The organism is Pedobacter sp. GSP4 (assembly GCF_051857575.1).
Lineage (GTDB): Bacteria > Bacteroidota > Bacteroidia > Sphingobacteriales > Sphingobacteriaceae > Pedobacter.
On sequence record NZ_JBPZIR010000012.1, the window covers coordinates 1 to 92666 of the forward strand.

General features: G+C 38.6%; 92 protein-coding genes. 55 read left to right on the forward strand and 37 right to left on the reverse strand.

What is annotated here, in order from left to right; translation table 11 throughout:
* Positions 1–243: 243 nt before the first annotated feature.
* Positions 244–846, reverse strand: coding sequence for a GIN domain-containing protein (locus tag ACS5PU_RS22655; protein ID WP_439461438.1), 603 nt, complete (start codon positions 844–846; stop codon positions 244–246).
* Positions 847–1117: 271 nt separating this feature from the next.
* Between ACS5PU_RS22655 and ACS5PU_RS22660 the strand changes: the two genes are divergently transcribed.
* Together ACS5PU_RS22660 and ACS5PU_RS22665 are read left to right on the forward strand one after the other, a co-directional pair.
* The gene (locus ACS5PU_RS22660; protein WP_439461439.1) at positions 1118–1474 is read left to right on the forward strand and encodes a response regulator; all 357 of its coding nucleotides are present in this window, start codon (positions 1118–1120) and stop codon (positions 1472–1474) included.
* Positions 1475–1528: 54 nt separating this feature from the next.
* A complete protein-coding gene (locus ACS5PU_RS22665) occupies positions 1529–1924 on the forward strand; it encodes a hypothetical protein (RefSeq protein WP_439461440.1) in 396 nt (131 codons plus the stop codon).
* On the opposite strand, the gene ACS5PU_RS22670 is transcribed toward ACS5PU_RS22665, so the two are convergent.
* Together ACS5PU_RS22670 and ACS5PU_RS22675 are read right to left on the reverse strand one after the other, a co-directional pair.
* Entirely contained in the window at positions 1925–3229 is a 1305-nt protein-coding gene (locus ACS5PU_RS22670; RefSeq protein ID WP_439461441.1) for an ABC1 kinase family protein, read from the reverse strand.
* A gap of 6 nt (positions 3230–3235) precedes the next feature.
* The gene (locus ACS5PU_RS22675; RefSeq protein WP_439461442.1) at positions 3236–3889 is read right to left on the reverse strand and encodes a TetR family transcriptional regulator C-terminal domain-containing protein; all 654 of its coding nucleotides are present in this window, start codon (positions 3887–3889) and stop codon (positions 3236–3238) included.
* 224 nt (positions 3890–4113) lie between these two features.
* Here ACS5PU_RS22675 and ACS5PU_RS22680 point away from each other — a divergent pair, with 224 nt between their 5' ends.
* The 5 genes from ACS5PU_RS22680 to ACS5PU_RS22700 all read left to right on the forward strand — a co-directional run bounded on the left by ACS5PU_RS22680 (position 4114) and on the right by ACS5PU_RS22700 (position 10303).
* Entirely contained in the window at positions 4114–4968 is an 855-nt protein-coding gene (locus ACS5PU_RS22680; RefSeq protein ID WP_439461443.1) for an HD domain-containing protein, read from the forward strand.
* A gap of 82 nt (positions 4969–5050) precedes the next feature.
* On the forward strand, positions 5051–5194 hold the full coding sequence (locus ACS5PU_RS22685) for a Sec-independent protein translocase subunit TatA/TatB (protein WP_439461444.1): 144 nt from the start codon (positions 5051–5053) through the stop codon (positions 5192–5194).
* A gap of 49 nt (positions 5195–5243) precedes the next feature.
* Entirely contained in the window at positions 5244–5456 is a 213-nt protein-coding gene (locus tag ACS5PU_RS22690; protein ID WP_439461445.1) for a hypothetical protein, read from the forward strand.
* A gap of 275 nt (positions 5457–5731) precedes the next feature.
* Positions 5732–9289, forward strand: coding sequence for a PKD domain-containing protein (locus ACS5PU_RS22695; protein ID WP_439461446.1), 3558 nt, complete (start codon positions 5732–5734; stop codon positions 9287–9289).
* Positions 9290–9292: 3 nt separating this feature from the next.
* Positions 9293–10303, forward strand: a complete 1011-nt coding sequence (locus ACS5PU_RS22700; protein WP_439461447.1) for a PorP/SprF family type IX secretion system membrane protein — start codon at positions 9293–9295, stop codon at positions 10301–10303.
* A 71-nt stretch (positions 10304–10374) separates the two neighbouring features.
* Here the strand turns inward: ACS5PU_RS22700 and rpoN are convergent, their stop codons facing one another.
* Positions 10375–11847: an RNA polymerase factor sigma-54 gene (gene rpoN / locus ACS5PU_RS22705; RefSeq protein ID WP_439461448.1), complete on the reverse strand. Its 1473-nt coding sequence runs from the start codon at positions 11845–11847 to the stop codon at positions 10375–10377.
* Between the two features lie 167 nt (positions 11848–12014).
* Between rpoN and mscL the strand changes: the two genes are divergently transcribed.
* A complete protein-coding gene (gene mscL / locus ACS5PU_RS22710) occupies positions 12015–12404 on the forward strand; it encodes a large-conductance mechanosensitive channel protein MscL (protein WP_439461449.1) in 390 nt (129 codons plus the stop codon).
* 43 nt (positions 12405–12447) lie between these two features.
* Here mscL and ACS5PU_RS22715 read toward each other — a convergent pair whose 3' ends face one another.
* Positions 12448–13320: a ChaN family lipoprotein gene (locus ACS5PU_RS22715; protein ID WP_439461450.1), complete on the reverse strand. Its 873-nt coding sequence runs from the start codon at positions 13318–13320 to the stop codon at positions 12448–12450.
* 130 nt (positions 13321–13450) lie between these two features.
* Here ACS5PU_RS22715 and ACS5PU_RS22720 point away from each other — a divergent pair, with 130 nt between their 5' ends.
* The 8 genes from ACS5PU_RS22720 to tsaB all read left to right on the forward strand — a co-directional run bounded on the left by ACS5PU_RS22720 (position 13451) and on the right by tsaB (position 18495).
* Complete coding sequence (locus ACS5PU_RS22720; protein WP_439461451.1) at positions 13451–14224, forward strand: LiaF transmembrane domain-containing protein; 774 nt, start codon at positions 13451–13453, stop codon at positions 14222–14224.
* Positions 14225–14248: 24 nt separating this feature from the next.
* On the forward strand, positions 14249–14590 hold the full coding sequence (locus tag ACS5PU_RS22725; protein WP_439461452.1) for a DUF4288 domain-containing protein: 342 nt from the start codon (positions 14249–14251) through the stop codon (positions 14588–14590).
* Positions 14587–15651 (forward strand): sensor histidine kinase, encoded by a 1065-nt coding sequence (locus ACS5PU_RS22730; RefSeq protein WP_439461453.1) that lies wholly within the window; start codon positions 14587–14589, stop codon positions 15649–15651. Before ACS5PU_RS22725 ends, ACS5PU_RS22730 begins: the two co-directional genes overlap by 4 nt.
* Complete coding sequence (locus tag ACS5PU_RS22735; RefSeq protein ID WP_439461454.1) at positions 15626–16360, forward strand: LytR/AlgR family response regulator transcription factor; 735 nt, start codon at positions 15626–15628, stop codon at positions 16358–16360. Before ACS5PU_RS22730 ends, ACS5PU_RS22735 begins: the two co-directional genes overlap by 26 nt.
* A 439-nt stretch (positions 16361–16799) precedes the next feature.
* Positions 16800–16958 carry a 50S ribosomal protein L34 gene (gene rpmH, locus ACS5PU_RS22740; protein ID WP_010601723.1) on the forward strand — a complete coding sequence of 53 codons (159 nt, stop codon included), beginning with the start codon at positions 16800–16802 and terminating at the stop codon, positions 16956–16958.
* Positions 16959–17025: 67 nt separating this feature from the next.
* A complete protein-coding gene (locus ACS5PU_RS22745) occupies positions 17026–17424 on the forward strand; it encodes a ribonuclease P protein component (RefSeq protein ID WP_439461455.1) in 399 nt (132 codons plus the stop codon).
* Complete coding sequence (yidD, locus tag ACS5PU_RS22750; protein ID WP_439461456.1) at positions 17408–17638, forward strand: membrane protein insertion efficiency factor YidD; 231 nt, start codon at positions 17408–17410, stop codon at positions 17636–17638. Before ACS5PU_RS22745 ends, yidD begins: the two co-directional genes overlap by 17 nt.
* Before the next feature lie 161 nt (positions 17639–17799).
* A complete protein-coding gene (gene tsaB / locus ACS5PU_RS22755) occupies positions 17800–18495 on the forward strand; it encodes a tRNA (adenosine(37)-N6)-threonylcarbamoyltransferase complex dimerization subunit type 1 TsaB (protein ID WP_439461457.1) in 696 nt (231 codons plus the stop codon).
* 3 nt (positions 18496–18498) lie between these two features.
* Here the strand turns inward: tsaB and ACS5PU_RS22760 are convergent, their stop codons facing one another.
* Positions 18499–19908 carry a DUF5723 family protein gene (locus ACS5PU_RS22760; protein ID WP_439461458.1) on the reverse strand — a complete coding sequence of 470 codons (1410 nt, stop codon included), beginning with the start codon at positions 19906–19908 and terminating at the stop codon, positions 18499–18501.
* A gap of 31 nt (positions 19909–19939) precedes the next feature.
* Entirely contained in the window at positions 19940–21508 is a 1569-nt protein-coding gene (locus ACS5PU_RS22765) for a hypothetical protein (protein WP_439461459.1), read from the reverse strand.
* Positions 21509–21598: 90 nt separating this feature from the next.
* On the opposite strand from ACS5PU_RS22765, the gene ACS5PU_RS22770 reads away from it, so the two are divergent.
* From ACS5PU_RS22770 to ACS5PU_RS22780, 3 genes are all read left to right on the forward strand, one after another.
* Positions 21599–21985, forward strand: coding sequence for a DUF423 domain-containing protein (locus tag ACS5PU_RS22770; protein ID WP_439461460.1), 387 nt, complete (start codon positions 21599–21601; stop codon positions 21983–21985).
* Entirely contained in the window at positions 21985–24465 is a 2481-nt protein-coding gene (priA, locus tag ACS5PU_RS22775; protein WP_439461461.1) for a replication restart helicase PriA, read from the forward strand. The genes ACS5PU_RS22770 and priA overlap by 1 nt, the downstream gene beginning before the upstream one ends.
* 316 nt (positions 24466–24781) lie before the next feature.
* On the forward strand, positions 24782–25438 hold the full coding sequence (locus ACS5PU_RS22780; RefSeq protein ID WP_439461462.1) for a protein-L-isoaspartate(D-aspartate) O-methyltransferase: 657 nt from the start codon (positions 24782–24784) through the stop codon (positions 25436–25438).
* A gap of 69 nt (positions 25439–25507) precedes the next feature.
* Here ACS5PU_RS22780 and smpB read toward each other — a convergent pair whose 3' ends face one another.
* Complete coding sequence (gene smpB / locus ACS5PU_RS22785; protein ID WP_439461463.1) at positions 25508–25957, reverse strand: SsrA-binding protein; 450 nt, start codon at positions 25955–25957, stop codon at positions 25508–25510.
* A gap of 266 nt (positions 25958–26223) precedes the next feature.
* Between smpB and ACS5PU_RS22790 the strand changes: the two genes are divergently transcribed.
* The gene (locus ACS5PU_RS22790; protein WP_439461464.1) at positions 26224–26703 is read left to right on the forward strand and encodes a TlpA family protein disulfide reductase; all 480 of its coding nucleotides are present in this window, start codon (positions 26224–26226) and stop codon (positions 26701–26703) included.
* Positions 26704–26705: 2 nt separating this feature from the next.
* Here ACS5PU_RS22790 and ACS5PU_RS22795 read toward each other — a convergent pair whose 3' ends face one another.
* Together ACS5PU_RS22795 and ACS5PU_RS22800 are read right to left on the reverse strand one after the other, a co-directional pair.
* Positions 26706–28571 (reverse strand): Nramp family divalent metal transporter, encoded by a 1866-nt coding sequence (locus ACS5PU_RS22795; RefSeq protein ID WP_439461465.1) that lies wholly within the window; start codon positions 28569–28571, stop codon positions 26706–26708.
* The gene (locus ACS5PU_RS22800) at positions 28558–29220 is read right to left on the reverse strand and encodes a metal-dependent transcriptional regulator (RefSeq protein WP_439461466.1); all 663 of its coding nucleotides are present in this window, start codon (positions 29218–29220) and stop codon (positions 28558–28560) included. The genes ACS5PU_RS22795 and ACS5PU_RS22800 overlap by 14 nt, the downstream gene beginning before the upstream one ends.
* A 127-nt stretch (positions 29221–29347) precedes the next feature.
* On the opposite strand from ACS5PU_RS22800, the gene ACS5PU_RS22805 reads away from it, so the two are divergent.
* Entirely contained in the window at positions 29348–29818 is a 471-nt protein-coding gene (locus ACS5PU_RS22805; protein WP_025142637.1) for an Lrp/AsnC family transcriptional regulator, read from the forward strand.
* 177 nt (positions 29819–29995) lie between these two features.
* Here the strand turns inward: ACS5PU_RS22805 and ACS5PU_RS22810 are convergent, their stop codons facing one another.
* The 3 genes from ACS5PU_RS22810 to ACS5PU_RS22820 form a co-directional block, all read right to left on the reverse strand.
* The gene (locus ACS5PU_RS22810) at positions 29996–30643 is read right to left on the reverse strand and encodes an alpha/beta hydrolase (RefSeq protein ID WP_439461467.1); all 648 of its coding nucleotides are present in this window, start codon (positions 30641–30643) and stop codon (positions 29996–29998) included.
* Positions 30643–31323, reverse strand: coding sequence for a uracil-DNA glycosylase (gene ung, locus ACS5PU_RS22815; RefSeq protein WP_439461468.1), 681 nt, complete (start codon positions 31321–31323; stop codon positions 30643–30645). Before ung ends, ACS5PU_RS22810 begins: the two co-directional genes overlap by 1 nt.
* Before the next feature lie 141 nt (positions 31324–31464).
* On the reverse strand, positions 31465–31983 hold the full coding sequence (locus tag ACS5PU_RS22820) for a thioredoxin family protein (protein ID WP_439461469.1): 519 nt from the start codon (positions 31981–31983) through the stop codon (positions 31465–31467).
* A 115-nt stretch (positions 31984–32098) separates the two neighbouring features.
* Between ACS5PU_RS22820 and ACS5PU_RS22825 the strand changes: the two genes are divergently transcribed.
* On the forward strand, positions 32099–32638 hold the full coding sequence (locus tag ACS5PU_RS22825) for a YgaP family membrane protein (protein ID WP_439461470.1): 540 nt from the start codon (positions 32099–32101) through the stop codon (positions 32636–32638).
* 82 nt (positions 32639–32720) lie between these two features.
* Here the strand turns inward: ACS5PU_RS22825 and ACS5PU_RS22830 are convergent, their stop codons facing one another.
* Positions 32721–33212: a YdeI/OmpD-associated family protein gene (locus ACS5PU_RS22830; RefSeq protein ID WP_439461471.1), complete on the reverse strand. Its 492-nt coding sequence runs from the start codon at positions 33210–33212 to the stop codon at positions 32721–32723.
* Between the two features lie 181 nt (positions 33213–33393).
* Between ACS5PU_RS22830 and ACS5PU_RS22835 the strand changes: the two genes are divergently transcribed.
* On the forward strand, positions 33394–33948 hold the full coding sequence (locus ACS5PU_RS22835; RefSeq protein ID WP_439461472.1) for a pyridoxamine 5'-phosphate oxidase family protein: 555 nt from the start codon (positions 33394–33396) through the stop codon (positions 33946–33948).
* A gap of 141 nt (positions 33949–34089) precedes the next feature.
* Here the strand turns inward: ACS5PU_RS22835 and ACS5PU_RS22840 are convergent, their stop codons facing one another.
* Positions 34090–34293 (reverse strand): hypothetical protein, encoded by a 204-nt coding sequence (locus ACS5PU_RS22840; protein ID WP_439461473.1) that lies wholly within the window; start codon positions 34291–34293, stop codon positions 34090–34092.
* A gap of 140 nt (positions 34294–34433) precedes the next feature.
* Positions 34434–36143 (reverse strand): lysine--tRNA ligase, encoded by a 1710-nt coding sequence (lysS, locus tag ACS5PU_RS22845; RefSeq protein WP_439461474.1) that lies wholly within the window; start codon positions 36141–36143, stop codon positions 34434–34436.
* Between the two features lie 342 nt (positions 36144–36485).
* On the opposite strand from lysS, the gene ACS5PU_RS22850 reads away from it, so the two are divergent.
* Positions 36486–37175 (forward strand): DUF2461 domain-containing protein, encoded by a 690-nt coding sequence (locus ACS5PU_RS22850; RefSeq protein ID WP_439461475.1) that lies wholly within the window; start codon positions 36486–36488, stop codon positions 37173–37175.
* Between the two features lie 58 nt (positions 37176–37233).
* On the opposite strand, the gene ACS5PU_RS22855 is transcribed toward ACS5PU_RS22850, so the two are convergent.
* The 4 genes from ACS5PU_RS22855 to ACS5PU_RS22870 all read right to left on the reverse strand — a co-directional run bounded on the left by ACS5PU_RS22855 (position 37234) and on the right by ACS5PU_RS22870 (position 41649).
* A complete protein-coding gene (locus ACS5PU_RS22855; protein WP_439461476.1) occupies positions 37234–39150 on the reverse strand; it encodes an AMP-dependent synthetase/ligase in 1917 nt (638 codons plus the stop codon).
* A gap of 348 nt (positions 39151–39498) precedes the next feature.
* Entirely contained in the window at positions 39499–39825 is a 327-nt protein-coding gene (locus ACS5PU_RS22860; RefSeq protein ID WP_335321658.1) for a HesB/IscA family protein, read from the reverse strand.
* Between the two features lie 90 nt (positions 39826–39915).
* The gene (gene iscU / locus ACS5PU_RS22865) at positions 39916–40329 is read right to left on the reverse strand and encodes a Fe-S cluster assembly scaffold IscU (RefSeq protein ID WP_025142622.1); all 414 of its coding nucleotides are present in this window, start codon (positions 40327–40329) and stop codon (positions 39916–39918) included.
* 108 nt (positions 40330–40437) lie between these two features.
* Positions 40438–41649, reverse strand: a complete 1212-nt coding sequence (locus tag ACS5PU_RS22870) for an IscS subfamily cysteine desulfurase (RefSeq protein ID WP_439461477.1) — start codon at positions 41647–41649, stop codon at positions 40438–40440.
* Between the two features lie 117 nt (positions 41650–41766).
* Between ACS5PU_RS22870 and mce the strand changes: the two genes are divergently transcribed.
* The 11 genes from mce (at position 41767) to ACS5PU_RS22925 (ending at position 50312) form a co-directional block, all read left to right on the forward strand.
* Positions 41767–42174: a methylmalonyl-CoA epimerase gene (mce, locus tag ACS5PU_RS22875; RefSeq protein WP_439461478.1), complete on the forward strand. Its 408-nt coding sequence runs from the start codon at positions 41767–41769 to the stop codon at positions 42172–42174.
* A gap of 344 nt (positions 42175–42518) precedes the next feature.
* Positions 42519–42803 (forward strand): hypothetical protein, encoded by a 285-nt coding sequence (locus ACS5PU_RS22880; protein WP_439461479.1) that lies wholly within the window; start codon positions 42519–42521, stop codon positions 42801–42803.
* Between the two features lie 235 nt (positions 42804–43038).
* Positions 43039–43287 carry a type B 50S ribosomal protein L31 gene (locus tag ACS5PU_RS22885; RefSeq protein ID WP_439461480.1) on the forward strand — a complete coding sequence of 83 codons (249 nt, stop codon included), beginning with the start codon at positions 43039–43041 and terminating at the stop codon, positions 43285–43287.
* Positions 43288–43359: 72 nt separating this feature from the next.
* A complete protein-coding gene (locus tag ACS5PU_RS22890) occupies positions 43360–44526 on the forward strand; it encodes a GlmU family protein (protein WP_439461481.1) in 1167 nt (388 codons plus the stop codon).
* Between the two features lie 48 nt (positions 44527–44574).
* Positions 44575–45336 (forward strand): triose-phosphate isomerase, encoded by a 762-nt coding sequence (gene tpiA, locus ACS5PU_RS22895; protein ID WP_439461482.1) that lies wholly within the window; start codon positions 44575–44577, stop codon positions 45334–45336.
* Positions 45337–46176, forward strand: coding sequence for a 50S ribosomal protein L11 methyltransferase (gene prmA, locus ACS5PU_RS22900; protein ID WP_439461483.1), 840 nt, complete (start codon positions 45337–45339; stop codon positions 46174–46176).
* A gap of 91 nt (positions 46177–46267) precedes the next feature.
* Complete coding sequence (locus ACS5PU_RS22905) at positions 46268–47620, forward strand: UDP-N-acetylmuramate--L-alanine ligase (protein ID WP_439461484.1); 1353 nt, start codon at positions 46268–46270, stop codon at positions 47618–47620.
* A 25-nt stretch (positions 47621–47645) separates the two neighbouring features.
* Positions 47646–48308: a hypothetical protein gene (locus tag ACS5PU_RS22910; protein ID WP_439461485.1), complete on the forward strand. Its 663-nt coding sequence runs from the start codon at positions 47646–47648 to the stop codon at positions 48306–48308.
* Between the two features lie 150 nt (positions 48309–48458).
* The gene (locus ACS5PU_RS22915; RefSeq protein ID WP_439461486.1) at positions 48459–48779 is read left to right on the forward strand and encodes a helix-turn-helix domain-containing protein; all 321 of its coding nucleotides are present in this window, start codon (positions 48459–48461) and stop codon (positions 48777–48779) included.
* 120 nt (positions 48780–48899) lie between these two features.
* Entirely contained in the window at positions 48900–49379 is a 480-nt protein-coding gene (locus ACS5PU_RS22920; RefSeq protein WP_439461487.1) for an Lrp/AsnC family transcriptional regulator, read from the forward strand.
* Between the two features lie 3 nt (positions 49380–49382).
* Positions 49383–50312: an EamA family transporter gene (locus ACS5PU_RS22925; RefSeq protein ID WP_439461488.1), complete on the forward strand. Its 930-nt coding sequence runs from the start codon at positions 49383–49385 to the stop codon at positions 50310–50312.
* A 356-nt stretch (positions 50313–50668) separates the two neighbouring features.
* On the opposite strand, the gene ACS5PU_RS22930 is transcribed toward ACS5PU_RS22925, so the two are convergent.
* The 5 genes from ACS5PU_RS22930 to ACS5PU_RS22950 all read right to left on the reverse strand — a co-directional run bounded on the left by ACS5PU_RS22930 (position 50669) and on the right by ACS5PU_RS22950 (position 56728).
* Positions 50669–51787 carry a GNAT family N-acetyltransferase gene (locus ACS5PU_RS22930; protein WP_439461489.1) on the reverse strand — a complete coding sequence of 373 codons (1119 nt, stop codon included), beginning with the start codon at positions 51785–51787 and terminating at the stop codon, positions 50669–50671.
* A gap of 72 nt (positions 51788–51859) precedes the next feature.
* Entirely contained in the window at positions 51860–52051 is a 192-nt protein-coding gene (locus tag ACS5PU_RS22935) for a hypothetical protein (protein WP_057935224.1), read from the reverse strand.
* 87 nt (positions 52052–52138) lie between these two features.
* Positions 52139–52705 (reverse strand): SMC-Scp complex subunit ScpB, encoded by a 567-nt coding sequence (scpB, locus tag ACS5PU_RS22940; RefSeq protein ID WP_439461490.1) that lies wholly within the window; start codon positions 52703–52705, stop codon positions 52139–52141.
* Between the two features lie 251 nt (positions 52706–52956).
* Complete coding sequence (locus tag ACS5PU_RS22945; protein ID WP_439461491.1) at positions 52957–55953, reverse strand: two-component regulator propeller domain-containing protein; 2997 nt, start codon at positions 55951–55953, stop codon at positions 52957–52959.
* On the reverse strand, positions 55943–56728 hold the full coding sequence (locus tag ACS5PU_RS22950; RefSeq protein WP_439461492.1) for a LytR/AlgR family response regulator transcription factor: 786 nt from the start codon (positions 56726–56728) through the stop codon (positions 55943–55945). Before ACS5PU_RS22950 ends, ACS5PU_RS22945 begins: the two co-directional genes overlap by 11 nt.
* Positions 56729–56852: 124 nt before the next feature.
* On the opposite strand from ACS5PU_RS22950, the gene ACS5PU_RS22955 reads away from it, so the two are divergent.
* Entirely contained in the window at positions 56853–57575 is a 723-nt protein-coding gene (locus ACS5PU_RS22955; RefSeq protein WP_439461493.1) for a ferritin-like domain-containing protein, read from the forward strand.
* A gap of 19 nt (positions 57576–57594) precedes the next feature.
* Positions 57595–58473 carry a ferritin-like domain-containing protein gene (locus ACS5PU_RS22960; protein ID WP_439461494.1) on the forward strand — a complete coding sequence of 293 codons (879 nt, stop codon included), beginning with the start codon at positions 57595–57597 and terminating at the stop codon, positions 58471–58473.
* A gap of 92 nt (positions 58474–58565) precedes the next feature.
* Here ACS5PU_RS22960 and ACS5PU_RS22965 read toward each other — a convergent pair whose 3' ends face one another.
* On the reverse strand, positions 58566–59072 hold the full coding sequence (locus ACS5PU_RS22965; RefSeq protein WP_439461495.1) for a hypothetical protein: 507 nt from the start codon (positions 59070–59072) through the stop codon (positions 58566–58568).
* A 15-nt stretch (positions 59073–59087) separates the two neighbouring features.
* Positions 59088–60212, reverse strand: coding sequence for a CofH family radical SAM protein (locus ACS5PU_RS22970; RefSeq protein ID WP_439461496.1), 1125 nt, complete (start codon positions 60210–60212; stop codon positions 59088–59090).
* Between the two features lie 186 nt (positions 60213–60398).
* Between ACS5PU_RS22970 and ACS5PU_RS22975 the strand changes: the two genes are divergently transcribed.
* Both ACS5PU_RS22975 and ACS5PU_RS22980 read left to right on the forward strand, forming a co-directional pair.
* Positions 60399–61643, forward strand: coding sequence for a M16 family metallopeptidase (locus tag ACS5PU_RS22975; protein WP_439461497.1), 1245 nt, complete (start codon positions 60399–60401; stop codon positions 61641–61643).
* A complete protein-coding gene (locus tag ACS5PU_RS22980) occupies positions 61636–62907 on the forward strand; it encodes a M16 family metallopeptidase (protein ID WP_439461498.1) in 1272 nt (423 codons plus the stop codon). The genes ACS5PU_RS22975 and ACS5PU_RS22980 overlap by 8 nt, the downstream gene beginning before the upstream one ends.
* Positions 62908–63009: 102 nt before the next feature.
* On the opposite strand, the gene ACS5PU_RS22985 is transcribed toward ACS5PU_RS22980, so the two are convergent.
* The 4 genes from ACS5PU_RS22985 to ACS5PU_RS23000 are packed head-to-tail and all read right to left on the reverse strand — an operon-like array spanning position 63010 to position 67202.
* A complete protein-coding gene (locus ACS5PU_RS22985; protein WP_439461499.1) occupies positions 63010–63291 on the reverse strand; it encodes a pyrimidine/purine nucleoside phosphorylase in 282 nt (93 codons plus the stop codon).
* Between the two features lie 8 nt (positions 63292–63299).
* Complete coding sequence (locus ACS5PU_RS22990) at positions 63300–65195, reverse strand: DUF3857 domain-containing protein (RefSeq protein WP_439461500.1); 1896 nt, start codon at positions 65193–65195, stop codon at positions 63300–63302.
* Positions 65195–66058, reverse strand: a complete 864-nt coding sequence (locus ACS5PU_RS22995; RefSeq protein WP_439461501.1) for a DUF3858 domain-containing protein — start codon at positions 66056–66058, stop codon at positions 65195–65197. The genes ACS5PU_RS22990 and ACS5PU_RS22995 overlap by 1 nt, the downstream gene beginning before the upstream one ends.
* Before the next feature lie 10 nt (positions 66059–66068).
* Positions 66069–67202 (reverse strand): DUF3857 domain-containing protein, encoded by a 1134-nt coding sequence (locus ACS5PU_RS23000; protein ID WP_439461502.1) that lies wholly within the window; start codon positions 67200–67202, stop codon positions 66069–66071.
* A 214-nt stretch (positions 67203–67416) separates the two neighbouring features.
* Between ACS5PU_RS23000 and guaB the strand changes: the two genes are divergently transcribed.
* The 4 genes from guaB (at position 67417) to ACS5PU_RS23020 (ending at position 73467) form a co-directional block, all read left to right on the forward strand.
* Positions 67417–68886 (forward strand): IMP dehydrogenase, encoded by a 1470-nt coding sequence (gene guaB, locus ACS5PU_RS23005; RefSeq protein WP_439461503.1) that lies wholly within the window; start codon positions 67417–67419, stop codon positions 68884–68886.
* Between the two features lie 574 nt (positions 68887–69460).
* Positions 69461–72040 (forward strand): TonB-dependent receptor, encoded by a 2580-nt coding sequence (locus ACS5PU_RS23010; RefSeq protein ID WP_439461504.1) that lies wholly within the window; start codon positions 69461–69463, stop codon positions 72038–72040.
* 156 nt (positions 72041–72196) lie between these two features.
* Entirely contained in the window at positions 72197–72790 is a 594-nt protein-coding gene (locus ACS5PU_RS23015) for a TIGR00730 family Rossman fold protein (RefSeq protein ID WP_439461505.1), read from the forward strand.
* Between the two features lie 212 nt (positions 72791–73002).
* Positions 73003–73467 (forward strand): MaoC family dehydratase, encoded by a 465-nt coding sequence (locus tag ACS5PU_RS23020; RefSeq protein WP_439461506.1) that lies wholly within the window; start codon positions 73003–73005, stop codon positions 73465–73467.
* 99 nt (positions 73468–73566) lie between these two features.
* On the opposite strand, the gene ACS5PU_RS23025 is transcribed toward ACS5PU_RS23020, so the two are convergent.
* Entirely contained in the window at positions 73567–74010 is a 444-nt protein-coding gene (locus ACS5PU_RS23025; RefSeq protein WP_439461507.1) for a DUF2721 domain-containing protein, read from the reverse strand.
* A 185-nt stretch (positions 74011–74195) separates the two neighbouring features.
* On the opposite strand from ACS5PU_RS23025, the gene ACS5PU_RS23030 reads away from it, so the two are divergent.
* The 6 genes from ACS5PU_RS23030 (at position 74196) to ACS5PU_RS23055 (ending at position 81448) form a co-directional block, all read left to right on the forward strand.
* Complete coding sequence (locus tag ACS5PU_RS23030) at positions 74196–75824, forward strand: acyl-CoA carboxylase subunit beta (RefSeq protein ID WP_439461508.1); 1629 nt, start codon at positions 74196–74198, stop codon at positions 75822–75824.
* A gap of 82 nt (positions 75825–75906) precedes the next feature.
* Complete coding sequence (locus ACS5PU_RS23035; RefSeq protein WP_439461509.1) at positions 75907–76557, forward strand: hypothetical protein; 651 nt, start codon at positions 75907–75909, stop codon at positions 76555–76557.
* Between the two features lie 210 nt (positions 76558–76767).
* Positions 76768–77724 carry a thioredoxin-disulfide reductase gene (gene trxB, locus ACS5PU_RS23040; protein ID WP_439461510.1) on the forward strand — a complete coding sequence of 319 codons (957 nt, stop codon included), beginning with the start codon at positions 76768–76770 and terminating at the stop codon, positions 77722–77724.
* Positions 77725–78388: 664 nt separating this feature from the next.
* The gene (locus tag ACS5PU_RS23045; protein ID WP_439461511.1) at positions 78389–80299 is read left to right on the forward strand and encodes a beta-N-acetylhexosaminidase; all 1911 of its coding nucleotides are present in this window, start codon (positions 78389–78391) and stop codon (positions 80297–80299) included.
* A gap of 63 nt (positions 80300–80362) precedes the next feature.
* Entirely contained in the window at positions 80363–80974 is a 612-nt protein-coding gene (locus ACS5PU_RS23050) for a hypothetical protein (protein WP_439461512.1), read from the forward strand.
* Positions 80975–81070: 96 nt separating this feature from the next.
* Positions 81071–81448, forward strand: coding sequence for a diacylglycerol kinase family protein (locus tag ACS5PU_RS23055; protein WP_439461513.1), 378 nt, complete (start codon positions 81071–81073; stop codon positions 81446–81448).
* On the opposite strand, the gene ACS5PU_RS23060 is transcribed toward ACS5PU_RS23055, so the two are convergent.
* From ACS5PU_RS23060 to ACS5PU_RS23070, 3 genes are all read right to left on the reverse strand, one after another.
* Positions 81437–82003: a DUF922 domain-containing protein gene (locus ACS5PU_RS23060; protein WP_439461514.1), complete on the reverse strand. Its 567-nt coding sequence runs from the start codon at positions 82001–82003 to the stop codon at positions 81437–81439. The two genes, ACS5PU_RS23055 and ACS5PU_RS23060, sit on opposite strands and share 12 nt — an antisense overlap.
* A gap of 119 nt (positions 82004–82122) precedes the next feature.
* Entirely contained in the window at positions 82123–82722 is a 600-nt protein-coding gene (locus ACS5PU_RS23065) for a hypothetical protein (protein ID WP_439461515.1), read from the reverse strand.
* Entirely contained in the window at positions 82709–83206 is a 498-nt protein-coding gene (locus ACS5PU_RS23070) for an RNA polymerase sigma factor (protein WP_039476083.1), read from the reverse strand. Before ACS5PU_RS23070 ends, ACS5PU_RS23065 begins: the two co-directional genes overlap by 14 nt.
* Before the next feature lie 160 nt (positions 83207–83366).
* On the opposite strand from ACS5PU_RS23070, the gene ACS5PU_RS23075 reads away from it, so the two are divergent.
* The 4 genes from ACS5PU_RS23075 to ACS5PU_RS23090 all read left to right on the forward strand — a co-directional run bounded on the left by ACS5PU_RS23075 (position 83367) and on the right by ACS5PU_RS23090 (position 87315).
* Positions 83367–84749 carry a dicarboxylate/amino acid:cation symporter gene (locus tag ACS5PU_RS23075; protein ID WP_439461516.1) on the forward strand — a complete coding sequence of 461 codons (1383 nt, stop codon included), beginning with the start codon at positions 83367–83369 and terminating at the stop codon, positions 84747–84749.
* Between the two features lie 71 nt (positions 84750–84820).
* Positions 84821–85321, forward strand: coding sequence for a hypothetical protein (locus ACS5PU_RS23080; protein ID WP_439461517.1), 501 nt, complete (start codon positions 84821–84823; stop codon positions 85319–85321).
* A 138-nt stretch (positions 85322–85459) separates the two neighbouring features.
* On the forward strand, positions 85460–85822 hold the full coding sequence (locus ACS5PU_RS23085; RefSeq protein WP_439461518.1) for a BlaI/MecI/CopY family transcriptional regulator: 363 nt from the start codon (positions 85460–85462) through the stop codon (positions 85820–85822).
* A 5-nt stretch (positions 85823–85827) separates the two neighbouring features.
* On the forward strand, positions 85828–87315 hold the full coding sequence (locus ACS5PU_RS23090; protein ID WP_439461519.1) for a M56 family metallopeptidase: 1488 nt from the start codon (positions 85828–85830) through the stop codon (positions 87313–87315).
* Positions 87316–87457: 142 nt separating this feature from the next.
* On the opposite strand, the gene ACS5PU_RS23095 is transcribed toward ACS5PU_RS23090, so the two are convergent.
* Positions 87458–90118, reverse strand: a complete 2661-nt coding sequence (locus ACS5PU_RS23095) for a carboxypeptidase regulatory-like domain-containing protein (protein WP_439461520.1) — start codon at positions 90116–90118, stop codon at positions 87458–87460.
* The gene (locus tag ACS5PU_RS23100; protein ID WP_439461521.1) at positions 90115–91071 is read right to left on the reverse strand and encodes a GLPGLI family protein; all 957 of its coding nucleotides are present in this window, start codon (positions 91069–91071) and stop codon (positions 90115–90117) included. Before ACS5PU_RS23100 ends, ACS5PU_RS23095 begins: the two co-directional genes overlap by 4 nt.
* Positions 91072–91450: 379 nt before the next feature.
* Between ACS5PU_RS23100 and rplU the strand changes: the two genes are divergently transcribed.
* Positions 91451–91762 (forward strand): 50S ribosomal protein L21, encoded by a 312-nt coding sequence (gene rplU / locus ACS5PU_RS23105; protein ID WP_025146774.1) that lies wholly within the window; start codon positions 91451–91453, stop codon positions 91760–91762.
* Positions 91763–91815: 53 nt separating this feature from the next.
* On the forward strand, positions 91816–92238 hold the full coding sequence (gene rpmA / locus ACS5PU_RS23110; protein ID WP_439461522.1) for a 50S ribosomal protein L27: 423 nt from the start codon (positions 91816–91818) through the stop codon (positions 92236–92238).
* Positions 92239–92666: the final 428 nt, after the last annotated feature.

Consider the following 92666-nt stretch of genomic DNA (forward strand, 5'->3'; position numbering starts at 1 on the left):
GCATAAAAACCTTGACGACATTTTAATGTGCCGCTACCGCTTTAGGTAATCTGATTAATAATTTAAGCAAATTAAATATTTGTAATCCTTAAAATAAAAGACCAATACAAATCTAAAGGACGATTTTTTAGGTGTCTGTCAATAGTAGTGTAGTCGAAAAATCTATAATTTACCATGCCCTATAAACATAAAAGGCTTTCTGATGCAATCAGAAAGCCTTATTTCATTGGTGTGTTTAATCAATTATTTAATGGCCGCAATCTGTTTTTCTACTGCTACAGTTTCTATCGAACTGATATTGGTTTTTAAAGCGGCAAACTTATCAATGGTTAATTTCTGCGATTTGCCCATTACCAAGGTGTGGTTATCTGTAGAGCCGCTCAATTTTAAATCGGCGTGATCAGCAATCACAGTGTACAAACCTTCAGAGCTGGTGTTGATGTCTGCATGTGCGCTTCCTTTCAAAAAAATCTGAAGATATTTGGTTGTTAATTTTCCTTCCGTTCTAACTACTGCATTTTCCGAAGCTTCGATCCTGTAAATGTCGTTTACATAAACGGTTAGTCTTGTTTTTTCAAGACTGGTAGAAGTGATCCTTAAAATGTCGCCTTCCTGCATAACTTTTGCAGTTCCGGTATTGTCATCATTGTAAGAAACACCGGCATTAGTGCGCTGTATAATGGTTAATTCTACATTTCCTTTTACAGAAACTCTCTTGAAATCGGCAATTTTTAAAGTTTTAACCGGTTCTTTTTCGGTTGCAGAAACGCTTGTTGCAAACAAGGCCGACGATAAAACGATTGCTGTTAATGAAGTTGCGATTAGGGTTTTGATTGAGGTTTTCATAATATTTTATATTTAATAATTAAATGTTAATTAATTGTTATTGAATTGTTTAAGTGGTTTTTGTTATTGTTTTGTAGATAAGACGCCATGAATTGAAAAACGTTGCAGTGCCTTTTGCATTTTTATACAATCGATATATAATTCTCGACCAACGGGCGTTAATTCAAGACGAAAACCTGAAACATTTACATTTCAATTGTAAAATATTTTCACATTGTTTAGGTGGTTGCAGTTTTTCGTTATATTTAATGAGAAATTAGTGTGCTATTTTATGAAGAAAAAGGTTGTACTTGTTCAGGATAATAAAGATATCCTTGATATAATGGACCAGGTATTGGAAGAGGAAGGGTTTGATGTTACCGCATCGTTAACTACCGATCCGATTGAGAAAATAGATGAGATAGAACCAGATGTGGTAATAGTAGATGATCATATTAAAGGGAAAAAGAAAGGATCGGAAGTAATTAAAGAACTTAAATCCGACCCAGAAACAGAAGATGTATCGGCTGTATTAACATCTACTTCAAATAATTTACCTCAACAGGCCAAAGATTGCAAGGCTGATGATTATATCGAGAAGCCATTTGATATCGACCATATGGTAGAGGTGGTTAAGAAAAATGCTTAATTTCAATCATTGAATATCCTGTATTTGATGCCCTGACCATAAAAGATAATGGCGATGAAAAAAAATATTTTTTACCTGCTATTGGCAGTTCTTTTGGTAATTTCTTGCAAAAAAGATCCTGAAATAGGGAAGTGGAGCGACAATATCAAGCTATCTCAAAAAACAGCAAGTTTCAATTCAAGCAATACTTCGCTCGTAATCACTTCAGAAACAACCGGATGGTGGTTAAACGGTATCACTTATAACCAAAAGTCTATTGATTTAACAAATGTTGAAAAGACAGCACAAAATTTTGTGGTTACAGCCCCTGATTTTCAAGTTGAGCGAAAAGGTGGGAATAAAATTGTAATCACCATGAATCAGAATACTACAAATGCCGACAGGTTATTGTCTGTTAGCCTACAGCACGGAAATTATTTTGATGGAATAGAAATAAGACAATCAAAATAGTTATCTATTCAAGGTAGGCTCATAAGTATCGGTAACCACAGTAGCCTTTAGCTCATGTAAAATCTGATACAACCCAAAGTTGGTACGGTTTACATAAATAAAATGTTTTACCCCGCGGGCCTGCTTAAATTCGGGCATTTTCGAAATTTTCTCTCCATAAATATAGAGCTGATCGAAAAAATCAGGCTTGCTAAAATCGAATATTTTGCTGGTGTAAGGTTTCGCAAAAAGCCCGATCATTTCCCTGTACGATTTATGGTAAAATTCAATCTGCTCAGCAGAATCATCAGCATGTATCATATCCAGTTTCCTAAAAGCATCAATTGTTCTGGCTTTATCGTTAATTACATCTGTAGAAATTAGGGAGAAAAACGGATAGTAAAAATCATCAGGCATCTCTTTTATACACCCAAAATCAATAACACCTAAATTTTCATCGGGTGTAATCATAAAATTTCCAGGATGCGGATCGGCATGTACAGCCCGTAATTCGTGTTGCTGAAAATTATAGAAATCCCACAGCGCCTGCCCAATTTTATTACGCAGCACCTGAGATGGGTTTGTTTTTAAAAATTCTTTTAAATGCAGGCCATCAATCCAATCCATGGTAATAATGCGTTTGCCCGAAAGCTTGGGGTAGTATTTTGGAAACACCACATGATCCAGGTTTTTACAGGCTTCCGAAAATTCAATGGAGCGTTTAACTTCCAGCTCATAATCCGTTTCTTCCAAAAGGCGTTCTTCTACCTCTTTAATGTAAATGTTCAGCTCCCTTTCCGACATGCCAAGCAGCCTAAATGCGAAAGGTTTAACCAGCTTTAAATCGGATGAAATGCTATCGCCTACACCAGGGTACTGGATTTTAACGGCAAGTTTTTTGCCGTCAAGCGTTGCTTGGTGCACCTGTCCAATTGAAGCTGCATTGCTCGAATTCAGGTTAAAACTATCATAAATCTGCTCCGGTGTTTTGCCGAAGTTTTTGGTAAAGGTCCTAACAATCAAAGGGCCTGATAGGGGCGGGGCATTGTATTGCGATTGGGTAAATTTATCTACGTAAGATTTGGGCAGGATATTTTTATCCATGCTCAGCATCTGCGCAATTTTAAGGGCACTACCCTTCAGTTCGCTTAACGATTTGTAAATGTCTGTTGCGTTATCTTCGTTCAGCTGCTCGCGGTCCAATTCTGGATTGAACAGCTTTTTCGAATAATGTTTAATGTAATTGCCGCCGATCTGGAAACCTGTTTTAACAAATTTTGCCGAACGTTCTACCTTGGTTGTAGGAATACTTTTCTGTGTCTTCATTTAGCCTTAAAACCTCATCTTCTCTGCAAACTTTCCATTTCTGGATAAAAACTTGCCATATTCCAGTAAATTATCAATTGGCGAATGCTGAAAAAGATCGAAAGTAACGTTTATGCCTTTTTCAATGGCCTCATCGCTTTTTTCAAAACCTTCGCTATCGTCGTTAATCCAAAAATTAACAATAAAGGCAAATTGGATCCATAAGGCATCCTTATACCGCTTACTTAAAAAACGCCGCGCGGCAAGTTCACCGCTTTCTAAACCTTCGTCTATCACTTCTTGTGCAAAATTTTCGAAAATGGGTTTTACACCAGCCAAAACATCGGGTGTAGAAAGTTTACCCTTGTGGTTTTTTAAGCTGTAAATAACAAAACTCCTCTCGTTTTTAAGGTTTTCCAGGTAGCTGTAAAAAAACGACAGCATTTTCTCTCGTGCAGTGTACTGTGTCCACACATCCTGCTCTTTAATTTTGCTGATGGTTTCGAAAATGAGTTCGAACCAGATTATTTTTTCTATGCTTTCAAACGAAGAAAAAAACTGATAAAAATCGGCCTCCGTTATTTTAAGTTTTTTAACAAAAACATAAACCGATTTAGGCTTTTCATTGTTGGTTAGAACATAATCAAGATATGCTTTTCTAATTTGCTGAGCGGTTGCCATATAGCTGTTTTTTACAAGTATAACGTTTAATTTATTTGCTTGTTTTTAAGCTATTAAATTTCTTGATCATGCTATTGTAATAATAGCTTTCAAATTATTTGAAAGTTAGTTTTTTAGCTAATTTCTTTAGTGTGTTGGGTTTCTGAATGTGGAGAATTAATTATGATTTAGCTAAATTTATTAGTATTTTTGAGGCAGATTATTCCCAAATAAAGCAGATCAATATGATACAGGTAAACGATTTTTTATATGGCAAAATGGAATTGCCAGCAGTATTTGAAAACCTGTTAAAAACTGATGCGCTGAAGCGGCTGGCCGGGGTACATCAAAGCGGGGCTATATTTTTGGTCAATCCCGATATCTGCCATTCCAGGTTGGAGCATGCCATTGGGGTTACCATGCTGATCAGGCTTTTGGGTGGTTCAGAACTGGAGCAGATTGCCGGTTTATTGCATGATATTTCCCATACGGCATTTTCTCATGTAGGTGATTATGTTTTCGGCAATACCGATGAGGATTCCCACGAAAAGGTTTTTGCTGAAATTTTATGTAAATCAGAAATACCCGATGTGCTGCTGCGCCATGGCTATGATGTAAACCAGATCCTTTATGGAACTTTTGATATTTTAGAGCAGCCTTTGCCGGCCCTCTGTGCAGATCGCTTGGATTATACATTGCGCGATGGGACGCATGGCGGTATCATATCACGTCAGCGTGCCCGCGAATTTTTAAACGCCGTGGTTTTGAAAGATGGAAAAATTGCCGTAAACAATGAGGCAGAGGTAACCTGGATTAACGAGACTTTTGAAAAGCTGAATAACGAGGTTTTTAAACTTCCGCTGCATTTATATGCCAATGGTAAAATGGCCGAGCTGATTAAAAGGTTTTTGGATAAAGGTTTATTAACTGAAAGCGATTTATTTAAAACAGACACTTTGCTGCTCAATAAAATCAGAACCAACTATGAAGGTTATGAAGCCATCAAATCAATTAAACAGTTGCGTGGCTTTGCAGAATTTATACGCCATGGTGCGGTACCGCAAATAAAAACAAGAACCTTAAGCGCGCTTTTGGTGTAGATTTGATCTTTTGCCTTAATTGTATGCCGAATCAACAAACCAATGCTAAAGAATTAACGTATATTGTGAAAAAACACAAATTATGTCTGCAGTAGAAATTATTTTAATTGGCGTGGTCATCCTGCTTATTTTCGGTGGTAAAAAACTGCCCGAATTAATGCGTGGGATAGGGAAGAGTGTAAAAGAATTTAAAGATGCCAAAGAAGAACCACCTATAAATAAATAGTATGTGCAAACTTTCTATTTGCTACATTGTTTTAATTTAAATAGATAACATGGAAAATAGCAAACAGAATAACGATAAGTCTAAAACTGATTTTACCGAAGAGAATTTAAAAAATCCAGTTAAAGGTTTAAATGATTGGAACGACCGGCTAGATGAAAATCTAGAGCCTGAAGATCATAACGATAGCGAAGCCGATCAGAAAGCGAAAGATTTTTCGGATAAGTATGGCAGCGGCGACCAGTCTGATCAGGGTGATAAATGAATATTTATACTATAAGCTGTTCTTGATGAAAGAGCGGCTTTTATTTTGTTTGAAAAATTATCCTCTTGATACTGATTCTTATTCATAAAAATTTTAATGTCAATTAAAACTTTTTTACACTACCTCTAGTGGTTTATTACACGAAAGGCTGTTTTTTAGCCTTTAAAGTGTTAAATTTCTCCTAATTGTTTTTTCTTGTGGTTTGATAAATAGTATATTGCATATCGCTATACCAAATAAATATGTACAACGTTTTCAAACTAAACTGATAGGTAATGAACAGGCATTGGTTATTGGTTTTTTTTATCATGCTTTTCGCATCATCCCTATCTTTTGCGCAAAACACATCAAATAAGGGAAAGGATTTTTATGTCCCTTACGCAGGGCATATTGATGGTAATAATTCGAGATTAAGCCTGTTTCTATCTGCCGATCAATCTACTGATTATGCTGTTTACATAGGCAATACTTTGATTTCGCCTGTGGGGGCTACCATTCCGGCCAATACCTGCCTGCCATTTGTAATCGATCCGAATGTTTATAATGTGTTAATGAGCGGATCTGATGTTTCGGAGCCAAATAAAGCTATCCATGTGGTTACCGGTAAGGCCATTTCATTATACAGTATTATTTCCAATAATGCACGTACCGGGGGCACGCTGGTATTGCCCACAAATACACTTGGGCAGGAGTATTATACCTTTAGCTACGAAAATCAGGGTAACCAGCAGGGATTTTCGCAGTTTACCATAGTAGCTACAGTTGATGGTACCCAAGTAGAAATAAAACCAAAACAGAACGAACGAAACGGTAGGAAAACAGCCAATACTACATTTACCGTTAATTTAAATAAGGGAGATATTTATCAATATCAATCGGCCAGTGATTTGACAGGGAGCCATATTAAAGCCTTAAACTGTAGTCCTATTGCAGTATTTACGGGTAATACCTGGGCGGCATTTTGTAACGCCGGCAATAGTCGCAGCCCTAGTGGAGGCGATAATCTGTATCAACAGGTTTTTCCGGTTTCATCATGGGGCAAGAATTTTGTAACCGCACCATTTTATAACACGCTGCATGGCAATACCGATATTATGCGCGTTATTGTAGCAGAAGACAATACGGTTGTGACTGTAAATGGCAGTACAACTGATGCTAATGGAACTTCGCTTGCTAATCCTTACAACAAAGGTGCTGTGGTTACATTTTTCTCCACTAGGGCAAATGTGATCTCTGGCTCAAAACCAATTTCGGTTGCACAATATCAAACCTCTCAAACCTGTAACCCCAATAATGCTGCTGATACGAGGCAGGGCGGCCCGTATCTCGGCGATCCTGAAATAACGGTACTTAACCCTGTTGAACAGACATTGAATAACATTACGGTATTTTCCGACTTAAAATCTGTAGTTCCCGATCGTACACAGATTAGTAAGTATTTTCTGAATGTAATTCTAAAAACAGTAGATATTGCATCTTTTAGGCTTGATGGCCGTCCCGTAAGTGGTTTTGTTAATATCGATAATGTTTTCAGTTATGCCATTATTGATGTAACAGATACGCAGCCCCAACACCGCTTATCGGCGGCAGGTGGTTTCTCTGCAATTTCTTACGGCTACGGATCTGTCGAATCTTATGCCTACCTGGCAGGGGCAAATATTCAAAATTTCACCTTTCAGCCCTCAAGTACAGCTACAGGACAGCCTATCACAAGCGGGTGCCTGGGTGAACCGATTAGCTTAACCATAAATTTGCCCTATCAGGCTACCAAGTTAGATTGGGAAATACAGGGCGCTGCACGCTTTACAGACAATAATCCGGTGGCTATTGGTACATTTACAAGGGCTAATGATATTAATACCTATTACACTTATAAATATCCAAACGATTTAAATTACCCAACCCCCGGCGATTACCAGTTTAAAGTAATTGCAACCAAACCCAACGCGGATAATTGTGGCAATACAGAAGAACTGATTATTGATTTTTCGGTTGATAACCAACCAACTGCTGCTTTTAAACCTGTGTTAACGGGCTGTCAGGCAACCGGTGTTCAATTTACCGATGAAAGTAAATCCAATTCTGATTCGAGAAGTATTACGAAGTGGTTATGGGATTTTGGCGATGGAAAAACCTCTACAGAACAAAACCCTGTACACATTTTTGATAATCCGGGGACATACAATGTTGTTTTAACGGCCGAAACTGATTCCAAATGCGCCGATGTATCTGATGCAATCCAGATTGTAATTAACCCACAGCCACAGTCTAGCTTTAATGTTAGGGGATTATGCGTAGGCTTAGATCTCATCTTGACCGAAAACTCGACCATTCAAGCGGGAAGCATCGTTAAATGGGTATGGAATTTTGGTGATGGATCTGGCGATATAGTTTTGGATAATAAGGTCCCACCAGTTCACCACTATACAGCTATTGGAAATTATACCATAAGCTTAACCACAGAGAGTGATCTCGGATGTTTGAGCGAACCTCAAAAGAAAAATGTAGCGGTAATCAACCCTCAACTGGCCGCTTTTGAAATTCCCGATTTTTGCTTGGAAGATGGTATTGCAAGGTTTAAAAATACGTCTAAAAATGCCGATGGGACTACCACAGGCTTAACTGCAGTTTGGCAGTACGACACTAATAATCCTTTAGCTACCTCTACCGGTTTTGATGGTGCTTTTGCCTACACTGCTACAGGTACTTATACGGTTACGTTAATGGTGAAAAATCAAGATGGCTGCCAAATGCACACTTCAAGGACCTTTACCGTGAATGGCTCGGTTAAAGCTGCAGATTTTGAAATTAAGAACAATAACAGCTGCGCAAGCGAAGAAATCATCATTAACAATACTTCTACCACTTTTGCCGGCAACATTACCAAAATAGAGGTTTATAGAGATTATGGTAGAGAGGCCACCATCTATAAAACGATAACTTATCCCGATGCTAGCGATATTGCCATTAAGTACGATACTTTTGGTGGTGCCAGCAACCGCACCTTTACCATCAGGCTTGTAGCTTATTCTGGCGAAAGCTGTATAAAATTTGTAGATAAAACAGTCACATTAAAGCCTGTACCCCAATTGGTATTTGAAAATATGGAATCTGTTTGTGAGGCCGATGGTACTGTGCTGATTACCCAGGGAAAACAGAAAGTGGGCGAAGAAATGAATGGCCTAGGCGTGTATAGTGGCTTGGGCATACAGTCCGATGGCACCTTTAACCCTAAAATAGCAGGAGTGGGCCAACATACCATTACTTATACTTTTACGGGCGAGAATGGTTGCACTAATTTGATAACCAACACTATTGAAGTGTATAAATCGCCTGTTGCGGATGCCGGTACGTTGATTTATGTTTTGGCTGGTGGACAGATTGAACTTCCGGCAACTGCCGAAGGTAAAAACCTGAAATACGGATGGATGCCGGCAAAAGGTTTGAACAGAACCGATATCTTAAATCCGATTGCTTCGCCTGATGAGGATACAGAATACACACTTACCGCAACCACACTGCCCGATGGCTGCGCAACTACATCGAAAGTTTTGGTTAAAGTTTTGCAGGTGCTAACACCTCCAAATACTTTTACGCCAAACGGCGATAATGTAAATGATGTATGGATCATCAAATATCTGGAATCTTACCCGAATGCTACAGTAGAAATTTTTAACCGCAACGGGAATAGGGTGTTTTTCAGTAATGGATATAAAATTCCCTTCGATGGAAATTATCAAAATGAACCGTTGCCTGTCGGCGTTTATTACTATATTATCAACCCAAGAAACGGCAGAAAATCAATAACAGGACCGCTTACAATAATCAGATAAAAATTGAAGAAGCTCACTACCATATTATTCCTTTTTGCCTGTTTTAATGGTTTTTCACAACAGAAACCCCAGTATACGCAGTATATTTTTAATCAATATCTTTTAAATCCTGCGCTTTCGGGCATTGAAAATTATCTTGATTTTAAGGCCGGTTACCGCAAACAGTGGTCGGGGATAACCGATGCACCACAAACTTCTTTTGTATCTGCACATTGGGCCTTGGGCGATAACCAGTTGTGGAGCAATGCACTAACTTCTTTCCCAGAGCAGACGGGAAATCCGATGGACCGTAATTACATGCAAAACTACATGTCGTCGCCATCGCACCATGGCATGGGCGTAACGGCTGTACTGGATAAAACCGGACCGATTAAAAGATTAGATGCCAATGTTACCTATGCCTATCACCTGCAACTGAATAACGATTTTAATCTATCAGCAGGTGTTGCCGCAGGGATTTCGAGCATTTCGTTAGATGTAAACGCACTTACTTTCGATACGCCTTACGATCCGGCATTGAACAGGGCTTTAATTAACCAGGTTAAGCCCGATCTGAGTATAGGCTTGTGGTTGTACGGGGCCAGGATTTTTGCCGGAGTATCTGTACAGCAGATCCTTCCGCAAAAATTGAGCTTTACCGGAGAGAACAGTTATAATTTGGGAAAAGAAGTGCCACATTATTTTGCTACAGCAGGTTATAAGTTCTTCTTTGATGATGAAATTGCGGCTATCCCTTCGGTTATGGTTAAATACGTTTCGCCGTCGCCTGTTTCGGTAGATCTGAATATGAAATTGGCGTTTAAAGATAAAATTTGGCTTGGTGGTAGCTACCGTAAAAACGATTCATTTTCTGCAATGGCAGGCTTTAACATCGGAAAAATGGTTAATTTAACTTACTCCTACGATTTTACCACCTCCGATTTAAACCAAGTGAGCAACGGCAGCCACGAAATAGTTTTAGGTTTGTTGCTTAATAATATCTATAAAGTGCCTTCCTACATTAAAATGTGGTAGAACAGTTTTCAATTGGCAGTTTTCAATTAATAAAATAACTGAAAACTGGAATCTACAAACTGTCAACTACATTAAAGTTCTTTTCTTAATCTCGCCACAGGGATATTCATCTGCTCGCGGTACTTGGCAACCGTTCTTCTGGCGATGTTATAACCTCTTTCTTTTAAAATTTCGGTTAATTTCTCGTCGGCCAATGGTTTACGTTTATCTTCATTGCCGATACAATCTTCCAATATTTTTTTAACCTCTTTGTTCGAAACCTCTTCACCATTTTCGGTTTGGATAGCCTCTGAGAAGAAAGATTTTAATAAGAATGTTCCAAACTCGGTTTGCACATACTTAGAGTTTGCTACCCTCGATACCGTTGAGATATCCATATCTATCTTATCCGCAATATCTTTTAAAATCATTGGGCGCATTTTACGCTCATCTGCAGTTAAAAAATATTCGTACTGATAATGCATAATGGCATTCATCGTTTTTAACAAAGTTTGCTGTCTTTGTTTAATGGCATCGATAAACCACCTTGCAGAATCTAACTTTTGTTTTACAAACTGAACGGCTTCTTTAAGTTTTTTATCCTTTGAAGCTGCTTTATCATAATGTTCAAACATCTCCTGATATGATCTGCTCACCTTTAATTCGGGTGCATTTTTTGAGTTTAAGGTCAAAATCAATACGCCATCATTGTTGCTGATGTGAAAATCGGGGATAATCTGCATCTGCTTGGTGGTAACCTGATTGGCATCGCCCGGTTTAGGGTTTAACCTGAGAATTTCGTTTACCACTTCTTTAAGCTCTTCGCTATCTAAGCCCAGGCTTTTCTCTAGTTTATCGTAATGTTTGCGGGTAAATTCATCCAGATAGTTTTCTACCACATTCATGGCTTTAACTATAATGGGGTTGTGTATGTCTTTCCTTTTCAACTGGATCAGCAAACACTCTTTTAAATCCCTTGCGCCAATACCCGGAGGGTCAAAACTTTGGATCAGTTTTAGCATTTCGATCACATCCTCTTCCTCAACCATTACATTTTGAGAAAAGGCTAGGTCATCTATCATCGAACCCAATGGGCGGCGTAGGTAACCATCATCATCCAAACTGCCAATAATCTGTTTACCGATAATAAAATCCTGGTCAGATAGCGGAATAAGGTCTAACTGCTCTTGTAAACTTTCGAAAAAAGTACTTTCAATGGCTATTGGTGTTTCTTTTTTCTCTTCATCATCGTCGCCGTTATTGTAATTGGTGCTGTAATCGTTGGTCGAATCGTCCTGCAGGTAATCATCCACATTAAATTCATCCATGCTGGTATCTTCTGATGATTGTTCGTAATCATCAGGACCATCGTTTAAATCATCGTACTCGCTTTTAGGCTCATCTTGGGTCATTAAACTCGGATCTTCCAGCGCCGGATTTTCTTCCAGTTCTTCTTTTACACGTGTATCTAAGGCAACAGTTGGCACCTGCAACAGTTTAATGAACTGGATTTGCTGGGGTGATAACTTCTGTAATAGTTTTTGTTGTAAGTGTTGCTTTAGCATAGTATGTATAAAAGAATGGCCAAAAATAAACAATAGATTTCAGATATTCTTGCAGAATTGACCTAAATGCTATGGATATGTCCGGTTTTAAAATTATTTGCTAAACATTTGTATTGAGTTTAATGTTTGCTATTTTAGTAAATAATTAAACTAAAACTTAATAAAATATGGGCATTGTAAAAGAATTTAAGGAATTTGCAGTTAAAGGAAACGTACTCGATTTAGCTGTCGGTGTAATTATAGGTGCTGCTTTTGGTAAAATCGTTAGCTCCTTGGTTGAAGATATCATTACTCCCGCAGTACTTGGACCAGCATTAAAAGCCGCTGGGCTTGAAGATTTGAGTAAGCTAACCATTGCCGGTACGGCAATAAAGTATGGCAATTTCCTTTCGCAGGTAATTTCGTTTATTATTGTTGCATTTGTTCTTTTTCTGATTATTAAAGGTGCCAATAACTTAAAGAAAAAAGAGGTTGCCGCTCCAGCCGCTCCACCGGCCCCAACAAAAGAAGAAGTGCTTTTAACAGAAATCAGAGATTTATTAAAAGCAAAAGCATAAAAACACAAACTCCGCAGACTATCCCACCTGCGGAGTTTTTTATTTAATAGCTTCTCTTAACCGTCGGATCGGTAATAATTACATAATCGCCAAGGTTTTTAAACTTCTGCCAATCTGGATCAGTAAAACTGTTGTCGGAAAAGGAAGATATATTCAGTATTCTTAGTTTTGGGTTGGTCCGCGCCAGCTTTGCTAATGTGCCCAGCTTTTCATCACTGTGGAAACGCCCGTTAAGCTGTAGTATTTTAATGCCCTTGTTAGCCTTGGCAAATTTATTTATCGACCAGGCCATGGTGGCATCCCATAAATTCTGGGTCTGGTAAATTTTCATCGATCCCATGTTGTGTCCGCCTAATGTTTCAGTAAATTTTTCATAATACCTGCCCTGAGCGGTATCAATAGGTAGGGGAGGCAAAAAATTAAAAGATGTTTTAGGGAAATTTTCCAACACCTTTAATCCGTTCATGGTAACTGCATTGCTGTAACGTGTGGCTGCATTGGCGGCAATAACCTTTAATTGGTGCTGTTTGGCATATTCAATCAATGGTTTGTAGTCTTTGTAATTTCCCCAAGCGCGACTTTCTTTAATGAAGTTTTTTTCTGAAATCAATCCTGCAAGGTACTCATCTACTTCGGGCTGTACATCGGTATGGAACATTTCTAACGAAAGCGCCGTTTTTTGTGGATATTTGCTGCTCAGTTTTTTAAAAATTTCGGCCTCAAGATAGTGTCCGATCGAATCGTTATGATCTTCGCCAAAAAATAAAACATCGGCCTGGTTCATATCAGCAATTATATCATCAAGCGATATCGTTTTTTGCTTTTTTACATCGTAAATTTTATAATGGCTGCTGATGTCCTGTGCGTAGACTCCTGCTGAAACAGCAATACTGATCATTAATAGGAAAAATTTCATGCCCTCAAAATAGTAAAATAAATTTCACCGATAAAATAGTGTTGCTTACCGCCTTTTATCCAGTTCTTGCACGGTTTATATATAGCATTGCTATTCTTATCAATACTTTTGGTTATTAAATTTAACACAAATGGAAAATCTTAATATAAATGATAATAACCACATCAAAAACTCAGGAAGGGTATGGAGTGGCGTACTGATAGTTATTGTAGGCCTTGCTTTTTTATTGAATAACATGGGCCTCGATATTCCACGCTGGATATTCAGTTGGTCTAATTTTTTAATCGTACTGGGTGTTTTTATCGGTGTTCGCCGTAATTTTAGGGGAATAGGCTGGTTGATCCTGATTTTGATAGGTGCATACAATACCTTAAACGACATTCCGGGTATCGATTTTGATTTTTCAAAATATGCTTTGGGTGTTGGTTTGGTAATAGTGGGCGGCTTCTTGATTTTCAGGCCAAAAAACTCATTTAAAGATGGCGGATTATTTGGTACGCGCAAAAAAGATAAATACAAATCGGTTGATCCGAATGCCTTTCAGTTTGATAAAACGGCAAATAACAATGATGTAATTGATGTGATGGCTGTATTTGGCGGCAATAGCCAAACGGTTTACTCTAAAAATTTTAAAGGTGGCGATATCACTGCTGTTTTTGGTGGTACTGATATTGTAATGACCCAGGCCGATTTTTCGGATACGGTATCGCTTGATGTAACCGCTGTATTTGGTGGGATTAAATTAATAGTACCGCAGAACTGGGCCATCAAATCGAACGTAACCGCAATGTTTGGCAGCGTTGAAGATAAAAGAACCCATACCATGCCGGTAAGTGAAATGCAAAAAACATTGGTTTTAGATGGTACAGCCTTATTTGGAGGAATCGAGATCAAAAGTTTCTAAAATTATAATCAAAAATCATCGCCTATGAAGTGGTTTGCAGTAAATTGTATCTATCAGGTAATTTGTGGTGAAGGAAAGCATACACCACAGTTTAATGAGCAAACACGTTTAATACAGGCTACTGGCCGTGCAGCTGCACTGGAGAAAGTTAGGTTAAACGCAGCAAATTTTAATCCGCCATTTAACAACTGTAAAGGCGAAAAAGTGGTGTGGAAGTTTATTGGTGTAGGTGGGATATCGGAAATGGAAGAACCAGCCGATGGTGTAGAAGTAAGTTCGAAGATTATTGAACCCGAATCAGTAAGTCAATACCTCGAAAAACTCGAACACCGAAATAAATCATTAACTAATCAAAAACTGTTTTGACAACTAGACCTTTATCCGTTCCACAAATACAGAAAACATCCCTTTCTATAGCCATATGTTGGGTGGTATTGTGTGCCGTTGGATTGCATTATGTTGTAAATTTTTCCTGGTGGATTTCGATTGCAGATAGTTTAATCAATAATCTGTTGCTGGTACTGGCCTGTATCGGTATCAGCAATATGTTGGGTTACTATCAGCCAAAAAACGAGCGGATGCTCTATTTACTGATCGTTACCATCGCACTCACCTTTGTAATTGCTTATGCCGCAAAATATGCCAGTTTTTACATTTTTGCCGATTTTAAAGAGTACAAGGATTTTTACAGCTTTTCATTTGCTTTTCGTGGCTTAATTGCCTTTATGTGCCTGGCCTGGTGTGCACTGGCCAATATTTTATGGTACCGTTTAGAAGAACAGTCAGAAACACACGAAAGGCTTTCGGCAGCAAAAAGTTTGGCTAAGGAAGCCGAATTAAATAAGCTTCGGCACCAGTTACAGCCCCATTTCCTTTTCAATAGCTTAAATTCTGTTTTTGCACTCACCATGGTTAACCCAAAAGAAGCTGGGGTAATGATTACCAAACTGGCATCCTTTTTACGCGGTACATTAAAGCGAGATGATGAGTTATGGGTTTCTGTAGAAGAAGAAATGGAATATATCCAGTTGTATCTTGATATTGAAAAGGTAAGGTTTAGCCACCGCTTAAATATTGAGGTAAATGTAGCCGATGATACCTTGAAGCTTTGTTTGCCAGGTACATTGTTGCAGCCCATCGTAGAAAATGCGATCAAGTTCGGGCTTTACAACACCTCGGCCGGCATTACCATTAAAATAGATGTTACCGTAGAACAGAATCTTTTATCGCTAAGGGTGCAAAACCCATTCGACCCTGAAATGAAAGCCGCAGGAGGTACCGGATTTGGGCTGAGTGCAATTAAACGTAGGTTATATCTGTTATTTGCGAATACTCATTTATTGCAGACCGATATTGAGGCAAATAATTTATATATTACCACCCTAAAAATTCCACAGAAAAATGATCAGGACAATTCTAATCGATGATGAACCTTTAGCTAGAGATATTGTAAAATTCTATCTTTCCGATCATGCAGAAATAGAGGTAGTTGCCGAATGTGGAGATGGTTTTGAAGGCTTAAAAGCCATTACCCAACACAAACCCGACCTGATTTTTCTGGATATTCAGATGCCAAAAATAAGTGGCTTCGAAATGCTGGAACTTGTGGAAGATAAGCCTGCCGTGATTTTTACCACCGCTTTTGATGAATATGCCATTAAAGCTTTCGAGGTAAATGCGGTAGATTATTTACTCAAGCCTATCGATAAATCGCGCTTTGATGCAGCGATTAAAAAATTGCCTAGCAAACTGAACCAGACAGAAAACACCGAAGCCGTTTTAGATGCTGCAGCTTTAAGTCCGGCACAGAACAATAGGGTAGTGGTTAAAAAGGATGGCGTAATTAAAATTATCCCCGTTGCCGATATCAATTACCTGGAGGCTGATGATGATTATGTAAAACTGAGCACTGTTGATGGGGTATTTTATAAAAATAAAACCATGGCTTATTTCGAGCAAACGCTTGATGTTAGCCAGTTTATCCGCATACACCGCTCATACATTATTAACCTTGCCCAGGTAACCAAAATAGAACTTAAAGAGAAAGACAGCTATGTGGTGCTGTTAAAATCAGATATCTGGCTGCCTGTAAGCAAAACTGGTTATGTGAAACTGAAGGCAGCATTGGGCTTGTAAAGGATTAATTAAATGGTCAAATAGTGAATAAAATATACTACCGTATCCTTTTGTGCGCGGCTATTTTGGGGCTCTTTGTTTTTCCATTCGGTATTTTAAATACCATGGTAAGTTTAAAATACGAAACGGAAGGGGGCGGTGATTGTATTTCTAAAATAACGGGAAACGACCTATGCCAATCTATCGTCCAGATTAAGTATTTTTTGGGAATATCTGCTTTAGTGGTATTGATTCTTCTAATTTTTAAAAGAAAGATTTTAAAAAGCCATAACTAATTCAATGCTCTTCTTATCATTATAAGAAGCTATACTGTTCATTTTTCAAAAGAATTATTACATTTGCAACTAAATAGAAAAAATAATAATTAATCACTCTTGCATTTGTAGAGAAATCGCTTTATATTTGCACCTCTTAATTTTACAATAGATAATATACAGTCATGAAAAGAACATACCAACCTTCGCAAAGAAAGAGAAGAAACAAACACGGCTTCCGCGAAAGAATGGCAACAGCTAACGGCAGACGAGTATTAGCATCACGTCGTGCTAAAGGAAGAAAAAGATTAACAGTTTCTGACGAACGCAAGCATAAAGCATAATTTTTGATTGCTTTTCCGTAAATCCGGAACTGGCAGATCAGAATCTGCAATTATCAATCAAAAATATATGTACACATTCAATAAAGAAGAACGGTTATGCAGCAGGAAATATTTAGACCTGTTGTTTAAAAACGGTTCTTCTTTTTTATTATACCCCTTTCGCATTTCTTATCTTTTCGTTGATGAACCCGCTTCCGTACAGGCACAGGTCGTAATCAATGTTCCAAAAAAGAGATATAAGCGGGCGGTAGACCGCAATTTACTCAAGCGCCGCATCCGCGAGGCTTACAGGCTCAATAAACAGGATAAATTATATCTTCCATTGCCTACCGATAGGGGGCTGCTCTTACTTTCTATCCAGTTTGTAGGAAAGGAAAAATATGAATTCGTTTTTATAGAGAAAAAACTGATCGCTACTTTTAAGCGTTTCCAAAACTTAATCCAGCCCAATGAAGTTAATCAATAAGTTTTTCGGCTGGTTTTTTTTAGGATTGATCAAAGTCTATCAATACGCCATTTCACCCATGTTAGGGGCAAACTGTAGGTTTACACCCACCTGCTCGCAATATGGAGTAGAGGCAATTAAAAAATATGGTCCGTTTAAAGGTGGTTGGATGGCCTTAAAGCGTATTGGCCGTTGCCACCCATGGGGAGCACACGGTCACGATCCAGTTCCTTAGTTGTTTATTGGTCATTGGTCATTTGTTCATTAGTCAAATCCAACTGGAAACTGGTTTATGGTTAACAGCTGGATCCAACTGAAAACTGAAAACTACAAATTGATAATCGAACTCCCGACTTCGGACTCAGGACTTTTGTCTAAAAAATATATCTTTGCCTAATGGCTAAAATACTTCAAATAGAAACTGCTACAGCAGTTTGTTCGGTTGCTTTATCGGTAGATGGAAAAACGGTTTCTTTGAAAGAAGAAAGCGGTCAGAATTTACATGCAAGTAATCTTACCCTGTTTATCGAAGATGTAATAAAAAGTGCAGGGCTAAGCTACAGCGATTTAGATGCTATTGCAGTAAGTAAAGGTCCGGGATCTTATACTGGCTTGCGCATTGGTGTTTCTACAGCCAAAGGCTTGTGTTACGCATTAGATAAACCTTTAATTGCCATCGAAACCTTGAAAATGATGGCTGCAGGTTTTTTAACCGAAAACCCAGATTATTCTGCTTTGGTATGCCCTATGATCGATGCCAGAAGGATGGAGGTGTATACCTCGGTTTTCGATACTGCTTTAACTGTTTTAGCGCCAACAACTGCCAAGATAATTGATGAAACAAGTTTTGCCGATCTGCTTTCGCAGCAGAACATTACATTTTTGGGCGATGGTGCAGCAAAATGTGCCGAAGTGCTGGCGCATCAACATGCAATATTTAATGCTGCAAATTTCAATTCAGCAGGTTATATGTCGCAATTGGCCAATAAAGCTTTTTACGAAAGCGATTTCGAAGATGTAGCGTATTTTGAACCTTTTTACCTTAAAGATTTTGTGGTTACGCAATCAAAAAAACAGCAGGTACAGCCTTAAAAATTATTTCCTTTTAAATATAGAAAACAGGTTTTTAAAGAAACTGCCCTCTTCCTTATCATTAATGCCCGGTATTACATCTGCAAACTGAGGGTGGTTAACCACATTGCCGAATTTAATGCCTACCCCCATGTAAAAAGAGCCTCCGTTGGGGCCACTGCCAATTGTAGCGTCGCTTTTAATGCTGCCTAAGGTTTGGAAACTGGTAGCAACCAGGTTATCTGTTCCCAAAAATGCTTCAAAGTTAGGCGTTTGGTATTTTGCCTGCAGGCCAACCATAAAAACCTGATTTAAACTGTAAGCAGGTGTAATGCTGCCCGAAAAGTTATTGCTGATAAACGTGTTTACAAAAGCAATATCTCCACCCTTATAGAAAAGGTTTTTAGAAACAGCCAAAGCGGGTTTATAAAAACCGTAACGTTTAGATAGAAATACATCAATTTTAGCATTTGTAGGGGCCAGGAATTTCTTGCTCTGTTCCGATAATAAAAAGATGTCCTTAATTTCCTGGTTCGTGTTAGATTGGTTATCCATTAAATTGTCGATTATTTTCGACTGATCTACCGTGGTTCGCTGTGTGTTGCTGCGCCACCAGATAAAGCCCAGATCTTTAATATTTGCCATTAAGAACAGCCCTTTTTTGGTGGTATAGTTGGTTCCGAAGCTGAATGATAGGCCGGGGTTTTTAAAGTTTGGGAAAAAGGTTTTTTTATCTACCTCACTAAAATCAGAAAAATTAGCCGAGTAGGTTCCTTTAAGGCCAATTAACAGCGCCGAAGCTTCCGGATCGATGTAGAGGTACGAATCTTTCACATCAAGTTTGTTGTAAACCATACCGCTCAATAAACTTGCTTTTAGCCCAAACGCAAGGCGCTTATCCCAGTTTTCCCTGTAAGTAAAACTAAACTGGTGATAGGTTTGCTGGTAGCCTTTGGTGTCGAATATGCCGGTATATTCTTTTCCGGGTGTAAAACGCTCGTAAGAATCAAAAATGGCGAGGGTTTCGTTGGTATAATCAATATGGGCGTCTGATCGGATCTGCCAGGCAAAGCCCATCTCTTTCTGGTATTTGTAAGATTTAAAGAGGCGGAATGCGGCGACATAGATATTGCTGTTTTCGAAAAAATGGTTAACTTCTCCGGTGCCCAATGGTAAGCCCCTTGTATCCCAGGTTCCTTCCTGTGTTAATTTTCTGATGGTAAATTTAGAGCTCCCCTTGTTGATGGCATTGGTGCCGAAGTAGGGCAGGAAAAAATTTGAAGAAAATTTTCTGGACGAATCTAGCGTGAAAGATTTTTGAGATGGGTTTTCAAAGGCATCGAACATTGTTTTTGTTCCGAAAAGCGCATATTGCTGAGCGTTTGCAACCCCGAAGCTGGCCAAAGCCAGTAACGCGAGTAAAAGTTTCTTCATGTAAAATAGTTTTCGTGGGCTTGTTTTCTTATTAACGGTTACTTAACGAATCTGGTATTTCTGGTTTTAAATATTTGTTTAAAAGCAAGTTAGTAATAAACTTGTCCTGTTCGGCAATCATCTGGTAGCAAAAGGTATCAAAACTTTTTAAACCGCTATCTGCCCTTAAATGTTTGTAAAAAGGGAGCTGGATATTGTTCCTGAAAATGTCTGCCGAATTTTTGGTGTTGATGTAATAACTTACATTTGCCGTATTGGCAATCTGGTTCATCGCATCTAAATATTGAGGCGTTTGTATCAATAAACGGTTGTGCCTGTAATCATTCAAAAATGATTGAACCGTACTGGCATTGTTGGCCACAACTAAATTATTATCGATAATGGTAAAGTAAGGTCTTCCAAATTTTTTAAACGGCTCGCCAAAATAACTGTACAGAATATCGGCAGCCTTAAAAAGTTTAATTTCTTCGCTATAATCGGTACCCACATCCAACAGCAACTGCTTCACCTTTTCACCATTATTTAAACTTATGGCCCCTAGCTTTTCGCCTGTGCTTAATTGAAAAACGATAAACTGGTTTTTGGTGTAGGTTGAGAATACTGCATTTAAATCTACCCTGTATTCATCCTTAATATTTTTAACAACTGTTTTCGCCTGATCGGAAATTTTTCCTTTTTCCTGCCAAACTGTTAGTTTTTTAAACCAGGTGTTATAATCATCATAAGCGTAAAGTACATAGTTGGCCGTATTATCGGGCAATATGTTTTGGATTGATGTGTTTTGTGCCGCTGTATTTTCGAATAGTTTAAGGTAATTGTCAGGGTCTTTTAACTGTGTGTTCCCGTTAAAAAGTATTTTTTCTTTGCTGAAATTGTAATTAAGGATGGCAAAACTATTCTGCTTGCTGAGCAGGCTGATTTCGCCGTTTATATTGCCGGCGATTATGTTTTTTAGCAATAATGGGGCCTGGTTAAAGTTGATGTACACATGCGCCAGCACGTTTTTGATCTGCCTGTTATTCTCTTTGATAAATTCGGTAAAGGGATTATCGGCCAAACGGATGCCTGCATCTTTAACCAGTTTCAAAGAAGTAGAAACTGTTAATACCTGATTTTGAATCCCTAAAAACACAGCGAGCGAATCGTTTAGTTTGATGCTGTAAATGTCCTTTGAGTTTTGAACCGCACCCTTCTCAAATTTTAACTGATCGTAAAACTTTTTAATGCTGTTGTCGGCCTGGATCTGTAGGGTAAGCAGGAAATTCAGGGTTTTGTTTGTATCAGGCAGTACGCTAATGTAAACCTGTTGATCTTTAATGTATTTGTTCAGATTGTTGTCATCGATCAGACTGGTTTTTAACTGATTAAGCAGATTCATTTTATCTTTGCCCAGAACCTGCTGAATAAGGTTCTGTCCTTCCATAATGCTGTAAAAACCTTTATCGTTCTGAAATGAAAACACCAGTGCGGCATTATTGGTTGCCGATTGTAGGGCTAAATCTTTTGCATCGTTTTCGGTACCCAATCTCGAAAAATACAGGTAGGCCATGCAGGCTACACCCAAAAATAATGCACTCGTTACAATTATGATCTTTTTCATCTGCTGTGCAACAAATTTAATTTATTACATTGATTAGTGAGAAGTTCTTTGTCAATTTATTAATTTAGCGATTGCTATTGGCAAAAAACTATGAATAAACGAATAATTCTTACTGCTTCTTTTTTTGGTGCTGTTGCTGTTTTACTCGGTGCATTTGGTGCCCACGGCTTAAAAGCGTTGATTGATAGTTCATCACTCGAAATCTGGCAAAAAGGTGTTGATTACCAGTTTTACCATACCTTTGCATTGCTTTATCTATCTACCTTTGCGCGTTACCGGAATAAGCTCATCAATATTGCCTATTTCTGTTTTACTTTTGGGATTATACTTTTTTCGGGCTCTTTATATTTACTGGCTACCCGCAGTATATCGCATTTGGGTTTTACCGAATTTATCGGGCCGCTAACACCAATTGGCGGACTTTTATTTGTATTGGGATGGATAATGCTATTTTTTGCGGCATTTAAAGATAAATAATGGACACTTTCGAAAATGATATTTTTGCAGAAAGAGAAACACTTTTTGTCGAAGTTATTTTGCCGTTATCTTTGGCGAAAAACTATACTTATCGGGTGCCTTTTGATCTGAATGAGCAGATAGCCATAGGAAAACGTGTGGTGGTTCAGTTTGGGAAACATAAAATATATACCGCGCTTATTAGTGGTATTTCTACAGTGCCACCAACGGTTTACGAAGCAAAATACATTATTGATGTTATTGACAGCGAACCGGTAATTACCGATACCCAGCTCAAATTCTGGACCTGGATGACCAATTATTACATGTGCAATGAAGGCGATGTAATGGCTGCAGCTTTACCTGCAAGCTTAAAATTGGCCAGCGAAACGATACTTATCCTACGCGATGACTACAATGAAGATACAGAACTTACTGATAAGGAAGAAATTATTATCAATGCGCTGAAACAGCAACAGAAACTTACCGTTAACGATGTTTCTAAACTGCTTGGCCAGAAAACGGTATATCCGATTATTAACCACTTATTGGATAAAATGCTAATTCTGGTTGCAGAAGAAGTGGTACAGAAATATAAACCTTTGCTTAAATCGTTTGTACTCTTAAACGATTTTTATAGCGACGAAGAAAATTTAAAGCAGCTGTTTAACGTGCTGGATAAAGCGCCAAAGCAATTGGATGCCTTGTTGGCCTATCTTAAACTCCAGAAAACAAACCTGCCGATTTCTAAAGAACAGCTTTTAGAAGAAAGCAATTGCGGACAGGCAGCTTTGAAAGCCTTAACCGATAAAGATATTTTTGTGGTGATGAAACGGCCGGTTAGCCGTTTAGCAGCCCATGATGAAGAGTTTAGTGTAAATTTTGAACTGAACGAAGGACAACAGAAGGCACTGCAGCAAATCAATACTCATTTTGAAGAAAAAGAAGTGGTTTTACTGCATGGGGTTACGGCATCAGGAAAAACCCAGGTGTATATTAAGCTCATTGAAGAGATTATTCAGCATACCGACGGACAGGTTTTATTTCTACTGCCCGAAATAGCCCTTACCACACAGATTGTAGAACGTATTAAAAGGTATTTTGGCAACGCAATTGGTGTATACCACTCTAAATTTAACAACAGCGAGCGCGTAGAAATCTGGAATAAAGTAAGAACTGGTGCTTACAAAGTTGTTCTCGGTGCGCGGTCGGCAGTGTTTCTGCCTTTTCAGCACCTCAAGTTAATTGTGGTTGATGAGGAACACGAGCCTTCTTATAAACAGTACGATCCGGCACCACGCTATCAGGCCAGAGATGCCGCTATTTACCTGGGCCACCTACACCGGGCCAAGGTAATTTTGGGTTCGGCCACACCATCTTTAGAAAGCTATTACAATGCATTGCAGGGTAAGTACGGTTTGGTAGAGATGAAAGAGCGTTTTGGTGGCGTTCAGCTGCCCAATCAGCAGGTGGTCAGTATTGCAGAAGAAACGAAGAAAAAAACAATGAGCTCGTATTTTTCGAGTGTGCTCATTAAAGATATCGATCTGGCACTTTCAAAAAAAGAACAGATTGTGCTTTTTCAGAACAGAAGGGGCTATGCAACCATTCTGATCTGCGCTACCTGTGGGTATACGCCCAAATGTGTAAACTGCGATGTAAGTTTAACCTATCATAAAAGCAGTGGAAAACTGCATTGCCACTATTGCGGCTACCAGCAGAGTAGTGTAAATATCTGTCCGGCCTGTGGCTCGGTACACGTAGAACAGAAAGGCTTTGGTACCGAACGTATTGAAGAAGAACTGAAATTGCTGTATCCAGAGGTAACCATTGCGCGCCTGGATATGGATAGCACCCGCACCAAAAATGGCTTACAGCAGATTTTAAATGATTTTCAGGAAAAAAAGACTGATATTTTGATCGGTACGCAAATGGTAGCCAAAGGTTTGGATTTTGATAACCTTAACCTGATTGGGGTAATTAATGCCGATACACTTTTAGGCTACCCTGATTTTCGTGCTTACGAACGCAGTTTTCAGCTATTGGCACAGGTGGCGGGCAGGGCAGGTAGAAGGGCCGACCAGGGAAATGTTTGCATACAAACGTATGATGCCGAAAACAGGATTATCAAGCAAGTGGTAAACAACGATTACGAAGGAATGTACAACGATGAAATTGTGGAACGGGAGAAATTTCTCTATCCACCTTTTTCACGCATGATATTCTTGTATATTAAGCACAAAGAAGCACATATTTTAGATCATGCAGCACTTACATTGGCCAATATTTTAAAAGGTAAGTTCGGTAAGCGGGTTTTAGGTCCTGAACAGCCTTTGGTAAGCCGCGTGCGTAATCTTTATATCAAACAGATTATTATTAAAGCGGATAAACACACGGCCATTCAGAAAGTTAAAGATGCACTGAGAGAAACCCTGACCCAATTTAACGCTACCAAAGAATTTAAAGGCGTTTTTACACAAATTGATGTAGATCCGTATTAGAGATTGATTGAGTGATTGATTGATTGATTGATTGATTGATTGATTGATTGATTGATTGATTGCGTGCGTGAGTGAGTGAGTGAGTGAGTGAGTGAGTGAGTGAGTGAGTGAGTGAGTGAGTGAGTGAGTGGGTGTGAGAATTTAATTCAATCATTCATTCATCCTTTAATTCAATCATTCACTAATTCAATCCTTCAATATTGTGGATAATGTATCAATCTCTAACTCAGCTAATCATTATTCAATAACCCAATAATTCGATCATTCTCCCATTTTCTCCTTGTATCACCGTTTAAAAAAGCTAATTTTGAAGCTCATGGCATATAAGTTTGTTGATAATTACCGGGAGCGTGGCGCGAGAAAAAAGTTGGTCGAATTATTAAAATCCCGTGGGATTGAAGATGAAAGTGTGTTGAAAGCCATTGGCAAAGTACCACGTCATTTTTTCTTCGATGAAACTTTTTGGAACCAGGCTTACAAGGATATTGCATTCCCAATTGGCGATGGTCAGACCATTTCGCAGCCCTATACTGTGGCCTATCAAAGCGAGCTCCTGCACATTAAAAAAGGTGATAAAGTACTCGAAATCGGAACCGGATCGGGTTATCAAACCTGTATTTTAATGGAGTTAGGTGCAACAGTTTTTACCATCGAACGCCAAGAAAATATTTACAACAGAACCATTCAGGTTTTACCGGGAATGGGGTATAGGCCTACATTTTATTGTGGCGATGGATCAAAAGGAATTGCAGAACATGCTCCTTACGATAAAATAATTGTAACGGCCGGCGCACCCTTGGTTCCGGAAATATTGTTGAAACAGTTAAAAATTGGCGGCATTCTGGTTATCCCAGTGGGAGACGAGAAAACGCAGAAAATGGTAACGGTTATCCGCGTAAGCGAAACAGACTACGAAAAAATTGTTTTAGATACCTTTAGGTTTGTGCCGCTAGTAGGCGACCAAGCGTGGTAATTAAGTTTGGAGTTATAAGTTTGGAGTTTTGAGTAGACTCCAAACTCAAATCTCCAAACGCCCAACTATTTATCTCTTCATTGCCCTATCCAATTCGCGCTTGTTATCCCTATCTTTAATGCTGTCGCGTTTATCGAACTCTTTTTTACCTTGTGCTAAAGCAATTTCCATCTTCGCGAAACCCCTTTCGTTAATGAAAATACGCAAAGGAACAATAGTGTAACCTTTTTCTTCGCCTTTGAGCTTTAGTTTTCTAATTTCTTTCTTCTGCAATAGCAGTGCGCGGTCTCTTTTAATATCGTGATGGTAAAAAGAGCTGTGGCTGTATTCCGAAACATGGAGGTTACGTACGTAAAGATTTCCACCAATAAACATACAAAAAGCATCCGTCATGTTGGCTTTTCCCTGTCTAATGGCTTTTATTTCAGTTCCTAAAAGGGCAATACCAGCTACATACTTATCCAAAAGGTTGTAGTCGAAATAGGCTCTTTTATTCTTTATGTTGATGTCGTTTTTCAAAATTTTATAAAGTATGTATGCTGTATTTTACCGGCAATATTTTAAATATATAAAGCCGGGTTGCAAATATCCTAAAAATTGGTGTGATAATTCTGTTTTTATTTATTTCATCGATTATTGGATTGGAGCAGTTAAGTTTAGATAGGCAACGTGCTAATTAAAACTCGACTTCTCTTAAATTAAAAATGTTCATCTGTTTGTAAAAGCTAGTGATATATTATTATGTTCGTATTTATTCGTTTAAGTTTGAGCTTTAAATATCTAAAATGAAATTCAGAAACCTACTTTTAATTGTACTGTTGGCCGTAACCTTTCAATTAAGCGCACAGCAACCAACTTTATTGCCGCAGTTTACATTTTATCGTTTAGATGGAAAGGCTTTTTCAAATGCCGATATCAAACAGGGCAAGAAAAATCTGTTTATTCTGTTTGATTGTACCTGCGAGCACTGTCAGCGGGAAACCAAAATGCTGAATGCAAGCTATGCTCAGTTTAAAGACGTAAATATTTACATGATCACTATGGATGAAGCCTATATTATCCCACAGTTTTTTGATTCGTATGCAAAAGGCCTAAATTCAAAGCCTAACGTACTGATACTGCAAGATAAAAAACGGATGTTTATTCCAACTTTTTTACCTAAACAGTATCCTTCTATGTATTTATATTCCTCAACAGGCAAGCTTTTGATGTACCAATCTGGAGATGGGGGCATAAAAAAACTGGCAAAAGTAGTAGGTAAATAAAATTACCTGATAATCAGTACCGGTATATTAACCTTATGCCTTACTGAATCTACCGTTGTTCCGAAGATAAGGTCTTTTAAGCCCTTATGGCCATGGGCACCCATTACCAGTAGTTCCATTTCGTTGCGGTTACTGATCTCGGCAATGGCTTTGGCAGTGCTTCCAAATCCGATAAATGGTGTGGCATCATAACCTAAATCTTCAAGGTTCGCCCTATATTTTTCAAGGTTAGCCGCATCGCTCTGTGTTTCGTGGTCCATTACATCATTGCCGTGGTAACGTGCAGCAGCAGTTTCAACCACATGGATCAGGTAATAATGGGCATCTTTTCCTCCTTGGATCAAAGCATGCCTGATGGTATTCCTATCATTTTTAGAAAAATCTACGGCAATTCCAATGCGTTTGTAGCTGATCTTTTCTATTTTTCCGATGTCCAATGCATTTCCGTGTGGCACCAATAACCTTCCCGCACTTTTTTTGCTCTCAATCATGGGATGAAAGAAAACATAAAGCAGCAACAGCACGATTAGTAATAAAGCCGGGAAAACGATTACGTAAATCCACCAGGTATTTGCTTCTTTGGCCCAGCCACTAATTTCTTCGACAACCAGTTTTACATTAAGTGCAATAATGGCCAATGCACTTGCCCAGGCCAATATTTTCACCCAAAGTTTAATGGCAAAATCTTTCATCAGTTTTTTATCTGATGTGAAATGGATCAAAGGGATAATGGCAAAGCCCAGCTGTAAGCTTAAAACAACCTGACTCAAAACCAATAAGCCACCAAGGGCATCATCGCCATAGTGCAAAATGGTAAAAAATGCAGGTATAATGGCCAATAAACGGGTGATTAAACGCCTCAACCAAGGTTGTATCCTGAGGTTAATGTGCCCTTCCATTATAATCTGCCCGGCTAAAGTCCCGGTTACGGTTGAGCTTTGTCCGGCCGCAATCAATGCAATGGCAAATAAAGTTGGTGCTACATTACCAAAAATGTTCGAAAGCAGTTTATGGGCATCCTGTATTTCTGCTACCTCATGCAGTCCGTTTTTGTAAAAGGCTGCAGCGGCCAATATTAATATGGCGGCATTAACAAAAAAGGCAAGGTTTAAGGCTACGGTTGTATCAATCAGGTTAAATTTGAGCGCTTCCTTAATCCCTTTATTGCTGCGTTCTATCTTTCGGGTCTGTACCAGAGAGGAGTGGAGATAAAGGTTGTGGGGCATTACGGTAGCACCGATAATTCCGATGGCGATGTAAAGTGCTTCACCATTTAGGATAGAGGGTTCAAATCCCCTTGCCACTTCTTTTAACGATGGTTCTACAATGAACATTTCAACCAGGAAAGAAATCCCTACGATAAAAACCATCGAAACAATAAAACCCTCCATGGCCCTCATGCCTTTATTTAAAAGGAAGAGCAATAAAATGGTATCGAAAATGGTAATGGAAATTCCCCAGATTAACGGTAATTTGAAAAGGAGCTGTAAACCAATTGCCATACCTATAATTTCGGCCAGATCGCAGGCAATAATTGCCGTTTGTGCCAGCGCAAATAAAGGAATATTGGCCCAGCGCGGGTAGGCCTGTTTCGAAGCCTGCGCTAAATCTAAGCCCCTCACAATACCCAAACGGGCACTTAACGATTGTAAAAGCAGGGCAATAAGGTTCGACATGAGTAATACCCATATCAACTGATAACCAAATTTACTTCCGCCGGCCAGGTCGGTTGCCCAGTTGCCCGGATCCATATAACCCACACTGATGAGGTAAGCCGGGCCTATAAAAGCCAAAATTCTCCGCCAACCTTTTCTTTTATCTGTATTTACACTTTGATGTACTTCACTTAAGGATTCAGTTTTTGCCATTACTGCTGATTAAAATGTGCTTTGCAACTTCTCTACTAATATTTACTTGTTTATCGGATAAAAGGATTTCTACTGAACCGTCGAAATCGGTAACATCGCTGATCTGTATCTGTTTCCCTAAGGTTAAGCCTAACTTTTCTAAATGCTTTAAAAATGCCGAGCTGTGCTGGCTCACTCCGGTTATCGTACCCGAATCGCCCACTTTAAGGTCAATTAATTTTATAAACTGGGTTTTGGCAAAGCGCCCGTTTTTGTCGGGAATGGGGTCGCCATGTGGATCAGCCTTCGGAAAGCCCAAAAATTCATCTAACCTTTCTATCAGTTCGGTAGATTTGATATGTTCCAGTTCTTCGGCAACATCATGCACTTCATCCCATTTGAAGTTTAATTTGTCAACCAAAAACACTTCCCATAAGCGGTGTTTGCGCACAATATCAATGGCTGTATTTTTTCCGGTTTCGGTTAGGGTAACGCCTTGGTATTTAACATAATCTACTAAACCTTTATCGGCTAATTTCTTGATCATATCCGTAACCGAGGCTGGTTTGGTTTGCATCTGCTCTGCAATGGCATTGGTTTGAACGTTATTTGTCTTCTCGGCCAGGTGGTAAATTATCTTTAAATAGTTCTCCTCAGTGTAACTTTGCATTTATGTTTATCTAATTTTATTTTTAGGTAAATCTAAAAATTTTTATTTAAAATATATATGATAAATTATGTTAAAATTTAGAATATAATTTGGTTATGTTTGTATTCTCAAATACCTTTAACACCATATGGCATCTGAATTAGATAAAATAGACTTTAAAATTTTAAGAATTCTCCAAGAGAACGGAAGAATTACCAACTTGCTATTATCACAGGAAATTGGCTTGTCGCCTGCACCAACATTAGAACGTGTGCGCAAGCTCGAAATGGCAGGCTATATTAAAAGTTATCATGCATTGGTAGATGAAGAAAAACTGGGTTTGGGCATAAAAACCTTTATCCAGATTCAGCTCGACTTTCATAAAAACAACACCATTCAGATCTTTTTGGATGAAGTAAACCAGATTAAAGAAATTACAGAGTGCCACCACGTTACGGGGCAGGCCGATTTTTTGTTAAAGGTTTACGTAAAGGATATCAAAGCTTACGAACGTTTAATTATGGATAAGATCAGTAAGATTTCTGTGGTTAAAACATTCCAGACGATGATGATCATGTCGACCACGAAGAAAGAACCGATTGTACCTTTAGAATATTAGCGCTATTCCCTTGGAAGCGTTTTTGCAATCAATTTGGTAGTGTACATTGTGTACGCTACCAAAATGTAGCATCTTTTCCTCATTAACAGAAAAAATACAATCCGATCCGTCACCCTGAATTTATTTCAGGGTCTTTTTCAAGGTAGATGCTGAAATGAATTCAGCATGACGATAATACTATTTGATCACTCGATCAATAATTTCTGAGATTTCTTTAGCGTTTTGATAGACCATAAAGTGGCTACCATTTTGGATCACAAAATCTGGCTGGGCAATTCTCGAATATAATATCTTATCATTGGTGCCATGAATATGATAAGTGTTTTCAGGTCTGACTGTATTTCTCCAGTTTAAAATACTGCCAATTGCCCATTTCAGGAAGTAAGGATCAGTATCTTTGATGATTTTGCTCAACAACGTTTTTTCACTGCTTGATTTTGTGCCGAAATAGTAATTCTGAGTGAGTGTGTTCGATGACTTTAACAATTTGGCAGGAATAAACTTCAAAATCCTTAATCTGCCTGCAAAACGGTAAAGCGATGGTAAATGTTCACTTAACAGCGTACTCGAAATAATTATTGTTGCAGCAGGTTTTAAAATTTTGGCCATTTCTACAGCAATCATGCCCCCAAAAGAAACACCAACCAATACAAAGGGATTTGCCTGGTCGATGTTGTTACTGAGCCGTTGAGCATAGTTGGGTAATGATTCGTTTTTATTAGGTTCGATCCAGTCTAAATGAATGATATTGATTTTTTCATCCAGCTTTAGTTTAGAGAAAATTCTTCTATCGGCCCCTAAACCACTAATAAAATAGGCGTTCATTACGCAGGAAGATTCCAGTCTATCGGTTTTAAATTATTCTGTACCAACAACTGGTTGGCTTTCGAAAAATGTCTTGATCCGAAAAAGCCGTTGTAGGCCGAAAATGGCGAAGGGTGGGCCGCTGTTAGCACGTAATGCTTTTTTTGATCAATCAAAGCAGCCTTAGCCTGTGCATATCTGCCCCATAGCAAGAATACAATATGTTCGCGCTTTTGCGATAATGCTTTAATAATTTCATCAGTAAAAAATTCCCAGCCACGGTTTTGGTGCGAACCTGCCTCAGTTGCCCTAACCGTTAACGTGGCATTGAGTAAAAGTACACCTTGTTCGGCCCAATGGGTTAAATGGCCATGTGCAGGCGTTTTAAAACCTTCAACATCTGTTTCGAGCTCTTTGTAAATGTTTTTTAAAGAAGGCGGAACTGCAACACCACGCTGAACCGAAAAAGATAACCCATGTGCCTGCCCCGGACCATGATATGGATCTTGCCCCAAAATTACCACCTTAACCTCACTAAAGGGAGTGGTATTTAAAGCATTAAAAATGTCAGCACTTTTGGGGTAAACTGTTGCGCCGCGCTGTTTCTCTTCCTGCAAAAAAGCCTTAAGACTTTTCATGTAGTCTTTTTCAAATTCTGGTTCTAAAGCGGCTAACCAGCCCGGTTCTAGTGCTACAGACATAGTATTGGTGTAAGATGTAATAATTAATTAAAGTATGTTTTTGGGTCAATGGTTAGATGGTCCCTGGTTTGGATACCCCAAAACTGCCGATAGTGTGTCTATTGGTGATGAACTATCAAACCATTTTCTACTACTATAATCCTATGGTTTATTCTTGTATATAGCTAACAAATCACCCTCTAAAGTTGTTTTCGGGCCCTCGATAATTCTGCCCAGCTCGTTGCCTTTTTTATCAAAAACAATAAAGGTTGGAACCCTTTTAATATCTAAGCCATCAATAATGCCGTTTTCTGCTTTTTTATTTCCATCAAGTGCGATTAAGCTGATATTTTTCTCCTTAAAGTGCAGCGCATCTAAAATCTTAAAGAAATTAGGAACATTTACCTTGCTATCGCCGCACCAGGTACCGAAAACAATCTTGATCTTTTCGTTTTTAACCAATTTTTTAAGTTCAATCATAGTAGCTGCATCAGGAATGTAGGCCGCGTACAATGGGTCGTACATTTCTTTAAATTCGGGGAAAGTGGTAACACCTTCACGGGTACAGCTATTGATCAGAATATCTTTATTATGTACCTGATCGTGGATTTTTTTATTGTTTTCTTGAGCCGAAAGATTCATTGCAAGTATAATTAGGGTAATGGATAAGAGTGTTTTCATATGTTTTTGAAGGTTTTTTAACGCTTTGAAAATTTTAATGAAATTATTGTTTTAAAATCTAATTTCTGCCATTTAAACACGATATTTGCAAAAAAAAATAATTAGAATAAAATTTATGCCAAATATTATCAGATTAATTGCGGGGTTTGCTTTACTGGGTGGCGCAGTAGCTTTATTTGTTTTCGGCTTTTGGCCATGGGGCATTGTTGCCATTTTGTTGGGAATAATTGTATTGGTAACTTATTTCTTTAACGAGAACATGCTTTTAGCACAATGGTTTTTAAGAAAAGACAATATGCCAAAGGCAAAACAGTTTTTAGATCGCATTACCAATTACGAAAGCCAGTTGATTAAAGTTCAGCACGGTTATTATAATCTATTGATCGGTTTGATTGAAAGCAGAACAGCACCGATGAAATCGGAAAAGTATTTTAAAGCTGCATTGAGTTTAGGTATGCAGATGGACCACAACATTGCATTGGCTAAATTAAGCTTAGCAGGAATTGCAATGGCCAAACGCAACAAGCGCGAAGCAACCATGTACCTTGCCGAAGCAAAAAAAGCAGATAAGAATAAATTATTGGCCGATCAGATCAAACAGATGAAAGATCAGATGGGGATGATGGATAAGCAACAGCAGGTTCGTTATAGATAGTTTTAAACGAAATAATAGAAGGCCATTTCAATTTTGAAATGGCTTTTTTGCTTTCTTTTAAAAAAAAAGAAAGGGCTGTGTTTTACAACGGGTCTCTTCCGATAAACCTTTCTTCGCCTAACAAAAAACCGATGGCCTTTTTTACGTTCTTCTCTACCGATGCTTCAGTTTTAAGGTTAGCAATATACCGTATAATTTCTTTTTGCAGATAGGGGGCAAGGCTATCGAATATCTCTCTTGCTTTATTGTTTTCGGCCAGCGCTTTCTCCAGTTTTGGGTTCATCATGATCGAACGCATTTCAGCATCAAATTCAATTTCGAAAATTGCCGTATCACCTAAGTCTTTGCCCGCTGCTTTGCGCATGGGCGTATTTAAATATAAGCGCCAATTGCCAGCGTATTTTACCAAAGTTTGTTTAAAAGCATGACCATCAATTTTCATGGTAACCGGAATCTGTCCCCTGTTTTTCGCTGCCTTGGCAAAAATGTAGTTTAGTGCTTCTTCTGGCACAAATACGAAAGGATTAATGCCTATGATTTTAATTTCGGCCGTAAAAGGTTTGGGTTTGTTCATATCCATTAGTTAAAGATATTGCCTTTGATTAAAACGCCATAATTTTTAACCGATAAATCAAGTTGATAACTTCTCTCTATATATGCTGCCCCAAGGCTTACCGCCATGCGCCACACGCTCATCAAAAAAAATCAAAACTAAACCCAGTTTTTCATTGTAGTTTATATAAAAAATATATCTCATGGCAACATCACAAGAAGGAAGTACTAACAATACTCAGGAAGAAAATAATATTAAAGATTTAGGTGGTAAAGAAGCCATCGAAAAGCTTAAAACATTGGCGGAAAAAGCAGAGAGCTGTTTCTTTTGTACCAACATTAAAACAGGTATCCCGCTTTCTGTTAGGCCAATGGCGATCCAACAGGTGGATGAAGATGGCAATATTTGGTTTATGAGTATGAAAGATAGTCATAAAAACGAAGAAATTGCTGCCGATCCATTTACCCATATATTATTTCAGGCGGGTGCACACTCTGGCTTTGTTAATATCTATGGAATTTCAGAAATCAGTAGAGATCAGGCAAAAATTGATGAACTTTGGAGCCCGTTTATTAAAACCTGGTTTCAGGGTGGGAAAGACGATCCCAATATCACTTTAATTAAAGTAATTCCATCTGAAGGCTATTATTGGGATACCAAACACGGCACTGCTGTTGCATTTTTGAAAATAGCAGCGTCGGTAATTACAGGAAAAACAATGGATGATTCGGTAGAGGGAACGTTGGATGTTGATTAGGTAGTTTTGGTTAACTGTTTGTATCAGTTAATTGGTTAACCACAATTGTAATCGATCGCTACAGTCTGATCATGGTGATTTGAATAGTGATCATTACTAAAGCGGTTGATTGTTAACTGAAGATTGCCAACTGCAAACTGATTACTTGTCTCCTAAATAATCAAAACCTTCAAATTCTTCTCTTTTGCTTAACAGGTCATCTTCTTCGGCCTGTACCCTTGAGAAAAATAAAGCCTCGGCCTGTATTCTTTTGATTAATTGGCGTACCAAAGTTAAATCAAATGCATCTTTACTTAATTTGATACAGTATTCTCTTTCGTTGATTTCTAAACTTGACGTATTCATAGGACAATCTTTTTTATTATTCGATTGCTGTAAATATAGAAAAGGCTTGCTAAACAATTGTTGGCAAGCCTTTTAAGTTTATGTTATGTTTTTGTTAATATCAAATTTAAGGCATCGTTTAAAACGATCTTAAAATCTGGTTATTTATGCGATAAAAACAAACCGTCGTCCGTTTTAGCAACTTTTAAAATGTTTTTACCGGTTAATGCTTTTAGCGTGGTATCCCATTTTTTATTGCTCCAATCGGCCAGTTTTGCTTTTACATCAGTTAAAAGTACCTGTTCTCCTTCGGCAACTAAGGCATACAGTTCAGTTTCCTCAGCAGTCATTTCTACTTTCTTTTTCTCCGGACGCATCTGCGGGAAGAATAAAACTTCCTGAATGGTGCTTTGGTTGGTCATTAACATTACAATACGATCTATACCAAAACCTAAACCTGAAGTAGGAGGCATTCCATACTCTAAAGCACGTACAAAATCATCATCCATAGCCATGGCTTCAGCATCGCCGCGATCGGCAAGTTTCAATTGATCTTCAAAACGTTCTTTTTGATCAATTGGATCATTGAGCTCTGAGTAAGCATTTCCAATTTCTTTACCGTTCACAAATATTTCGAAACGCTCTACCAATCCTTCTGCACTGCGGTGTTTTTTAGCAAGCGGAGTCATTTCGACAGGATAATCAGTAATAAAAGTTGGCTGAATTAAATTTGCTTCTACCTTATCACTGAAAATTTCATCTACTAATTTGCCACGGCCCATGGTAGAATCGGTTTCGATGCCTAAAGATGCACAGGTTTGTAACAGTTCCTCTTCAGTCATTTTCGAAACATCAATTCCGGTATATTTCTGAATGGATTCGTACATGGTCAGTTTTTCGTACGGTCCTTCAAAGTTAATATCATTTTCACCAACCCTAACTACGGCAGAACCGTTTGTTGCGATAGCAACTTTTTCCAAACATTCTTCAACCATAGCCATCATCCAGATATAATCTTTATAGGCTACATAAATTTCCATTGAAGTATATTCTGGATTATGCGTACGGTCCATTCCTTCATTACGGAACATTTTACCGAACTCGTAAACACCATCAAAACCAGCAACAATTAATCTCTTTAAATAAAGCTCATTTGCAATACGCAAATACAGTGGCATATCTAAAGTATTGTGGTGTGTGGCAAAAGGGCGGGCAGCAGCACCACCATGGATAGGCTGTAAAATAGGGGTTTCTACTTCCATCCAGCCCTGTTCATCAAAGTAATTGCGCATGCTGTTAATTACCTTGCTGCGTTTGATGAAAATCTGTTTATAATCAGGGTTTACGGTTAAATCTACATAACGCATGCGGTAACGCAATTCTGGATTTGTAAATCCATCATACACGTTTCCTTCATCATCACGTTTCACAATAGGCAGTGGGCGTAAAGATTTAGCCAGCACTTTAAATTCGGTAACGTGCACAGAGATTTCGCCGGTTTGGGTTGTAAATACGTAGCCTTTAACCCCGATAAAATCTCCAATATCCAAAAGCTTTTTAAATACGGTATTGTATAAGGTTTTATCTTCGGTAGGGCAAAGTTCATCTCTTTTCAAATAAACCTGGATCCTGCCGGTAGAATCTTGAATTTCAGCAAAAGAAGCAGCACCCATAATGTTGCGCCCCATAATACGGCCCGCTAAACTAACAGTCTTATAAGCAGTTTTATCCTTTTCGTAGTTTTCCAAAATATCTGCGGCACTTACGTTAACCTCATACGATTCGGCAGGGTAGGGCTCAATGCCTAAATTGCGTAATTGTTTTAGCGACTCACGTCGTAATAATTCTTGTTCTGATAATCCTATACTCATTTCGGGTATTTTTTGCAAAAGTAATGATTTTGCAAGTTTTTGTATTGTTAAATTTTGGTGTTTTAGGTCAAAAGGGTATAATATGAAAGCGAGAATATTAATTTAGCTCAATAGATCAAATTCAATTCTTCTGCAACAATTAGCTATTCACCAAAAACAGATGGGTACAAAGATAACAAAGCTATTGTAATTACTAAATGGTTTGCCAGATATAACCAAATTATAACCGCGAATTTATGCAGCGGAAATATTTTTGGAAATGACCTTAAAATAGATGTTTAGTTTTTTAGAGATATTACCTTTGCCTGTGGTTCATTATGCTGTTATAAATAATATAGAGAGATGTCTGATATAAAACAAATTCCTGCTACCAGTTTCGATTTTTTAAAGGCATTGAAGCAAAACAATGACCGCGAATGGTTTAATGACCATAAAGAATGGTACCAAGAAGAACTGGTGCATGTAATATCTTTTGCTCAAAACCTGCTCAACCTAATGAATGTGCACGACGTGATTGAAACATCATCTGGAAAGAAAAGTTTATACCGGATTTATCGTGATACCCGGTTTTCGACTGATAAAACACCTTACAAAAACCATTGGAGCGGGAGTTTTAAGCGCGCAGGCAAACACAGAAGGGGCGGTTACTATTTTCATATCGAACCGGGCAACAGCTTTGTAGCTGGTGGATTTTTCGGTCCATCGCCACAGGATTTAAAATTAATAAGGGAAAATATTGCTTTTGATGCGCAGCCTATGCGTGAAATATTAAACGATAAAACCTTTGTTTCTACTTTCGAGAGTTTAAAGGGAGAGCACTTAAAAACTGCACCAAAAGGCTTTGATGGCGATCATCAGGATATCGATCTACTCCGTTATAAGCAGTTTTTGCTGGTTAGCCATTTTTCAGACGAAGAAGTGTTGAGTACGGATTATCTAAATAAATGCAATCAGGCTTTTAAAAACATGCGCCCGTTTTTTGATTACATGAGCGAAATACTAACAACAGATGCCAATGGGATGGAACTGTAAAACGTGATAAAAAATTAAAGGGTCATGCTTACCTATTTGTAAACATGCCCCTTTTTAATTACGATTCGGCTTCTACACCTTCTTCGTACATTTCGTTAATGGCCTCGGCATATTTCTTTTCTACAATGCGGCGTTTAACTTTCATGGTCGGGGTAATTTCGCCCTCATCAATATTGAAAGGGTTACGTTTAATCTTGAAGTTTTTAATGCGCTCAAACTTGGCCAGTTCGTTCGATATTTTCTTGATGTCCTGCTCCATCCAATCTATAATTTCCTGATTGCGGATAAAAGGATCGGCTTCTTCGAAAAATGATGGCTGAAGCTTAAAGGTCTCTTCTAACGTTTCCCTGTTCGGGATAATAATTGCTGTTATAAATTCGCGTTTATCGCCAATTAAAAATAACTGGTCAATTTTAGGACTCTTTAAATAAATATTTTCTACTGGAGTAGGGTAAACGTTTTTACCATAAGCATTTACGATCATGTTTTTCAAACGGTCGGTAATCTGCAGGTTTCCTTTGTAAAAACGGCCAATATCTCCGGTGTGGAACCACATGTCCTTATCAATGGCTTCGGCAGTTTCGGCAGGTTTATTAAAATAGCCCTTCATTACACAATGCCCGCGAACAATCACTTCTCCCTCAGCACATTCAAACTCTTCGTTAAAAGTGTTATGCGTTTGTATACTCAGCATTTCTTTGCTTTCTACATCTTGAATACCTACCTCAATACCCGGAATAACGCGGCCAACTGTTCCGTACACCTGTCTGTGGTATTCGGTAACCGACATTACCGGCGAGGTTTCTGTTAAGCCAAAACCTTCTAATATCTTAATGCCCAGGTCACCAAAAAATTCGCCCACATTTTTAGGTAACGCTGCGCCGCCCGAAATCATGAATTTTAAACGGCCACCGGTTTTTTCTTTGATTTTACTGAAAACAAGTTTCTCGGCAATCGCTTTTTTGGTAGATAGAATTAAACCAGGATTTTTACCGGCTTCTTTTGCCACACGGTATTTATTCCCAGTTTCTAATGCCCAGGTAAATATCTTGGCTTTTGTACCACCACCTGCAGTGCCTCCTTTAATGGCTTTATCATGTATGCGTTCCAATAAGCGGGGTACACAGCTCATTACGGTAGGGCGCACTTCTCCCATGTTTTTCGCCAATAGTTCTAAGCTCTGTGCGAAAGCTATTTTACATCCCTGTGCACAGCAAACGTGGTAAGTTGCGGTACGTTCAAATACATGAGAAAGCGGTAAGAAAGAAAGGAAGGTTTCCGTCTGATCAATTACCGGTATCTGTTGCAGGCAAACCTCCACGTTTTTAACAAAATTGTGGTGGGTAAGCATTACACCCTTTGGTGTACCGGTTGTGCCAGAAGTATAAATTAATGATGATACATCCTCAGGTAAAACCAAGCTTCGGCATTGGTCAATTTCGGCTTTTTCTGCCGCAGTAACCTGATGTTTAAGTGCCAGGATATCTGAAAAGGCAATTACTTCCACATTTACATCTGCGGGGATCGTTACTTTTTCATAATCCTTAAAGGCTGGTATGATATATTTTAGAGCTTTGCAGTTAGCAGCAACTTTTAATACTTTACGGTAAAGAAAATTATTTCCAACCAGGATCGCTTTTATGCCCGAATCGTTGATAATGTAAGCCACTTCCTGCTCGGAAAGCGTAGGGTAAATGGATACATTGATTACGCCAATTTGCTGGATACCCTGATCGTAATACACATATTCAGGCGAATTTTCGATCATTAAGCCCAGTCTGTCACCCTTTTTAATTCCCTTTTCCAAAAAGAAAGCCGAAACTGCATCAGCCCTTTTTAAAGTATCTTCGTAAGAGATTTCAGTCCACTCCGCACCTTGTTTGTGGATTAAAAAAGTTTCTTGGGGTTTATGGATATTTTTTACAACATTCCTCAAAAGGGTAGGAACAGTTGAAAATTCGTTTATTAGTGGCATGCTCGTAATTAGTTCGCTGATTATAATTAACAATAATAACGCTTTTTGGTTTAAAAATACAAATTGCTATGTGGCTTTCTTCCACACCTGTCATCGTGAGCGTAGCGAAGGATCTTATGAAGCAATGTCAAGGGCAGTTAAGTGGAAAGCCTAAAAGCTAAATCTATCCATTTCAATGCATTTCAGTGGAGAGGACGATCTTTTTTGCAAAGTTTGAGTGTTAATCAGTTTTATCTGCGGTTTTTTTAATCTGCGAATATCTGCGGGAAAATGAGAAAAATAGAATTTCTTAAAATGCAAAAGAGGTTCCATAAAAATGAAACCTCTTTGTATAAATATTTGATCTGATTAAACTGAGAAACTTTCTCCGCAACCGCAGGTACGGCTCGCATTGGGATTAACGAAGTTGAAACCCTTTCCGTTTAAGCCATCGGTAAAATCTAGTTCAGTTCCGGCCAGGTAAAGGAATGATTTCATATCCAAAGCAATTTTAATCCCTTTATCTTCAAAAAACTGATCACCTTTTTGTTCCTCGTTATCAAAATCCAAATTGTATGATAAACCCGAACAGCCACCACCTTTTACAGAAACACGTAAAAAGTAATCAGAACCCATTTCAGAATCCTGCATTAAGTGATCAATTTTATCTTTTGCTTTATCAGTTATCGTAATCATATTATAAAGATTTGAGATTTGAGATGTTAGATTTGAGACAATTTGAGCACCTGAGTCCTCAAATCTCATATCTATTTTCTCACATCTATTCTAGTGGTGCGATTTTTCTAAAACAATTGCTTCTAAGCCATTTTTAACGCGGTAATCGTTAATAGCCGATTTAATTGCATCTTCTGCCAATACTGAGCAGTGAATTTTTACTGGAGGTAAAGCCAATTCTTCAACAATATCCATATTGTCGATAGAAAGTGCCTCATCAATAGTTTTTCCTTTTAACCATTCTGTAGCTAAAGATGAAGATGCAATAGCCGAACCACAACCAAATGTTTTAAATTTAGCATCAGTGATTACGTTATCTTCTCCAACTTCAATCTGTAAGCGCATTACGTCGCCACACTCAGGTGCGCCAACTAATCCTGTTCCTACAAATTTGCTGTCTTTATTTAAAGTACCTACGTTACGTGGGTTATTGTAATGGTCAATTACTTTTTCTGAATATGCCATGATTTCTATTTCTTAAACCTCCTTTTGGAGATAGTTTTATTTATTAATTATCAGTTGCCAATTTTCAATTATCAGTTAGCAACTCAAAACTGCGAACTGATAATTGTACTAGTGTTCTGCCCACTCAATTTTACTTAGGTCAATTCCTTCTTTAAACATTTCCCAAAGTGGAGAAAGTTCTCTTAAGTGGTTAACTGCTTTTTCAGTAACTGCAATTGCCTGGTCGATTTCTTCTTCAGTAGTAAATCTTCCTAAACCGTAACGGATAGAAGAGTGTGCTAAATCATCAGATAATCCTAAACTTTTTAAAACATATGATGGTTCTAAAGAAGCAGAGGTGCAAGCCGATCCAGAAGATACAGCTAAATCACTCATTGCCATCATTAAACCTTCACCTTCAACATATTTGAAAGAGATATTGGCTACGTGCGGTAAACGGTGTTGTGTATTACCGTTAACATAACTTTCTTCCATTTTGTTTAAAGTCGACTCTAGTTTATCGCGTAGTGCAGCTAAACGAACCGATTCGCTTTCCATTTCTAAACGGCAAAGCTCACAGGCTTTTCCTAAGCCAACAATACCAGGAACATTTAATGTACCAGAACGCATTCCGCGCTCGTGGCCACCGCCATCCATTTGTGCAGTAACTTTAACCCTTGGGTTTTTACGGCGAACGTAAAGTACACCAACACCTTTGGGACCATACATTTTATGTGCCGAAAAAGCCATTAAATCAATACCGTCAGCATTTACATCAACCGGAATTTTACCAACTGCCTGCGTAGCATCAGTCATAAATAAAGCACCGTGTTTGTGTGCAATAGCAGCAATTTCTTTAACCGGTTGGATTACACCGATTTCGTTGTTGCCGTACATAATCGAAACTAAAATAGTTTCAGGTGTCATAGCAGCTTCTAATTCAGCTAAATCAATTAAACCATCTTCTTTAACACCTAAAGAGGTAACGCGTGCACCATTTTTTTCAAGGTGTTTGCAGGTATCCAAAACGGCTTTGTGCTCAGTAACCGCAGTAATGATGTGGTTACCTTTTTCTTTGTACATTTCAAATACACCTTTAATAGCCAGGTTATCGGCTTCGGTTGCACCTGATGTAAAAATAATTTCTTTTTCAGTACAGCCGATCAATTTGGCTACCTGTTCACGAGCATAATCTACTCCTTCTTCTGCTACCCAGCCAAACGCATGGTTGCGGCTCGCAGCATTTCCAAATTTCTCAGTAAAGTAAGGTAGCATTGCTTCCAACACCCTTGGGTCTAGTGGGGTTGTTGCATTATTATCTAAATATATCGGCTGTTTCATCTCTATTCTGTTAATTATGATACAAAGATACGAAAAAACTTATTTAACAATTATAAATAATAGCTATGACCTTATAGTTAAAACCTGCATTTTTACATTAACATAACCTTATAATCTATGAAAAAGATAGAACATATCGGCATCGCGGTAAAAGATCTCAACTATTCTGTTGCCATTTACGAGAAATTGCTCAATACCGATTGCTATAAAACCGAGCAGGTTAAATCCGAACAGGTAAGCACTGCCTTCTTTAAAACAGGCGAAAATAAGGTCGAACTGCTCCAGGCTACTTCAGCTGATAGTGCAATTGCTAAGTTTATCGAAAAGAAAGGAGAAGGCATTCATCATATCGCTTTCCTGGTTGATGATATCCTGGCCGAAATGGAGCGTTTACACAAAGAAGGGTTTGTATTGCTGAACGATTCGCCAAAAAAAGGAGCCGACAATAAAATGGTTTGCTTCGTGCACCCAAAAGATACCAATGGTGTGCTGATTGAGCTTTGCCAAGAGATTAAATGGGTGTAGGGGATGGAAGATGGGAGAGGTAAGATGGGTGATGATTAATTGTTGAGACCCGTCATCCTTGCGCATGCGGGGGATCTTAAAGCATTTGGGAGACCGGGTTGTTTTTCGAAAACGAAACGTCCTGTGTTCCATCGTATCTGTAGCCCTGCTGTACATTTTAGTCCCGATGAAGAATGGGGAGCTGCCATTTCCATCAGGTTTATTTAATTTAGATCGTGGTTCTTGGCTTTGCAAATCGCTAAACCTTAATTGAACAAAGTAATCTTAAAACTTATCTCTAGTAAACCTGATCTTTAAATCCTGCAATCTTTGAAATCCTGTTCCAATCCTAAAAATCCTATTACATGTCATTAATTAGTATCATCAGTAAAGATTTCGATATTCCTGATCACCTTTCCGAAAACCAGTTGCGAGATGCCATGGTGGATGCCTTTGCTTATTTAATTGATAATGATTTTCCGAAACTGATTCAGATCTTGTATAAAGCTGATGTTGATCAGTATAAATTAAAAGAACTGCTCGAAACAGTAGAGGGCTCCAGTTCTGCCGAGGTTATTGCCGATGCTTACATTTCTAGGCAAAAGGCCAAAATAGAAACCTGGAAAAAATATAGTCAGAAAAAAGATTAGGCTAAAAGCTGTTTTTTAACATAATTTCAAAGGTTTTTAGGTTAGAATTTGCTGTGAAAAGTTTCATGATTTAAAATTCTTGCATTAGGCTTGTAAATCAAAAATAAAATTAAGATATTTGCATCCTCTAAAATAGAGGTAGAAAGACTAATAGGAAATGTCATAAGCGTTGTTGCCAGCAAATTGCAAGAATGTTCTTGATGCTTTCACACAAATAACTAAAAATAATATTCAAATGAAAAAAGATTTGCACCCAACAAGCTACAGACCAGTTGTTTTTAAAGATATGTCTAACGAATATGCTTTCTTAACAAGATCTTGCGTTGATACAAAAGAAACGATTAAATGGGAAGATGGTAACGAGTATCCTCTTTATAAATTAGAGATTTCTCACACTTCACACCCTTTTTATACTGGTAAAATGAAATTGGTTGATACAGCAGGACGTATCGATAAATTCAAAAACCGTTACGCTAAGAAATAATTTTAGCAACAAAAAGCATTTTTTGAAGTCCCTTTGCCAAAAGCATCGGGACTTTTTTTATTTTTGTTGCTTATGACAATCAATCTATTTGATGATTCCTCTTGGGCATCGCTCCGCCCACTTACATTTACCAGGCCCGTGGCCGATTTGCGCGTAGGTATTTTAACCATTGCCGAAAAATGGGGCAGGTATTTAAAAGCTGATTTTGGTTTTCATACCCAAGAATATCTCTCTGTAAAATTTGCACCTAAGCCTAATGCCAAATTATCCATAAATGGCTCTGTTTGCCCGGATGAAGCTTTGCTTGCCGCTATTGATAAGCTTAAAGCTGGAGAAGTTCTTTACAAAAGAGATGTTATTATAGCTTACATGGCAGATACACATGATTTAGATGCCGTTAAGCTACTAAAGCCCATTGAATACCTGGCTGATTTTACACAGATTGTATATCCCGAACATATTTTTGGTAATAACCCTGCAGAAATCAGGAAAGATTTTAAGCTGTTGACCGAAGGCCGTACTTCAGCTCCAATAAGTGGGACCAATCAACTGCTTGGTGATGATATTTTTTTGGAAGAGGGCGCAAAGGTTGAATGTAGTGTGCTGAACACGGGTTACGGACCGATTTATATTGGTAAAAACGCAGAAGTTTGGGAAGGTTCTTTAATTAGGGGCTCTTTTGCCCTTTGCGAGAATTCATCCGTGAAAATGGGTGCTAAAATATATTCAGGTACCACAATTGGTCCGAATAGCCGTGCCGGTGGCGAAATTAATAATTCTGTTATCTGGGGCAATTCTGCCAAAGGGCACGAAGGCTATCTGGGTAACTCTGTAATGGGCGAATGGTGCAATATTGGTGCAGATACCAATAATTCGAACTTAAAAAACAATTATGCAGAAGTGAAGCTGTACAGTTACGAAGCCCGGAAAATGCGCAATACCAACCTACAGTTTTGTGGCTTAATCATGGCCGATCATGCCAAATCTGGTATTAACACCATGTTTAACACGGGCAGTGTAGTAGGTGTTGGATCTAATGTTTTCGGCGCTGGCTTCCCACCAAACCATATACCTGATTTTAGTTGGGGAGGTGCAAGTGGCTTCGAAGCTTATAAACTGAACAAGATGTTCGAAACAACCGAAAAGGTACTGGCTAGAAAGAATGTAGTTTTTGATGAAGTAGAAAAGAACATGCTAACGGCCATATTTGAATTAACCGAATCGTATAGACGATTTTAATATAAAACCTGATCTGAAAAAGATCAACCAACCATTAAATAATACAAAATGAGAAAAAAGATTGTTGCCGGTAACTGGAAAATGAACTTAGATTACAACGAAGGTGTTTCGTTGTTCAGTGAAATCGTAAATATGGTTAAAGATGAGCGCAAAGGCGATCAGTTGGCTATTATCTGCTCACCGTTTGTTCATTTAAACAGCTTGGCAAAATTGGGTGGTAGCGATGTTAAAATTGGCGCTCAAAATATCAGCGATAAAGAAAGTGGTGCTTATACAGGCGAAACTTCTGCTAAAATGGTGAAATCTGTAGGTGCAGAATATGTGATTTTAGGTCACTCTGAGCGTAGAGAGTACTTTGCCGAAAGCAATGAACTGCTTGCTGCTAAAACCAAAGTTGCCTTGGCACACGGTTTAACCCCGATCTTCTGTATTGGCGAAACTTTAGATGAGCGCAACAATGGCAGTTATTACCAGGTGTTGAAAAAACAACTGGTAGAAGGCGTTTTTTCTTTAACTGAAGAAGATTTTAAGAAAATTGTAATTGCTTATGAACCGGTTTGGGCTATTGGTACGGGCTTAACGGCTTCACCAGAGCAGGCGCAGGATATCCATGCCTTTATCCGTAGCGAAATTGAGGCGAATTATGGTTTCAATGTTGCCGATGATACAACTATTTTGTACGGTGGTAGCTGTAACCCGGGCAATGCCGCAAGTTTATTTTCTCAAAAAGATATCGATGGTGGTTTAATTGGTGGTGCATCATTAAAATCGCGCGATTTTACAGATATTATTAAAGCATTAAATAGCTAAATGCAATATACAAAAGCAATATTTACATTCGAAAATATCGAAGACTATCAACAAGATCTGCTGATCAGTGATCTTGCCGATTTAGGCTTCGATACTTTCGAAGATAGTGAAGGTGGGTTTACGGCTTTCGTAATCAAAGATAATTTTGACGAACAGCTATTAAAAGAGCTGTTGGCTAATTATAGCGAAGAATTTGCAACAGCTTATACTTTAGAAGATGTTGCCGATGAAAACTGGAATGCCGAATGGGAGAAAAATTTCAGTCCGCTGATTATCGATGATGTATGCTACGTAAGGGCAACTTTTCACGAGCCTCAGCCATCGTATCCATATGAGATTGTGATCGATCCTAAAATGGCATTCGGAACCGGGCACCATCAAACTACAACCATGGTGATGCAGTACATTTTAGCAGCCGATTTAAAGGATAAAGCGATATTGGATATGGGCTGTGGTACGGGTATTTTGGCTATTCTGGCAGCAAAACTGGGTGCCAAAAGTTTAATGGCAATTGATTATGATGACATCTGTTACCAAAGTACGATAGAAAACGCAGCACTTAACCATGTTGATAACCTAAAAGCACTATGCGGTAGCAAAGAAGTAATTCCGGACGAGGTTTATGATGTTATTTTTGCCAATATCAACAGAAATATCCTTTTAGATCAGATTCACCGTTATGCCGAAGTGCTAAAAGCAGGAGGCAAAATTTTCTTCAGTGGATTTTATTTAGACCCCGATTTGGGAATGATTACTGCCGAGTGTGCTAAATATGGCATTAAATACGTTGATCATAAACAGAATGGTGATTGGGTTGCAGCCCAGTTTGAGAAAAAATAATGATTGAATTTTGAATGTATGAAGAATTGAATGTGTTTTTGACATTGCTATTCGCTCATTCTCAAATTCCTACATTCCATAATTAATTTATATGCGCATACATTTTATAGCGATTGGTGGAAGTGCAATGCACAATCTGGCCATCGCCCTACATAAAAAAGGTTATCAGATTACCGGTTCGGATGATGTGATTTTTGAGCCGGCAAAATCCCGTTTAGATAAATATGGCTTGCTGCCTGCCGAAATGGGCTGGGAGGAAAGCCGTATCACAGCGGATTTAGATGCCGTTATTTTGGGTATGCATGCCCGTATCGATAACCCTGAGCTGTTAAAGGCGCAGGAGCTGGGCGTTAAAATTTATTCATATCCCGAATACATTTACGAGCAGAGTAAAAATAAACTCCGCGTAGTGATTGGCGGCAGTCATGGCAAAACAACCATTACCAGTATGATTTTGCATGTGCTCCATTACTATCAGCGCGATTTTGATTACCTGGTTGGTGCACAGCTTGCCGGTTTCGAAACCATGGTAAAAGTTACGGCAGAAGCCCCGGTAATGATTATTGAAGGCGATGAATATTTATCTTCTCCAATTGATAGACGACCAAAATTCCACCTGTACAAAGCCAATGTGGCGGTTATTAGTGGTATTGCCTGGGATCATATCAATGTTTTTCCAACATATGCCGATTATACGCTGCAGTTTGAGAAATTTATCGATACTATCGAAGCCAATGGAACTTTGATTTATTGTAAAGCAGATGCTGATTTAAATGAAATTGTAAATCAATCTAAAGCTGATATCCATAAAATCGGCTATGCAATTCCTGAACATGAAATTAGGAACGGAATAACCTATTTGCTTCCAGAAGAAACGCCTTTAAAAGTTTTTGGCGATCATAATTTAATGAATCTGAATGCGGCTAAACTGGTTTGTGCGCAATTGGATATTGATGAAGCGGCTTTTGATGCGGCCATTTCCTCCTTTACCGGTGCTTCCAAACGTTTAGAGATGATCTCTGCAGATGAATCTACAAATGTTTATAAAGATTTTGCCCACTCGCCATCCAAACTAAAAGCCACTATTGATGCGGTTAAAGCACAGTTTGCCGACCGTAAATTGGTAGCCTGCATCGAGCTACATACTTTTAGCAGTTTAAATAAGGATTTTCTCAAAGAATACACAGGTGCGATGGATAAAGCCGATGAAGCCATTGTATTTATCGACATTAAATCTTTCGAACAAAAAAGAATGGAGCCTTTTTCTGAAGATGATGTACAGCAGGCTTTTGCTAATCCGGAACTAAAGTTTTTTAACGATGCTGCAAAGCTTAAAGCTTATTTATTGGGCTTAAATTATAAAAATACGAATCTTTTGATGATGAGTTCAGGTAATTATGCAGGTTTCGATCTGCCCGAACTGGCAGCTGCCTTAAACAGATAACCCTTGGAATAAATAGCTATCCGTAATGAAAAAATCACTGATATTTTTGATGAATATGCTTGCTTCCACAGTTTTCGGACAAGTTCAGCATAACAAAAATCCGCATAATTTTTTGCCAAAAGGATATGTGGTTTTTGAAAAAATAAACGGTGATTTAAATAAAGATGGCCTGGAAGATTGTGTTCTAGTAATTAAAGCGACGAACAAAAGCAAGATCGTTACAGATGAGCAAGGTAAAAAACTAGATCGTAACCGAAGAGGAATTATTGTTCTTTTAAATAAAAATAAGCATTACGAATTAGCAGTAAAAAACTACGCTTGCTTCTCTTCAGAAAACGAAGATGGAGGTGTTTATTTTGCGCCTGAACTTTCTGTTGAGATTAAAAAAGGAAATTTGTATGCTCATTACTCGCATGGTAGATATGGCTATTGGCAATATGTTTTTAGATATCAAAATTCGGACTTGGCGTTAATTGGTTATGATGCAAGTAATGGGGGTGCTGTAATCGATAGTGAAGTGAGCATTAATTTTTTAACTAAAAAGAAACTAGAAAAAGTAAATACAAATGAAAAGGCTACTGGTGGCGATGAAGTTTTTAAAGAAACTTCGAAAAATATAAAAGTAAATAGCATGATCAAACTAGGAGAAATTAAAGATTTTGATGAGCTTGATATGAATGCATTCTGAATAAAATAATCCTCGAAGTGTATTAAAAGTCCTAATTCAGCACTCAATGCAAGGCTGTAACGATGATCACAATCATGATTAAGCAGAAAATACGATATTTAAAAGACATCCTTTTCAAATCTGCTATCTAAACCTCAATCAACCTTATAAATGGAAAGCATCGGAGCGCGCATTAAACAAAGTAGGCTGGCTTTAGGTTTAAGTCAGGCCGATGCGGCCAAAAAACTGAATATTTCTACTCCGGCTTTCTGTAAAATAGAAACGGGTCAAACCGATCTCAATATTTCCCGTTTACTCCAAATTTCCACAACGTTTAAGGTTCCCGTAGCGCAATTGATTGATGCTAAATCAGCAGAAGCCCATTCATCAGCAGAGCTAATAGCGCTTAAAAAAGAACTGATCGAGAAGGAGGAGGAAATCAATAGACTTCGCAAAAAAGTCATCGATCTGTACGATAAACTTGGTATTTAAATTTCTTTCTATTGATTTGTATTTAGATTAATTGTCATTTTATAATTATTTTAAAAGAATATAATTCATTATTTTTTATTTTATTTTGAATTTTATTCTAAATAATGATATTTTTATCGAATGGTAATCGAAAACAACTTTAGTCTGGATCATATCGATCTGGCTATACTCAGACTCATGCAGGAAAATGCCCGTATTTCGAATGTAGATTTGGCAAAGGCATTGGATCTTGTTCCTTCAGCTGTGCTGGAACGCGTAAAAAAGCTCGAAAAGAAAAATGTAATTACCGGATATAATGCCAAGGTAAATCCTGTTGCGGTCGATTTAAAATTGTTGGCCTTTATTTCCATGAAATCATCGCAGAGTTTCAGTTGTAACGATACGGCAAACGAGCTGGCAAAAATTCCAGATGTGCAGGAAGTGCATGTAATTGCTGGCGATGATTGTTTCCTGGTTAAGGTAAGAACCGCAGATTCGGCCTCGTTAATGGCTTTGCTGCGCGATGAATTTAGCAAGGTGCCCAATATTTTATCGGTAAAAACCACTATCGTTTTAGAAACCGTGAAAGAGCAGCAACAATTGGTAATCCCTCAAAAATAAACTATGGCAAATTTGAATAAAACGGCATCGCCGGTAATGGTTTACCTCGCATTTGCCATCGTGTACATCGTTTGGGGATCAACCTATTTCTTTATCCAGAAAGCACTGGTAGGTTTTCCGCCTTTTGCACTGGGGGTAATCAGGTTTTTTGTAGCTGGAGTTTTAATGCTTGGCTGGTGTAAGTTTAAGGGCGAGGAAATTTTTAACCTCAAAACCATTAAAATTGCAACAGTAAGCGGTATTTTAATGTTGGGATTGGGAAATGGTATCGTAATTTGGGTAGAACAGTTTATTCCAAGCGGTTTAGTGGCTATTATGGTGGCTTCGGCTGCAATCTGGTTTGTAATTCTGGATAAATCGCACTGGAAAGAAAATTTAAGTAATAAATATATCGTATCAGGTTTGATAATTGGCTTTTTAGGAGTGGTGCTGCTTTTTGGCGACCAGCTTTTACAGGCACTTGATAAGCCGCAGAGCAATCTGCAGATTATCGGGATGGTATTGCTGGTTTTTGGGCCGGTTGCCTGGGCCGGCGGATCACTTTATTCTAAATACCACCCAACTACCGGTAGTTCGGTTTCTGTAAATACTGGCTGGCAGATGCTAATGGCCAGCATTGCTTTTTTGCCAGGTAGTTTTATTAAATCTGAGTTTAAGACGCTGGATTGGGGGAGTATTTCAACAGATGCATGGCTATCCATTGTTTATCTTATTCTGTTTGGCTCAATTGCTGCATTTAGTGCTTATGTGTGGTTGCTTAAGGTGCGTCCGGCTACGCAGGTGAGTACCTATGCTTATGTTAACCCTGTAGTAGCAGTTTTACTGAGTTTAACTTTTACCAATGAAGTAATCGGCGTAACACAAGTGATCGGCTTAGCCATAATTTTAGGAAGCGTGCTTTTAATTAACCTACCGAAATATAAAAAAGCATAGTTTGTTTTTATGAAAAATATAGTCCTCGTTACAAACGAGGATTATCGGGGTCCGCATTTATAATGCGGAAGGTGGAAGTTTTACGGCGATACAATCGCCATTCTCATTTATCCTCGTTACAAACGATGACGATGGATCGCTGCACTAGCATTGAGTTTTTCCATGTTTTCTGTGTCTCCATGGCAAAATAAAAAGGTTCGTGGGGACATGAATATTGAAAAGGGTAACTGAAATCTTTATTTAAATCCTATGGTTATCGGGTGAAGTGCAATAAACGGAGAAATCTATCTTGTAGATTTCTCCTTTCCGTCACCGATGAAAAATCGGTTACTGCAGTCGAAATGACGATGTTTTATTTAAAATTTCTTGCGCATGGTTAAATGTTTTTTCCCAAAGGTTGCGCCTGTAGCTTTATGGATGGCAATCATCTGTTCGTTAAAATCGCCCACCCAGCTTAATTCGAGTTCTTTATACTGGTTTTTGGGAAGTACATATTCTCCTAAACGGATAAATAATACCGATTCTAATCCATGTTTTTGAAATTTAGGCTTGGTACCCATCACAATGGCGCGCATCCTGGTTACACCAACCCAGCGCCTGTAAGCAAATTTTAGTTTCTCAATCAGTCCGAGTTTACCATCAAAACCTTTAATCATCTGGTTCGCATCTGGTATAAGTACCACGAAAGAAGCCGGTTCGCCATTAAAGTAAGCAAACTGAATTAAATGCTCATCCATAATGGGCTCCATACTTTTAAAGCTTTCTTCTAAAGTTTCCTTTTTAATGGGAACAAAATTTTCAAAGTCCTGCCAGCCATCGTTGTAAATTTCCATCAAATCATTGATGTATTTGTCTGAGTTGGCCTTACTGAAATACTCAAAAGTATAGCCGGGCTTATTTCTCACCCAATTGGCAATTTTTGTAAAACGCTCAGGAAATGGAATGGTTAAATTAATGTGGTTGGTTAACTGTTCGTATTCGGTTGCAAAACCATATTTTTCAAAAAACTTATGGTAGTAGGCGAAATTATAGTTCATTCCGAAAGAGGGTGGGGTAAAGCCATCAACCAATAAGCCCCAAAAGCTGTCGTTTTCTCCAAAATTGATTGGGCCGTCCATGGCTTTCATACCATTTTCGATTAACCAAGCCTTGGCGGTATCAAATAATAAAAATGCAGCCCTTTCATCATCAATGCATTCAAAAAAACCCATTCCACCTGTTGGCTGATCGTACTGGTAGGCTTTTTTCTCATTGATAAAAGCAGCAACCCTGCCAATTAACTTTCCGGCATCATCTTTTAATACCCAGCGTGTACATTTACCATGCGAGAAAAAATTATTCTTTTCGGGGTTAAAAACGTTTTCAACCTCGCTATCCAACGGACAGATCCAGTTTTTATCGTTTTTGTAGAGCAGTTTAGGTGTATTTAGAAAATCTTTTTTTAAGGATGAATTGCTTATCTGTATAATTTGCATGGGCAGATTTTAAAATTAAAAAGCATCCAACCAAGCGGTGGGATGCTTTTCAAATATATGTTATTTTAAATATTAATAATCGTCGTCGTCGTCATCGAAGTTGTCGAAGTTGTCAAGGTCATCTAATGGCATATCAAAATCATCGTCATCATCGTCTTGAGGCTTCTTTTTCGTTGTTTGAATATCGTCATCTTCAAGATCATCGTCTTCGTCTACCTGTTTCTTGGTAGTCGGCTTGGTTGGGAGTTTCTTTGGCGCTTTCATAACACAAAAATAAAAATTGCTTTTATAGTTTAAAAATACAAAAAAACTTTTTTTAATAACAATCTGGAAGCAAAGAAATTAATTTATTTATTCCACATTTTCTCCTACGGTATTTTCTTCTTTAACGATATCTTTTAACTGAGGAAGCTGGTTTAAATTGTTTAACGCAAAATAATCCATAAATAATGAGCTGGTACTGTACAGGATCGGACGGCCCGGTGTTTCTGCTTTTCCATCTATGCTGATCAGTTCTTTTTCGAGCAATCTTTGCACCGAATAATCAGAATTTACGCCCCTTATCTGTTCAATTTCGAGCTTGGTAATGGGCTGTCGGTAAGCTATAATGGCTAAGGTTTCCATTGCGGCCTGACTGAGCCTTTTTTTAGAGCGGTGCAATTGAAGCTGATTAACGGTTTCGTGATAATCTTTTTTGGTCAGAAACTGATAGCCATTGTTTAAGAATACCAGCTCGATTGCAAAATCATCCTGACTGTATTTTTCTCTGATCAGATCAATGCTTTCGAAAATCTGTGTTTCTACGTATTCTTCTTCAAAAATAGCATTAAGGGCCAGTATTATTTCCTGTACGCCTATACTTTGAACAGAAGAGAATATGAGGGCTTCGATGTGCCTGGTGATGTTAGGTTTGGGCATATGCAAAAATATAATTTTTGGGCATAAAAAAAGCGGTCTCGCTTTTAAAAACAAGACCGCTTTCAACACACAAATGAAACCTGAATTAAGATATAGTTTTAGGTTAGGTTATTAAATATCTATATCAATCCTATAAGAACGTCTTTGATAAACACTATCGTTTATTTCTAATACAAGTTTAAGGCTAATTGAGGTTCGGCGATACTTCTATTTAGTGAGTGGTATTAATAATTGAGTAAACGGTAAAATTTCTATTTTAACGGTATAGAAATGGATACTGTTGTACCATTTGTAGTATTCTGACGTACATTTAAGTGTATAGGTTTTGCTCCAATCTGACCTAAAAGGTTCAATCTTTCTTTAGTTAGCTGCATACCTTTACTGATATGTGTTTCTTTTTTCTCCTTTAAAGAGTTCTCAATGCCCACTCCATCATCTATAATTTCGATGTTTAAATAAAATTCATCCTGCAGTTTAATGTTGATCTGGATCTCACCTCCGGTTTCTTTTGGCATTATACCATGCCAAATGGCATTTTCTACATAGGGCTGCAGCAGCATTGATGGAATAAAGGTTTCTTCCTGATCAATTTCCGGATCGATATTGAAAATATATTCCAACTTATTGCCGAAACGGTTTTTTTCCAGTTTGAGGTACAGGTTCAAATATTCCAGCTCTTCCTCAATGGAGATATAGCTTTTGGTACAGATTTCCAGGTTCTTTCTGATTAAGCGTGCAAAGCCTGTTAAAACCTTATTTGCCGATGCTGTATTTTGGGTATTGATGTAATGTTGGATGGAATTCATTACGTTAAAAACGAAATGGGGGTTCATCATGGCCTGTAAAGCCTGTTGTTCCAGCATTAATACTTTATTTTTTAGCAGCAACTGCTCCTGTTCTTTATCCTTTTGCTTACGCGTGATGTAAACGGCCACTTTATAAAAAATATAGGCTACAAGAAGGATGAGGATAGAAAGGAACCACAAGCTCTGCCAGAAATGTTTTTTAATGGTGAAAGAAATCTTTGCAGATTCGCCCCAGTTGCCGTTCTGGCTTTTGGCACTCACCTCAAAAACATAATCGCCGGGTTGGAGCGAAGAAAAATCGAGCCGCCTCGTCCTGGTTTCTACCCATGCCGAGTTTTCGTTTAAGCGGTAGCGGTAGGTAATATCGCTGGTAGTAAAATCGACTGCACTGAAGGTAAATAAAATGGTGTTATTACCTGTTTCGAATGTGAAATTACCCTGGTTAACCGGTAAGCGATCATTATCTTTAATAATAGAAGTAACGTATACCTTGGGCAGGTTTTTAGTGTTGTTTTTATTATTGTACTTAAAGAGGATCAAACCTTTGTTGGTGGCGAAATAGGCTGTGCTGTCATCAATAAACAAACTGTTAATGTCATCACTCAGCAGATCTTTTCCATAATCGAAATTGGCTACGCTCGGTTGATTGGGATAATCGGCAATTTTGTTTACTCCTTTGTTGGTTAATACCCATATCTCGTTGTTTTTTACAAATATTTTGGTACAGATATTATTGGTTAAACCATCTTTTTGGGTAATCTGGGTGGCTATCTGGTTATTTTTGTAAAATATAAGTCCATAACCATCGGTGGCCAAAATTAGCGTTCCATCGGCCAGCTGCTGAATGTCGTTTATCCGTTTGGTAAGCAGCGGATGATTTTCGTAATGCTTAATGAGTTTACCTTTAGAAAACTGAGAAAGGCCATTGATATTGGAAAACCATAAACTGCCTTCGCGGTCGTAAAAAACATGGTAGGAGCGGTCTTTAAAAAAATCTTCCTTTTCCCGGTACTTGGCTGCATTAAATTCGAGCTTATTTCTTCTATCTGATAAAAATACAACGCCCGATGAAAGGGCAAGGGCAAGGTGATCATTGTTTTCGCCAACACTGAAGTGTTTGATTACAAACATAGAGTTATTGGATTCTTTTAAATAGCTCACCTCATTATTGCCCCGGTAAATATTTTTAAAAACGCCCATTCCGTAATCGGAAGCGAAATATATAGACTGGTTTTTTTGGTCGAACGTAATCTGTTTAATGGTTTTATATTTCTTAAAATCATCTAAACCAACTTCATCCACCTGGTAATTGTTAATGGTCAATATGTCGATCACGGCATCATCCGTGCCCAGCCATAGCCGGTTTTTGCCATCTTTGGTTATGCTTTTAATTACATTACTGCTCAAGCCCGATTCTGCATCAATAATGGATAACCTGTTATTTGCATTAGGGAGCATATAAATGCCCTGATTGGTCGCAAACCACATGTTCTGATTGCTATCCTTAATTACCTGGTTAACGGGGATATCCTGCAGATACTGAACGGTTTTTCCGCTTTTATCCAATGCAAAAGCGCCGTTTGCGTTGGATAACCAAACCTCTTTACTGGTAATGTCGTAATAAAAATAGCCCGACATGTTTTTGATCAGGTTCTGAGGGATCGGAATAAGATCGTTAATGGTTCCATGCCTGTACTGTTTCAGCCCGCCGCTGTCTAAATAAAATAAAGATCTGTGCGTTGTGTTGGCGGCAGTCATGTAAGATAGCGGCTGTACTTTTGATTTAACCATCGAAAAAGTTTTGCCATTAAACCGCTGAACACTCAGATCGCTATAGGCAAAGATGGTTCCCTGCTCATCCTCATGTATAAAAGCATTGATGAATTTATCGTTTAGATTAGGGGAGATATATTTTTTGATGGTTTTCCCGTCCCAGCAAACAATTAAGTTCGAATTGGTTCCAAGCCATATTTTTCCGGTTCTATCAACCAAAAAGGAAACAATTACCGTGTTAAAGCTCAACTTTTTTAAAAGCTCGTCGTTATCGCGGTTGTAAAATTTACCTTCTTTTAAGTAACTGAGCTGACCATTGAGGGTGAAAAACCATAACCGGCTTTCCTTGTCCTCCTTCATCTGCAGGATCTGGGTATCGGGCAGTCCATCTTCAATGGTAAAATTCTGAAAGTTTGTGCCATCAAATCGGCTTAAACCGTTATCGGTTGCAATCCATATAAAGCCTTTTTTATCCTGTAAAATGTAATAGCAATTGTTACTGGCCAGGCCGCTTTTGGTATTGTAGTGCGGTAGGTAAGTGGTTTGTGCACTGAGCTTTAACGTGCTTAAAAATGTTAAGAAAAAAAAGAAAAAGGCATAAAAATAACGTTTCAAGCCCATGGCTTTTCTGCTTGTGTTATCGTGTATTATGCCAGGTTTAATGATCACCGTTTACCTTTGTAAATAATTTTATTTTTTCAAAAAAATCGCTCGCCCTTCTGCGCGAAATATTGATACTTTCGCCATTTTTTAAGAAAACCTGAAGTCCGTTCTTAGAATTATATTCTTTTAAATGATTAAGGTTGATGATACTCGATTTGTGGATCCTTACAAACTGATCGTTAGGTAAAAGTTCTTCAAACTCACGCAATACTTTTGAAACAGTAATTTTTTCCTGATTGTTTAAATGTACCACAGAATAATTGCTATCGGCTTCGATGTAAATAATATCATCGATATCGATCATTTTAAAGCCTTGACCATAGGGCAGCGTTAATTTTTTGATTTCGGCACGCGAGCTTAAACTAGACGCAAGGTTGTTAATCCTTTCATCATTTTCATTCTGACCTTTAAAAAGCTTAATGTGCTGAAAAACCTTATCTACGGCCGTTTTAAGCTCATCGATATCAATTGGTTTTAAGAGGTAATCCAGCGCATTGGCCTTGATCGCTTTTAGGGCATACTGATCGTAAGCTGTGGTAAAAATAACGGCCGCATTGTGCTTTTGCGCATCGGGTATGAGTTCGAAACCATTGCCTCCGGGCATGGCTATATCCAGAAAAATAAGGTCGATAGGGTGGTGCGACAAAATATCTTTTGCCTCCACAACTGATCTTGCAATACCGGTAATTTCTACCTGCGGGCAATTTTGTTGCAGTAAAAAAAATAAAGATGAGCGTGCAAATTCCTCATCATCAACAATAATGGCTTTTAGGTTGGTCATAACAATACGTTGGTGAATGTATTAAAATCACCTTATAAAAAAAAATGGAAAGCAAAAAAACCAGTATGCTAATTGTCACGTATGTATCATCAAACGAATTCAAAACCACTAAACATAGATTACTATGAAAAACAATGAACTAGAAACAAAAAGTGAACTTCAGGATGAAAGTTTATTTAACAGCACCGTAGGCAGAAGGTCTTTCCTTCAGTACGCAGGTGCAAGTGCAGCAGGAATTGCCTTGGTGGCCGCTGGTTGTAAAAAAGACCGTGGTTATCCAGATCTTTCAACTGGTGCAACTTTAGATTTTAAAGATGATTTCGGTGTATTAAATTATGCTTATGCCTTAGAGCAATTAGAGGCTGCATTTTATGTAAAGGTTGCTTCTGCACCTCCAGCAAGTTTTACAGCTGCTCAGAAAGCTTATTTTCAAGATATTCAGTTCCACGAGATTGCCCACAGAGAATTTTTCAAAGCAGCTTTAAGTACCGCTGCAATTGGAAGTTTAGAAGTGGATTTCTCGTCAATCGATTTTACCAGCGCATCTAGTGTTTTAGGAGCAGCCATGGCTTTCGAAGATTTAGGGGTTGCAGCATACAATGGTGCCGGTCCACGTATTAAAAGTGGAACTTACTTATTATTAGCAGGTAAGATTGTTTCAGTTGAAGCACGCCACGCCGCTTATGTACGCGATCTGATTTCAAACGGATCATTTGCAGATCTGAACAGCCTTACCTCTTTAGGTGCCAATAATGCTGGAGGTTTGGATGGCGCTTTAACGCCGGATAAGGTTTTGGCTATTGCTGGAAAATATATCAAAACCAAAATTAATGTAATCAATCTTTAATTTTTAAAATCAGAAAATCATGAATATCGTAAATATATTAGAAGAAATTGAAAAAGTTGACGGTGAAATCTATGAGAGATTAAATCCAAGAAGAGCCGCAATGAAAAGCTTTTTCAACATGGGCAAGAAAATTTCATTGGCTGCTATGCCTTTGGCTTTGGGTTCAATGTTCCAAAAAGCTTATGGACAAACAGCATTACCAAGTGGGGTTGTTGATGTTTTAAACTTTGCTTTATCGTTAGAATATCTTGAGTATCATTTTTATAACCATGCTTTATTGGGTACCGATGTTACTTTTACTTACCCAACAGCAGCTGCTAAAACAGCAATTACAACCATCCGCGATCATGAGAAAGCCCACGTTGATTTATTAGTTGGTGCTTTAGGTAGTTCGGCACGTGCTCCAATAGCTTATGCAGATACTGATTTTAGGGCAGGCGGAACATTTGCTACTGTATACAATGACTATGGTACTTTCTTAGCTGTAGCACAGGGTTTTGAAGATACAGGTGTAAGAGCTTACAAAGGCCAGGCAGGAAATTTACTGGTAAGCCCAGGTGTGTTACAAACCGCTTTGCAAATCCACTCAGTTGAGGCACGCCATGCATCACACATCCGTCAAATGCGTACTGCCAATGGTTCAGTAGTTTATAAACCATGGGTTAGCCTTGGTGCTTCCGGACAAGCTAATGATTCGGGCGTTCCGCAGGTAGATGCTGTTTATGCCGGTGAAGATTTAACGGTACAGGCCAATGTTAATATAGCCAATATTACTGGTGCGCCAAATGCAGCAGCAGCTAAATTAGCAGCGGTAGAGAGTTTTGATGAACCTTTAGATAGAGCAAGTGTAATTACCATTGCCAACTTGTTCTTAATGCCGGGCAAAAAACTATCGTAATAAAATATTATACATTATTGATTAGGTAATGTTTAGTTTAAGGTAGGGAGGTAGAACTTAGGTTTTACTTCCCTTTTTTGCTTAAAATGATATTATTTTTTAAACGAAATAGCGTTTAGAAACAAATCTTTATCCTTTATGCTTATTCCATCTGGCACAATGCAGGTAAGACTATAAGAAACGCCATCTAAAAAGCATACATTCATATACAGATTGCGTTTGCTTTCTTCATCTCTGGCCACTACACCATAGGCCCTTTGTCCTTTTACGGTGATGATTTTAGCTTTTTCAAATTTATATTTAGGAAAAGAAGTGCCTATTCCGGTTACAAAATCATCGGCAAACTGCTGTTTCTCGATTTCTGAATTAAGCGTTTCTAGGTCTAATTGTGTAATTTTAAGTAGGTTAACCATCGAATTGGTAAATATAACTCCTATCGAATCTCTCATTCCATAAGAAATTTCATTAACCTTTTTAGGCTGTTTGGGAAAGCTAACACTAACCTTTTCGTCAATCTGTTGCTTAAACCATTTATCCTGGGCATTTAATTTAACCACTCCTAGTACAAGGAGCAGGATGAGCGTTGATTTTTTAAACATGAGCGTAATTTTTATTTAGTACGTAATAACTTGTTCTTCTAAATGTTCAGGCAAATCGCGGTAATTGTATTTTTGACCACGCAGCTGTGGCTCAAAACCCGCTGCCTTAATTGATTGCTGGATACCGTTTGCCGTAAAACGGTGCGGTGCACCTGCAGCCGAAACTACATTTTCTTCGATCATAATCGAACCAAAATCGTTAGCACCGGCATGTAAGCAAAGCTGGGCCGTGGTTTTTCCAACAGTTAACCAGCTGGCCTGAATGTTTTTTATGTTCGGCAGCATAATGCGGCTCAACGCAATCATACGGATGTATTCATCAGCAGTTACATTGTTGCTGATGCCACGCAATCTTTTCAATAAAGTACCGTCATCTTGAAAAGGCCAAGGAATAAATGCCAAGAAACCATTTGCATCGGCAGGTTTTTCACTTTGCACCTGGCGTATCCATACCAAATGCTCAAAACGCTCTTCAATCGTTTCAACGTGGCCAAACATCATGGTGGCCGAAGTGGTAATATCCAATTGATGGCATGCACGCATTACATCCAACCATTCTTGTCCGCCACACTTACCTTTAGAAATCAAACGCCTTACACGATCGTTCAAAATTTCAGCACCTGCACCCGGAAGCGAATCCATACCTGCTTCTTTTAATACTTTTAATACTTCGGTATGGCTTATGCCCTCTAGTTTCGCCACGTGTGCTATTTCTGGCGGACCTAAAGCATGCAGTTTTAAATCGGGATAAAGCTCTTTTAATTTTTTAAACAGATCTGCATAAAATGCCAAACCCAAGTCGGGGTGGTGACCTCCCTGTAAAAGCAGCTGATCGCCACCTAAACGGAATGTTTCTTCAATTTTTACCTTATAGGTTTCAATATCAGTAATGTAACTTTCATCGTGGCCAGGCCTACGGAAAAAGTTGCAGAATTTACAGTTGGCAATACAAACATTGGTGGTGTTTACATTGCGATCTATTTGCCAGGTTACTTTACCACTGGGTACTTGGATTTTTCTGAGCTCATTGGCTACAAACATCAAAGACGCTGTATCGGCGTTATGGTATAAATGTACTCCTTCTTCAAGGCTTAAAAAATCAAAGTGCAGTGCCCGTTGCAGTAAATCGGCTGTATTCATAGTACAAATATAGGTAAAAGGGAAGTAAAGGTTAAATTGTAAGGTTTGCGCTTTGTAAAAATAGCTGCATGCTGTGCCTTTATGACTAAGGGTGGAATTGTGGTTGTCCATCATCTATTTGCCATCTTAAATTTTCCATCTCCCAATTTGCCTTAAAATAATATCTTTACCATTCTAATAAATACTATGGTAGATTTTAATCGTTTTACACTTGCCAATGGATTAAAGGTTTTGGTGCATGAAGATGCAACAACCCCCATGGCAGTTTTGAATATTTTATATGATGTGGGCGCCCGCGATGAGGACCCTGAAAAAACTGGATTTGCACACTTATTTGAACATTTAATGTTTGGTGGCTCAGTTAACATACCGAGCTACGACGAGCCGCTGCAACGTGTTGGTGGCGAAAATAATGCCTTTACCAGTAACGACATTACCAATTACTACATTACACTGCCTGCCGAAAATATAGAAACCGCATTTTGGCTGGAAAGCGACCGTATGTTGAGTCTGGCTTTCTCTGAAAAAAGCTTGGATACACAACGTAATGTCGTTAGCGAAGAATTTAAGCAGCGTTATCTTAACCAGCCCTATGGCGATGTTTGGTTAAAACTGCGTCCGTTGGCTTATAGAAAGCATTCGTACCGCTGGGCAACCATCGGTAAAGAACTTTCGCATATCGAAAATGCAACTATGGATGACGTAAAAGCATTTTTTAAAAAGCATTATAATCCTCAAAATGCAATTTTGGTTGTAGGCGGGAATGTAAAGACCGAGGAGGTGAAAAAACTGGCCGAGAAATGGTTCGCACCAATCCCAGCAGGAGATAAATACACCAGGAACCTGGTGCAGGAGGAGCCGCAAACCGAAGCACGGCAGCAAACGGTTAAAGCAAATGTACCCTTAAATGCAATTTACATGGCTTTTAAAATGCCGGGAAGATTAAATGGAGATTATTATGCCTTTGATCTGTTATCTGATATTTTATCGCGTGGACAATCATCGCGCCTGTACAATAGCCTGTTAAAGGAACAAAAACTTTTTAGCGATATCAATGCCTATATTTCGAGCAGTTTGGATCCGGGTTTATTTATTGTTGAAGGTAAACTGGTAGAAGGCGTAGCAATTGAAACGGCTGAGAAAGCCATCTGGGCAGAATTGGAAAAATTAAAAGCCGGGCTGGTTTCGGATACGGAACTTACAAAAGTGAAGAACAAGGTAGAATCTGTGCTGGTTTTTTCTGAAATGAGCCTACTTGATAAAGCCATGAACCTCGCCTATTATGAGCTATTGGGCGATGCTGATTTGTTGAACCGCGAAACAGAAGAGTTTTTGAAGGTTAATGCCGAAGATATTAAAAGAATATCTAACGAAACTTTTAGTAAAAATTCATCATCAACTTTGTATTATTTAACCGAAGAACATGCTTAACAGACAACAAGCGCCTGATTTTAAGCAGGTATCCACCATTAATTTTATCCAGCCCGAAAAGAAAGCACTGGCTAACGGCGTTCCTGTTTTTACCATTTTTTCTGGCGAACAGGATCTGGTACGGATTGAATTTATTTTCGACAACGTAAACTGGAAAGTGGAAAAGCCTTTACAGGCCATTGCCGTTAATACTTTGATCAATAACGGAACAACCCGCTTAACGGCGAAAGAAATAGCGGAACAGATTGATTTCTACGGTGCCTTTTTTCAGACCGAATATACACAGGATCAATCGACGGTTACGCTATATACCTTGAACAAACACTTGCAATCGGTATTGCCAATTGTAAAAGATGTTTTATCCGATAGCCAGTTTCCACAGCACGAGCTCGATATTTATATTCAGAACCAAAAGCAAAAGCTGCAGGTTAATTTAAAGAAAAACGATATCCTCTCGAGAAAGGAATTTGCACATGCGTTGTTTGGCGATACGGCCTACGGTGTAGATATTCAGGCTAAGCATTACGATGAGCTTAAACGCGAAGATCTGATCGGGTATTTTAAAGCGGCCTACACACCGAATAATTGTACCATCATTGTTTCTGGAAAGTTTGATGAAACAGGCTTTGAACTTTTAAACCAGAACTTTGGCCAGCATTGGGAAAAAAGCAATGCTATAAAAAATGTATTCAATTTTTCTGCAACAGGGAAACAGGTTATCTATAAAGAGAAGCCCGAGGCCATACAATCTGCAATTAGGATTGGACAGTTGGCCATTAACCGTAAACACGAAGATTTTCCGGGATTACAGATCTTAAATACGATTTTGGGCGGTTATTTTGGATCGCGTTTAATGACCAATATCCGCGAAGATAAAGGGTATACCTATGGCATTGGCTCTGGGATATCTTCTCTGCAGCAGGCCGGCTATCTTTTTATTTCTACAGAAGTTGGGGCCGATGTTTGCGCTGCGGCTTTAACCGAAATTTATAAAGAAATCGCTACTTTGAAAACAACACCAGTAGGAGAGGAAGAGCTGAATCTGGTACGCAATTATATGCTGGGCTCTATGCTGGGCAGCTTAGAAAATGTTTTCTCGCACGCAGATAAGTTTAAGAATATTTACTTTGCAGGATTAGATTACAGCTATTATGCTAAATACATTGAAAAGGTAAAAAGCATTACTGCTGAAGAATTGCTTGCCTTGGCCAATAAATACCTAACGACAGATAGTTTTACTGAAGTTGTGATCGGGAAGAAATAAGTAAGGCATTTAAGCTAAGAAGTCAGGTTTATAAGCCTCATAAGAGATATTGAAACAGGTTCATTATCCCGAATTTAGGCACAAACCTGACTTTTTATTTGATTATCTATACTGGCAAAGATATGCCGTTTGTACTGTTGCTTTTACTTTAAAAGATGCATTAGCCGCTATTTCGAACGAATGGCCAGCCTTAACACTAGTCCATTCTGTTGAACCGGGTAAGAGAGCGGTTAATTCGCCTTCAATCACATGCATAATTTCTTTTTGGGCCGTTCCAAAGGTATATTCGCCTGGATTGATAACACCAACTGTCGATTTTCCTTCTGTTGTTTGGTAGCCTAGAGATTTAACGTTTCCGTCAAAATATTGGTTCTCGGTAATCATATTAAAATTTATAAGGTTTTTGCTAAAATAGCTTTTTGTTTATCAGCCTGATAAATTTTCTTGTAAAAGTCTACATATTCGCCATATTTCTCGGGCGGATATTTTTTATTGCTCATGGTTTGTGTGCGGCTATAAACAATCATGTTGTCTTTAACACTAAATTTGGCAGAATATGATCCGAACTCAGAAGTAATACTAATGTCTTTCGGAATAAATTCTACATTATATCCCTTCGGAAGCACATAATTAATTTCATCATCATCATTGTAACCGAAAGGAACGGCAAAAAATGTTTTCCTGTTTTCTACTTTTAAAGGAACACTTTCCCTGCGGTTGATCTGATTTACCACCAAGAATAATTTATCACCACCTTTAGTTAAAATCGGCTCTGTTTTAAAGTTGATTTCTTCTGTAAGTATCGGAACATTTTTATCGGCCTGTGCATATTTATAACCAATAAGTTCGGCAACCGGAATGGAGCAGGTTTCTATAATGCGTTTTCGCAACGCTATGGGCTCCATTAAGGTTAAAGAAAAATTTTCTTCAAACTGGGCATTGGCATAGGTAGATCTTATTTCTGAACTGGCCGTTCCATCTTCTGCCAAAACAATTTTAGTTTTTCTGATCTGATAGTTTTCTTTAGCGTTGTAAGCCGGGGTATGAACAATTTTCCCCCCATCTTCGGTAATCATCAGCACATTCCGGTCAGAGTTGCCGTAGCCTATAAAACCCATAGGACTGTACTGGCTTGTACATTCTAAATAAGTGGTATCTTTTGCCAATGGCACACATAAAATCATGTGGTTGGCCTGGCCCATGCTCGAGTAATTTGGATTTAAGCTGGGCATATCGTTTCCGATAACAATTAAGTTTGAAGCAATACCTGCCTCATTAAGCAATGCTTTCATGTAATTAGAGAGCGCTTTGCAATCGCCATAATTTACCTGTGCTACTTTTTCGGCCAATATCGGACGGAAGCCTCCAATACCAAGCTGAACGCTTACATAACGTGTATTCTGCTGAAGATGGTTATATAAAATGCGGATTTTTTCTTTTGGTGTTTTGGCATCTTTAACCAGATTTTGAACCATCAGTTTGGTGGCATCAGGTAACTTGTTGCCACCTTGGTTTAAAGTGTATATCCAGGCACCAAAATTTTTCCAGTTATCAAAATTACCGGTCGATCCATCATACTCAAATTGGTTGGGCGATGCTTTTACCCAGGCAGAGATATTATCAATCCCGGCACTGAGCGGCTCATCCGCAATTGCGGGTATATTTGAACTTTTCCACTTGTATTGTACCTTTTCTCCATTAAGCACCGAATCTGTTTGCAGGTTTGCACTGGTTAAATAGCGCATTTTGTAGCTCTTCGCCTTTTGAATGGTATAGCTGGCTTTTTCTACCGAAATGCCAAAACCTTTCAGGTCGCGCCAAGAAGGGAAAGAGAGTATGCCATTATAATCCTGGCTATAACTGTATTCAATGGTATATGGATAGGTATTGCTTACAAATTTTAACAGTTTAAGCCTATTGTCCTCAAAGATCGAGAAATCAGAAATCAGACTTTGGTCCTTGATGTCAGCATTTTTATAATCTTTGATTTTTTTGCCCGATGCATCGTAAAGGGTAGCCTTAATATTGTAAATATTGCTAAACTTATCATACACCTCGCTCATTTCCCCAAAATCTTCACCCGCTTTGTTCAAAATGGTAACGGCAACCTTATAATCCATTTTGGCCGCACCCAATCCTTTTACATCAAAAAAAGTATCTTCATTCCTTACCACTGCAACGGCGTCCTTTTTAAGGTTTTCAGGAATTTTATTTACATCGTAATCTGTTTGGGGAAATGCAGTATTAGCTACTGTAAGCGCAACTGCCAAGCTTAAAAAGTATTTCATTATGCTTTCTTTTTAAATACAATCTGTTCGGCCTGTTTTTCTACCACGGCTTTAAATAGGGCCTGAAGGTCGAAATATTCATCTGGTGTGTAAAGCGATTTATTTACGCTGATTGTGCTTTTTACCATTAACGTTTTGCCCTCTGCTACATAATTAATGGTAAAATTCCCGTTGTTTTCTGGAAGTTTGTAAATGCCACCTTTGGGTAATTTATCAATCTCGTAATCTTCGGGGAAGTTTACGGTAATTCTATAGCTCTCTTTAAATGGATAGGCAAAATCAACCGGAAATTTCCGCTGTTCGAGTTTAAACAGGTTCTCCTTAGTTCTTTCGAAAAGAAGAGGCGTAAAATAAACCATATTGCCGGCTTCTTCCACATTGTCTTCTATCACTGCATCCATGGTTTCGGTTAACAGCTCATCCAGATTATCGAGGTTATCTATTTGGTAATTTGAAATTTCCAGACCGGTTTTATCTTTTTTAAAACCTTTGATAAATTCTGTCTGGTTATTGGTAGTTCTGTATTTATCGCGGAGATGTAATGCGGCATAACCTTTGGCATACTGATTAATTTTTCCAGTAAGTTTATGTTCCTTATCAAGGGTCATATTGTACACAAATATTTTCTCGCTTGGCAGTTCTGGTTCTGTTGACAGCCATTTGCCGCTCATGTTTTTCAGGTTGATGTAAAAGCCCTGGTGACTTAAATTTTCGTAATCAAGCATCCCTGCAGGTAGGTCTTTGTCGGTTGCATCAAGAAAATAGAGGTGGTTGCCAATTTCGGTCACACCTATTACATTGTTAAAGGCCGAAATTAGGGGGTAACCAGGGTGTTCACCATTTTTTCTGGTGCTGATGAGCACAGGGTAAGCTTCAATTAGCTTCTTTTAACAAACTCAATAAAGCGAGGTTCAGATCTGCTGAAGTGCCTGTCTTTTTTTCAAATATGCTTTTGGGGTTGGTTTCATTGGCATATTTCGAATACTCATTATTCCATTTTAAATTATTTTTTACATAATTAAAAATGAGCTTTAAAGAGGCCAGCGTATCTTTTTCTCCTTTTAAAATGCTTGGCAGTACCGATTTTGCATAACCGTTTTTATTAATAAAACTCCCAAAGTTTTCATCCTCCGATAAGCTGGTGATAATTTTTGTCCACGAACCATTGTAATCTTGGTAAAGCTCCCCCGGAAAATTGGTGGCCCTCAGTTCGAATTCAATTTTTGGGATGTAATCATCCATTGTGGTTACGTAGGGCTCATCTTTTAAGGCCGGTACGTTGGCAGCGCAATATTTATCGTAAACAGCATTCGAAGCTAAGCCAGGTACATATGTTGCATTTACATTTTGGTGCAGCGGATGATCTACCTGGTAATATCCGCTCAGGTTGTTTTTATAAGTTAAATACTCAGGTATTTTAACATTGTATTCCGACCAAAGCGTAGGAATATCGGATTGGAACCTCCATCCGCGGAGCGTAAATATGAAATCTGATTTGATTTTATACTTGAATTCGATAATTGATCCTTCTTTAACGTTAGGGAGCGCAAATTTTTTGATAACATAGTTTTTGTTAAACTCTTCGGTAAATTTGGCATCCTTATTTAACTTGCTGGTAACCATTTTACCATCCACCATATTGTAGGTTGCAGCATCCATGGAGTTAAGGTCTTCTTTTGATGAATTGCTGCTTTTATAAAGTTCTACCTTGAAGTTGGCAAGATCGTAACCGTTTTTGTTCAAAATCTTATAACGGATGTGTCTTTCGAAAACATAAACAAAACCACCAGATGAATGCCCGATTTCAAAATAGCAGTCACCAACATCGAATAATTTAATGGCCGAAGCAGCAGAATCCTGCCCTGAAGCTTTTACTTCGAAATCTGCAGGTGAAATTTTACCGAATTTGAATTCTCTTTTTACTGTTGGCGTAGTGGTTTGCGCATAAAGCGAGCTAACTCCAATGCAAAGCACCAGAGTCAGAAATTTGAGAGCATTTTTCTGCATTTAATTTAAATAGTTTTTTGGTATTGCAATTATAAATAGATTCTGTCATATTGCAGAATAAATATTTTAAATATGTTTTGATAGGGTAGTTGGCGGAATCATTTCACCGATTGTCAAATGAGGCTAATATTTATCCATATTTGCGTTTCCACTTTTATTTTCCTGGTTTTTTTGTATCTTTGCCTGGCAAATAATAAATCCTAATTTATTTGCTATGCAACTCGATTCCACAAAATTTATTGCCACAGGTTTAACATATGACGACGTACTTTTGGTGCCCGCATATTCCGAAATTTTGCCACGTGAAGTAAATACGTCCACTTTTTTAACGAAAAAAATTAAACTTAACGTTCCATTGATTTCTGCAGCAATGGATACCGTAACAGAAGCCGAGCTGGCTATTGCCATTGCGCAAAACGGCGGTATTGGTATGTTACATAAAAACATGACGATTGAAAGACAAGCCAGTGAAGTACGCAAGGTTAAGCGTTCGGAAAGTGGTATGATCCAAGATCCGGTTACCCTATTGGAAACTGCTGTGGTTGCCGATGCTTTCAAAATTATGAAAGAGCATAAAATTGGTGGTATTCCGGTGGTAAGCAGCGATAATAAATTAGTAGGCATTATTACCAACCGCGATCTGCGTTTTCAAAAGGACATGAAAAGACCGGTTTCTGAAGTAATGACCAAAGAAAATCTGATTACTGCACCCGAAGGTACTACCTTGGTTCAGGCCGAAGAAATTCTTCAGAACCATAAAATAGAGAAACTTCCTGTTGTAAGTAAAGACGGTTATTTAAGCGGCTTAATTACCTTTAAAGATATATCGAAAGTTAAAAATTACCCTGCAGCCTGTAAAGATGAGCGTGGCCGTTTACGCGTTGGCGCAGCCGTTGGCGTAACTGCCGATACTTTACAGCGTGTTGATGCTTTGGTGCATGCCGGTGTTGATGTAATTACCATTGATACTGCCCATGGCCATACCAAAGGCGTGGTTGATAAGCTGAAAGAAGTTAAAGCTAAATATCCCGATTTACAGGTTATCGTAGGTAATATTGCGACAGGGGCAGCTGCTAAATTTTTGGCAGATGCAGGAGCCGATGCCGTTAAGGTTGGTATTGGTCCGGGTTCCATTTGTACCACCCGTATTATTGCTGGTGTGGGTGTGCCACAATTGTATGCGGTATACGAATGTGCCAAAGCTTTAAAAGGTACCGGTGTACCGGTTATTGCCGATGGTGGTATTAAACATACTGGCGATATTGCCAAAGCAATTGCTTCTGGTGCAAGTACGGTAATGGCAGGATCCTTATTTGCAGGTGTGGAAGAATCGCCAGGCGAAACGATTATTTATGAAGGACGTAAATTTAAATCGTACCGTGGAATGGGATCAATAGAGGCAATGGAACAGGGTTCGAAAGACCGCTACTTTCAGGATGTAGAAGATGATATCAAGAAATTGGTACCCGAAGGTATTGTTGGCCGTGTACCATTTAAAGGTACTTTGGCAGAGGTAATGTATCAGTATATTGGTGGTTTACGTGCAAGTATGGGCTATTGTGGAGCAGCCAATATCGAAGCATTACAAGAAGCACAGTTTGTACAGATTACTGCAGCAGGTATGCGCGAAAGCCACCCGCACGATATTACCATTACCAAAGAAGCACCTAACTATACAAGATAAGGTTTAAGGTAAGAGGGTAGAAGGTAAATACCTCACTGATTTTTATTAATAAATTAAAAAAAACGGGGCATCAGTTAACGATAGCCCCGTTTTTTTATGACAAACAAATTAACGCCTAGGTGTTCTAAGGTGCCTTAGGTGGATAATATTTTTTTTGGAAATGTTGGGTTCGGTGCTAATGGCAGCTGATAGCCCTGCTATCTCTCGAAGTCCTCGCTCGTACCTCGCTGTGGGCTTTCCGTTCTATCAGGTTTATATTACCTGAGTTGGTGCTGCTTGGCTTAGGTTGTCCTCGCCCTGGTTCGTGTCAATTTAATTCAAAAACCTCGCAGGTTTCAAAAACCTGCGAGGTTTACAAATCAATATAAATAATATAAAAATCACAAAATAAAATTTGGCAGCTAAAATTTTTTAATATATTTGTCGACTAAATCTATAGGATTTATATAATAATTATGAAAACGAATCAAAAACCACGCTCATATTGTTGTTGCAACCATTCAAAATCACTTTTAAAATATCTTCGAACGGGTCGTTAATCAACAATATTTAAACCAAACAATTATAACCAATCATGAACAAAAGTTTACTAATTCTATTTTCATTTTTGCTTTCGGCAAGCATTACATTTGCCCAGAGTCCAATAACAGGCGTAATTAAGCGTGCAAGTGGCGAGCCTGTACCGCGTGCAACAGTGAAGATAAGAGGCACAAATATTACCGCCATTGCAGATGATAATGGTGTTTTCAGCATCAGTACCAAACAAGAAACCCCATTTTATCTTCAGGTAAGTTCAGTTGGTTACAAGCCACAGGATTTTCAGGTGTTAAAATTACAGGATACCCCGATTGAATTGGTTTTGGTAGAAAGTGCATTACTTGATGAAATTGTGGTAACCTCCAGAAGGCGTTCGGAAGTATTGCAGGATGTGCCTATTCCAATTACCGTTATCGGCGGTAAAGCAGCAGAAAATTCAGGCGCTTTCAATGTTAACCGTTTAAAAGAACTGGTTCCATCTGTACAGTTATATGCTTCTAATGCCAGAAATACAACCCTTAACATCCGGGGCCTAGGTTCTACTTTTGGTTTAACTAACGATGGTATCGACCCGGGGGTAGGCTTTTATGTAGATGGTGTTTATCATGCCCGTCCGGCAGCAACCTCAACCGATTTTCTGGATATCGAGCAGATCGAAATCTTACGCGGTCCACAAGGTACCTTATTTGGTAAAAATACTACAGCAGGTGCTTTTAACATTACCACCACAAAACCAACACTAACCCCAAGTGCAAAAGTAGAATTAAGTGTCGGAAATTATAACTTCATCCAGGCAAAAACTTCAGTTTCTGGCGCACTGGCAAAAGATCTTGCCGCTAAAATTTCAATATCGGGTACACAGCGCGATGGAACTATTTGGAATACCAGGGAAGAACGTAAATACAGCGGACAAAATAACCTTGGGTTTAAAAGTCAGTTATATTACACGCCATCCGATAAATTACAGGTATTGTTAAGTGGCGATGTGAGTATACAGCATCCAGCCGGTTATCCTTTGGTAATTGCAGGCGTTACGCAAACCGAAAGAAGCGCCTACCGTCAGTATGCCAAAATTGTATCTGATTTAGGCTATCAACAACCTAAAATCGATCCTTTTTCAAGAGAGATCAATACCAATACCCCATGGAGACATAATCAATCTATTGGTGGAATTTCATTAAATGTAGATTATAAAATCGGCAACGGAACATTGACATCCACTACCGCTTGGAGATTCTGGAACTGGGATCCAACAAACGACAGGGATTTCTCAGAAATAGCAGCCTTGACCAAATCACAGGGTAATTCACGCCATGATCAATACTCGCAAGAGGTAAGGTATGCAGGTAACATTACCGAAAAATTAAGTGGAGTAATCGGTGTGTATGCCTTAGCGCAAAATTTAAAGGGTTTATCACAAACTGAAGAAGTTGGTAAAGATCAGTGGAGATTTGTACAAACCAGTAACACCGGTAGTCAGGCGCTATACTCAACTCCTGGTTTATTGGATGGCTTTGGTATCAAAACCAATTCGACCATTAAATCGCTAAGTGCGGCCATTTTTGCTCAGGTTGATTGGGAATTTTTAAAGAACCTGCACGTATTACCAGGTTTAAGGTATACTTATGATAAAAAGGACGTGAATTACGACAGGGTAACTTACGGTGGCCTACAAACCAATGATGCAGCCCTGTTAGCACTTAAAGCAGCTGTGTATACCAACCAACAATTTACAACCAAGGTAGATAACAATAATCTTTCAGGTAACATCACGGTTTCTTACCGTCCAACACATAACCTAAATGTTTATGGAACTTTTTCAACGGCTTATAAACCAGTTGGTGTTAACGTAGGCGGTTTGCCAACCACTTCTACCGGAGCTGCCGATTTATCTTTAGCAGTTGTAAAACCAGAATATGTTCAGCATTACGAATTGGGTGCTAAAACAAAACCATTTAAAGGTGCCATTGTGAACATCAGTGCATTTAATACCGACATTAAAGATTACCAAACCAATGTTCAATCGCCACAGTTGGGTGTAAACAGGGGCTACCTTGCCAACGCCGAAAAAGTTAAGGTTAAAGGTTTGGAAATTGATGGAAGTTATCAGTTAGAAAGGTTTTTAACCTTAAATGCAGCTGTTGCTTATCTAGATGGCAAATATGTTAAATTTACCAATGCACCGCTTCCTTTAGAAGAAACCGGACATACTGAAAATATTAACGGCGTAGCTACGCAGGTTGCATTTAAAGATGCTTCTGGCGGCAGATTACCGGGTATATCGAAATGGAATATCTCAGGCGGTTCCGAGTTGAGTACACCAGGTCAGCTGGCTACCAAAGAGGGCAGGTATTTTATTGCGGGTGATGCCAGCTACCGTTCTGAATATTCTTCAAACCCAACTCCATCTAACGTATTAAATGTTAAAGGTTATGCTTTGTTTAATGCGAGGTTAGGATTTAAATCAGATAAATTCTCGCTGTTTGTTTGGAGCAGAAACATTGCAAACAAGAACTATTATGAGCAATTACAGGCTGCAGCAGGTAACTCTGGTTTATATGCAGGTGTACTTGGCGATCCTAGGACCTATGGTGCAACCATCCGTTTTGCCTTCTAGGCTGTTTAGTTGAAATAATCTTTCTCTCATATATTTGGTTAAAAGGAGTGGCGTAATGCCATTCCTTTTTTGTTTATGGGCTGTATTGGCTTTGTGCAGAATTAAAATTTACATAAAGCCGATAAAATATTAACTTCGGGTAAATTTTGAAATTAAATGAATAAGCTTAAATCGGTTTGTGTGTATTGTGGCTCAAACTTTAACGGTGATGTAGCCTTACGCAATGCAATAAAACAATTGGCAGATACGCTGGTGGAAAAAGAGATCAGACTGGTTTATGGTGGTGGCAGCGTTGGGGTAATGGGCGTTTTGGCAAACGATGTGCTGGAGCAGGATGGTTTGGTAACTGGGGTAATCCCACAGTTTTTAATGGATAAAGAAGTGGGCCATAAAGGTATAACTGAAATGATCGTTACTGAAAACATGCACCAGAGAAAACAGAAAATGGCCGATTTGAGCGATGGATTTGTGATTTTGCCTGGCGGTTTTGGTACATTGGAAGAATTTTTCGAAGTGTTAACCTGGTTGCAGCTCGGCCTGCACAACAAACCTATCGGCGTGTTAAACGTAAATGGCTTTTATGATCCCTTATTTGCGCAAATGGATATGATGGTGCAGAACAGGTTCTTAAAGCAAGCTAACCGCGATCTGGTTTTCAATGAGGCAGATGCCGAAATCTTAATTCATAAAATGGACGGTTTTTCTGCCGTACCCGATGAAGTTTGGTTTAGGGATAGAAATTTGAGTTAGAACAGGGGAAGGTTGTGAGTTCATGGTCGATAGTCCATAGTCCATAGTTGGATTGGCAGTCAGGCTATGGACAATAAGCTATTAACCATAAGCCATCAACTATAAACCATCAACCATAGGCCATAGGCCATTAACCAAATTGATCAATCTTTAATTCGCAGAAAAACAAAATATTACAAAAGACCTTATTAAAAGGAACTAAAACTATAACAATGCAAATTATTACTTCACACGCAGAATTTGAACGACATTTAGGGAAAGAATTGGGCGTTTCTTCATGGCACACCATTACACAGGAACAGATTAACAAATTTGCCGATGCAACGCTTGATCATCAATGGATACATGTTGATGAAGAAAGGGCACAGAACGAAGGCCCCTTTAAAGCCACAATTGCGCATGGTTATTTAACCTTATCTTTAATCCCATATTTGTGGAAACAGATTGTAGAGATCAGAAACCTGAAAATGGAGATCAATTATGGTATCGAAAATTTAAGGTTTGCGCAAGCGGTTACTGTTAACAGCCAGGTTAGGCTAAAGGCAAAACTGGCGTCGATTATTAACCTTCGTGGTGTTACAAAGGTGCATATGGGCATCGAAATGGAAATTGAAGGACAGAAGAAACCTGCTTTTAACGGCGAGGTGGTTTTCTTGTATCACTTTATCACTGAGTAAATTATTTCATACCCACCTCAAATGTTGGTACAAAGAGAACAATCAATAACGTTCCTTTATCAACATTTGAGGTTAAATAGGCGGCTATCTACTTGGCTGTTAATCCTTCTCAAACTTCTTTTTAATCCTGCCTACAATGGAAGGATCATCTAGCGCTTCCAAGCTGCTCAGCTCCAGTTCTAAGGCCTTTGTGCTGATCTGAATTTCAATCAGTGAGATAATTAACGATATCATGAAGAAAATCAGGCTAAGGGCGAAAAGTATTTCTGCAATTGTATTCTGGTTCAGGTAAATAAAGAACATGCAAAAAAGGCAACTGGCAAAACTCAATACACCAAAAGCCTGCATGTTTTTGATCAGTTTTAAGCGGTAACGTAAATTTTCGATCTGTTTATGGAGTGCTGAATTTTTATCGCCATCTTCATATTTTGATTTCAAACTTCTTACCAAGCTGGCCAGTGCCAAGAAACGGTTGGTATAAGCCAGCATAATCAAACTGATGGCCGGAAATAATAATGCAGGGATATTGATGGTTAGTTCCATGTTTTGGATTTACCCAAAAATATCATTTTAAACGAGAAAACAACCACAGCTAATCACTAATATTATATGTTGAACTTTATGGCCTAGGTAATTTATCTTTATTTCACTGTGCTTAAAAACCGGTCGTGAACCAGAAACCGTTTTGGTTAATACGGTTTTTATAAAATTAAATTTAAATTGCCGTTATGAATATCGAATTCAATAAAAATGAGGATGTAAATAAACAGTTGGTATACGAACTGAAAACCAAACTCAAAAAAATATATCAGGGCGGTGGCGAAAAAAATGCAGCCAAACAAAAAGAAAAGGGCAAGTTATTGGCCCGCGAGCGCATCAAATATTTGATTGATAAGGATAGGGATTTTTTGGAAATTGGCGCTTTTACTGCTGATGGTATGTACGCCGAACAGGGTGGCTGCCCATCGGCCGGTGTAGTTTGCGGCATTGGTTATGTAAGCGGCAGGCAATGTATGATTGTTGCTAACGATGCCACGGTGAAAGCCGGGGCCTGGTTTCCGATGACGGCTAAGAAAAATCTGCGTGCACAGGAAATTGCAATGGAAAACCGTTTGCCCGTAATTTATTTGGTAGATAGTGCCGGCGTATACCTGCCCATGCAGGATGAGATTTTTCCGGATAAAGAGCATTTTGGCAGGATGTTCCGCAATAACGCCATCATGTCGTCAGACGGAATTGTGCAGATTTCAGCTATCATGGGGGCCTGTGTCGCCGGTGGTGCATACCTGCCCATTATGAGCGATGAAGCCATGATTGTAGATAAAACCGGATCGGTATTTTTAGCCGGATCTTATTTGGTAAAATCGGCCATAGGTGAGGAAGTTGATAACGAAACCCTGGGAGGAGCAACCACCCATTGCGAAATTTCTGGCGTTACCGATTATAAGCACCCCAATGATGAAGCTTGCTTAGATAGCATAAAAAACATCATGAGTATGCTGGGCGCACCTCAAAATGCAGGTTTCGATCGGATTAAACCGGCCAAGCCCAAAGAGAACGAAGAAGAACTGTACGGCATTCTTCCAGAGAACCGCGATAAACCATATGAAATAATGGATATCATTAACCGTTTGGTTGATCAGTCAGATTTTGAAGAATATAAAAAAGGCTACGGACAGAGCATTGTTTGCGGTTTAGGCCGCATTGATGGTTGGGCAGTTGGTATTGTAGCCAATCAGCGTAAAGTAGTCAAATCTAAAAAAGGTGAAATGCAGTTTGGCGGCGTAATTTATTCGGATAGTGCCGATAAAGCCACCCGGTTTATCATGAACTGTAACCAGAAAAAAATTCCATTGGTTTTTTTGCAGGATGTTACCGGTTTTATGGTAGGTAGCCGATCAGAGCATGGGGGCATTATTAAAGATGGTGCTAAAATGGTTAATGCCGTAGCCAATTCAGTTGTGCCCAAGTTTACCATTGTTTTAGGCAATTCGTATGGTGCAGGTAATTACGCCATGTGCGGTAAAGCTTACGATCCGCGGTTAATTTATGCCTGGCCAACAGCTAAAATTGCGGTTATGGGGGGCGCTCAGGCAGCCAAAACCTTATTGCAGATTCAGGAAGCTTCTTTAAAAGCAAAAGGAGAAGTAATTACGCCAGAAAAAGAGGCCGAACTCTTAAAGGAAATCACAGATAAATATGATAGTCAAACCACACCTTATTATGCCGCATCAAGACTTTGGATAGATGGTATTATCGATCCGTTAGAAACCAGAAAGGTTATATCCATGGGCATAGAAGCGGCCAATCAATCGCCAATTACGAAAAAATTTAATGTTGGGGTGATACAGACTTAGGTGTAGTTAACTGTTACCTTTTAGTTTTAATAGGAGGATGTCAGAAAAGAAATAATTTTATTAACTTTGACATAAGCTTTTAATGAAAAGTATAAAAAATGAATTACAAAATATCATTTTCGGAAATGGATCGGTTGGGACAACAAGCCAACTCAAAAAAGTGCAAAGTTTCCTTAGAACAAATGAGAAAACAAGCCTCGGATCTAAAAAACAAAAGCATCTCAAAAGAGAAGAAGCAATCTATTTAATAGAATTTGCTCACAGCGAAAATTTATTTTATACCCAAGAAATCTCTGAATGCAAATTTATCAGTGCTGGTGCTGAGCAAAGAGTTTACTATTATGATGATTTTCATGTAATTAAAATTAATGAGGCTGTTTTTTATGAGTATTGGCTTGATTATTTCGATAGTCTTTTGATCCATAATTACTTTTTTCCTGCAACAGCTTACGAATTTTTAGGTTTTAAAGCTATTGATGGGAATCTCTGTTCGATTGTTAAACAGGAATTTATTGTGTCAACGGAAATTACAGACCTAAATAAAGTAAGAGAATTTTTATCTTACAATGGCTTCATTAATAATAGAAACAATGACTATGTTAATAATAATTTAGGTGTTATTCTCGAAGATTTACATGATGAAAATGTACTTTCAAACGCCAAGATTTTATATTTTATTGACACTATCTTTTATCTTACTAAAGATTTCTATTCTGGATACCTATTATTTTAAAATGTTTTAGGATTTTGCCATCTTACAGTTTTTTTTTGACCTAAATATACCCAAGTTTAGCACATTGCATATTACGCCTTAAGGTTTGCGCTTTCCGCCCTGTGCTTGGTATTGTTAATAAGTAAACTATGTTGACAATGTGCGCTTGTTAACAATTGTTTAAAGCATTAAATTTGCGCTACGATTAATGAATTTCAAACACACAAAATAATGTCACAAGAAAACGAACACGTTCAGTGTTTAATTATAGGTTCTGGTCCTGCTGGTTACACCGCTGCTATTTATGCTGCAAGAGCTGATTTAAAACCAATTATGTACACTGGTATGCAGGCCGGCGGACAGCTTACCCAAACAACAGATGTAGAAAATTTTCCGGGTTACCCACAAGGCATTATGGGTCCAGAAATGATGGAAGATTTTCGTAAACAGGCTGAACGTTTTGGTACCGATATCCGTTTTGGTTACGTAAGTTCAGTTGATTTCTCTTCAGCTCCACACAAAGTGGTAGTTGATGAAATTAAAACCATTACGGCCGATACGGTAATTATTGCAACTGGTGCCACAGCAAAATGGTTGGGTTTACCTAGCGAGCAACAATACAATGGTTTTGGTGTTTCTGCCTGTGCCGTATGCGATGGTTTCTTTTTTAAAGGACAGGATGTAGCCATTGTTGGTGCAGGTGATACCGCGGCCGAAGAAGCAACTTATTTAGCAAAACTATGTAAAACAGTGCACCTGTTGGTGCGTAGAGATGAATTTAGGGCTTCTAAAGCGATGGTAAGCCGCGTTTTGGCTACGCCTAATATCGTAGTGCACTACAATACGGAAACCCAGGAGATTTTGGGTAACGGAAAAAACGTAACAGCTGTTAAGGTTTTAAATAACAAAACAGGTTTGGAATCTGATATCGCTGTAGAAGGTTTCTTTGTAGCCATTGGCCACAAACCAAATACCGATATTTTTAAAGGTCAGCTGGATATGGATGAAACCGGTTATTTAAGCACTAAACCAGGTTCTACCTTAACCAATATAGAAGGTGTTTTTGCCTGTGGCGATGTTCAGGATATGTATTACCGTCAGGCAGTAACTGCTGCGGGTTCGGGCTGTATGGCCGCGCTTGATGCTGAAAGGTATTTGGCTGCTAAAGAACACCCAGTAGAAGCGTAATATTATTTATAAAGTATATAAGGAAAGAGAAATCAGCAATGGTTTCTCTTTTTTATATAAAATCGTCCTCTCGACCGGAGCCTCGCAGAGTGGAAAGATCCATCAATACAGATCTTATTTTACAAAACTTTCGATCTCTCTTTTGGAAAGCAATAGCAGTGTTTCTTTTTATCGTTCGTCCGGCTATCCTCTCGAAGTCCTCTCCCGATGGAAAATCGGGACTGCGGGCTTTTCATTTCATCCGATAGTCATCGGATCAGGTTAAATACTCCGGTTTCTGCTATTATTGTCGGTTGAGTAGCATCATGCTCATGGTTTTTTCTGCACCTTGCAGCCCTAAATAGTTGAACAGACTGTGCCACTTAAACCCGATCAAAGCGGGATGCAAATTTTCTTCAAATTGGCAGAAGCGGGAGCGGGACTGCCCCAACCTAAACGCTACTGTAGCTGCTTTTCAAAAAAAGATCATCTGTGTTTATCATTTTTATCTGTGGTTAATAACAACCTTAAATAATACATAAAAAGAATTACACATTTATCTGCATTGTGCTACCCACTCAAACGTTTGATTTTGATTGTAACAAGAATGTGGGATTAGGAATCTGCCCATAATCTCTATCTTGGTTCTAACAATCAAATAAATCTATAAAAACCAAAACACGACATGAACAAAGCATTATCGATTTTTATTGGAGTATTAATCAGTACAAGTGCATTTGCGCAGCGCGATCCTAATCTGGGTATCATACCTGCACCTGTAGCCATAACCCGGGCAAACGGAAATTTTATTTTAGATAAAACAACAGTTTTAGTAAACCAGAGCATTGAAGGCGCAAAAATGGCTGATTTATTAAACGCTTTTATCGTTACAAAGGCTGGGTTTGCTTTAAGAGAGACCAAAACTACCCAACTGAACCAAAAAGCCATTATTTTAACATCTGTTGGAGCAGATAAGTTACCGGCCGAAGGGTATACCATTAAAGTTACCCCGAACCAGATTGTTTTAACAGGCAAGGGAGCAGGACTTTTTTACGCAGTGCAATCGGCCATGCAGATGATGCCGGATAAAGTTGCAGATAAAATTACCATCCCGGCTGTAAATATTAACGATTATCCACGTTTTGCTTACCGCGGAACCATGCTTGATGTTTGCCGTCATTTTTTCCCGATCTCTTTTATCAAAAAGTATATCGACCATTTGGCTTACTATAAAATCAATACCTTTCACTGGCACTTAACTGATGATCAGGGCTGGAGATTAGAGATTAAGAAATATCCAAAACTAACCGAAATAGGTTCATCACGTAACGGTAGCATTATTGGCAATTACCCTGGTAACGGAAATTACCTTACCCAGGTTAAAGGTTTTTATACACAAGAAGAAGCCAAAGAAATTGTGAGGTATGCAGCCGAGAAATACATTACCGTAATTCCGGAAATTGAATTGCCTGGTCATGCCTCTGCTGCAATTGCCGCCTATCCTGAACTGAGCTGCTTCCCTGACCGCGATACTTTTATCAGCGATAAAACGCCATGGGCAGGCAGCAGAAAAGGCAAACAGGTACAACAAACCTGGGGTGTTTTTGATGATATTTTTGTGCCATCAACAAATACCTTTACCATGCTGAACAATATCCTTGATGAGGTAATTGCTATTTTCCCTTCAAAATATATCCATATCGGTGGTGATGAAGCGCCTAAAACCTATTGGAAAGAATCTACTTTTTGCCAGAACCTGATGAAAGAAAAAGGCCTGAAAGATGAGCACGAACTGCAGAGCTATTTTATCCAGACCATCGAAAAGCATGTAAATGGCAAAGGACGTTCAATTATCGGTTGGGATGAGATTTTAGAAGGTGGTTTGGCACCAAATGCAACGGTAATGAGCTGGAGGGGAGAAGATGGCGGTATTGCTGCTGCTCAACAAAAACACGATGTAATTATGACGCCTGGATCGATGGGATTATATATCGATCACAAACAGTCGAACTCGCCTGATGAGCCGGTAACTATTGGCGGATTTGCCCCTTACCAAAAAATATACGCTTATGATCCGATTCCGAAAGTGTTAACGGCTGATGAAAGAAAATACATTAAAGGCGTACAGGCAAATATGTGGTCTGAATACATTAAAACAACTGCTAAAGCAGAAAACCATGCTTTCCCACGTTTGTTGGCCTTATCCGAAATTGCATGGTCGCCGGTTGAACGCAAGGATTTGAAAAACTTTTCAGAAGAACGTTTACCTGCGCATTTAGCCCGTTTGGATAAAATGGGGGTTAATTTTTGGGTACCTACACCAATTGGCCAGAGCGATAAACCTTTAACGGGAGGAGATTTTACCATCGATTTGAAAGCGCCAGTTACCGGTGCAAAAATTTATTATTCTATTGATTTATCGCGTCCATCAGAAAACGCATTCTTATACACCTCGCCAATTAAAATTATGGTTCCACAGGGAGAAAAACGGGTGTTAAAAACCATTGTTATTGCACCAAGTGGTAGAAGAAGCGTAACCACAGAAACGGTTTTAAATAATGGTGCGCCAGATGTTAAAGCCGATAGCAAGAAATAAAAAAGAATTGCTTTCGTAGGCTAAAATACTTAATTTGGGGCAACCAAAAACGTCCTAGATAGAATGAAACTACAGAAATATACATTGCAGCATCTCTTGTTAATAACAGGGATGCTGTTTTGTTTTGCATGCACCGAAGAAAAACCTAAAGAAGTTAAAATAGAAACACCTCCTACCGCAAAAAATCCCTTCCGTTTTTACAAGGATATTGAAGTAAAGCCAGGGTTAAACTTTGAAATTGTAAGTTGGGGAAAAGGGGTAGACTCTGTGGGCGGTTATCAGATTTTAATGTCCGATTCAGTGCGCAACAACTACCGTTCTGCAGCTGTAGACCGCAAAGGGATCATAACAGATGCCTGGAATATGGATTTAGACAATGATGGTAACCCTGAGTTGTACATCCAGTTGCTGAGCAAAAAGAATGTATCTGATTTGAATGTGTTTGAGTATGCTGGGGGCGATTTTAATAAGATCAGTTTTCCATCTTTAAACATAAACCAGAAGAAAGGCTATGTTGGTAACGATAAATTCTTTATCAAAAACGGCGATCTTTTCCGCTCCTTTCCGGCAAAAGATCCGGCAGATAGCACGAAAACGTTAACCAAAACATATCAGTATAAATTAAGCGGAAACAGTTTTTCTACCAGTGAAGTGAAGCCTAATTTAAAAGAGTGATGCTGAAATAAATTCAGCATGACAAATTGGTAGTTACGTCCGCTTCAAACGGTCGTCATCCCGGATTCATTTCAGGATCTTTTCTTAAAGCTAAAAATGAATAAAGAACCTCAAAAATTTTCAATTATCGATCGCATCAAAAGCTTTAAGTACGCATTTAACGGCTTGAAACTTTTCTTTGTTCACGATCATAATGGGCGGGTTCATCTTTTTGCTGCAATAGCTGCGGTTGCACTTTCTTTCTACCTAAAAATATCAGCTTTCGAGTGGATTGCAATATTATCCGTTATCTCAGCTGTTTTTGTGGCCGAAATTTTAAATTCCTCAATTGAGAAACTCGCCGATGTGGTTTCGCCTGATTATCATCCCAAAATTAAGGTGGTAAAGGATCTTGCAGCCGCTGCGGTTCTGGTAGCTGCGTTTTTGGCTTTACTGGTAGGCGGGATTGTTTTTATTCCAAAATTATGGCTGTAGCTCTGCCGATGCAGCTTTTGATTCTGCTATCTTATCTTGGATAATTTCATCCCAGCGCGCCTGCATTTTATGGTTGCTGCCATGTTCGGTCTCCTCATCATAATTGCGCTGCATGGTATCAAAATAACTGCTAATCTGGTTGGCCAGCTCTGAAATCTGTGCTTTGTAATTACTAACCGAATAATTTCTGTTTTTTAATACCCTTTCGGCTTCTAAAAGCAAAATGTACTGGATATCCACATGGCCCTGTTCGTGGTGTAAAAGGCTTGCCCTGATCTGCGGATCTGAAATTTTATCCCACTTCACCCACGACCGGTTTTTATCCACCCGTACTTCGTTTTTAAGCTTAATGGTTACACGGTTACGGTAAACGGTACTGCTATAGCTGTATTGCCAGGTCATTGCCGTTAAAGCAAAAAATGGCGAATTTTGGTCAGCTTTACCTTTAAAGTGGGTTTCCCAATCCAGCTGTACCGGAACGTTAACATCTTGTTTAAAAGCAAAAGCACATGGCAAGGCCAGCAAAAGTAGAAAGGATATAATGCGTTTTTTCACCTATATAAAATTAGTTTCAACGTTGTTGAAGCCATCCTGATCCATCTTCTCGTCTATAAAATGAAAAATCTCGGTGGTTTCGTGTGTTGCTTTTTACAGTGAAAAAACCGTGCCTAAAATTATTCAGGGGTAGAAATCTGTCCGCTGATGCGTTCAAATTTTTCTATCAGTAAAGCAATTCTTTCTTTTTCCCTTTTCATTACGGCTTTTCTTAAAATGGTTGAGCAAAAAATAATCCACAGTGCCGTTAAGCCTACTGCAATTATTTTCTGGGCCATGTTAAAATAGCTCAGAATTTCTACAAAGTAGAAGATAATGCCCAACGAAAGGGCAATGGCGTAAAACCAATATAAGGAGTTGTATAATTTGTAACGGTTTAATTGATAGGTTTTTAGGTTGTTGAGGTACTCGTGCGGATGGGCGGTAAAATCGTTCTTCGAAATCAGCCTATAATCGCGGTATAAAATGAGGGTATAAACACCAATGGCAATAATGGTAATGCTTATGCCTACGTGGGTTGTCCACGATTCGAAATGAAAGAATATCCATAATGCCGCAATGGCAATAAAGGATAGCAGCATACCCAAAATGTTAAAAGCAGATTTAAGCTTTAATCCATTTACCTCTTTCTTAGCTTGTTGTAACATTTCATCGGCAGAAACCTTAACTTCTACCTCGTGTTTTTGCCACAACTCCTGTATTTGATCAAACGCTTGCATACTGGCTATATAATTCTGTTAATTTTTGTTTAATACGATGGATCTTTACCCTTAAATTGCCTTCACTTATGCCCGAAATATCTGCAATTTCATGGTATGGTAATTCATCAAGTACCATGGTGATAATTAAACGGTCATTTTCTTCTAGTTTAGAAATACATTTATAAAGTAGGGCTACCTGTTCGTTCTTTTCTGAAAACTCTTCTACCTTATTTTCTATAATGTTATCTGTTAATTCATCTTTGGCCTGGCGTTTTTCCGATCTTAAATAGGTTAAACAGGTGTTTACCGCAATCCTGTAAATCCAGGTAGAAATAAGGGATTTGTTCCTGAATTTATCCAGGTTTTGCCAAACCTTTAAAAAAGTTTCTTGTAAAAGATCATTTGCGGCATCGGTATCACCGGTATAACCATAACATAAATGGAATATTTTTTTGGAATTCGAATCGAAGATCTGCTTAAATAACTTGTCCTTTTGTTCCATTTAGAGATTAATAGTTGCGTTTTAGATAATAGCGTACAGTTTTTGTTACACCAGATGCCAAAAATAATATATTTTTTGAGGGCGGGAGATATCAAAATTTGTTACAAGCCGTAAATATCGTAGTTTTACCAAATTAAGTTGCCACAAACTTTTTTTATTCATGAAGAAAAACAAACTCACGCTTTTTATTTTTATAGCGTTGATTGCAGGTATTGCACTAGGCTATATTTTAAATGTCAATTCGATAGATGTTTATAACCAGAATATTCTCAATGCCGATGCGAAAGTTAAAAGTATAGAGGTTAGCATTGCAAAATCGACCGATACTACCACGAGTGTGTACACACAGCTTAAAGCAGAAAAAAAAGCTACGGCCAAAATCAAAAAGGAAAATGAAGATATTAGGGAGAAGAAACTAGAGTATTTTACCCTGCTAAGTGATATATTTCTTCGCCTGATCAAAATGATTGTGGCACCACTTGTATTTACAACTTTGGTAGTTGGTGTGGCCAAAGTGGGCGATATAAAAGCCGTTGGCCGTATTGGTGGCAAAACATTGGGCTGGTTTTTGGCCATGTCGTTAATGTCGCTTGTATTGGGCATGATTTTGGTAAATTTATTTGAGCCAGGAAAGCACATGAAACTGCCATTACCCGATCAGTTGGTTAATACGGGCATACAAAAGGCTGCAATGAGCGTTAAAGATTTTATAGCGCATGTTTTTCCTAAAAGTATTGTCGAATCGATGGCCACCAACGAAATTCTGCAGATTGTGGTATTCTCGCTGTTTTTTGGTGTAGCCACAGCCGCAATAGGCGATATGGGTGCAATTGTAATTAAAGCATTTGATGCCATTGCCCATGTAATTTTAAAGGTTACCGGTTATGTAATGAACTTTGCACCACTGGCCGTGTTTGGGGCCATGACCGCTATTGTAGCTAAACAGGGACTTAACGTATTAAATACCTATGCCATTTTTATCGGTGAATTTTATTTCGGTTTGGCCATTCTTTGGGCATTACTGATATTTTTAGGCTTCCTGGTATTGAAAAAACGCATTTTCCGTTTGGTAAACGATATGAAAGAGCCTGCAGTATTGGCTTTTAGTACGGCAAGTAGCGAGGCTGCTTATCCTAAAACCATGTTGTTGTTAGAGCGTTTCGGCTGTAAAGATAAAATTGTAAGCTTTGTTTTGCCTTTGGGCTATTCGTTCAATTTAGATGGTTCGATGATGTACATGACCTTCGCTTCGCTATTTATTGCGCAGGCCTATGGCATTCATCTGGGCTTTGAGCAGCAGATATCGATGCTGTTGATCTTAATGTTAACCAGTAAAGGTATTGCGGGGGTACCAAGGGCATCTTTGGTGGTTATTGCAGGTACCATTGCCAGTTTTAACATTCCTGAGGCTGGCCTTGCCCTTTTGATCGGTATCGATCCTTTATTGGATATGGGGCGCTCGGCAACAAACGTAGTGGGCAATAGTATTGCTACAGCTGTGGTAAGTAAATGGGAGGGAGAGCTTAAGGAGCCTGGAGTTTAAAGTCGTAAGTATGGAGTCTACATCAAATTCAATCATTCAATAATTCATTCATTCAATAATTCAATATAAAAGTGTCAAGTAGAGGGAAAAAAATATTTTTAGCCATTACCATTATCGTTCCGATGATCATTTACTGTTATATCTATTACAAGCCGATTATCCAGAATGCACCATTCAGGAAAAAGGATTTTGTATCGATGGAATACAAATGGGGGATTAAGGACACCTTAGAAAACCATTACAACTCCGCTACCGGAGAATATCAATACGTGAACGGTGCAGATTCGACCATTAAAAAGAAAATGTTCTTAAAAAGCGACGATATATTGTTTATGCACAGTAAAGCCAATGAAATAGGACTTTGGAATTTTCCTGATACGATTGGGAAAAGGAGCGAAAAGTCGCTTACGGTACCACGCTACGATATTTTGTTTAAGTACAAAGAGAAATCGAAGCATGTAGTTATTTATGGCGATTTTGATGGGAACCCCAAATTGCTGGATGCGGCTGTTCAAATGCGCAAAATTATTGCAGAAACATTATTGCAGGCCGAAAGAAGAAGCGGAAAATAGTATTTCTGCCTTTTGGGTCAATCAATAAGTTAACCTGCCAACAAATCCTAAGACTTTAATAAAGCGCTAATTGTTAGTGTTTTGTTAAAGTCTTTTCTTTTTAGGATGTTTTCGTATATTTACGATATATTCGTAAGTATGGAAAAATTAACATTGCAGGAAGAGGAGGCTATGCTGGCTGTTTGGCAGATTGGTAAGGGTTTTATAAAAGATTTTATGGATGTACTGCCAGAGCCTAAGCCACCCTATACCACACTGGCATCGACCGTTAAAAACCTGGAACGCAAAGGTTATTTGGTAAGCGAACGCTTTGCCAATGCCAACCGTTATAGTGCAAAAGTTAAAGAGGTAGAATATAAGAAGCGTTTTATGAGCGGTTTTGTCAACAACTATTTCCAGAGTTCGTACAAAGAACTTGTAGCTTTTTTTGCCAAGGATAAAAAGATCAGTGCCGAGGAACTTAAAGAAATTATCAATTTAATCGAGAACCCTGAAAAGTAAAGGCCATGCCACATTTCTTTCTCATTTTACTGAAGATTAACCTGGTGCTGATTTTATTTTCGGCCACCTATTATCTGGTTTTGCGCAGACTTACCTTTTATGCCATAAACAGGGCATTTCTACTGTTTGGCATTATTTTTTCTTCTGCCTATCCATTTATTAACCTCACCAATTTTTTCAGCGGTCACCAATCGGTGCCTGCATTTGTTCCGGAGTTTAATCATCAGGTAAGCCAGTTGGTAAAGCAGGATACCGTTCCATTGGTTTGGCAAATTCTTGCTGTGCTTTTTTATACAGGTGTGGTATTAATGGCCCTGCGTTTAGCGGTGCAGTTTATTTCTTTATACCGGATGCACCGAAATTCTTCGCCCGATAAACTGAATCAGTATCCGGTAAGGATATTAAGCGATGAGGTGAGCCCGTTTAGTTTCTGGCAAACTATCTATATTAATCCAACACTGCACAAACAAGAAGATTTAGGCAATATTTTGGCGCACGAGAAAGTGCACGTAGAGCAATGGCATACACTGGATATTATTTTGGCCGAAATCTGTGTGGTTTTCTATTGGTTTAATCCAGGGGTTTGGCTGATGAAAAAAGCGGTGCGTGAGAATATCGAATTTATTACCGATGCCAGGATTTTAAGAAAAGGTATCGACAAAAAAGCCTATCAGTACAGTTTGCTGGATGTGGGTACACTGCAGCATTCGGTTGCCATTGTTAATAATTTCAGCTTATCTGATCTTAAAAAACGGATCAAAATGATGAATGCCAAACGCTCATCCAAAGTTAATTTAACCCGTTACCTTTTTGTTTTACCTGTTTTGCTTTGCGTAACCCTGGCTTTCACCATCGATAAAAAAACTGTTGAAAGGAATTTAGCCCCATTAACCCAAATGGTGGATCAGGTTATGCCTGAACAACAATCTGATACTTTAATCGCAACAAAACACAGTGTTAAACTTAATAACAAAAAGAAGACTGCACCACTGGTTAAAAGAATTGATACTGCAACTAAAATGACTTTCGTTTTTAAAGCATTTAATCGGGAAAATGATTCATTGAAATACCCTATAGCAGAAGAGTTGAAAAAAATGCAGGGCAATGTTAAATTTGATTTTAACACAGAAATGGGTTTATCAAAAAGAACTTTTGTTAAACAATTTACCTTTACTGATTCTATTGCTGCCAACGAAAAAAATGAGCAGGTGATGCTTGCCGATCAGGCAGATATGGGTTTGGGTAAAATACCTGAAGCTAAGCGTAAAAAAATAACTGCTGTTTTTGTGGTGAATTCAACTGTAAACATGGCAAAGGCGGCTGGAGAAGGTACTGATAAAGAGGTGAAAAATATATTGATAAATTCTACTGGTTATTACTTAAACGGAAAGAAAGTAAGCAAAGAAGATATTGAAAAGCTTAATCCTAAGATGATTACAGATCTCCAGATAGACCAGAACAGACAGTATATTCAGATCAGTACAAAGCCCTGATAGCTGGAAATAGTATGCTGCCGGTTTCTCCCGCAGATCAAAGAGATTTCGCCGATTTGCTAAGATTTCTGTTAATTTTCAGCCTAACATTGTTCTGTGCTTATCTTCTTTAATCAGTGGGAAATAAATTCAACGGCCTGATTTAGAAGTTAAACGAAGCCTTTAACATGGCCACTCTTCCTGGGATGTAGTAGGTTCCGGTGGTAAGCGAGTTGGCTGAAAGGTAAACTGCATCAAAACTTTTAATATTAGCCAGGTTGGTTATGCCAAATTCAATATCTGTTTTCATTTTTAGCCATTTATACCGCATGTTTACATCAGCAAAAAGGTATTTTAAGTTCGGCTGCGTAGATTGATGCGTGAACAAATGTTCGGCTGATAAATTCAGGTACACATTTTTAGCTGTTGTAATGGCCAGGGTAGATTGCTGCCTCAGCTGTTGGAAATTGGTTCTTATCGCCTCGGCAGTTTTCGATTTATTGTTGGTAACCGAAAAATTTGCCTGATATGACCAGTTGATAAAATTGTTGATTTTGGCTTCAACTCCCAGTTTATAAAAAAAAGTTTGGGCGTTTATGGCCAATAACCCGTTGTTCTGTAATTGATTGTATTGGCTCTGCGAAAAGCCAAGGCCCGCATTTACCGTGCTTTTTAAGGCAAAAAGATATTTACTCGCATTTGCGTTAAATGAAAGTGAGCGGATGTGGTTGCTTAGTGGCAGTACCAGTCTCTGTTGAATGTTATTGCTCAAACTGTAAGAAGAAATGGTGTTCAGTTCCGCATCGCTGTAGTTGGCCGTTACATTAAAAAATAACATCTGCATAGCCTTTCTAAAATTAAAGCCTGCACCAATATTGTGTGTTTTCGATTCGGAAATAGGAGCATTATTAGCAAAAAGGGAGCGGTAGTTTTTTAATACAGTACCCCGGTAAACGTCATCAATCCCACCTAAGTCGTTCCTAAAGGCATAATTTGCTGTTAAATAGTTTTCGGTACTGGTTTGGTACTTTATGTTTAATGCAGGGTTCAAAAACAGCTTGCTTAAATCCCTGTCCATTTGGTTCAGTTTATCACTGTAATTGATCTGGTTGTAGCTCAGCGGTAAACTTAAGCCTGCCTTTAGCTTATCATTGCTAAATTCGTAGGTGGCTTCGGTGTAAAATTTGGTTTTGAGCCAGTCTAAACTGTTTACCGTATTTCCACTAACAGGTTCTGTTTGCTGGTTGTTCTGTGTGCGGTAAAGCGCCGAATGAAGTTGTTGCTGCTGTATGTTGAAGCCGGCCTTATAAGTTTGAACAAAATTGTTTTTTACAAAAGCAAAAGATGCATAGTTATTCGTATACCAGGTTGGTATTTTAATGTATTGCGTTAAACCCAGATAACTGTTTCCGTTATTTAAAATGTCGGCATTAAGCCCAGGTGTAATATTTAAGGTTTCTGGCTGGGTTGTCCGGTTTAAAAAGGAGTAGAGGTTAACCACATCTTCCGATTTTAATTTTTTCCGGTAGTTAAATTCGTTCGATAAATCGAAAGTTTCCTGTTTTAATACCTGACTGGCCGCAATATTGTTGATTACGAAGCCCGAAGTGGTTTTTAGCGGCACATAATCCAATACAAAATTGTTATTTAGGTAATACTTATCCGCATTCCCGTTCAGGTTAAACTGCGCCCTTAATTTTTGCGGATTGATGGCGTTATCCTGCGTTTCGGCATAGCGGATCGTTTGATCAGGAAGATAGGTTTCTGAAAATTTATTGTACCGCTGCTGCCGTTGATCATAGAGGTAATATAAGTTTGCCCTTAACTGCAAATCTTGATTAAACTTGTAGAGATTGTTCAGGTTTACCAGTCCCGCTTTATTAAATAGGTATCTGCTCTGCGGTAAGGATGGTACCCCAGCAGCACCTGTTGAAAGGAGTCCGCTGGGTTTATCATTATCGAGTTTTTTTAAATAATCGCCCAAGTTGTGCGAGGTAAGATCAATGCCCGGATCGTTGCCTGTATTATTGCCCTTAATGTTGTTGATAAACTTTAATTTCTTGTTAAACAACATCGCCGTCAGGTTTTCGTCAAAACGGTTCGGAGTGCCGGCACCAACTGTTGCATCGCCCATTACCTTTAATTTGGCATCATCTTTAATAACCAGGTTTAGGGCAACATCATCGCTCATGTTGTTTTTGCGCATCATTTTAACGGGCTGATCGTTTTGGATCACCTGTACCTTATCAACCGCGCCATGGGGAATGCTTTTAGTGCCAATATTATATTTATCGTCAAGCAGGTTATCTCCATCCACATATAGGTTTGAAATTGATTTTCCGTTGTAACTGATTTTACCATCTTCAGCCACCTCCACACCTGGCATCTTTTTAATTACATCGCCAATGCTCCGGTCTTGCTTATCTGCAAAATCAGAGGTACGGTAGTTTAAGGTATCGCCTTTGGCGGTCAACGAAGGACGGTTTTTTACGGTAACTGTTTCCAGTGTGGTTTCGCTATGCTGTAAAGTGAGGTCATAATTTTTAGCAGCATCGGTAACGGTTGAAACCAGTTTTTTATAACCAATGCTCGAAGCCTCTATCTTATAACCTGTAACCTGATCGTTTTTGAGCTGAAGGGTAAATTGGCCGTTTTTATTTGTGCGCGTAAAATTGATCACATTGCCCTCTGGATCTTTCAAACTTACAATAACCGATTCAATCACTTTACCACCTGCATCTTTAATCGTTCCCCTAAGTGCTTTTTGAGCAAAAACAGAGAAAGTGGCAAACAGCATCCATAACGTTAAAGCGTACTTTCTCATTTCTTTTCTTGAAGTTCTATTGGATTGTTTTCTTCAACTTTGGCTTTGGCCGTACCCGCAGGGCGCGGTGGCAGGTTCGTTCTGAAAGAGCCCTGCATACCGCTTGCAGCCATTTGTGCCTGCATAAAACCCTGGGGATCTTTATCTCTGGCAGCTTTTAGTTTGTCCAGTTCTTTGCGGGTAGTTTTAATGGCATCAACAGGTAGTTTAATTTCCGAACCAAGATAACTGGTACTTACATCTATACCTGTAATTTTTACAGCACTTACACCGCCATTAGGACCTTCGATTTTTATATCGCTATCCGAACCGGTAGAAGCAACCGCATCTTTTACATTTTCCAGCCCCGCAAATTCAAATTTTACCTCTTTTTTATCGTCATAGGCCTCAATAATCAGTCCGGGTAGGCCATTTAACTTCCATGGACCACTTTGAAAAGGAATATCGGTAGCGAACCAGGCAATCCAGTTACGGCCTTTAAAACGCGCTGTTGCTTTTTGACAGGCAACTCCCGAAAAACTCATGGTATCTTTTGCTATTTTCCAGTCTATAGTGGCAGTGGGCTCTTCAACGAGGTAATTGTTAAATAGGCGCTCTTTGGTAATCATTTTATGCTCGTTCGCAAAGAAAAAATAATCTTCCTGGGTAAGTGGTGTTTTGCTTTCACTCTTCACCTGGATTTTAAAATTGCTGTTGCCTGCCTGGTTTTTAATCTGTTCCTGTACCTGCTTTTGCATGTTCAGTGCCTGGTTTAATTTGTCGTAGCTGGTGTAAACAGAAGCATTTTTTCCGGTTACCAGCAGCATGTTCTCCACCTTGGGCTTGTCTCTTTCGGTGGTATCGTTAACATGGGTAAAAGTATAGCGCACCCTTGCCAGTGCTTGATCAGTTTCTTGGGCTTTGGCCGAAAATAATAAGGCAGTAGCCAAACAGGTGGTTAAGATAAGTTTCATTGTATAGGATTTTAATTCTATTTAATTTTCGTAAATCTACGAAATATTCGTAATAAAAATAGGCTTTAACATTTTTTAACAAAGAAGCTTGACCTAATGATATTGAACCACAGATGTGATATGGAGGAAGTAGTATAGAAAATGGTTTAGGTTTGGAGCACTGATAAATCCGGTATATTTCCTAGATTAGTGGCCTTGGATTTATTAAAAGATAGCTCTTTTTGGGCTATTGAAACGAGTTGAGCAGGTGGATCGCAGTAGGGTGGGATAAAAATTAATTTAATACTAAAAATATTTTCGATATGTGTTTGTGTGTTAATTGAATTTGTTCTATATTTGCACCTCGTTAAATAAAAATTAAAAAACTAATATTTAAACAATGTACGCAATAGTAAATATAGCAGGGCAGCAATTTAAAGTTGCTAAAGACCAGCACCTTTTTGTACACAGATTGCAAGGAGATGAAGGCGCTAGTATTGAATTTGATAATGTATTGTTGGTTGATAATGGTGGTGCAATTACTGTAGGTGCTCCTGCAGTTAAAGGTGCTAAAGTTTCAGCTAAGATCGTATCTCATTTAAAAGGTGATAAAGTAATTATTTTCCACAAAAAACGTAGAAAAGGTTACAAAAAGAAAAATGGTCACCGCCAGTTTTTCACTAAGATTCAGATCTCTGATATCACTCTATAATTAATTGTTAACCCAATAATTCGCTTTTTTGGCGAGTTACAAAATATAAAATCATGGCACACAAAAAAGGAGCCGGTAGTTCGAAAAACGGACGTGAATCGCATAGTAAGCGTTTAGGTATTAAAATTTTCGGTGGGCAATTAGCTATCGCTGGAAATATCTTAGTACGTCAACGTGGAACAAAACACCACCCTGATAAAGGTGTTGGTATTGGTAAAGACCATACTTTATTTGCTTTAGTTGATGGAACGGTTGTTTTCAGAAAGAAACAAGATAACAAATCTTACGTTTCTATACTTCCTATCACTGATGCTGAAATTGAAGCAGCTATTGCTAAACCAGCTGCTAAAAAAGCAGTTGCAAAGAAAGAAGTTGTAGCTGAAGCAGCTGTAGAAGCAGCACCAGCAAAAAAAGCACCTGCAAAAAAAGCAGCTAAAAAAGACGAAGCTACTGAAGAAGCTGCATCTGCAGAATAATTAGTACCGAATTTATAAAAAAAGTCCCGATGCAAATCGGGACTTTTTTTTTGACATTAGTTCATTGGCCATTTGGTCATTAGTCAATTGTTCATGGCGGCTAATCTATCTCAATTTTAAGTCTTAATTTTCTTAACTTCTTAATGGTCGCACCGAACCCCTTTGATAGTTCATTGGCCAGTAGTTCATTTGTACATTAGTCAATCGTCATGCCGACTAACCAATCTTAATTTTAAGTCTTAATTTTCTTAACTTCTTAATGGTCGCACCGAACCCCTTTGATAGTTCATTGGCCAGTAGTTCATTTGTACATTAGTCAATCGTCATGCCGACTAACCAATCTTAATTTTAAGTCTTAATTTTCTTAACTTCTTAATGGTCGCACAGAACCCTATTGATAGTTCATTGGTCATATTAGGTCATTGTAC

Coding starts and splice junctions, on each gene's coding strand:
- ACS5PU_RS22975 (WP_439461497.1), top strand. CDS start 60,399: ATGGTAGATTTTAATCGTTTTACACTTGCCAATGGATTAAAGGTTTTG.
- ACS5PU_RS22680 (WP_439461443.1), top strand. CDS start 4,114: ATGATACAGGTAAACGATTTTTTATATGGCAAAATGGAATTGCCAGCA.
- ACS5PU_RS22985 (WP_439461499.1), bottom strand. CDS start 63,291: ATGATTACCGAGAACCAATATTTTGACGGAAACGTTAAATCTCTAGGC.
- ACS5PU_RS22655 (WP_439461438.1), bottom strand. CDS start 846: ATGAAAACCTCAATCAAAACCCTAATCGCAACTTCATTAACAGCAATC.
- ACS5PU_RS23090 (WP_439461519.1), top strand. CDS start 85,828: ATGCCACATTTCTTTCTCATTTTACTGAAGATTAACCTGGTGCTGATT.
- ACS5PU_RS22820 (WP_439461469.1), bottom strand. CDS start 31,983: ATGAAAACACTCTTATCCATTACCCTAATTATACTTGCAATGAATCTT.
- rpoN (WP_439461448.1), bottom strand. CDS start 11,847: ATGCTAAAGCAACACTTACAACAAAAACTATTACAGAAGTTATCACCC.
- ACS5PU_RS22970 (WP_439461496.1), bottom strand. CDS start 60,212: ATGAATACAGCCGATTTACTGCAACGGGCACTGCACTTTGATTTTTTA.
- ACS5PU_RS22770 (WP_439461460.1), top strand. CDS start 21,599: ATGAATAAACGAATAATTCTTACTGCTTCTTTTTTTGGTGCTGTTGCT.
- ACS5PU_RS22840 (WP_439461473.1), bottom strand. CDS start 34,293: ATGAATACGTCAAGTTTAGAAATCAACGAAAGAGAATACTGTATCAAA.
- ACS5PU_RS23010 (WP_439461504.1), top strand. CDS start 69,461: ATGAACAAAAGTTTACTAATTCTATTTTCATTTTTGCTTTCGGCAAGC.
- ACS5PU_RS22675 (WP_439461442.1), bottom strand. CDS start 3,889: ATGGCAACCGCTCAGCAAATTAGAAAAGCATATCTTGATTATGTTCTA.
- ACS5PU_RS23030 (WP_439461508.1), top strand. CDS start 74,196: ATGAATATCGAATTCAATAAAAATGAGGATGTAAATAAACAGTTGGTA.
- ACS5PU_RS22835 (WP_439461472.1), top strand. CDS start 33,394: ATGGCAACATCACAAGAAGGAAGTACTAACAATACTCAGGAAGAAAAT.
- rpmH (WP_010601723.1), top strand. CDS start 16,800: ATGAAAAGAACATACCAACCTTCGCAAAGAAAGAGAAGAAACAAACAC.
- ACS5PU_RS22910 (WP_439461485.1), top strand. CDS start 47,646: ATGAAAAAATCACTGATATTTTTGATGAATATGCTTGCTTCCACAGTT.
- ACS5PU_RS22925 (WP_439461488.1), top strand. CDS start 49,383: ATGGCAAATTTGAATAAAACGGCATCGCCGGTAATGGTTTACCTCGCA.
- scpB (WP_439461490.1), bottom strand. CDS start 52,705: ATGCCCAAACCTAACATCACCAGGCACATCGAAGCCCTCATATTCTCT.
- ACS5PU_RS23025 (WP_439461507.1), bottom strand. CDS start 74,010: ATGGAACTAACCATCAATATCCCTGCATTATTATTTCCGGCCATCAGT.
- ACS5PU_RS22935 (WP_057935224.1), bottom strand. CDS start 52,051: ATGAAAGCGCCAAAGAAACTCCCAACCAAGCCGACTACCAAGAAACAG.
- tsaB (WP_439461457.1), top strand. CDS start 17,800: ATGGCTAAAATACTTCAAATAGAAACTGCTACAGCAGTTTGTTCGGTT.
- rplU (WP_025146774.1), top strand. CDS start 91,451: ATGTACGCAATAGTAAATATAGCAGGGCAGCAATTTAAAGTTGCTAAA.
- ACS5PU_RS22960 (WP_439461494.1), top strand. CDS start 57,595: ATGAATATCGTAAATATATTAGAAGAAATTGAAAAAGTTGACGGTGAA.
- ACS5PU_RS23100 (WP_439461521.1), bottom strand. CDS start 91,071: ATGAAACTTATCTTAACCACCTGTTTGGCTACTGCCTTATTATTTTCG.
- ACS5PU_RS22890 (WP_439461481.1), top strand. CDS start 43,360: ATGACAATCAATCTATTTGATGATTCCTCTTGGGCATCGCTCCGCCCA.
- ACS5PU_RS23095 (WP_439461520.1), bottom strand. CDS start 90,118: ATGAGAAAGTACGCTTTAACGTTATGGATGCTGTTTGCCACTTTCTCT.
- ACS5PU_RS22690 (WP_439461445.1), top strand. CDS start 5,244: ATGGAAAATAGCAAACAGAATAACGATAAGTCTAAAACTGATTTTACC.
- yidD (WP_439461456.1), top strand. CDS start 17,408: ATGAAGTTAATCAATAAGTTTTTCGGCTGGTTTTTTTTAGGATTGATC.
- ACS5PU_RS22660 (WP_439461439.1), top strand. CDS start 1,118: ATGAAGAAAAAGGTTGTACTTGTTCAGGATAATAAAGATATCCTTGAT.
- ACS5PU_RS23075 (WP_439461516.1), top strand. CDS start 83,367: ATGAAGAAAAACAAACTCACGCTTTTTATTTTTATAGCGTTGATTGCA.
- ACS5PU_RS22980 (WP_439461498.1), top strand. CDS start 61,636: ATGCTTAACAGACAACAAGCGCCTGATTTTAAGCAGGTATCCACCATT.
- ACS5PU_RS22745 (WP_439461455.1), top strand. CDS start 17,026: ATGTACACATTCAATAAAGAAGAACGGTTATGCAGCAGGAAATATTTA.
- ACS5PU_RS22735 (WP_439461454.1), top strand. CDS start 15,626: ATGATCAGGACAATTCTAATCGATGATGAACCTTTAGCTAGAGATATT.
- ACS5PU_RS22685 (WP_439461444.1), top strand. CDS start 5,051: ATGTCTGCAGTAGAAATTATTTTAATTGGCGTGGTCATCCTGCTTATT.
- ACS5PU_RS22695 (WP_439461446.1), top strand. CDS start 5,732: ATGAACAGGCATTGGTTATTGGTTTTTTTTATCATGCTTTTCGCATCA.
- ACS5PU_RS22720 (WP_439461451.1), top strand. CDS start 13,451: ATGGAAAATCTTAATATAAATGATAATAACCACATCAAAAACTCAGGA.
- ACS5PU_RS22670 (WP_439461441.1), bottom strand. CDS start 3,229: ATGAAGACACAGAAAAGTATTCCTACAACCAAGGTAGAACGTTCGGCA.
- ACS5PU_RS22905 (WP_439461484.1), top strand. CDS start 46,268: ATGCGCATACATTTTATAGCGATTGGTGGAAGTGCAATGCACAATCTG.
- ACS5PU_RS22880 (WP_439461479.1), top strand. CDS start 42,519: ATGTCATTAATTAGTATCATCAGTAAAGATTTCGATATTCCTGATCAC.
- mscL (WP_439461449.1), top strand. CDS start 12,015: ATGGGCATTGTAAAAGAATTTAAGGAATTTGCAGTTAAAGGAAACGTA.
- ACS5PU_RS23015 (WP_439461505.1), top strand. CDS start 72,197: ATGAATAAGCTTAAATCGGTTTGTGTGTATTGTGGCTCAAACTTTAAC.
- ACS5PU_RS22800 (WP_439461466.1), bottom strand. CDS start 29,220: ATGCAAAGTTACACTGAGGAGAACTATTTAAAGATAATTTACCACCTG.
- priA (WP_439461461.1), top strand. CDS start 21,985: ATGGACACTTTCGAAAATGATATTTTTGCAGAAAGAGAAACACTTTTT.
- ACS5PU_RS22955 (WP_439461493.1), top strand. CDS start 56,853: ATGAAAAACAATGAACTAGAAACAAAAAGTGAACTTCAGGATGAAAGT.
- ACS5PU_RS23085 (WP_439461518.1), top strand. CDS start 85,460: ATGGAAAAATTAACATTGCAGGAAGAGGAGGCTATGCTGGCTGTTTGG.
- ACS5PU_RS22920 (WP_439461487.1), top strand. CDS start 48,900: ATGGTAATCGAAAACAACTTTAGTCTGGATCATATCGATCTGGCTATA.
- ACS5PU_RS22885 (WP_439461480.1), top strand. CDS start 43,039: ATGAAAAAAGATTTGCACCCAACAAGCTACAGACCAGTTGTTTTTAAA.
- ACS5PU_RS23065 (WP_439461515.1), bottom strand. CDS start 82,722: ATGCAAGCGTTTGATCAAATACAGGAGTTGTGGCAAAAACACGAGGTA.
- ACS5PU_RS22765 (WP_439461459.1), bottom strand. CDS start 21,508: ATGAAAAAGATCATAATTGTAACGAGTGCATTATTTTTGGGTGTAGCC.
- ACS5PU_RS22825 (WP_439461470.1), top strand. CDS start 32,099: ATGCCAAATATTATCAGATTAATTGCGGGGTTTGCTTTACTGGGTGGC.
- ACS5PU_RS22870 (WP_439461477.1), bottom strand. CDS start 41,649: ATGAAACAGCCGATATATTTAGATAATAATGCAACAACCCCACTAGAC.
- trxB (WP_439461510.1), top strand. CDS start 76,768: ATGTCACAAGAAAACGAACACGTTCAGTGTTTAATTATAGGTTCTGGT.
- mce (WP_439461478.1), top strand. CDS start 41,767: ATGAAAAAGATAGAACATATCGGCATCGCGGTAAAAGATCTCAACTAT.
- ACS5PU_RS22760 (WP_439461458.1), bottom strand. CDS start 19,908: ATGAAGAAACTTTTACTCGCGTTACTGGCTTTGGCCAGCTTCGGGGTT.
- ACS5PU_RS22990 (WP_439461500.1), bottom strand. CDS start 65,195: ATGAAATACTTTTTAAGCTTGGCAGTTGCGCTTACAGTAGCTAATACT.
- ACS5PU_RS22795 (WP_439461465.1), bottom strand. CDS start 28,571: ATGGCAAAAACTGAATCCTTAAGTGAAGTACATCAAAGTGTAAATACA.
- ACS5PU_RS23055 (WP_439461513.1), top strand. CDS start 81,071: ATGAATAAAGAACCTCAAAAATTTTCAATTATCGATCGCATCAAAAGC.
- ACS5PU_RS22915 (WP_439461486.1), top strand. CDS start 48,459: ATGGAAAGCATCGGAGCGCGCATTAAACAAAGTAGGCTGGCTTTAGGT.
- ACS5PU_RS22830 (WP_439461471.1), bottom strand. CDS start 33,212: ATGAACAAACCCAAACCTTTTACGGCCGAAATTAAAATCATAGGCATT.
- ACS5PU_RS22665 (WP_439461440.1), top strand. CDS start 1,529: ATGAAAAAAAATATTTTTTACCTGCTATTGGCAGTTCTTTTGGTAATT.
- ACS5PU_RS23035 (WP_439461509.1), top strand. CDS start 75,907: ATGAAAAGTATAAAAAATGAATTACAAAATATCATTTTCGGAAATGGA.
- ACS5PU_RS22855 (WP_439461476.1), bottom strand. CDS start 39,150: ATGCCACTAATAAACGAATTTTCAACTGTTCCTACCCTTTTGAGGAAT.
- ACS5PU_RS22780 (WP_439461462.1), top strand. CDS start 24,782: ATGGCATATAAGTTTGTTGATAATTACCGGGAGCGTGGCGCGAGAAAA.
- ACS5PU_RS23000 (WP_439461502.1), bottom strand. CDS start 67,202: ATGCAGAAAAATGCTCTCAAATTTCTGACTCTGGTGCTTTGCATTGGA.
- rpmA (WP_439461522.1), top strand. CDS start 91,816: ATGGCACACAAAAAAGGAGCCGGTAGTTCGAAAAACGGACGTGAATCG.
- guaB (WP_439461503.1), top strand. CDS start 67,417: ATGCAACTCGATTCCACAAAATTTATTGCCACAGGTTTAACATATGAC.
- ACS5PU_RS22725 (WP_439461452.1), top strand. CDS start 14,249: ATGAAGTGGTTTGCAGTAAATTGTATCTATCAGGTAATTTGTGGTGAA.
- ACS5PU_RS23020 (WP_439461506.1), top strand. CDS start 73,003: ATGCAAATTATTACTTCACACGCAGAATTTGAACGACATTTAGGGAAA.
- tpiA (WP_439461482.1), top strand. CDS start 44,575: ATGAGAAAAAAGATTGTTGCCGGTAACTGGAAAATGAACTTAGATTAC.
- iscU (WP_025142622.1), bottom strand. CDS start 40,329: ATGGCATATTCAGAAAAAGTAATTGACCATTACAATAACCCACGTAAC.
- ACS5PU_RS23045 (WP_439461511.1), top strand. CDS start 78,389: ATGAACAAAGCATTATCGATTTTTATTGGAGTATTAATCAGTACAAGT.
- ACS5PU_RS22930 (WP_439461489.1), bottom strand. CDS start 51,787: ATGCAAATTATACAGATAAGCAATTCATCCTTAAAAAAAGATTTTCTA.
- ACS5PU_RS22805 (WP_025142637.1), top strand. CDS start 29,348: ATGGCATCTGAATTAGATAAAATAGACTTTAAAATTTTAAGAATTCTC.
- ACS5PU_RS22965 (WP_439461495.1), bottom strand. CDS start 59,072: ATGTTTAAAAAATCAACGCTCATCCTGCTCCTTGTACTAGGAGTGGTT.
- ACS5PU_RS22860 (WP_335321658.1), bottom strand. CDS start 39,825: ATGATTACGATAACTGATAAAGCAAAAGATAAAATTGATCACTTAATG.
- ACS5PU_RS23070 (WP_039476083.1), bottom strand. CDS start 83,206: ATGGAACAAAAGGACAAGTTATTTAAGCAGATCTTCGATTCGAATTCC.
- lysS (WP_439461474.1), bottom strand. CDS start 36,143: ATGAGTATAGGATTATCAGAACAAGAATTATTACGACGTGAGTCGCTA.
- ACS5PU_RS22950 (WP_439461492.1), bottom strand. CDS start 56,728: ATGACCAACCTAAAAGCCATTATTGTTGATGATGAGGAATTTGCACGC.
- ACS5PU_RS23050 (WP_439461512.1), top strand. CDS start 80,363: ATGAAACTACAGAAATATACATTGCAGCATCTCTTGTTAATAACAGGG.
- ACS5PU_RS22850 (WP_439461475.1), top strand. CDS start 36,486: ATGTCTGATATAAAACAAATTCCTGCTACCAGTTTCGATTTTTTAAAG.
- ACS5PU_RS22715 (WP_439461450.1), bottom strand. CDS start 13,320: ATGAAATTTTTCCTATTAATGATCAGTATTGCTGTTTCAGCAGGAGTC.
- ung (WP_439461468.1), bottom strand. CDS start 31,323: ATGTCTGTAGCACTAGAACCGGGCTGGTTAGCCGCTTTAGAACCAGAA.
- ACS5PU_RS22790 (WP_439461464.1), top strand. CDS start 26,224: ATGAAATTCAGAAACCTACTTTTAATTGTACTGTTGGCCGTAACCTTT.
- ACS5PU_RS22810 (WP_439461467.1), bottom strand. CDS start 30,643: ATGAACGCCTATTTTATTAGTGGTTTAGGGGCCGATAGAAGAATTTTC.
- prmA (WP_439461483.1), top strand. CDS start 45,337: ATGCAATATACAAAAGCAATATTTACATTCGAAAATATCGAAGACTAT.